Source organism: Halobacillus sp. ACCC02827 (assembly GCF_030291935.1).
Classification (GTDB): domain Bacteria; phylum Bacillota; class Bacilli; order Bacillales; family Halobacillaceae; genus Halobacillus.
The window spans coordinates 229,323-344,665 of sequence record NZ_CP128168.1 but is presented as its reverse complement, the minus strand read 5'-3'; the positions used below and the strand labels follow the sequence as shown (position 1 = coordinate 344,665).

The 115,343-nt window shown below is 46.9% G+C and carries 106 protein-coding genes, 3 rRNA genes, 1 pseudogene, 2 riboswitches and 1 other annotated feature (2 of these 113 cut by a window edge); of the genes and pseudogenes, 50 read left to right on the top strand and 60 right to left on the bottom strand.

Annotated features, from left to right (window positions below; all coding sequences use genetic code 11):
- Positions 1 to 252 carry the 5' portion of a YkvA family protein gene (locus QRD89_RS01850; protein ID WP_008633033.1) on the bottom strand. The gene continues 21 nt to the left of window position 1, outside the view, so only the first 252 of its 273 coding nucleotides appear in the window; it begins with the start codon at positions 250 to 252; its stop codon lies off the left edge, out of view.
- A gap of 245 nt (positions 253 to 497) precedes the next feature.
- On the opposite strand from QRD89_RS01850, the gene QRD89_RS01845 reads away from it, so the two are divergent.
- The gene (locus tag QRD89_RS01845; protein ID WP_026577000.1) at positions 498 to 1,049 is read left to right on the top strand and encodes an NADPH-dependent FMN reductase; all 552 of its coding nucleotides are present in this window, start codon (positions 498 to 500) and stop codon (positions 1,047 to 1,049) included.
- A 40-nt stretch (positions 1,050 to 1,089) separates the two neighbouring features.
- On the opposite strand, the gene QRD89_RS01840 is transcribed toward QRD89_RS01845, so the two are convergent.
- Entirely contained in the window at positions 1,090 to 1,743 is a 654-nt protein-coding gene (locus QRD89_RS01840) for a lytic transglycosylase domain-containing protein (protein WP_026577001.1), read from the bottom strand.
- Positions 1,744 to 2,299: 556 nt separating this feature from the next.
- Here QRD89_RS01840 and QRD89_RS01835 point away from each other — a divergent pair.
- A complete protein-coding gene (locus QRD89_RS01835) occupies positions 2,300 to 2,500 on the top strand; it encodes a hypothetical protein (RefSeq protein WP_008633040.1) in 201 nt (66 codons plus the stop codon).
- Between the two features lie 203 nt (positions 2,501 to 2,703).
- On the opposite strand, the gene QRD89_RS01830 is transcribed toward QRD89_RS01835, so the two are convergent.
- The 8 genes from QRD89_RS01830 to QRD89_RS01795 all read right to left on the bottom strand — a co-directional run bounded on the left by QRD89_RS01830 (position 2,704) and on the right by QRD89_RS01795 (position 9,937).
- Positions 2,704 to 3,357, bottom strand: a complete 654-nt coding sequence (locus QRD89_RS01830) for a peroxiredoxin-like family protein (RefSeq protein WP_286096184.1) — start codon at positions 3,355 to 3,357, stop codon at positions 2,704 to 2,706.
- A 248-nt stretch (positions 3,358 to 3,605) separates the two neighbouring features.
- Positions 3,606 to 4,052 (bottom strand): YueI family protein, encoded by a 447-nt coding sequence (locus tag QRD89_RS01825; RefSeq protein WP_008633043.1) that lies wholly within the window; start codon positions 4,050 to 4,052, stop codon positions 3,606 to 3,608.
- 45 nt (positions 4,053 to 4,097) lie between these two features.
- Positions 4,098 to 4,979 (bottom strand): diacylglycerol/lipid kinase family protein, encoded by an 882-nt coding sequence (locus QRD89_RS01820; protein WP_008633046.1) that lies wholly within the window; start codon positions 4,977 to 4,979, stop codon positions 4,098 to 4,100.
- 67 nt (positions 4,980 to 5,046) lie between these two features.
- A complete protein-coding gene (locus tag QRD89_RS01815) occupies positions 5,047 to 5,508 on the bottom strand; it encodes a GNAT family N-acetyltransferase (protein WP_286096183.1) in 462 nt (153 codons plus the stop codon).
- Positions 5,509 to 5,523: 15 nt separating this feature from the next.
- Entirely contained in the window at positions 5,524 to 5,799 is a 276-nt protein-coding gene (locus QRD89_RS01810; RefSeq protein ID WP_008633051.1) for a GNAT family N-acetyltransferase, read from the bottom strand.
- Between the two features lie 83 nt (positions 5,800 to 5,882).
- Positions 5,883 to 7,325, bottom strand: a complete 1,443-nt coding sequence (locus QRD89_RS01805; protein WP_008633053.1) for a carbon starvation CstA family protein — start codon at positions 7,323 to 7,325, stop codon at positions 5,883 to 5,885.
- 138 nt (positions 7,326 to 7,463) lie between these two features.
- On the bottom strand, positions 7,464 to 8,195 hold the full coding sequence (locus QRD89_RS01800) for a LytR/AlgR family response regulator transcription factor (RefSeq protein WP_286096182.1): 732 nt from the start codon (positions 8,193 to 8,195) through the stop codon (positions 7,464 to 7,466).
- Positions 8,192 to 9,937 carry a sensor histidine kinase gene (locus QRD89_RS01795; protein ID WP_286096181.1) on the bottom strand — a complete coding sequence of 582 codons (1,746 nt, stop codon included), beginning with the start codon at positions 9,935 to 9,937 and terminating at the stop codon, positions 8,192 to 8,194. The genes QRD89_RS01800 and QRD89_RS01795 overlap by 4 nt, the downstream gene beginning before the upstream one ends.
- 144 nt (positions 9,938 to 10,081) lie before the next feature.
- Between QRD89_RS01795 and QRD89_RS01790 the strand changes: the two genes are divergently transcribed.
- Positions 10,082 to 10,864, top strand: a complete 783-nt coding sequence (locus tag QRD89_RS01790; RefSeq protein ID WP_286096180.1) for a carbon-nitrogen family hydrolase — start codon at positions 10,082 to 10,084, stop codon at positions 10,862 to 10,864.
- An 18-nt stretch (positions 10,865 to 10,882) separates the two neighbouring features.
- Here QRD89_RS01790 and QRD89_RS01785 read toward each other — a convergent pair whose 3' ends face one another.
- Together QRD89_RS01785 and QRD89_RS01780 are read right to left on the bottom strand one after the other, a co-directional pair.
- Positions 10,883 to 11,977 (bottom strand): nitric oxide synthase oxygenase, encoded by a 1,095-nt coding sequence (locus tag QRD89_RS01785; protein WP_008633069.1) that lies wholly within the window; start codon positions 11,975 to 11,977, stop codon positions 10,883 to 10,885.
- Between the two features lie 73 nt (positions 11,978 to 12,050).
- The gene (locus QRD89_RS01780) at positions 12,051 to 13,382 is read right to left on the bottom strand and encodes an FAD-dependent oxidoreductase (RefSeq protein WP_026577007.1); all 1,332 of its coding nucleotides are present in this window, start codon (positions 13,380 to 13,382) and stop codon (positions 12,051 to 12,053) included.
- A gap of 131 nt (positions 13,383 to 13,513) precedes the next feature.
- Between QRD89_RS01780 and QRD89_RS01775 the strand changes: the two genes are divergently transcribed.
- Complete coding sequence (locus QRD89_RS01775) at positions 13,514 to 14,698, top strand: pyridoxal phosphate-dependent aminotransferase (RefSeq protein WP_286096179.1); 1,185 nt, start codon at positions 13,514 to 13,516, stop codon at positions 14,696 to 14,698.
- A gap of 35 nt (positions 14,699 to 14,733) precedes the next feature.
- Here the strand turns inward: QRD89_RS01775 and QRD89_RS01770 are convergent, their stop codons facing one another.
- The gene (locus QRD89_RS01770; protein ID WP_008636267.1) at positions 14,734 to 15,585 is read right to left on the bottom strand and encodes a dimethylarginine dimethylaminohydrolase family protein; all 852 of its coding nucleotides are present in this window, start codon (positions 15,583 to 15,585) and stop codon (positions 14,734 to 14,736) included.
- A gap of 179 nt (positions 15,586 to 15,764) precedes the next feature.
- Here QRD89_RS01770 and QRD89_RS01765 point away from each other — a divergent pair, with 179 nt between their 5' ends.
- The 4 genes from QRD89_RS01765 (at position 15,765) to QRD89_RS01750 (ending at position 21,432) form a co-directional block, all read left to right on the top strand.
- Positions 15,765 to 16,022, top strand: coding sequence for a heterocycloanthracin/sonorensin family bacteriocin (locus tag QRD89_RS01765; protein ID WP_081594805.1), 258 nt, complete (start codon positions 15,765 to 15,767; stop codon positions 16,020 to 16,022).
- A gap of 119 nt (positions 16,023 to 16,141) precedes the next feature.
- The gene (locus QRD89_RS01760) at positions 16,142 to 17,956 is read left to right on the top strand and encodes a hypothetical protein (RefSeq protein ID WP_286096178.1); all 1,815 of its coding nucleotides are present in this window, start codon (positions 16,142 to 16,144) and stop codon (positions 17,954 to 17,956) included.
- Positions 17,953 to 19,896, top strand: coding sequence for a TOMM precursor leader peptide-binding protein (locus tag QRD89_RS01755; RefSeq protein WP_286096177.1), 1,944 nt, complete (start codon positions 17,953 to 17,955; stop codon positions 19,894 to 19,896). The genes QRD89_RS01760 and QRD89_RS01755 overlap by 4 nt, the downstream gene beginning before the upstream one ends.
- Before the next feature lie 21 nt (positions 19,897 to 19,917).
- Positions 19,918 to 21,432 carry a SagB family peptide dehydrogenase gene (locus QRD89_RS01750; RefSeq protein WP_286096176.1) on the top strand — a complete coding sequence of 505 codons (1,515 nt, stop codon included), beginning with the start codon at positions 19,918 to 19,920 and terminating at the stop codon, positions 21,430 to 21,432.
- A gap of 38 nt (positions 21,433 to 21,470) precedes the next feature.
- Here the strand turns inward: QRD89_RS01750 and QRD89_RS01745 are convergent, their stop codons facing one another.
- Both QRD89_RS01745 and QRD89_RS01740 read right to left on the bottom strand, forming a co-directional pair.
- Positions 21,471 to 22,925 (bottom strand): aldehyde dehydrogenase family protein, encoded by a 1,455-nt coding sequence (locus tag QRD89_RS01745; RefSeq protein WP_286096175.1) that lies wholly within the window; start codon positions 22,923 to 22,925, stop codon positions 21,471 to 21,473.
- 78 nt (positions 22,926 to 23,003) lie between these two features.
- Positions 23,004 to 23,456 carry a GNAT family N-acetyltransferase gene (locus QRD89_RS01740; RefSeq protein ID WP_026577014.1) on the bottom strand — a complete coding sequence of 151 codons (453 nt, stop codon included), beginning with the start codon at positions 23,454 to 23,456 and terminating at the stop codon, positions 23,004 to 23,006.
- A gap of 145 nt (positions 23,457 to 23,601) precedes the next feature.
- Between QRD89_RS01740 and QRD89_RS01735 the strand changes: the two genes are divergently transcribed.
- Positions 23,602 to 24,984, top strand: coding sequence for a DUF2254 domain-containing protein (locus QRD89_RS01735; RefSeq protein ID WP_162129273.1), 1,383 nt, complete (start codon positions 23,602 to 23,604; stop codon positions 24,982 to 24,984).
- A 66-nt stretch (positions 24,985 to 25,050) separates the two neighbouring features.
- On the opposite strand, the gene QRD89_RS01730 is transcribed toward QRD89_RS01735, so the two are convergent.
- Positions 25,051 to 25,476 carry a pyridoxamine 5'-phosphate oxidase family protein gene (locus QRD89_RS01730; protein ID WP_008636282.1) on the bottom strand — a complete coding sequence of 142 codons (426 nt, stop codon included), beginning with the start codon at positions 25,474 to 25,476 and terminating at the stop codon, positions 25,051 to 25,053.
- 234 nt (positions 25,477 to 25,710) lie between these two features.
- Here QRD89_RS01730 and QRD89_RS01725 point away from each other — a divergent pair, with 234 nt between their 5' ends.
- Entirely contained in the window at positions 25,711 to 26,595 is an 885-nt protein-coding gene (locus QRD89_RS01725) for an alpha/beta fold hydrolase (protein WP_286096174.1), read from the top strand.
- A gap of 68 nt (positions 26,596 to 26,663) precedes the next feature.
- Here QRD89_RS01725 and QRD89_RS01720 read toward each other — a convergent pair whose 3' ends face one another.
- The gene (locus tag QRD89_RS01720) at positions 26,664 to 27,341 is read right to left on the bottom strand and encodes a class I SAM-dependent methyltransferase (protein ID WP_286096173.1); all 678 of its coding nucleotides are present in this window, start codon (positions 27,339 to 27,341) and stop codon (positions 26,664 to 26,666) included.
- Between the two features lie 192 nt (positions 27,342 to 27,533).
- Positions 27,534 to 27,710: riboswitch (cobalamin riboswitch) on the top strand.
- 142 nt (positions 27,711 to 27,852) lie between these two features.
- Between QRD89_RS01720 and QRD89_RS01715 the strand changes: the two genes are divergently transcribed.
- The 7 genes from QRD89_RS01715 (at position 27,853) to QRD89_RS01685 (ending at position 34,795) form a co-directional block, all read left to right on the top strand.
- The gene (locus QRD89_RS01715; protein ID WP_008636304.1) at positions 27,853 to 30,087 is read left to right on the top strand and encodes a ribonucleoside-diphosphate reductase subunit alpha; all 2,235 of its coding nucleotides are present in this window, start codon (positions 27,853 to 27,855) and stop codon (positions 30,085 to 30,087) included.
- An 18-nt stretch (positions 30,088 to 30,105) separates the two neighbouring features.
- Positions 30,106 to 31,143, top strand: a complete 1,038-nt coding sequence (locus QRD89_RS01710; RefSeq protein ID WP_026577018.1) for a ribonucleotide-diphosphate reductase subunit beta — start codon at positions 30,106 to 30,108, stop codon at positions 31,141 to 31,143.
- Between the two features lie 157 nt (positions 31,144 to 31,300).
- Complete coding sequence (locus QRD89_RS01705; protein ID WP_286096172.1) at positions 31,301 to 31,642, top strand: P-II family nitrogen regulator; 342 nt, start codon at positions 31,301 to 31,303, stop codon at positions 31,640 to 31,642.
- A gap of 25 nt (positions 31,643 to 31,667) precedes the next feature.
- Positions 31,668 to 33,062, top strand: a complete 1,395-nt coding sequence (locus QRD89_RS01700; protein WP_008636310.1) for an ammonium transporter — start codon at positions 31,668 to 31,670, stop codon at positions 33,060 to 33,062.
- A gap of 161 nt (positions 33,063 to 33,223) precedes the next feature.
- On the top strand, positions 33,224 to 33,316 hold the full coding sequence (locus QRD89_RS01695) for a putative holin-like toxin (RefSeq protein WP_008636312.1): 93 nt from the start codon (positions 33,224 to 33,226) through the stop codon (positions 33,314 to 33,316).
- 266 nt (positions 33,317 to 33,582) lie between these two features.
- Complete coding sequence (locus QRD89_RS01690; protein WP_051348838.1) at positions 33,583 to 34,152, top strand: sigma-70 family RNA polymerase sigma factor; 570 nt, start codon at positions 33,583 to 33,585, stop codon at positions 34,150 to 34,152.
- Positions 34,145 to 34,795, top strand: a complete 651-nt coding sequence (locus QRD89_RS01685) for a hypothetical protein (RefSeq protein WP_026577019.1) — start codon at positions 34,145 to 34,147, stop codon at positions 34,793 to 34,795. The genes QRD89_RS01690 and QRD89_RS01685 overlap by 8 nt, the downstream gene beginning before the upstream one ends.
- Here the strand turns inward: QRD89_RS01685 and QRD89_RS01680 are convergent.
- The 3 genes from QRD89_RS01680 to QRD89_RS01670 all read right to left on the bottom strand — a co-directional run bounded on the left by QRD89_RS01680 (position 34,792) and on the right by QRD89_RS01670 (position 37,674).
- On the bottom strand, positions 34,792 to 35,427 hold the full coding sequence (locus QRD89_RS01680; RefSeq protein ID WP_286096171.1) for a uracil-DNA glycosylase: 636 nt from the start codon (positions 35,425 to 35,427) through the stop codon (positions 34,792 to 34,794). The two genes, QRD89_RS01685 and QRD89_RS01680, sit on opposite strands and share 4 nt — an antisense overlap.
- An 82-nt stretch (positions 35,428 to 35,509) precedes the next feature.
- Positions 35,510 to 37,018 (bottom strand): phytoene desaturase family protein, encoded by a 1,509-nt coding sequence (locus QRD89_RS01675; RefSeq protein ID WP_008636325.1) that lies wholly within the window; start codon positions 37,016 to 37,018, stop codon positions 35,510 to 35,512.
- A 17-nt stretch (positions 37,019 to 37,035) separates the two neighbouring features.
- Positions 37,036 to 37,674: a methyltransferase family protein gene (locus QRD89_RS01670; RefSeq protein ID WP_008636327.1), complete on the bottom strand. Its 639-nt coding sequence runs from the start codon at positions 37,672 to 37,674 to the stop codon at positions 37,036 to 37,038.
- An 80-nt stretch (positions 37,675 to 37,754) separates the two neighbouring features.
- Between QRD89_RS01670 and QRD89_RS01665 the strand changes: the two genes are divergently transcribed.
- Positions 37,755 to 37,913, top strand: a complete 159-nt coding sequence (locus QRD89_RS01665; protein WP_161484935.1) for a hypothetical protein — start codon at positions 37,755 to 37,757, stop codon at positions 37,911 to 37,913.
- On the opposite strand, the gene QRD89_RS01660 is transcribed toward QRD89_RS01665, so the two are convergent.
- From QRD89_RS01660 to QRD89_RS01630, 7 genes are all read right to left on the bottom strand, one after another.
- Positions 37,914 to 38,135, bottom strand: coding sequence for a hypothetical protein (locus QRD89_RS01660; protein ID WP_008636328.1), 222 nt, complete (start codon positions 38,133 to 38,135; stop codon positions 37,914 to 37,916).
- A 139-nt stretch (positions 38,136 to 38,274) separates the two neighbouring features.
- Positions 38,275 to 39,066 (bottom strand): anti-sigma factor, encoded by a 792-nt coding sequence (locus tag QRD89_RS01655; protein WP_286096170.1) that lies wholly within the window; start codon positions 39,064 to 39,066, stop codon positions 38,275 to 38,277.
- Positions 39,059 to 39,622, bottom strand: coding sequence for an RNA polymerase sigma factor (locus QRD89_RS01650; RefSeq protein ID WP_008636332.1), 564 nt, complete (start codon positions 39,620 to 39,622; stop codon positions 39,059 to 39,061). Before QRD89_RS01650 ends, QRD89_RS01655 begins: the two co-directional genes overlap by 8 nt.
- Positions 39,623 to 39,841: 219 nt before the next feature.
- Complete coding sequence (locus QRD89_RS01645) at positions 39,842 to 41,083, bottom strand: dicarboxylate/amino acid:cation symporter (RefSeq protein WP_008636333.1); 1,242 nt, start codon at positions 41,081 to 41,083, stop codon at positions 39,842 to 39,844.
- Between the two features lie 446 nt (positions 41,084 to 41,529).
- A complete protein-coding gene (locus tag QRD89_RS01640) occupies positions 41,530 to 42,672 on the bottom strand; it encodes a trans-sulfuration enzyme family protein (protein WP_286096169.1) in 1,143 nt (380 codons plus the stop codon).
- 60 nt (positions 42,673 to 42,732) lie between these two features.
- Positions 42,733 to 43,329 (bottom strand): NUDIX hydrolase, encoded by a 597-nt coding sequence (locus QRD89_RS01635; protein WP_008636341.1) that lies wholly within the window; start codon positions 43,327 to 43,329, stop codon positions 42,733 to 42,735.
- Positions 43,330 to 43,413: 84 nt separating this feature from the next.
- Positions 43,414 to 45,528 carry a bifunctional diguanylate cyclase/phosphodiesterase gene (locus QRD89_RS01630; protein WP_286096168.1) on the bottom strand — a complete coding sequence of 705 codons (2,115 nt, stop codon included), beginning with the start codon at positions 45,526 to 45,528 and terminating at the stop codon, positions 43,414 to 43,416.
- A gap of 112 nt (positions 45,529 to 45,640) precedes the next feature.
- Between QRD89_RS01630 and QRD89_RS01625 the strand changes: the two genes are divergently transcribed.
- Positions 45,641 to 45,817, top strand: coding sequence for a hypothetical protein (locus tag QRD89_RS01625; protein ID WP_008636343.1), 177 nt, complete (start codon positions 45,641 to 45,643; stop codon positions 45,815 to 45,817).
- A gap of 225 nt (positions 45,818 to 46,042) precedes the next feature.
- Positions 46,043 to 47,458 (top strand): hypothetical protein, encoded by a 1,416-nt coding sequence (locus tag QRD89_RS01620; RefSeq protein ID WP_286096167.1) that lies wholly within the window; start codon positions 46,043 to 46,045, stop codon positions 47,456 to 47,458.
- Here the strand turns inward: QRD89_RS01620 and QRD89_RS01615 are convergent.
- On the bottom strand, positions 47,439 to 48,236 hold the full coding sequence (locus QRD89_RS01615; protein WP_008636345.1) for an alpha/beta fold hydrolase: 798 nt from the start codon (positions 48,234 to 48,236) through the stop codon (positions 47,439 to 47,441). The genes QRD89_RS01620 and QRD89_RS01615 overlap by 20 nt on opposite strands.
- A gap of 141 nt (positions 48,237 to 48,377) precedes the next feature.
- On the opposite strand from QRD89_RS01615, the gene QRD89_RS01610 reads away from it, so the two are divergent.
- Positions 48,378 to 48,959: an SCO family protein gene (locus QRD89_RS01610; protein WP_286096166.1), complete on the top strand. Its 582-nt coding sequence runs from the start codon at positions 48,378 to 48,380 to the stop codon at positions 48,957 to 48,959.
- 39 nt (positions 48,960 to 48,998) lie between these two features.
- Here QRD89_RS01610 and QRD89_RS01605 read toward each other — a convergent pair whose 3' ends face one another.
- The gene (locus QRD89_RS01605) at positions 48,999 to 49,898 is read right to left on the bottom strand and encodes a DUF1002 domain-containing protein (RefSeq protein WP_286096165.1); all 900 of its coding nucleotides are present in this window, start codon (positions 49,896 to 49,898) and stop codon (positions 48,999 to 49,001) included.
- A 167-nt stretch (positions 49,899 to 50,065) separates the two neighbouring features.
- Here QRD89_RS01605 and QRD89_RS01600 point away from each other — a divergent pair, with 167 nt between their 5' ends.
- Both QRD89_RS01600 and QRD89_RS01595 read left to right on the top strand, forming a co-directional pair.
- Positions 50,066 to 50,473, top strand: coding sequence for a DoxX family protein (locus QRD89_RS01600; protein WP_008636348.1), 408 nt, complete (start codon positions 50,066 to 50,068; stop codon positions 50,471 to 50,473).
- A 17-nt stretch (positions 50,474 to 50,490) separates the two neighbouring features.
- Positions 50,491 to 51,015 (top strand): type 1 glutamine amidotransferase domain-containing protein, encoded by a 525-nt coding sequence (locus QRD89_RS01595; RefSeq protein ID WP_008636349.1) that lies wholly within the window; start codon positions 50,491 to 50,493, stop codon positions 51,013 to 51,015.
- Between the two features lie 38 nt (positions 51,016 to 51,053).
- Here the strand turns inward: QRD89_RS01595 and QRD89_RS01590 are convergent, their stop codons facing one another.
- The 3 genes from QRD89_RS01590 to QRD89_RS01580 form a co-directional block, all read right to left on the bottom strand.
- Positions 51,054 to 52,223, bottom strand: a complete 1,170-nt coding sequence (locus tag QRD89_RS01590) for an acyl-CoA dehydrogenase family protein (RefSeq protein WP_286096164.1) — start codon at positions 52,221 to 52,223, stop codon at positions 51,054 to 51,056.
- 217 nt (positions 52,224 to 52,440) lie between these two features.
- A complete protein-coding gene (gene ytvA / locus QRD89_RS01585) occupies positions 52,441 to 53,247 on the bottom strand; it encodes a YtvA family blue-light photoreceptor (protein ID WP_008636934.1) in 807 nt (268 codons plus the stop codon).
- A 129-nt stretch (positions 53,248 to 53,376) separates the two neighbouring features.
- Positions 53,377 to 54,225: a LysR family transcriptional regulator gene (locus QRD89_RS01580; RefSeq protein ID WP_286096163.1), complete on the bottom strand. Its 849-nt coding sequence runs from the start codon at positions 54,223 to 54,225 to the stop codon at positions 53,377 to 53,379.
- A gap of 105 nt (positions 54,226 to 54,330) precedes the next feature.
- Between QRD89_RS01580 and QRD89_RS01575 the strand changes: the two genes are divergently transcribed.
- Entirely contained in the window at positions 54,331 to 55,542 is a 1,212-nt protein-coding gene (locus tag QRD89_RS01575) for an MFS transporter (protein WP_026577031.1), read from the top strand.
- 260 nt (positions 55,543 to 55,802) lie between these two features.
- On the opposite strand, the gene QRD89_RS01570 is transcribed toward QRD89_RS01575, so the two are convergent.
- On the bottom strand, positions 55,803 to 56,306 hold the full coding sequence (locus QRD89_RS01570; protein ID WP_051348842.1) for a GNAT family N-acetyltransferase: 504 nt from the start codon (positions 56,304 to 56,306) through the stop codon (positions 55,803 to 55,805).
- A gap of 47 nt (positions 56,307 to 56,353) precedes the next feature.
- A complete protein-coding gene (locus QRD89_RS01565; RefSeq protein WP_241210924.1) occupies positions 56,354 to 57,238 on the bottom strand; it encodes a LysR substrate-binding domain-containing protein in 885 nt (294 codons plus the stop codon).
- 123 nt (positions 57,239 to 57,361) lie between these two features.
- On the opposite strand from QRD89_RS01565, the gene QRD89_RS01560 reads away from it, so the two are divergent.
- From QRD89_RS01560 to QRD89_RS01550, 3 genes are all read left to right on the top strand, one after another.
- The gene (locus tag QRD89_RS01560; protein ID WP_062515755.1) at positions 57,362 to 58,357 is read left to right on the top strand and encodes a YeiH family protein; all 996 of its coding nucleotides are present in this window, start codon (positions 57,362 to 57,364) and stop codon (positions 58,355 to 58,357) included.
- 126 nt (positions 58,358 to 58,483) lie between these two features.
- Entirely contained in the window at positions 58,484 to 59,386 is a 903-nt protein-coding gene (locus QRD89_RS01555; protein ID WP_008636948.1) for a DMT family transporter, read from the top strand.
- Positions 59,373 to 59,963: a cysteine dioxygenase gene (locus QRD89_RS01550; protein ID WP_008636949.1), complete on the top strand. Its 591-nt coding sequence runs from the start codon at positions 59,373 to 59,375 to the stop codon at positions 59,961 to 59,963. The genes QRD89_RS01555 and QRD89_RS01550 overlap by 14 nt, the downstream gene beginning before the upstream one ends.
- Before the next feature lie 17 nt (positions 59,964 to 59,980).
- On the opposite strand, the gene QRD89_RS01545 is transcribed toward QRD89_RS01550, so the two are convergent.
- Positions 59,981 to 61,135 (bottom strand): AI-2E family transporter, encoded by a 1,155-nt coding sequence (locus QRD89_RS01545; RefSeq protein WP_152413379.1) that lies wholly within the window; start codon positions 61,133 to 61,135, stop codon positions 59,981 to 59,983.
- A gap of 408 nt (positions 61,136 to 61,543) precedes the next feature.
- Here QRD89_RS01545 and QRD89_RS01540 point away from each other — a divergent pair, with 408 nt between their 5' ends.
- Together QRD89_RS01540 and QRD89_RS01535 are read left to right on the top strand one after the other, a co-directional pair.
- Complete coding sequence (locus QRD89_RS01540) at positions 61,544 to 62,821, top strand: glycoside hydrolase family 68 protein (protein WP_026577035.1); 1,278 nt, start codon at positions 61,544 to 61,546, stop codon at positions 62,819 to 62,821.
- A 75-nt stretch (positions 62,822 to 62,896) separates the two neighbouring features.
- Complete coding sequence (locus QRD89_RS01535; RefSeq protein WP_062515756.1) at positions 62,897 to 64,228, top strand: glycoside hydrolase family 68 protein; 1,332 nt, start codon at positions 62,897 to 62,899, stop codon at positions 64,226 to 64,228.
- Between the two features lie 57 nt (positions 64,229 to 64,285).
- Here the strand turns inward: QRD89_RS01535 and QRD89_RS01530 are convergent, their stop codons facing one another.
- Positions 64,286 to 64,849 (bottom strand): lysozyme family protein, encoded by a 564-nt coding sequence (locus QRD89_RS01530; protein WP_236096530.1) that lies wholly within the window; start codon positions 64,847 to 64,849, stop codon positions 64,286 to 64,288.
- 345 nt (positions 64,850 to 65,194) lie between these two features.
- Here QRD89_RS01530 and QRD89_RS01525 point away from each other — a divergent pair.
- Positions 65,195 to 66,050: pseudogene (locus QRD89_RS01525) on the top strand (SAM hydrolase/SAM-dependent halogenase family protein).
- A 40-nt stretch (positions 66,051 to 66,090) separates the two neighbouring features.
- Here QRD89_RS01525 and rrf read toward each other — a convergent pair.
- From rrf to QRD89_RS01485, 9 genes are all read right to left on the bottom strand, one after another.
- A 5S ribosomal RNA gene (gene rrf, locus QRD89_RS01520) occupies positions 66,091 to 66,204 on the bottom strand.
- 87 nt (positions 66,205 to 66,291) lie between these two features.
- Positions 66,292 to 69,210, bottom strand: a 23S ribosomal RNA gene (locus QRD89_RS01515).
- A 182-nt stretch (positions 69,211 to 69,392) separates the two neighbouring features.
- Positions 69,393 to 70,956: ribosomal RNA gene (locus QRD89_RS01510) — 16S ribosomal RNA — on the bottom strand.
- The 16S, 23S and 5S rRNA genes sit together here, the layout of an rRNA operon.
- Before the next feature lie 359 nt (positions 70,957 to 71,315).
- Positions 71,316 to 71,411, bottom strand: a complete 96-nt coding sequence (gene yxzF / locus QRD89_RS19260; protein WP_502875646.1) for a small protein YxzF — start codon at positions 71,409 to 71,411, stop codon at positions 71,316 to 71,318.
- A 66-nt stretch (positions 71,412 to 71,477) separates the two neighbouring features.
- Positions 71,478 to 72,500, bottom strand: coding sequence for a ThiF family adenylyltransferase (locus QRD89_RS01505; protein ID WP_286096161.1), 1,023 nt, complete (start codon positions 72,498 to 72,500; stop codon positions 71,478 to 71,480).
- A 17-nt stretch (positions 72,501 to 72,517) separates the two neighbouring features.
- A complete protein-coding gene (locus tag QRD89_RS01500; RefSeq protein ID WP_286096160.1) occupies positions 72,518 to 73,318 on the bottom strand; it encodes an SDR family NAD(P)-dependent oxidoreductase in 801 nt (266 codons plus the stop codon).
- A 188-nt stretch (positions 73,319 to 73,506) separates the two neighbouring features.
- Entirely contained in the window at positions 73,507 to 73,659 is a 153-nt protein-coding gene (locus tag QRD89_RS01495) for a hypothetical protein (RefSeq protein WP_008636261.1), read from the bottom strand.
- A gap of 244 nt (positions 73,660 to 73,903) precedes the next feature.
- Positions 73,904 to 74,698, bottom strand: a complete 795-nt coding sequence (locus tag QRD89_RS01490) for a 3D domain-containing protein (protein WP_026578886.1) — start codon at positions 74,696 to 74,698, stop codon at positions 73,904 to 73,906.
- Between the two features lie 240 nt (positions 74,699 to 74,938).
- Positions 74,939 to 75,703 carry a MerR family transcriptional regulator gene (locus tag QRD89_RS01485; RefSeq protein WP_026578885.1) on the bottom strand — a complete coding sequence of 255 codons (765 nt, stop codon included), beginning with the start codon at positions 75,701 to 75,703 and terminating at the stop codon, positions 74,939 to 74,941.
- A 152-nt stretch (positions 75,704 to 75,855) separates the two neighbouring features.
- On the opposite strand from QRD89_RS01485, the gene QRD89_RS01480 reads away from it, so the two are divergent.
- Entirely contained in the window at positions 75,856 to 76,326 is a 471-nt protein-coding gene (locus QRD89_RS01480) for a DinB family protein (RefSeq protein ID WP_286096159.1), read from the top strand.
- A 99-nt stretch (positions 76,327 to 76,425) separates the two neighbouring features.
- On the opposite strand, the gene QRD89_RS01475 is transcribed toward QRD89_RS01480, so the two are convergent.
- On the bottom strand, positions 76,426 to 77,304 hold the full coding sequence (locus QRD89_RS01475; RefSeq protein WP_286096157.1) for a formate/nitrite transporter family protein: 879 nt from the start codon (positions 77,302 to 77,304) through the stop codon (positions 76,426 to 76,428).
- Positions 77,305 to 77,416: 112 nt separating this feature from the next.
- Here QRD89_RS01475 and QRD89_RS01470 point away from each other — a divergent pair, with 112 nt between their 5' ends.
- The gene (locus tag QRD89_RS01470; RefSeq protein WP_286096156.1) at positions 77,417 to 77,590 is read left to right on the top strand and encodes a hypothetical protein; all 174 of its coding nucleotides are present in this window, start codon (positions 77,417 to 77,419) and stop codon (positions 77,588 to 77,590) included.
- Positions 77,591 to 77,633: 43 nt separating this feature from the next.
- On the opposite strand, the gene QRD89_RS01465 is transcribed toward QRD89_RS01470, so the two are convergent.
- Genes QRD89_RS01465 through QRD89_RS01455 form a run of 3 tightly spaced genes read right to left on the bottom strand, consistent with a single transcriptional unit; the run spans position 77,634 to position 79,975 of the window.
- The gene (locus QRD89_RS01465) at positions 77,634 to 78,083 is read right to left on the bottom strand and encodes a DUF4064 domain-containing protein (RefSeq protein ID WP_286096155.1); all 450 of its coding nucleotides are present in this window, start codon (positions 78,081 to 78,083) and stop codon (positions 77,634 to 77,636) included.
- Positions 78,084 to 78,099: 16 nt separating this feature from the next.
- Entirely contained in the window at positions 78,100 to 79,062 is a 963-nt protein-coding gene (locus QRD89_RS01460) for an ABC transporter permease (RefSeq protein WP_008636240.1), read from the bottom strand.
- A complete protein-coding gene (locus tag QRD89_RS01455; protein ID WP_026578880.1) occupies positions 79,055 to 79,975 on the bottom strand; it encodes an ABC transporter ATP-binding protein in 921 nt (306 codons plus the stop codon). Before QRD89_RS01455 ends, QRD89_RS01460 begins: the two co-directional genes overlap by 8 nt.
- A 172-nt stretch (positions 79,976 to 80,147) precedes the next feature.
- Between QRD89_RS01455 and QRD89_RS01450 the strand changes: the two genes are divergently transcribed.
- A complete protein-coding gene (locus tag QRD89_RS01450) occupies positions 80,148 to 81,290 on the top strand; it encodes a conserved virulence factor C family protein (RefSeq protein WP_062515766.1) in 1,143 nt (380 codons plus the stop codon).
- Between the two features lie 12 nt (positions 81,291 to 81,302).
- Complete coding sequence (locus QRD89_RS01445) at positions 81,303 to 81,731, top strand: BrxA/BrxB family bacilliredoxin (RefSeq protein WP_026578878.1); 429 nt, start codon at positions 81,303 to 81,305, stop codon at positions 81,729 to 81,731.
- A gap of 49 nt (positions 81,732 to 81,780) precedes the next feature.
- Here the strand turns inward: QRD89_RS01445 and QRD89_RS01440 are convergent, their stop codons facing one another.
- From QRD89_RS01440 to QRD89_RS01430, 3 genes are all read right to left on the bottom strand, one after another.
- Complete coding sequence (locus tag QRD89_RS01440) at positions 81,781 to 83,007, bottom strand: MFS transporter (protein ID WP_286096153.1); 1,227 nt, start codon at positions 83,005 to 83,007, stop codon at positions 81,781 to 81,783.
- Between the two features lie 93 nt (positions 83,008 to 83,100).
- On the bottom strand, positions 83,101 to 83,583 hold the full coding sequence (mscL, locus tag QRD89_RS01435; protein WP_008636230.1) for a large conductance mechanosensitive channel protein MscL: 483 nt from the start codon (positions 83,581 to 83,583) through the stop codon (positions 83,101 to 83,103).
- A gap of 55 nt (positions 83,584 to 83,638) precedes the next feature.
- Entirely contained in the window at positions 83,639 to 84,457 is an 819-nt protein-coding gene (locus QRD89_RS01430; RefSeq protein WP_062515769.1) for an ABC transporter ATP-binding protein, read from the bottom strand.
- Positions 84,458 to 84,646: 189 nt separating this feature from the next.
- Between QRD89_RS01430 and QRD89_RS01425 the strand changes: the two genes are divergently transcribed.
- Positions 84,647 to 85,966, top strand: a complete 1,320-nt coding sequence (locus QRD89_RS01425; protein ID WP_286096152.1) for a TrkH family potassium uptake protein — start codon at positions 84,647 to 84,649, stop codon at positions 85,964 to 85,966.
- Between the two features lie 35 nt (positions 85,967 to 86,001).
- Here the strand turns inward: QRD89_RS01425 and QRD89_RS01420 are convergent, their stop codons facing one another.
- Complete coding sequence (locus QRD89_RS01420; protein WP_236096529.1) at positions 86,002 to 87,120, bottom strand: IscS subfamily cysteine desulfurase; 1,119 nt, start codon at positions 87,118 to 87,120, stop codon at positions 86,002 to 86,004.
- Between the two features lie 103 nt (positions 87,121 to 87,223).
- On the opposite strand from QRD89_RS01420, the gene nadB reads away from it, so the two are divergent.
- From nadB to QRD89_RS01400, 4 genes are all read left to right on the top strand, one after another.
- Positions 87,224 to 88,819 carry an L-aspartate oxidase gene (gene nadB, locus QRD89_RS01415; RefSeq protein ID WP_286096151.1) on the top strand — a complete coding sequence of 532 codons (1,596 nt, stop codon included), beginning with the start codon at positions 87,224 to 87,226 and terminating at the stop codon, positions 88,817 to 88,819.
- Entirely contained in the window at positions 88,758 to 89,606 is an 849-nt protein-coding gene (gene nadC / locus QRD89_RS01410) for a carboxylating nicotinate-nucleotide diphosphorylase (protein WP_286096150.1), read from the top strand. The genes nadB and nadC overlap by 62 nt, the downstream gene beginning before the upstream one ends.
- Positions 89,603 to 90,709: a quinolinate synthase NadA gene (gene nadA, locus QRD89_RS01405; protein WP_286096149.1), complete on the top strand. Its 1,107-nt coding sequence runs from the start codon at positions 89,603 to 89,605 to the stop codon at positions 90,707 to 90,709. Before nadC ends, nadA begins: the two co-directional genes overlap by 4 nt.
- Positions 90,710 to 90,847: 138 nt before the next feature.
- Entirely contained in the window at positions 90,848 to 91,237 is a 390-nt protein-coding gene (locus QRD89_RS01400; RefSeq protein ID WP_008637633.1) for an RDD family protein, read from the top strand.
- A 44-nt stretch (positions 91,238 to 91,281) separates the two neighbouring features.
- On the opposite strand, the gene QRD89_RS01395 is transcribed toward QRD89_RS01400, so the two are convergent.
- From QRD89_RS01395 to ileS, 4 genes are all read right to left on the bottom strand, one after another.
- A complete protein-coding gene (locus QRD89_RS01395) occupies positions 91,282 to 92,520 on the bottom strand; it encodes a multidrug effflux MFS transporter (RefSeq protein ID WP_286096148.1) in 1,239 nt (412 codons plus the stop codon).
- Positions 92,521 to 92,683: 163 nt separating this feature from the next.
- Positions 92,684 to 93,391, bottom strand: a complete 708-nt coding sequence (locus QRD89_RS01390) for a nitroreductase family protein (RefSeq protein WP_008637623.1) — start codon at positions 93,389 to 93,391, stop codon at positions 92,684 to 92,686.
- A gap of 123 nt (positions 93,392 to 93,514) precedes the next feature.
- The gene (locus tag QRD89_RS01385; RefSeq protein WP_008637621.1) at positions 93,515 to 93,928 is read right to left on the bottom strand and encodes an RrF2 family transcriptional regulator; all 414 of its coding nucleotides are present in this window, start codon (positions 93,926 to 93,928) and stop codon (positions 93,515 to 93,517) included.
- 107 nt (positions 93,929 to 94,035) lie between these two features.
- Positions 94,036 to 97,125, bottom strand: a complete 3,090-nt coding sequence (gene ileS / locus QRD89_RS01380) for an isoleucine--tRNA ligase (RefSeq protein WP_286096147.1) — start codon at positions 97,123 to 97,125, stop codon at positions 94,036 to 94,038.
- Between the two features lie 107 nt (positions 97,126 to 97,232).
- Positions 97,233 to 97,457 (bottom strand) — a binding site (T-box leader).
- A 201-nt stretch (positions 97,458 to 97,658) separates the two neighbouring features.
- Here ileS and QRD89_RS01375 point away from each other — a divergent pair.
- The 9 genes from QRD89_RS01375 (at position 97,659) to metH (ending at position 110,249) form a co-directional block, all read left to right on the top strand.
- Positions 97,659 to 98,432: a class I SAM-dependent methyltransferase gene (locus QRD89_RS01375; protein WP_062515775.1), complete on the top strand. Its 774-nt coding sequence runs from the start codon at positions 97,659 to 97,661 to the stop codon at positions 98,430 to 98,432.
- A gap of 68 nt (positions 98,433 to 98,500) precedes the next feature.
- Complete coding sequence (locus QRD89_RS01370) at positions 98,501 to 99,835, top strand: cytochrome ubiquinol oxidase subunit I (RefSeq protein ID WP_008634856.1); 1,335 nt, start codon at positions 98,501 to 98,503, stop codon at positions 99,833 to 99,835.
- 18 nt (positions 99,836 to 99,853) lie between these two features.
- Positions 99,854 to 100,879 (top strand): cytochrome d ubiquinol oxidase subunit II, encoded by a 1,026-nt coding sequence (locus QRD89_RS01365; RefSeq protein WP_286096146.1) that lies wholly within the window; start codon positions 99,854 to 99,856, stop codon positions 100,877 to 100,879.
- Positions 100,880 to 100,966: 87 nt separating this feature from the next.
- Positions 100,967 to 101,938 carry a glutaminase A gene (gene glsA / locus QRD89_RS01360; RefSeq protein WP_026578870.1) on the top strand — a complete coding sequence of 324 codons (972 nt, stop codon included), beginning with the start codon at positions 100,967 to 100,969 and terminating at the stop codon, positions 101,936 to 101,938.
- A complete protein-coding gene (locus QRD89_RS01355) occupies positions 101,928 to 102,374 on the top strand; it encodes a DUF4385 domain-containing protein (RefSeq protein ID WP_026578869.1) in 447 nt (148 codons plus the stop codon). The genes glsA and QRD89_RS01355 overlap by 11 nt, the downstream gene beginning before the upstream one ends.
- Positions 102,375 to 102,460: 86 nt before the next feature.
- A riboswitch (SAM riboswitch) is annotated at positions 102,461 to 102,571 on the top strand.
- An 84-nt stretch (positions 102,572 to 102,655) separates the two neighbouring features.
- Complete coding sequence (locus QRD89_RS01350) at positions 102,656 to 103,774, top strand: methionine biosynthesis PLP-dependent protein (protein ID WP_026578868.1); 1,119 nt, start codon at positions 102,656 to 102,658, stop codon at positions 103,772 to 103,774.
- Complete coding sequence (metC, locus tag QRD89_RS01345; protein ID WP_286096144.1) at positions 103,771 to 104,967, top strand: cystathionine beta-lyase; 1,197 nt, start codon at positions 103,771 to 103,773, stop codon at positions 104,965 to 104,967. Before QRD89_RS01350 ends, metC begins: the two co-directional genes overlap by 4 nt.
- Complete coding sequence (locus QRD89_RS01340) at positions 104,954 to 106,813, top strand: bifunctional homocysteine S-methyltransferase/methylenetetrahydrofolate reductase (protein ID WP_286096143.1); 1,860 nt, start codon at positions 104,954 to 104,956, stop codon at positions 106,811 to 106,813. The genes metC and QRD89_RS01340 overlap by 14 nt, the downstream gene beginning before the upstream one ends.
- On the top strand, positions 106,794 to 110,249 hold the full coding sequence (gene metH, locus QRD89_RS01335) for a methionine synthase (RefSeq protein ID WP_286096141.1): 3,456 nt from the start codon (positions 106,794 to 106,796) through the stop codon (positions 110,247 to 110,249). The genes QRD89_RS01340 and metH overlap by 20 nt, the downstream gene beginning before the upstream one ends.
- Before the next feature lie 40 nt (positions 110,250 to 110,289).
- On the opposite strand, the gene QRD89_RS01330 is transcribed toward metH, so the two are convergent.
- The 3 genes from QRD89_RS01330 to QRD89_RS01320 are packed head-to-tail and all read right to left on the bottom strand — an operon-like array spanning position 110,290 to position 113,334.
- Positions 110,290 to 111,270 (bottom strand): NAD(P)/FAD-dependent oxidoreductase, encoded by a 981-nt coding sequence (locus QRD89_RS01330; protein WP_008634878.1) that lies wholly within the window; start codon positions 111,268 to 111,270, stop codon positions 110,290 to 110,292.
- 19 nt (positions 111,271 to 111,289) lie between these two features.
- Positions 111,290 to 112,294, bottom strand: coding sequence for a FecCD family ABC transporter permease (locus QRD89_RS01325; protein ID WP_062515781.1), 1,005 nt, complete (start codon positions 112,292 to 112,294; stop codon positions 111,290 to 111,292).
- Positions 112,294 to 113,334: a FecCD family ABC transporter permease gene (locus tag QRD89_RS01320; protein WP_286096139.1), complete on the bottom strand. Its 1,041-nt coding sequence runs from the start codon at positions 113,332 to 113,334 to the stop codon at positions 112,294 to 112,296. The genes QRD89_RS01325 and QRD89_RS01320 overlap by 1 nt, the downstream gene beginning before the upstream one ends.
- A gap of 157 nt (positions 113,335 to 113,491) precedes the next feature.
- On the opposite strand from QRD89_RS01320, the gene QRD89_RS01315 reads away from it, so the two are divergent.
- Complete coding sequence (locus QRD89_RS01315) at positions 113,492 to 114,442, top strand: iron-hydroxamate ABC transporter substrate-binding protein (RefSeq protein ID WP_008634881.1); 951 nt, start codon at positions 113,492 to 113,494, stop codon at positions 114,440 to 114,442.
- 204 nt (positions 114,443 to 114,646) lie between these two features.
- On the top strand, positions 114,647 to 115,343 hold the beginning of the coding sequence (locus QRD89_RS01310) for a sensor domain-containing phosphodiesterase (RefSeq protein ID WP_286096138.1). Its footprint extends 2,123 nt past the window's final position; only the first 697 of its 2,820 coding nucleotides appear in the window; its start codon is at positions 114,647 to 114,649; its stop codon lies off the right edge, out of view.

The window sequence follows — 115,343 nt, the reverse complement described above, 5'->3', positions numbered from 1 at the left end:
CAGCGAATCCGGAGCCATCCTCACCATAAGCTGTAGAACGAACGTCAGGACAGCGAGATCATCGATAAAACCGATGACCAAAAGGAAATCAGGTATTAAATCCCACGGAAAAGCGACATAGCCGAGCAAAAACAGCAAAGAAAGCCATTTTTTCCAGGGGGTCACTTCTGCCGATCGAAAGAAACGGATGAGGAAAGGTATCGATTTTCTTATATGTAGAAGGAACTTGATCCGTCTGAGCATTTTGATCATGATCTTCACTCCTCTACCTCATTATAACGGCACCTAAGCCGCTGTACCAGCGTCCGCTTACGATTGCTTTAACTTACGTGATACTTTACCATGAAATGGACGGGACCGGCACTTCTCTTATTCGATATAGTCGGTCCATCGACCGTTTCTACACAGGCATACATATCAGCACTTGTTATAAAGCCCACTTCATTCATTTTTGCATACGCTATGTTAGGTTCTAGAAAATAAAGGAGAGAACGTTGATGAGGATCTTATTGTTGAATGGAACAATTGTCGGTAAGAAAACGAGAACATTGTTAAATGAAATAGAAGGATATATACAAAACCTTCCGGACACCCACGACACCCAGATCGTCGATTTGGAGAATTATGACCTGCAATTCGTCGATGGGAGGCCTGCGGACGAATATAATGAAGATATGCAGGCGCTTATTCAGGCCGTAGAAAGTGCAGATGCCTATGTAATCGCGACACCCATCTTCCAAGGATCCATTCCTGGAACGTTAAAGAATGTTTTCGATGCAGTATCCCCGCTGGCCATGCGTTATAAGCCCGTTTCGATCGTAGCAAACGGCGGTACACTGCAGCACCATCTGGTCATCGAGAATCAATTGAAACCGATCTTGAATTACTTCCGCTGTATGGTGACACCGAACTATGTCTACACCCACACGAACCACTTCTCCACCCAGGGAGAACTGATCGATGAGGATGTGCGCAACCGTTTAAAAGAAATGACCGTCGTATTTAATAAATACATGCAGATGAGCCGGCATTTAGAGCCGGATAAATAAAAAACCTGACCGTCCCACATAGGGATCCGGTCAGGTTTTTTCATGTTTTGGCAAGGACTTTGCCGACATAATTCTGTGTCTCCCGGAAAGGTGGAATACCGTTGTACTTGTCCACGTTTCCCGGTCCCGCATTGTAAGCGGCCAGCGCAAGCTTCTTATTTCCATCATAGCGGTCCAGCATCTGCTTTAAATATTTCGTTCCACCCATTAAATTATCCTCTGCGTCGAATGGATTCTTGACTCCCAGTGCTCTAGCTGTCGCAGGCATGAGCTGCATGAGTCCCTGCGCACCAGCGTGGCTTGTTGCATCTGCTTTAAAGTTCGACTCTGTATGGACCACCGCACGGACAAGGCGTTCATCTACACCAAATCGTTCGGCAGCTTTCGTAATCAACTGATCGATGGAACTCGGTGCCGTGCTTTCCTGCACTACCTCTTTCTCTACCGGTTCCGGCTGTGGAGAAGGAAGAGAAGAGAAGGACAGCGGGACAGTGTTGTACGTATTGGAACCAACGGATAACATCGGAGCCTCTCCGCCTTCATCATCCTGACTGCCGAACGGAGAAGACATAGCCGCTTGGAGCAGGCTTTGGAACGTCGGCCCCTGCATCAAGCCGGACGTTTGATTTATACCGCCGCTCATCATTGACATTGCCTGCAGCTGAATCAAGTACTGATAATTACGGATATCCACCTTTTCATTCCTCCAACCTTTTATTATCTATTATTTTACATCAATCCCAATGAGTCGACAATCTGCCATTTGATTGTAGTGAAAAAAGTCGAAAAAACACACACTTTTCCAGAACAAGTAAAAACTTGTGAAAATACTTCGACAAAAGCCCAAACCATTAGCACCTTCCATCTTTACTTTTCCCAAAGCGGATGACAGTCGGAAAATGTTACAATATAGTTAACAAAAGAGATCCTCGTTATTCACCGTGCCGGGCGTGTTCTGGTTGTCCACGTTCTGCACATTTGTCTGATGAAGGACCGAATCCTTCATCATCGGTATAGGTACTCTCTTTTGTCTCTTACGTCGAATCACCCTACTATTTTTCCCCGCCAGGAAAAATAGCCTGTAGATTTCATGGTCTGCTTCCCTCAATGAAAAGTACGTGCCATCCCCCTTTCCACTATGGAAAGGGGTTTTTCTTTATGCCGGTGGACAAGCTGTCGAATTTTATGGAGAAAAGATAAATAATGGTTCTCCCTCCTGCATATATTGGTGAGGAGAGGAGGTGAAAGACATGGTGGATTTGAAAGCTGATGGTCGTGTATTCCTTTATTTATCTGTACTGATCGCCGGGTATGCTTTGTTCAGCATCGGTGACACAGCCGGTAATTTCTTCGATCAATTCCTTTACTATGCCGGGTACATTGCAATGATTCTATTTTCTTTCGCACTTATTATCCTTGGCTTATCAAGACTGTTCCGACAGTTTAGGTAATTGACAGAAGAAGCATCCGTTCTCGTCCTCCTGTGAAGTCAATGTCCGCTTCCATTCAAAAAGACTGCCGAGCACTTCCTCGACAGTCTTTTTTTTAGTCTATGGTCTGAAATTAACCCTGTCCTTTTTATTCCGAAGGTAGATTTTTAAAGAAAGGTATAAAAAAATAAAAGACGTCCTCCACGTGGGGGACGTCTTTTTATTTACGCTTTTACCTTTTTCAGCTCCTGTAGAACTTCTGAAGGCTCTGCACGGTCCTTATAGTCAGATTTAGTATATTCATAAACGATCGAACCATCTGTATCAATGATGTAAGTCGCGGAAACTGGAAGCGTCCAGGAATCGTCTCCGTTATGTTTGTCCACGTCCAGTCCTTTGCCCTTATACACTTCAACAAGATAGTCCGGAAGCTTGTAAACGAGATTGAACTGCCTGGCTGCTTTGTTTCCAACATCACTCAACACATGGTACTGCAGGTCATTTTTCTCCTGGGTCGTCATGGACTGGTCCGGAGTCTGCGGGCTGATGGCAATTAGCTGAGCCCCTTCCTTATGGATCTCATCCAGGATTTCCTGATACGCACGCAACTCCATGTTGCAGTAAGGACACCACCCGCCACGATAGAAGGTCACGATGACAGGACCAAACTTAAGCTGTTCGGAAAGCTGAACCTGACCGCCTTTAGCATCTGGAAGGGTGAAGTCCGGTGCTTTTTCTCCTTTGGAAAGACCGTTGCCTTCTTCAGAGGCTTCCAATTCATCGATGGCGTTACTCATCTTGTCCTGAATTTCCTTAGAAGTATTTTGTTTAAAATTCTTGATATATTGCTCAAACTGGCTGCGCATATCAGTTGTCATTCGAAAAACTCCTTTTGGATCATTTTCGATTTTCATTTTACTTCGAATCTTTCTCAACATAAAATGATACGTCTTCATACAATCAGCAAAAAAGGCCATATCCTATCCACATCCATAGCAGCAGTCATCGATGTGCCTGGGATGGCTTCTCTCCTAACAAGAGGATGCGGGCAGGCTTCAACAAACCGAACGAGACGTATACGCACGGTCTCCCGAGCCTCCGCCCGGCAGTCGTTTTCTTCCTTACTTTATTCCTTCGGCTTAAAAAGGGAACGCATCCACCCTTTCCAACCTCGCTGGACACTTTTTTCTTCCACGCCAGTTACGGAAGGATTAACCGTTACATCCTCCAATTCCACAGGATAATCAACGGTCAGGACAAGTCCTGTATCCGTATCCGCTTCCTGGTTGGAAACCATGGTATGATGGATGCTCTCCTCTTCAGCAATATCCATGTATGGACTGAGAAAGCGATAACTCACTTCCCCGTTCAACAACAGAGTCGCATCCTTATATTGCTTCATCCGGGATGAAAGCTCCTTCTTTGCCGTTCCCTGCATAACCTGTCCTTTCGTAAGAACAAGAATCACTCGTTCACGGATGGTTCCTAAGTACTGCTTCCGTTCGGAAGGTTTGGTTTCCGGCGTCCCGTATATCCCTTCCTGCAAATAATCATCGACGTTACGTTTCTTCATACGTGCACCTCATTCTCCTGCTGTATCTGTCGCCGTCCTGTTCCATCAAGGAACAAGGACGTCAATGTGGGAAGGAAGAATCGCCAGTTCCACCGGCAGACCCGCCCCCTCTTCTCCGTCTACGTTTGTGACAAGCTCCGCCTCGGAAGTCAGCCTTACTTTTTCTGCTGTAAAGTAATGGACACCTTCCACACTCTTCAAGTTGCCCCTCATGATTGCCGTTAGTATCGAACCTAGACGAATCATGCTCACTTTCGGAACGACATAACAATGAATGACACCGTCATTCACTTCCGCCTCCGGTGCCATCTTCTCGAATCCGCCTGTCGAGTTGGTCAATGCAGCGAGAAAAAGAAGCGCCTCCCCTTCCCAGGCCTTATTGTCGTAATCGATCCTGAGCGGGTAGCTTGAGTTGGCGGTGAGGGTTTTCACACCCTCGACAATATAGGCGAAAGGACCGAATTTTGTCTTCAAATCAGGGGAGACGTCATAGACGGCCTCTGCAATGGCTCCCGCCGCGACAATGTTGACGAAATAGTCCTCATTGAACTTCCCGATATCGACCTGTTTGGTTCGATCCGAACGGAGCACTTCAATCGCTTCCTCGATATGAAGGGGTATATCAAGCGCTCTTGCGAAATCATTCACCGTCCCGAGTGGTATGATGCCAAGCAAGGGCCGATGATCTTGGTCAACCATTCCATTGATGGTTTCATGCAGGGTACCGTCTCCTCCCATCGAAACGACCAGACGGAATTCATCTTTACAAGCGTCCTGACAATACTTGGTGGCATCCAATTCTTTCTCTGTCTGCACAACCTTCGTTTGATATCCTTTCTCTTCCAAAATCTCCTCGATCCGTTTCACATGATCCAACGCTTCTTCTTTCCCAGATGAAGGGTTCACTATAATCATCGCTTTATCCATACCTGTATTCCTCCTCCGCTTGCCTCTGCTCTCTTCTTTCCTTTTCACAGAGGAGAAGAAACGCATTCTAACGTGAATTTTTCTGGAACGAATAAGTTGTCTGCACCGGGCAAAAACCGACGGCTCTTAGAAACCCGTCCAGGCTGCGTTGCAGATCGAATGGTGGCGACACCCGCACATCGCTGACATCTTGCTCGTCCATCCAAGCCAATACTGCCCGGCAGAGGTGGGAACCGATCCCTTCCCGCCGATAAAATTCGTCCACATATATTTCTTGAATTGTACCTTGATTATTGTCATCCATTCTTCCAAGGGCATACCCTGTCATCCGTCCCTGAACTTCAGCGACGTACAGTTTCTGTTTCGGATCTTCAGAGAGGAAAACGTCGGCAGCCCAGAATTTCCTTTCTCTAAGCTGCTCCGCTCTCGCTTCCTTGGTTATCTCCCTCTCTTTCATCACATGAAGAAAATCGATGCTGTATCTTGTAAAATGCATCAAGTCGCGCTCCAAAGGCTCACGGACTTCCATGTATTGCTTCCTCCTTCACTCTTTCCAAACTACATGATACTCTGGTGTACTTTTTATCACATCGTATGCAAACGAGCAAACAGGATCTACCTTCTTCTTCTCTTTTCTTGCATAGTTGACGACATGATCAACCAGATCTTTTCCGAGTCCCTGCTCTCGCTGGGCTGGTGTCACTTCTGTACTTGTGATGGTGATCACATTGTCATCCTCTTCAAAAAACAACTGGGCATCAGGGCTGTCCACACCACCGATATAAAATTCTCCTTTGGATTCATGTATTGTTCTGTCCATTGTTATCACTCCTTTTATAAGAGCATACCCATTTTCCACCTGCGAAAAAACACCTGCCGGAATGATCCAGCAGGTGTTTATCTTTATGCAGTCGGTTTCAGTTCTTCCTCCAGCGGAATATTACGATTCAATCCTTTCCTTGCGGCGATAAAGAATGCCGCTACAATCGCTACCGTAATGACGGCGGACAGGATATAGGAAATATTGATAGAAAGCCCGAAGCCGATCGGTGCATTAAGAATGTACGTAAAGGTAGCCATTGTCATAAATGTTGCCGGGATAGCTGCAATGAAATAGTTCTTCCTGGCAAGGAATAAATACATTGCTCCAACCCATAAGGCAATGACGGCCGTCGATTGGTTAGCCCAGGAGAAGTATCTCCAAAGCAGAGTGAAATCGACGCGGGTCAATACGAAGGAGATAACGAACAGCGGCAGGGCGATCCACAACCGGCTCATAATCTTCTTCTGGGAAATATTCAGGTAATCAGCAATGATCATTCGGGCACTTCGGAAAGCAGTATCTCCGGAAGTGATCGGGAGAATGATGACACCAAGGACGGCAAGCGTTCCGCCGACTGCTCCAAGCATAGCGATCGACACTTCGCTTACCACCGCAGCAGGTCCACCGGAAGCAAGCACTTCATTCAGACCGGCAGAGCCGTTGAACAAGCTCATGGCTGCAGCGGCCCAGATCATGGCGATAATTCCTTCTGCAATCATCATGCCATAGAAGATGCGGCGCCCTTGCTTCTCCTGCTGAGTCGTACGGGAAATGATCGGCGTCTGAGTAGCATGGAAGCCGGAAAGAGCTCCGCAGGAAATAGTAAGAAACAACAGCGGGAAGATCGGCGCATTATCCGGGTGCATATTCGTAAGGCTGAGCTCAGGAATTGGTGCTCCTGTCACAATCAACGAGATGCCGACACCAAGAGCACTGACAACTAGAAGGGCGCCGAAGATCGGATAGAACCGCCCGATGATTTTATCGATCGGAAGCATCGTCGCCAACAGATAGTAAACGAAAATAGCTGCTAGAATTACAGGTAGAGACAACCAGCTGCTCGTCATATTGTGCAGAAGATCTGCAGGGGCGGTGACGAAGACCGTTCCCACAAGGACCAGCAAAAGAATAGCAAAGGCATTCACCACATGCTTCATCACTTTACCAAGGAATTTACCGGCAAGCTCAGGAAGGTGCGCACCACGGTTACGGATCGAAATCATACCTGTCAAATAATCATGGACGGCACCGGCAAAGATACAGCCGAACACAATCCATAGAAACGCAACAGGACCGTATAAAGCACCAAGGATCGGACCGAAGATGGGACCGACACCGGCGATATTCAGTAATTGAATCAAGGAATTTCTCTTCTCTCCCATCGGCAGATAATCGACCCCGTCGCCGTGGGAATAAGCAGGCGTCTGACGTTTTTCATTGACACCGAAAACTTTCTCTACGTACTTACCATATGTGAAGTAACCGACAATTAAAATAGCAATACTGACCAGAAACGTAATCATGGATTTTCCTCCCCATCATTGTAATCGCTTACAAATAATGTACCAGGATAACGCTTTCATGAGTCGTTTCCAGCTTAAGATGTCGAATAGGCGGCCCAACACGTCAAATACCCGTACTGAAAAACAGCACGGGTACTCCTATAGCTCTAATTGTTTACGCAAGCCTTTCACATAGTTTCTGCTGACAGACAGACGCTCCTCTGTTCCTTTCAGTTCGAGCTGATACGCTCCGTTGAACCATGGAGTCAACCGATCGATATAGTCCAAGTTAACAAGATAGCTTTTGTGAATCCGATAAAAGGAATAAGACCGCAGCCGCTCTTCGATTTCCTTCAAAGGAGCCTTCGTCTCGTAGGTGCCGTTTCTTCCTGCAATCTTGGTCACCCGCCCATCGCGGTACACATACATGATATCTCCGGGGTCGATATAATCAATACGCTCCTCCCCCTCGACAGCAAGCCTTGACGGGCCGGTTTGAGACAAAGTTTCCATTTCCGGCTGCATCAGCCGGATCACCCGTTCCACCGTCTCGTTCAGGCGCTCTTCCTCAAACGGCTTCAATAGATAGTCCACCGCCTGGTGACGGAACGCTTCGACAGCAAAATCGGGATATGCCGTTGCAAACACAATAATGGGCTGTTTCTTTAATTCCTGAACAGCTTTCGCTACTTCCATGCCGTCCATCTTCGGCATCTCCACGTCCAGGAATAATACGTCCGGTTGAAGCTGGAGCGTCTTCATCACCGCTTCTTCTCCGGACCCTGCTTCTCCTACCACTTCGAGCTCTGGGTATTGATTCAGAAGAAAGTTCAATTCTTCTCTGCTGAAACGTTCATCATCAACGATCACTACACGTATTTTCTCCATCATCGTGTAATCTCCTGCCTTTCCACGGGCAATAAAAACGTAATTTCCGTACCCGCTCCATGCTCACTTTTAATCGAAAGTGTGGATCCTTTTCCATGCATGTGCTCCAACCGTCTGTTCACGTTATAAATACCAAAGCCGGTACCATTATGTGAATCGACGTAATCTGTTCCGAGCGTTTCCAAGCGTTCGGGATCGATCCCTGTGCCATTATCTTCTATGGAGACACGGACGCCGTCCTCCTCTGCTTTGACAGAAATTCGGATAACCGCTTCTCCATCCTGATCTTTAATTCCATGCTTCATACAGTTCTCCACTAAGGGTTGAAGCGTCAATGGGGCTATCCTTGCTGTCAAAGCAGCTTCATCTACGTCGTAATAGACGTGGAGACGATCCACAAATCGTGTCTCTTCGATCAACAGGTATGCCTTCACATGCTTCAATTCTTCTTCTAAGGTAATCCAGGTTTTCCGTGTCGCATTGAGGTTCTGGCGGAAGAACTTAGAGAGCGCTATTAACAAGGAGCGGGCACGATCCGGCTCTGTTCTCGTCAAGGATACGATTACGTTTAAGGAATTGAACAGAAAATGCGGATTCACCTGCGCCTGGAGAGCTTTCACTTCCGCTTCTCTAGCAAGTTCCTGCGCTCTTTCCGCATCGGCAAGTTCCAGTTGTTGGCTGAGGAGCGCACTCAACCCTTGAATCAACTCAATCAGTACATTGGATATATCCTTTTCTGAACGCACATAGAATTTCAACGTGCCCACTACTTCCTGCCGCTTCATCAGCGGAGCGATGACTGCCGCTCCTAATGGGCATCCTGCCGTTTGACAATGAATCTCTTCGTGACCTGCTATCGCCATCTTTCCGTCTCTGATGACCTGCTTCGTCGCATCTGTCTGAATCGGAACTCCGGACTTATGATGATCATCAGCAAGACCTACATGGGCAAGGATATCATTCTTATCCGTCATGGAAATTGCGCTGACATCCACTTCTTCATAAATGATACGGCAGGCCTGTCCTGCCGACTGGGCAGACAATCCTTTTCTTAAATGAGAAACGGTGGACTCCGCCAGCTTTAATGCTTTCTGAGCTTGAAGAGCTCCTACTTTCTCTTCTTCATGAAGCACATTCCGTATGATTAACAGGAACAATGCAGCCCCGACACCGTTCGCGGCAATCATGGGTAAGCCGATTTCCTGAACAAGCCCCCACGCTCTTGAAAAAGGGGACGCAGTAAGGAGAATGATGCCCATCTGCACCGTCTCCGCCAATGCACCGACGAGCAGGGCCGTTGTCAGCTTTAATGGTCTGTCTTTCTTATGGAACAAGCCGGCAAGGAGCCCGGCCACGACAGCAGAGATTCCGCAGGCAAGACCGGTGAAACCACCAAGAGAAAACCGGTGCAGCCCGGCGATTACGCCTGCTCCGATTCCAATCCGGTACCCTCCGAATAATCCGGCAGCCACAATTCCGATGACTCTGGAATTAGCAAGCGCTTCCGATTCTCCTAAATTAAAGGCCCACCTCCCGAAATCCAATGAATCCGTATTGTAGGTAATCCCTGTATAGGTGCCGATGATACCGAACACCCCGAAAAAGACGACAGCCATGAACTGCTGTCCGGAATCCAAGGTCTTTTTATCGATCAGTTCCCGAAAAAAACGGAACCTCGTTATGATGAAAGCGACGGTCACGATGATACCGAGTCGCTCCAACATGGGAAGGAACAGTTCAAACATCGCTCGCCTTCCTCTCTGTACTTTTTTCACTTATTGTACCATGTTTGAAAACGGTTCATGTAAAGGAGCAAAACGAGATATATTCAGAAAATACAGGCAATCCCCCGCTTTCTTTGGTACACTTTTGGAAATGAGGTGATCCTAATGATGAAGAAAATAGCTATTATTCAAATGAACATTGTACTTGGCGACCCGGAGGCAAACCGGAAAGCGGCAGCTGAAAAAATCAAAGAGGCAGCTGAAAACGGGAGCTCTGTAATTGTGTTACCTGAACTATGGACGACGGGTTACGATCTATCCCGTTTCGATGAACTTGCAGAAACGATGAGTGGACCAACACATCTGTTAATGAAAGAAATGGCATGTGATTATGAAGTGACCATTATGGGATCGGTTGCCGAACGGGAAGATGACGTCTTTTACAACACATTTGTCGCGTATGACCCCTCGGGTGAGCGGATCCTGTCCTATCGAAAAGCCCACCTGTTCCGACTGATGGACGAAGAAAAGTTCCTGGAATCAGGGAACGAGAAAGGCTTGTTCCATTTGGAGGGCGCTCCGCTGGCCGCCGTTATCTGTTACGATATCCGCTTTCCGGAATGGCTGCGTTCCCATATGATTCATGGAGCCAAAGCACTGTTCGTCACTGCCGAATGGCCGAAGCCGCGCGTGGATCATTGGCGAAATCTTCTGATCAGCAGAGCGATTGAAAACCAGTGCTTCGTGATGGCCTGCAACCGTGTCGGCTCTGATGAAGCCAACACATTCGGCGGCCATTCCGTCATCATCGACCCATGGGGGAAAGTACTTGCCGAAGCTGGGTCCGAAGAAGAAATCCTATACGCAGAAGTAAATTGGGAAGCTGTAGAGGATATCCGAAAACAAATTCCTATTTTCCAGGACCGACGCCCGGATTTATATGAATAAAAAAGAACCTTGCATCGATTACTCCGGTGCAAGGTTCTTCTTATAAGCAGGTTCCTGATAAAAATAGTTCGGTGTTTCGATCCGGTTCTCATAACTGGAATGAAAAATGTGCGTCGAAGCAGGAGAAACCGGCGGAATCAGCCAAGACCAATCGCCGGTGACTTCACGGCCGCATTGGTGCTCTTTGTTCTCAAAGAGCTGGAATTGTTGAGCTGCCGTATGGTGATCAACCACGCTTACCTTATCTTCTTTGTAAGAATGGAGGACTGCCTGATTAAGCTCAATCAAGGCCCGATCCTTCCATAGCGTTCTATTCCTTTTCGTATCGAGCCCCATCGCTTCTGCAACAACAGGAAGCAGATTATAGCGGAATTCGTCTGCCAAGTTTCTGGCACCAATTTCTGTTTCCATGTACCATCCGTTAAACGGCGCCGCTGTATAATGGATGCCGCCTATTTCCAAGCGCATATCGGAAATCACAGGCACAGCATGCCAACGAAGACCAAGGTCTTCGAACCACTCCAACTCCGGGTGACGAAGAGAAACTTCCAATATGCTTTCCTGTGGAATATCAAACATCTCAGGTTCCTGATCACCGATTTGAACGAGAAGAGGCAGGACATCGAACGCCCCCCCTGAACCGGACCAGCCCCGCGCCATACACTCTTTCGTTATATCGATGGAAGCAGGATCCCCGACAATACCGCTTTCCTCTTCATAACCGGCGTATCGGATCAGCTGGTGATTCCATATTCGTACGGCTCCCTCTTCTTGTTCCGGTCGAAATATAGTGATGGTGGAGCGGATTCTTCCGTTATTCGTAGCATAATCCAGATGATCAATAAGAGCATGGAAGATATCCTCTTCTGTATTCAGGTGACGACGGTCAAACACCTTCAAACTGTTCCAGAATAACCGGCCGATACACCGGTTGCTGTTTCTCCAAGCGGCTTTCGCACCGTACTCCAGCTCTTCAAAAGTGTGGGTATAGGTCCCTGTCAGGCTGATCTCCTGTTTTATCTGCTCAAGCCTCTCCTCCGAACCGGTCGCCCCTTGTTCATGGTAGTATTGGCGGATGAACGATTCCGCCTTTTCATATAGATCTATATTCACAGCTTGAATCCTCCTGTACGTTCCTTACTGCTTTTATCCTACCATAAATGGTGGAACCTCTAGTAAGAAACGCTTATTCAGCTCGACGGGAAGCCTGTTGTATCGGATCCCATACGCTGTTGAACGGAGGAGCATACGATAAATCCAGGTCCTGAAGATCATCCACTGTCATGTCATGATAGAGAGCGGTTGCAAGGACATCCACCCTTTTATCCACACCCCTTCCTCCGATGATCTGCCCGCCGAGCAGACGCCGGGAAGACTGGTGATAGACGAGCTTTACCGTCATCGGATCATCCTTGGAATAATAGCCGGCTGCATGGGTGGAATCGATGGTGACCGATAAATGAGGAATCTTCTCCCTCTCTGCTTCTTTAGCACTTAAACCTGTTCGTCCAAGGGACAAGTGGAAGAATTTCAGAATAGAGGTCCCGACAATTCCGTGAAACGACTTGTGCTGGTCAACCATATTCAACCCGGCAATCTGCCCCTGTTTGTTCGCATGCGTACCAAGCGGTATATAATCAAGCTTCTGTTTGACCCGATGGTACTGCATAGCGCAGTCACCAGCAGCATAGATGTCGAGAATACTTGTCTCCATAAAGGCATTGACCGAAACAGCATCCTTCAGACCCTTAAAGATGCCTGTCCCCTCAAGAAAAGAAGTATTAGGCGTCACACCGACTGCTACGATGACAAGGTCCGTGTCATACTCCCCTTGATCTGTACAAACGGTACGAACCCGCCCTTCCCCGCGGAAGGCTTCTACCGACTCATTAAGATGCAGATCCACTCCGTGCTTTTCCGCTTCCTCATGGATGGAGGAGGCCATTTCCTCATCAAACATTTCACCGAGCTGGGACCCCCGCTGAATTAGACGGACTTCCTTACCGATCGTTACGAAACTTTCCGCCAACTCAAGTCCGATATAACCGCCCCCAATGATTGTCACTCGTTTCGTATCGGGAGTCATGTCTTTCCTAATGGCCTCCACATCCGGGATCGTCTTCAAGGTGTAAATGCCGGGAAGATCCTTTCCCTCCCATGGCGGCAGAACAGGAGAAGCACCGGAAGCAATCAATAGCCTGTCGTACTTTTCTTCAAAGGCTTCCCCGGTTCTGTCGTCGGTTCCATGGACGACCTTTCGATCACAATCCACCTTCTCGACCAAGTGGTTCGTCCGCACGTCGATTCCGTATTTAGACCGAAACGTCTCCGGGTCACGTGCGATTAAGTCTTCCGCATCGTCCACGTCTCCACTCAGTACATAAGGCAGGCCGCACTGACCGTAGGACGTTATTTCTCCTCTCTCAAACACGATGATTTCATGACCTTCACTATTGCGTACTATCTGCATCGCTGCACTCATCCCCGCAGCATCTCCTCCGATGATCAGTAACTTCATCTGCTTTCACCTCATCCTTATCTGCTTTCCTATTCTTTGCACCTATTGTTCCCACACGCGTCATCATCATGTTACACTATCTTTAATGTTTTTTTGTTCGACTTTTCCAACAACTAACCGAGGTGATACCTATGAAACAATTCCCGCAATCCAAAGCATTAAAGCGTCTTCCTGACCAATTCTTCGCTACACTGATCGATAAACTGGCCGCATTTGAGAAAGAAGCGACCATGGAGGTCCTTAACTTGGGACAGGGAAACCCAGACCAGCCGACCCCGAATCATATCGTAGAATCGCTCCAGCAAGCTTCTGAAAATCCGGAATATCACAAATATCCACCCTTCCACGGTTTCGATTTCCTGAAAAACGCCGTCTCCGAGTACTATCAGCGGGAGTACGGGGTCGATATCGATCCAAAGACAGAGGTAGCCCTCCTCCCTGCCAGTAAAACCGGCCTGGTGGAATTATGCCAATGTTTACTTGATCCGGGTGATATCGCGCTGGTTCCAGATCCCGGGTACCCTGATTATTGGTCAGGAATTGAAATGGTCGGCGCGGAAATGAAGTCCATGCCCCTTCTGGAAGAGAACGATTTTCTGCCGGATTACGACCAGATCGATGAAGAGAGCTTCCAAAAAGCGAAAATGATGTTCCTCAATTACCCTAATAACCCGACCGGTGCGATTGCCGATCGTGAATTTTTCGAACGGACCATTGCGGAAGCTGAGAAAAACGATGTCTGTGTCATCCACGACTTCGCCTACGGGGCGATTGGATTCGACGGAAAGAAACCTCTCAGCTTCATGGAAGTCGATGGTGCCAAGAACGTCGGAGTCGAAGTATATACCATGTCCAAAACCTATAACATGGCCGGGTGGCGTGTCGGGTTCGCTGTAGGCAATCCAAGTGTCATCGAAGCGCTTGAGCTGATTCAGGATCACTACTTCTGCAGCTTATTCGGTGCCTTACAGGAAGCATCCGCCACCGCTCTACTCAGCTCCCAGGCGTGCGTCCATGAACTGAGAGATACGTATGAAGAGCGACGTGACCTGCTCGTTACCGGTTTAAAAGAAGCTGGATACAACGTCATGCCGTGCAAAGGGTCTTTCTTCGTATGGCTCAAAGTCCCGGCTGGATACGACTCCCAATCTTTTGCAGATGCCCTTTTACAAAAAGTCGGGTTGTTCGTAGCTCCCGGGGTCGGATTCGGTACTCACGGGGAAGGATACGTACGGATCGGACTCAACAATTCCGAAGAGAAGCTTCAGGAATCTGTCCGCCGATTCGAGGAATTTCTTTCCTCCACGGAAGCATAAAAAAAGACGAGCGCTTATATGGAGCGCTCGTCTTTTTATTGTCGCTGCAGCGGCATCGAGCAGCATCGGAAAGACCCGCCGGATTTAATGATCTCTGAAAAATCGACCGGGACGACTTCAAAGCCTTCCGACTGCAGGACCCCGTTCAACCGATCGTTTTGAGGAAGACTGATTACTCGTCCTTCTCCGATGGAAAGCACATTCGGTCCCATATAGAACTGCTCTTTCTTTGTAACAGGTATCAGTCGAAAGCGTGACTTGATCTTCTCCAGTCCTTCTTTCGTGAATGCGGGAGGATAAATGATCGCTGTCTCAGGGCTTATGATATTAAAAACACAGTCCAGATGAAGGATGTCTTCCTGCAGGCAGAGCGGCTCCATGCGATAATCCGGAAGGCGGGCGGCCAGTTCACTTGCCCCTTCTTCGCTCGTCCTCCCGCTTATCCCCACCCAGATCGTATCCTCGTCGATGATGACGTCTCCGCCTTCAATAGAGGACGACAACGGCCTTTCTGCAGGGATACCTTCTTGTGTCAGCCACTTCGATAACGCTTCGGTTTCGCCTCTTCTTACGGCCTGTTTCATGGAGGCGATGAAAAGCCTGTCGTGAATGGTAAAGGCAATATCTCTTGTAAACACCTGCTCATTCAGCCGGTGTTCTGCTGGCATTTCCAACACTTCTACACCGAAGTCCTGCAGAACACGGACAAACGCTTCATGCTGCTTTAAAGCAATGCTGGTATCGATACCAACGTCACCATAGTGCTTCTGCGTTTCGTTAATGACCTCTCCAATTTTCATATAAGCCGGTTTGCAAACAAGTACTTTCTTAAGTGTCGCATATTCCGTCCTGCAACCCACTTTTTCACTTTCCGTCACACCTTCCATCTTGCCCACCCTCCAATTTCTACTTATGCTCAACCATTCCCTTATCTTTCTTACGTTAACCAATTATTCGACAAAACATGTTTGAAATCCTTTGAGGAACGTTGCCCAACCCTTTTTCATAACTTGTGGAGGAAGCGATGATTCTTTCGCTGGAACAATCCTTGAAGGAGGGGACGGACATGAATCATTTCAAGAATGACCTGCAGAACTTGAACGTCGGGGAATACCGTGCTCAACCATTAACACCAAACGATCAGGCAAATGTGTACGGCAACGACGCCCGCTTGTGTGTATTCGGTTGTTTCGGATGCTTTAACTGCTTCCGATGTGCTGGTTGTGGTGGTTGTGGCGGATGCGGAGGTTGTGCCGGTTGTGCAAGATGCGGCGGGTGCGGTGGATGCGCCCGTTGTGGCGGATGCGCAAGATGCGGCCGTTAAGGAGATGAGATTGATCGACCCCTGCTGTGTTCGATGCAGGGGTTTTTTCTATTCATAAGAGACAAACAGCTCTACATAGAATCAAAATGGAGTATGGTTTACGGACGAGGAGGAGGAGAATGACTCAATTAGCACCGTCGATGCGGCCGAAACTGAAAAAAGGGACCTTTTATATGCCGGAATCCGAAGACATTATGTATTTCCGTAACAATAATGGATCATTTCGTATGGAAGGGGGAAGCATCACGACCTGGATCGATAAACTGGTTCCCATGTACACGGGGGAACACACCCTGAAGAGCCTGATGGAAGGCCTTCCTGAGGCGTATGCACAGCGAATCCACGACATCACCTCCACCCTTTTCCACAATGGGTTTCTACGGGACACGGCATCGGACAAATCTCACCATCTGCCTGTTCACGCAGCAAAAAAATTCGGCTCACAGCTGGAGTATTTGGAGACTCGTGCAGATTCCCCGGGATGGCACATGGAACAATGGCGAAGGAAGCGCGTACTTATCCTTGCAGAGGGGCGCAAAGCCACTACCCTTACTACCGCCCTGCTGCAATCCGGTTTGACGTCCATCCATGTCCATATGACCGAAAAGAATCAGAAGGAGTTCTCGAAAATGAATGAGCTCGAAACCAGGGAAGCAGCTAACGATCCGGACATAAACCTGCAGATTTCCTTCTCTCAAACGGGCAGCTGGAAAAAGTTCATCCATGACGTTGATGCCGTTTTGTTTGCCGGTGCTGCCCAAGAGCGCGAAAAATGCGAATCCATCTATAAGTTCTGTTGTGAACATGAAACTCCATTCTTTGCCTTGATTGATTTAGGAAGGAAAGCGATGGCCGGACCCGTCATCCACTCTGAAGACGGAGGATGGACATCGATTTGGAAACACCTCCCGGCGGATTGGGTCAGCGACAATGCCCCACCGTTCTCTGGTGTGACGGATGGACTCCTTGCCCATTCCCTGGTCTTTGAATGGTTCAAGCATGAAGCAGGCATTAACGAGCCTTATCATTCGAACTATTTCTATATCCTTGATAAAGAAACGCTGGAAGGTGACTGGCACTCCTGTAAGCCGCTCCCCCGTATGATGCACTCGAAAATCATGAGGAAAACGCCGACCACCAGGACAGAAACGAAAGATCTGCTTCTTTATTTCCAATCCTTAGCGGAATCCCCTCTTGGGATCTTTCATTATTGGGAGGAAGGGGACGCAGAGCAGCTTCCTTTATCGCGCTGTACCATTCAGGTGAAAAGTGCCGGCAGCGATTTCCCCGCCCTTCTTCCAGCGGTGAATGTCGCAGCCTTAACCCATGAAGAGGCAAGGTGTGAGGCGGGGCTTGCAGGAATTGAACGGTATCTCCACTCCATGCAGTCTCATGGAGAGCAGATGTCGATCGGAGCGGGCGGATCGATACACGAAGCATCCCTGCGCGCTGTGCATTACTGGCTTCAGAAGCAGACGTTCCGTAAACGAGGAGAATACTTGGTTTTCGACGATGTAAGCGATCCGGAATGTCGTTACTACTTGAGAGCTTTACAAATGGTCCGTCCGGAAATGGAATGGATATTGAGTGAAAGCGAAGCCGGTTTTCCTGTCATTTGGCAGAAATCCAAAGGAGGTGCCTGGCATGGTTGCAGCGGCGCAAATCTGACACTGGCCATACGGGAAGCGGGCAAACTCGCCTTGTGCGAAGACATACGTCCCCCTAAAGGTACTTACGAACAAATAACCGCTGCATCAACTATTTCCGTAAATATTCCGTCTATCCATGAAGAGAAAGTTTTATTTGATCAAGTAAACCAAAGGTTGGAGAAGAACGGAAAAAAACTGGAATTCGTAGAAGTCCATGCTTCTCCGTTTACCGAAGACGGAGTCGTAGCCGTCTGCGGCGTTGTAGAGAAGGAGGAGAAGACATGACTCCATCGGTTACCCTTATTGGAAATGGAAGGTTGGCGGCGTGTATTCAGGAAGAATGGAACCTTCCGAATGATCTTCTGTATATGTCTTCCTGGCAGGAGAATTGGACACAGGAAACAGACTTATTGATTCTTGCGGATGACCACTGGAATCCAAGACTGCATCTTCAGGCAGAAAAAGCCGCAAGAGAAAACCACATTCCATGGGTGCGTTCCTTTTTTTCCTTCGGAGAAGGTATAATCGGTCCATTCGTTCAGCCGGAGAGAAAAGGATGCTCCCAATGTGCCGATTACCGCCGGCGTATGGCTTCTAATCAACGAAGAGACCTCTCTTCTATACAGCATTTTCTTGTTGAAACGGGAAGAACTACCGAAGAATGCCCGGATCCGTTCCGTATCAGGAGCATGGCCATTATGCTGATAGAAGAGGTTAGAGCATGGGCGGAAGACAGACCGTTACGCACCACAGACCATATTGCCTTGTTTTCCACCCAAACAATGAAGCGTTCTTTGCATTATGTTCTTCCGGATTCGAATTGCTTCGTCTGCGGCACGGTTCCGGTTGACGACAGGGAGACTGCAAAAATCGATATACAATCAAACAGAAAAATATCGAGCACCACCTTTCGGACGAAGACGATGGAAGAACTCAGCCGATCCCTTTCAAATGATTACCTGGATACTCAGACCGGCTTACTTAACAGTAGAATGATAGAGCTTGACACACCGTTTTCCGATGTCATCGTCAACCTGCCTCTTCCACACGCAGATGAAGGGTCGGCAGGAAGAACCAATTCCTTTCAAATGAGTGAGAATACAGCGATTCTTGAGGGACTGGAACGATTCTGCGGAACAGATCCAAAAGGAAAAAGAACGACGGTTTACGATTGCTTTCAGAACCTTCCTTCCGCAGTCCATCCATTTTCATTAGGGGTGCACGCCGCAGAAGATTATGAAACAGAAAACCACCCGTTCACTCCTTTCGATCCTGAACGGAAAACGAACTGGGTATGGGGGTATTCCTTCCTTCGCAAGGAGCCCGTATTGGTTCCGGAAAGGCTCGCCTATTACAGCACCGGGTGCGGAGATGGATTTGTCTTTGAAACATCCAACGGCTGTGCGATAGGGGGAAGCAGAGAGGAAGCGATTTTTTACGGAATCATGGAAGTACTGGAGAGAGATTCTTTCCTCCTCTCCTGGTATGCCAGGCTTCCACTTAAGAGGATAGATCCCTCCACTATACCTGATCAGGAATTACAATGGATGCTGCTGCGATTAGAAGAGATTTCGGGTTATGATCTCCACCTCTATGACGCAACGATGGAGCATGGAATTCCGAGTGTATTTACAATCATTAAGAATCGAAATCAAAAGGAGGAGCGACTGAATCTCCTATGTGCCGGCGGTGCACACCTCGATCCGATCAAAGCCATTAAAGGGGCATTGTTTGAAAGTGCAGGAATGATCGAACCGTTGAACAAAATATTCCGCCGGAATAAAGCATCCTATATGCCGATGCTCCATGATGATGCATTGGTTAGAAGTATGGATGACCACGGCATGCTTTATGGGTTGAAAGAAGCAGAAAAACGGCTGGATTTTCTGCTTCAGCAAAAATTGCCAGGGCATACATTCAGTGAATGTTATTCCCCTCCGCCCCGCCGGGAGGACTTGAAAGAGGACCTGATGGATGTCCTGCAACGTCTGCACCTTAACGATTTAGATGTCATCGTTGTGGATCAAACAACGGAAGAAATACGAAAAAACGGGCTTCATTGTGTAAAAGTAATCATACCAGGGGCACTCCCAATGACATTCGGCCATCACCTCAGAAGAATCACTGGTTTGAAACGAGTATTAGAAGTACCGAAAGCCTTGGGATACAAAGAAAGAAAATTAAGATTGGAGGAACTGAATCCTCATCCACATCCATTTCCTTAGCAATCGACAGGAGGAGCTTCTATGCACCCCGAGTCCTTTCTGTACCGTCTCCATTTTCAAAGCCAGGCGGTCATCCCTTCCGACTGGGAGGTAGATTGGGAAGATGCCCCCCTTCCCTACAAACTGTATAAAGAACTGCCATCCTTCTTACTGGATCACCATATCCCTTTGAACCCAAGCCCTCTAGGCAGAAGGAAATTAGAAGGGGCGGAATGGATCGGTCATTTTCTTTGGTTCGCATATGGACTCACCCAGTTTGCCCACACGGCGACGCCGGCAGACTCGGAGGAGAAGACATCTACATCCTTCCCTTCGCTTCGCCGCTTCGCACCTTCAGGAGGAGGACTGTATCCGAGCGAGCTGTATCTTTATGTGAAAGAGACGCCTTTTGCACAAGGCGTCTACCATTATGATGCCGCCCATCATCGTCTCGTATTAATAAGAGAAGGAAACTTCGATGACTATATAACGAAAACCCTTGGACTTCGTCTGGATGTTTCTTCATGCAAAGCCGTATGTTTCATCACAACGATATATTGGAAGAATTTCTTTAAATACCATAACTTCTCATTCCGGCTGCAAGGCCTGGATGCGGGGGCAGTAATCAGCCAGACAGAGGAAACAGCACGTCAATTCGGCTTGCATTCACGTGTCCATCTTTCGTTCCTTCATAAGGCAGCTGATCACCTGCTCGGCCTCAATCGTCTGGAAGAAACGACGCTGGGCATCCTGGCGTTATCGGAACAAGAGATACCTGCTGCAACTGGGAAGGAAGAGATTACAGGGTCATCTCTAATCGAGGAAATCCCAGCGGTGCAGACGACCTGTTACCAACGGTCGAAACATATAAAACCACACCAGGATGTCCTCCAGCTCCATGAAGCAGCCATTCTATCTTCCTCTTCCCTCTTCCGTACCAATGCATCCGTACCGCAGCAAGAAAAATACGGTAAAGACATTTATCCACTCTCTGAGTCGCGCGCCACCACCTCTTCCTTCAGAGATGCATGTATGAACCGCTGCTCGCCCGAAGGGGATTTTATAGATAGATCTATGGATGCCGGGAAAATAGCGGCCCTTTTGAAACAGTCCACTCTTCCGGATGTATCATCCATTTCCATCTATTTATGTATAAATGGTACTGACAGAATAGATGCAGGAGCATACGAATACGACCCTGCCTCCCACTCTCTTCTAACCATAGAAAAAGGCGATTTCCGCCAGATGCTGCAGTCCGGGATGACCATGCATAACGTCCCGCTTCACCATACGCCTTTATGCATTCATGTGGCAGGAGCAAGGAATGTAGACGCAGGCGGTTATCGGATGCAGTTGATTCATGCCGGAAGGGTGATGCAGCGAATATTACTGGCAGCGAGCGCTTTAGGAATGAACGGACACCCCCTGCTTGGATTTCACGTTCCCATTCCCGACTCGATTTATCAATTAGACATCCGGAACCAGACGACACTCATCCAGATTCCGATCGGTTACCATACCCCGAAAAGCAGACTGTCCGGTGTTCTCCATGCCTAAAAAAACCCTGCGTCTTTGTCGGACGCAGGGTCTCCTTATTAAAATGGGTACTCACGGTATCCATTCATAACACCAATCCATTTGACAGTCGTAAATTTATCCAATGCCCACTCGCCATTAAAACGGCCGAGCCCGGATTCTTTTTCTCCGCCAAAGGCGACATGAGCTTCATCGTTCACTGATTGATCATTAATGTGAATCATACCGGTTTCAATTTGCTTGGCAACCTCCACTCCTCTGTGGATATCTGTCGTAAAGACGGAGCCGCTGAGACCATAGGGAGAACCGTTGGCTATTTCAATCGCTTCTTCTTCGGAAGACGCCTTAATTACTGCTCCCACTGCTCCAAACACCTCATTTTGAGCAATCGGCATATCATTGGTCACTCCAGTAAGGATAGTTGGGTGAAAAACATTCCCTTCCGCTTTTCCGCCTGTAAGGATTTCCGCTCCTTGCTCCACACTCGCGTTCATATCTTTCTGAATGCGTTCTACCGCATCTCTGTTAATTAAGGGACCGACCACTGTATCTTTTTCTCCCGGGTCGCCTACCTTCAGGCTTTCCACCTTTTGCTTAAACTTTTCAACGAATTCATCATGGACACGTTCATGAACAATGATCCGGTTTAACGACATACAGATCTGACCCTGATGCAGGAACTTCCCGAATGTCGCCGCCTGAACCGCACGATCGATATCCGCATCCTCTAATATGATCATTGCATTGTTACCACCGAGTTCCAACGCCGTATCTTTAATATGCTTTCCAGCCAATTCACCTATGTGGCTCCCTACCTCTGTCGAACCAGTAAAGGAAATTAATTTTGCATAAGGGTGTGTTACAAACGCATCCCCGATTTCCGATCCGCGCCCTACTACGACATTGATCACTCCTTCAGGGAATCCCGCTTCTTCAAAGAGGTCGGCAATCAAGAGCCCCGATGTCGCCGGCGCGTCAGAGGCCGGTTTAACGACGACTGTGTTTCCCGTAGCAAGTGCCGGCGCAATCGAACGAACAGCTAAATGAAGCGGGAAATTCCATGGACCAATGACACCGATCACACCTTTAGGCGAACGGTATATCCTATTCTCTTTCCCCGGAGTATTAGACGGAAGGATCTGTCCAGCCATACGGTTGGGGAACGTAGCCGATTCCCTGATAATTCCTACAGTCGCTTGAAATTCCACCTCGGCTTTAACCATCGTACTTCCCGATTCCTTGACGAGCCAGTCGACTATTTCACCTTTTCTATCTTGAACGACCTCCAGCAGGCGGTCGAAATACCCCCGCTTTTCCCTTGGGGTTGTGTTCATCCAGTACTTCTGAGCTTGATAGGCAGCTTCATATGCTTCGTTCAAGTCTTCCTCATTTGCTGAGGGGATAGAAGCGATCGACTGTTCTGTGTAAGGATTAATATTTTCGACAAATTTATCGCTGGACCCATTCTTCCAGCGTCCGTTTATAAACTGTTTCGTAAATGTTTTAGGGCTCATTCTATTCACACTCCATTTCAAGATTTCCACAGGAGTATGATACCCTCGCATCAGATTATCCAAACGGCAGCCAACGTCTCAGCCGCCTGCTGTCTGCTTTATCATATCGACATGCGGGATTCCATCCTCCAAATACACGTCGGATATTTCCTCAAAGCCGAAGGATCCATAGAAGTGGCGCAGATGTTCCTGACCATGAAGAAAGATCCTCCCAACTTTCCATTCTTCCTCCAACAGACGAACCGCTTCCGTCATCATCGCCCTCGCATAGCCTTTCCCCCGATGGTCCTCTGTCACCAGGACACGACCAATCGTGTAATGGCCATCCACATTTTCCGGAGAAATAATCCGGCAGTATGCCGCTATCTCCCCATCCACCTCCAGCCACAGATGCAGAGAATCTTGATCTCTGCCGTCGACTTCCGGATAAGGGCATTCCTGCTCCACGACAAATACAGCCACCCGTGTCATTAAGATCCGGTATAATTCCTCTTTGCTAAGCTCATCAAATGATTTCCTGACCCATCTCATCTTCATCCCATCCTCACCTTTTTTCCTTTACTATATCGAAGCGGACTTTCCGATACAAAGAATTTTTTACAATTTCTTTCCGAATCGTTTTATCTGAATAATTTCAGGGAACCCGGCAATGGAAAAGGAATTAGGAGGATTGGTTATGTTCAGCAACATGCTTCCCATATCATTGAAAAAATATCTTCAGATGCCAAAGAGGCAGAGGAAGCACGAGGTGCAGATGGCTATATGGTATATGCCGTTCATCTATATCATTATGTCCCTCGTGGTCGTCGGGATCACCCTGACGCTTGACCTCGTCGTAGAAGTCAATCAATATACTCAAAACATATTTCAGATCAACGCTGAAGTTACCCGCATGCTTGTCAGTACGCTGATCGGGGGCATGCTGACGTTAAGCGCATTCACATTGAACTCCCTGCTTGTCGTCCTCACGACATTCAGCGGCCAGTTTTCACCAAGGATGCTTCTAAACTTCGTTTCGGATAAACGGACACAACATGCTCTCGGGATCTTCAACGGCAACTTCGTCTATGTATTGATTACCTTCTTATTTATCGGAAATGCCCAACGTGAATTCTTCGTAGCCGTACCGATTATTACCGTCCTGCTCACCTTTATATCTGCCGTCACATTCGTGTATTTCATCAACCATGCCACGACATGGATGCAGGTCCACAACATTACAAGCACCATGAAAAAAACGTCAGAAACAATGATTAACCAAACGCTGCATAGAGACCTTGAACCATACCGTAAAAAGAACCCGGAAGACTTGTTGGAAGCATACCAGGATGATGCCCGTCAGATTAAATCACCCGTATCCGGCTACATACAGCTGGTGGATTATCGGGAAATGATTGAACAGGCGAGAAAAGACGACATTATCGTCCATCTTCACGCTCAAGTCGGCGACTATGTATTGAAAGGGAATACACTCTTCAGCTACTGGGGGCCCGGCGCAGCGGGCAACGATTATAAAGAATATTGTTCTATGGTACATATCGGTCATAAGGAGACGGAATTGCAGGACATTCAGATGGGGATGCATAAACTGGCGGAAGTAGCGATTAAAGCACTGGGAAATGACGATCCCAAAACAGCGACCAACACGATCCATCAAATGGCCGATCTCATGCTTACCGTGGAGGACTACATCACCTTCACCCCTTATTTAATGGACCAAGAGGAACAGACGAGAGTCGTGCTTCTGTCTGAGTCGTTCGAATCCTATATTTACAGGGGATTCGGATTTATACGACATTATGCGCGCAGCAACCACCTTATCATTACGGAGTTGATCAGAGGTCTTGGGATGGTGGCAGAATCCATCGACGAATCTAAGCACCAGATGCTGTGGAAGTTCGCCTGCGATACGCTTGACCATATCGAAGAAGAAGTCATTTATACGCTTGATAAGACTTTTCTGCTGCAGGCGATGAACCACTTAGCAGAACTTACAAATAATACATTGGACTATTTCGCTATCGAACGCCGCTTTTACGACGAACTTCCAACTTCTTAAATCCGGAAAAAATAAAAAAGGAAACCCCGGACTGTAACAAGTCGAGGTTTCCTTTTTTGTATCCTTTTACAAATCAAGCGTTGCAGGCGTATCTTCCCCTTCGTTCATTAGACGAATGCTTTCCGGCATAATTTCAAGGACAATATAGTTCGGATCATCCTTCCCATCAAACCAACGGTTCATGCGCTCCGACCACAACTCTTCTTTAATTTCCTGGTCTTCACGGATTTTCGCCTGTCCTTCCACTTCCAAGTACGTATCCCCGTATCCTTCGCCTTCATAGCCGATCAGAATATGGACATTCGGATTCGCTTCAATTTCATCCGCTTTATGTGTGTCGCTGTTCGTAGGAGTATAGAATGTGAATTGTTCATCATTCCAGAATGTCATGTAACGGGTATGAGGTTTGTCATTCTTTACGGTAGCCAACGTACCGATTTTATGTTGTTCCATAATCTGCTTAATCTGGCTCTTTAATTCATCTTGTGTCAATGCAAACAAGCTCCCTTCTCCATATATGCTGCTCTGTCTTTCATACATTTCCAGTTTTCCCCGATAAACGAGAGCTAAACACAAAAATATGCCGCCGGTCATGACACAGCTCTTTAAGGGCAAGCTAAGAAGACCCGTTTCTGCACATGGATGCGCAAATTTGCATAAAATCGTTTTATCCAAAGCCTTCCTTGTTTTACACTGAAGGAAAGACAGGATTCGGGAGGAACAACCATGACTTTACAAATGAAAAATTGGAAATGGCTTTATATTGCATTGGGTTCTATATTTGTAGGGCTGCTCATCCTGATGATCAATTCAAAATCGAGCAGCTCGGAACCGTACCCGCGCGAAGAAGTAACACCGACCTTATTCATTCACGGGTTCAAAGGGGGGCCGAGGAGCTTCCAGACCATGATGGACCGGATGCAGTCCATGAATTGGGGAAAAAAAAGGATGACGGTCTATGTAGCGAACGATGGTACCCTCTCCATCCAGGGAAGCTTCCCCCAGACAAAGAACCCGTTCGTGCAGATATTGTTCGAAGATAATCGCGCCAGTATTTCCAATCAAACAAAATGGGTCGAAAACGTGATGATCCAGCTTCACTCCCGCTACAATGTTCAACAAGTAAATATTATCGGACATTCCATGGGCGGGTTAGCGTCAATCAATTATTTACTGAACGAACCTGCGGACGGCGTACCTGCCGTTAAGAAAGTTGCTGCTATCGCCAGTCCATTTAAAGGCATTCGGAAAGATTCCTATTTTGAATCCAATTACGGGGCCGCAACCGTGGATTTGAGACCAGACTCTGATGCTCTCCAGGATATGGTTAAGAATAAGGATCATTTCTCAGATAATGTAGACGTCCTTGCGGTGGCCGGAATCATCAACAAGGAGGCCCCGGAGCAGGAGCACTGGGATGGTCTTGTCCACGCCTCAAGCGTCCACGGACTGGAAGACATCGTTCCATTCGGCCGTTACTACGAAGAAAGAATTTACCAGCCTCAGGCAACCCACTCCGGCCTCCATGAGCTTGCGGAAGTCGACACAATAGTGGCTGAATTCTTGTGGGAAACAGCACCAATGCGTTCGACAAGCGGTGAGCATCCTTAATCCAACAAAAAAAGTCCGGAGTTTGCTCCAATGCGCCTTGATGCATTGGGAAGCAACTCCGGATTGTTTTATTCTTTTTCGAAAATAAATACCCACATGAATGTAAGTGCCTGCTTTAATTCTTCTTCAAGCCCCGCCAAGAGACTGTCCTCGACACCACGCTTGTAAACCCCTTGTCCAGCTATTGATCTCCACCCTGTCTCTTCTGCCATCTTCTTCAATTCCCACGGCATCATCGTATTGCATATGACTTGTTCCCCGAACAAGCGGCGATAGCTGTTGGTCCTCGGCATTGCCGTCGGACCAAGCAGTGCGATACAAAGTCTTCCCCCAGGCTTCAGTATCCGCTTCATCTCATTAAGCCCCTGTGAAGGAATCTCCGTCCATTCCAATGAATTGACCGCCATGGCACTATCAAACGAATCATCTTCGAAAGGTAGAGCAGTTAGATCCCCCTGGACGAAGGTAAGCCCTTGTTCCCTGACTCTGTCATTCGCCTTATCAATCATATCTTTCGACAAATCAACCCCTGTGACCTCATATCCCTCCTGCCAAAGCCGGAAAGATCCATAGCCGTCTCCACAGCCGAGGTCGGCTACTTTTCCTTTCGGGATATGATTCTCAAGGAAGGGAAGGATCGTACTTCGACTTCCTTCGTCCCACATTTCCTTGCTTTTTGAACTCCACATCCCGGCACGGTCGTCCCACTGCCTTTCTGCTTCTTTATGCCAATCGAACTTGACCATTTCCTCACTCGCCTTTCCGCTTCTTATATATATTTCTTCTTATAAAATTATACCTTACACCAATGCGCTGTGTCTGGGTTTTGATGCTTGGAGGTATTTGTTGTAGAATGGAAAAGGCTTGAATGTTATTTCGTTGTCCGTTATGATAGAAACACAAGATAAGCTAATAAAATTAATCTGAACAACTACATATAGTATTTGCGAACAGAAGATGCCACAAGGCTTAATAGGGAATCCGGTAACCAATCCGGAGCTGCCCCCGCAACTGTACGCATCCGCGAAATGGAAGATTCCACTGTGCCGCGCACGGGAAGGACCAGAGTAAGATCGGATGCCAGCCAGGAGACCTATCTTCGTTCGGCAGAGTTTCAACTTCTTCGGGGATTGAGAAGATGAAGCGATGGAACGAGGACTTTTTTGTGTCTCGCATCGTTTCATGGTTTCATCCACTCCCTTTCCCGGAGTGGATTTTTTTATTTTATATGTAGATATCAGATCAAGGAGTGAAACCATGAGCGTATCAGCAATTAAAGACCAATGGAAAGAAAGATTAGAAGCTTGGAAAACCGAGTTCCCTATGCTTGATCTGGATCGCATCATCCATAAAATTCCTAACTTAGGTTTTGAACATATGACGGAACAGGACCAGCGCCACGCTCTTATTCTCGAGTGTCTGGCTGAGGTCGATGAAATGGAACCGGATTGGACATTTGCAGCCAGCAGAATGCTGCTTGAGCAGATGTATGAGGAAGCTTCCAGTAACCGCGGAACAAACAAGGAATATGAAGATTTTCATGGTCTAATCTGCACGTTGATTAAGAAAGGCATCTATTCCGAGAAGCTGCTTACATATTACTCAGAGGAAGATATATACCAATTAGAAGAAGCACTCGCCCCTGAACGTGACCATCAATTCACCTACATTGGTTTGAAGACATTGAGTGACAGATATATTGCAAGAAGTAAAGAGAAAGAAGTTTATGAACTTCCTCAAGAGCGCTTTATGATCATTGCAATGGTCTTAATGTCACAAGAAGAAGCACCAAAACGGTTGGCACTCGTAAAAGAAGCCTACTGGGCTTTGAGTCATTTATACATGACTGTAGCCACCCCGACTTTAGCAAATGCGGGGAAACGTTATGGTCAGCTGAGCTCCTGCTTCATCGATACGGTAGATGACAGCCTTCAGGGCATCTACGACAGCAACACAGACATCGCCAATCTCAGTAAGCACGGAGGAGGAATCGGAGTCTATCTCGGCAAAATCCGCAGCCGCGGCAGTGATATCCGTGGATTTAAAGGGGTTTCCTCCGGCGTCCTTCCTTGGATGAAGCAGTTAAACAATACAGCCGTGAGCGTCGATCAGCTCGGACAGCGTCAAGGTGCCGTCGCTGTATATCTTGACATATGGCATAAAGACATTTTCCCGTTTCTTGACAGCCGATTGAACAACGGAGATGAACGGCAGCGGACGCACGACCTGTTCACAGGCGTATCCATTCCGGACATCTTCATGGAAGCAGTGGAGAATCGGGAAGACTGGTACTTGTTTGACCCTCACGAAGTACGCAAAGTCATGGGATTTTCGCTGGAAGATTATTTCGATGAAAAACGCGGCGAAGGCTCTTTCAGAGATAAATACCAGGCATGTGTAGAGAACCCGGAGCTTTCCAAAGAAACTGTGCCCGCCATTGAAATTATGAAACGGATCATGGTTGGACAGTTGGAGACCGGAACACCATACATGTTCTATCGGGACGAAGTAAACCGGATGAATCCAAACAACCATGCCGGCATGATTTATTGCAGTAATCTGTGTACAGAAATAGCACAGAATCAAAGACCTACCACTCAATCCGAACAATACGTGGAAGACGGGAAGATCATTACCGTCCATAATCCTGGTGATTTCGTCGTGTGTAACCTTTCCAGCATCAATCTGGGCCGTGCGGTTCCAGCCGGTGTGCTTCCACGGTTGATTGCAATCCAAGTACGTATGCTCGACAACGTAATTGAACAAAACACGATTCCTGTACTACAGGCGCAATTGACCAATCATAAATATCGCGGCGTAGGTCTAGGAACCTTCGGCTGGGCCCACCTGCTTGCAAAGAAGAAGATTGCCTGGGAATCAGAAGAAGCACTCGCCTATACAGAGGAAGTGTACGAAGCGGTTGCTTATCACGCGATAGAAGCAAGCAGTGAGCTGGCTCAAGAAAAAGGAAGCTATCCTCTATTTGAAGGTTCTGACTGGCAGACCGGGGAATTTTTTGTTAAACGATCGTTTGACCAAGACCGCACATGGAACTGGAATGAGCTGAGAAATAAAGTAGCGGCACAAGGAATGCGGAACGGGTACCTGCTCGCTGTCGCTCCAAACTCCAGCACTTCCCTGATAGCAGGAAGCACAGCAAGCATCGATCCGATTTTCAAAAAGTTCTACTCAGAAGAGAAGAAAGACTACAAGATTCCAGTAACCGCACCAGAGCTCGATCACACGACTTACGGGTATTATAAATCCGCTTACGATATTGATCAGCATACTAGCATCAAGCAGAACAGTATCCGCCAGCGATTCATCGATCAGGCCATTTCCTTCAATATGTATGTAAGAAATACCATTCAGGCGAAAGAACTCCTCTCCCTGCATTTGGATGCATGGCGAAGCGGGATGAAGACGACATATTATACAAGATCAACTTCCAGTCAAGGCGAATACGACGACTGTGAATACTGTTCATCATAATAAGGAGGGACACCTATCATGCGCACAATAAACAAAAGAAAACTGGTGGATCATGAAGCTCCCAATGCTTCAACAGGTATTGTTAACGGCAGAAGCTCGAACGTATTGAACTGGGATGATACCCGTTACGCCTGGGCTTACCCTATGTATAAGAACATGCTTTCGAACTTCTGGATACCAAACGAAATCAATATGAGCAATGATCTAAAGCAGTGGCCCGAACTTACGGAACAAGAACAGGCTTCCTTCAAGAAAATTATCGGTCTCCTTGCTTTTCTTGATTCTATCCAAACCGATTACTCAGGTAAAATAGCCGACTACCTTACAGATTCCAGCCTGTCTGCACTCATGCAGGTCCTGGCCTTTCAGGAAGTCGTTCATAACCAATCTTATTCCTATGTCCTGTCCACTCTTGTCGATCAAAGGGAACAGGAAAATATATTCGAATACTGGAAACATGACGAAGTTCTCTTAGAGCGGAATCAGTTCATCACGGATGGATATCAAACTTTCGATGAGGACCCTTCTGTTGATACCTTCTTACGTTCCATCGTTTATGATGTCGTATTAGAAGGACTATTCTTCTATGCCGGTTTCGCGTTCTTCTACAACCTGGCACGAAATAATAAAATGGTTTCTACAAGTACGATGATCAATTATATCAACAGGGACGAACAGATCCACGTCAACCTGTTTGCAAGAATATTTAAGGAAACACTGAACGAGAATGAAGAACTGGATAAGGAAGAATACCACCGCTTCGTCACGGAAACCTTTAAAGAAGCTTCCGAGTTGGAAATCAAATGGGCCCATCATATCATCGGTGACAGGTTCCCCGGCATTCCGATCCATGATTTAGAGGATTATATCCGTTTCATGGCCAACAAACGGTGTCAACAGCTCGGAGCAGAGAAACCTTTCCCTTCCTATAAGAAAAACCCATTAAAATGGATTCGCGCTTATCAGGAAGTAGATGAAGGAAAATCAGATTTCTTTGAGCAGAAGTCCAGACAATACACGAAAGTTTCCGATACGAACGGATTCGATGACTTATAAAGCTGACCGGGCCTTGTGCCCGGTTTTTTTATGTTAACTTTTCTCACATAACACTAAAAACGCTCTTGATTTTTCAGAATATTTCATTTATAGTTATATTTATTCATTACCTTAAGTGTTAGGAAACCTAACATGATTCTAAAGGAGGACACTATTCATGAAGAAAGTAGAGGCGATTATTCGGCCGGAAGCGTTCCAGACACTACGCCGCAACCTCGACGAATTAGGGGTGAAAGGACTGACAGTCTCAGAGGTGGCAGGGTGCGGACAACAGAAAGGCCAGGAAGGAATTTTCCGCGGCAACCGCTTTGAAATCAAGCTCTACCCGAAAGTGAAAGTGGAAATGGTTGTGGAAAATCATGAATTAGGTGCCATCATAGACGCAATCATGGAGTGCTGCGCAACAAACGAAGTCGGCGATGGGAAAGTGTTCGTTTCTACCATCGATGAAGTATTTCGAATCCGGACAGGAGAAACCGGAAAAGAAGCACTGGTCTAAAACCATTTTAGAAAGGAAGAAGATTATGAAAAAAATTATTCCTATATTCTTTATCGCACTCCTGGGCTTCCCTGTCGTAGCAAGTGCAGAAACGGCAGTCACAGCTGACTCTGTCCTGCAGTCCCTCGACATGGCCTGGATTATGATCGCAGCATTTCTTGTATTCTTCATGCATGCAGGATTCGCCATGGTGGAGTCGGGGTTCACACGCTCTAAAAACGCACTGAATATCCTCATGAAGAACTTCATGACAATGTCCATCGCAGCCGTCCTCTACTTTATCGTCGGTTACGGAATCATGTTCGGAACTTCAGGTGGCGGCATCATAGGTACAGACGGATTTCTCCTCAGCGGACAAGAAGATCAAATCGGATTCTTCGTTTTCCAAGCTGTTTTCGCAGCCACGTGTGCCACCATTATTTCCGGCGCCGTTGCTGAACGCATGAAACTAGGCTCTTATCTTATACTTACCCTTTTCATGACAGGTTTGATTTACCCGGTTGTAGGACACTGGATTTGGGGCGGCGGATGGATTTCCGAGCTCGGTTTCGTAGACTTCGCCGGTTCTACAGTGGTACACATGACCGGCGCTGTAGGAGCACTTGTTACCGTCCTGTTCCTGGGGCCTCGACTCGGCAAATACAGTGGAAAGACAGTGAACGTCATCCCTGGTCATAACATTCCATTAGGAGCACTTGGTGTATTCATTCTTTGGTTCGGCTGGTTCGGATTTAACGGAGGGAGCACACTTGCTGCCGACCCTTCCCTCGTACCTTCCGTCATCGCAACCACCCTGCTGTCAGCTTCTGCAGGTATCATCGGATCGGCCTTCTATTCTTACGCGAAATTTAAGCGTATCGATGCATCCTTAACTCTGAACGGAGCACTGGCAGGTCTTGTAGGTATCACAGCAGGGGCAGCCAACGTTTCCTTAATCGGTTCTGTTATCATCGGTTTAATCGCAGGCGTCATCCTTGTTGAATCTGTTCAATTTCTTGACCGCGTCGTTCGTGTGGATGATCCTGTAGGAGCCATCGCCGTTCACGGTATCTGCGGGATTTGGGGAACACTCGCTGTAGGCTTCTTCTCTATTGAAGGGGGATTGTTCTACGGGGACGGCTTCCGTTTACTGGGCATCCAAGCCGTAGGAATCCTCGCGGTAATTGCATGGACAGTTGTCGCAACCGGCATCGTTGTTTTCCTTATCAAGAGCACAATCGGCATTCGCGTCTCCCGGCAAGAAGAGATTTCCGGGCTTGATTTTGCCGAACATGGGTCTTCCGCTTACGAATCCAGCAGAGGAATCTTTAACGAAAACCCTGTCCTTGATAACGATTTTGGAGTAGGGCTTCTTCATCGCCTCGATGGATTACAGAACGAACAAACAGCTCCTCCGAAAGAAGAAAGAACAGCTCAATAAACCCTTCCCGCCCTCTCATAAGGGGCGGGATTTTTTAGTTCCTATTATCTATTTTGCGAACGTATGTTCTTATTTTGATCATTTTGTGGTATCCTTGTACATAGATACCGTTTCCTTCCATTGGTAAGGACGACCGTAATAGAAAGGGAGTGAGGCCAGCGATGAGTATTTACGAAGCTTTGATGACCATGTTGGCGTTTGGAACCTTCATCATTACACTCCTTGCGCTTATCATCAAAATCAATAAAAAATAGACCTTCCCTCAGGAAAGGCCTGTGTCTATCAAATTTTAGAACGGTATCATCCGGCGACAGTAGCCGCTGTTGCCGGTTTCATTTTTATTATAGCACGCCCACAAAAGAACCACCCACCCCATTTTCGATCCCCGGAAACCTGATAAGACCCTCAACACCGTCGCCTCCCGGAGGATTTATTACTCCATTAGTCGAATGTATGTAAAAAGGTGTTTTTTAAAACCTGAGAACGATGTGTGTCGTCTATATGAAAGAGGTGGGACATTGTGATACGAAAACAGCACTCCAAGTCATCCGGCCAGGAAGCACCCGTTGTCGACCAAGCCCTTGTGGAACAATGGATTCAAGAATACGGCCACGATTTGAAATGGCTGGCTTTTTCGTACGTCAAGGACTACTCTACTGCCGAAGATATTGTTCAGGAAACGATGATCAAAGCTTACCAAAAGTATCCGACATTCAAACAAGAATCCACCACAAAAACATGGTTGTACAAAATAGCAATTAACCTGTGTAAAGACTATTTAAAGAGCTCTTACGTTAAAAGGGTCATCAAGCGGGGAACAGAAATGTTCCGTCACCTGCCGTCAGGAAGACACACCCCGGAAGAGACTCTATTACAACGCAGCGAGGAAGAAGCCTTGTTGGAAGAAGTGCTGAAACTCGACGACAAATACAGGGAAATGATCGTCCTTTATTACTTTGAAGAATTCGATGTCCACGAGGTGGCACAGGTGTTGAGAATAAGTCCAAATACGGTAAAAACCAGACTGAGGCGCGCGCGACAAATTCTTCAGGACCGTTTGACTGAGAAAGGAAGTCTCCGACATGAGTGATATAATGGATCGTAAATTAAAAAAGATCACACAAGAGCTCAAGTACGACCAAGTCCCTTTCGATGGACGCCACATGAAAAAAACTGTGCTGAAATCCTTACGTCAGGAAGAAAAGACTCCCTATAAGAGGAGAATGCTTTTCCCATTATTAGCTGTGTTCCCGACGGCTGCTCTCTTATCTCTATCCTACACAGAGAGCCAAACTCCAATGACAGCTTCCACGTTAGTCGGACAGACCATAAAAGGCGACTTCAAAACAGCTGGAAGCATCGAAGACGCTGAATTCGCAAACGCCGGAGCAGAACGCAGCACCGACATAAAAGTATCTAAAATGATCCGCGCCACCTACATCATTCACGAAGGAAAAGCCTACATCCAAACAAATAAACAAGTATCCCCGAAACAGCTCCACGAGGTCATTGGCACAATGGAACACCTACCCTCCGCCAAGGATAAATTAAAGTCTGTGCCGACGCAGACGACAAAAACTTCTATTTACAGCATTAAGGAGGAAGATCCAAAAGAAAAAATTGCGGTTCAAAGCTGGCGGGACGAAGGAACAGCTTCTACCGGTACCGGGAAACAGGGATACTACTTATTCCAAAACGCAGAGACCCATCCACTCCCTGACGTTTCCCCTTAATCTTCCTTATATAGATGTCGTTTCACATCGTCTAAAGATTGTTGTATAGTAGGCTTGATTTTCGGGTTATAGAATACAGCTGCGGGGTGATAAAGAGGAATGACACGATAGGCTTTCTCCGTTTCACACCACCTAGGTTCGCCTTCTTTTGGACGATACTTCAGCAATGGTGTTTCCATCAACTGTCCGACGAGAACACTAATTTTGCCTTCTTCACCTGTCAGCCTTCGCAAGGCAACACCACCCAACACGAGGATAATATCCGGATCCACCTGTTCCACCTGGTAGTCCAGCAATGGTGCATGGGCTTCTATTTCTTTTTTATTCGGCTTTCTATTTGCTTTTCGCTTCCCCTTTTTGTTGGAATCCACCCATTTGTACGGGCGACTCCTTACTACGCTTGTAAGGTACAGGTCATCACGTTCCAAACCAAGATACTCCAACTGCTTATCCAACTCTTTACCCGCCCGTCCAATGAATGGAACCCCTTCAACCGCCTCTTTCTCTCCAGGCGCTTCCCCTACCAACATAATTTCTGCGTTACGGTTTCCCTTACCAGGAACAAATCCTTCCACAAGACACCCTTCCATCCTTCGTTCTGCATCTTTTAACATCGATTTCGGCCACTCCATTTCCAGCATCCTCCTAACCTTTCCCGTTACATCTATGTTCATACAAAAACAAAAAGCGGCCGGCAATGCCGACCGCCCTCCACTATTTTTGATGAACTGCTTCTGTCTCATTTTCCTTAATTAGATCAGCAGTCAATTGACCAGACAGCGTGACCATCGGTACTCCACCTCCAGGGTGGGTGGACCCCCCTACAAAGTACAAACCCTCAAAAACCTGACTCTTCGAAGGGATCTTGAAACCGCCATTCGACTTACGATCAGCAGCAATACCATAGATAGATCCACCATTCGGTCCATATAAACGCTCTAAATCTTCCGGAGTAAAGCGATATTCGAATTCAATGGAATCTCTAACTCCTTCCATCCCCATCCGCTCCAGCTTATCCAGGACGGTCTCGCGATAAGCATCCCAGTCGACCGGCTTTCTTTTCTTATTTTCAAGTGGTGGAACGTGTGTCAGGACAAACAGGTTATCTTTACCTGCCGGAGCCTGCGATTCGTCTGAACGGGCGGAGATACCAATATAGATTGTCGGGTCATCCGCTGGTTTTCCCTGCTCATATATCTGCTTGAACTCCAGCTCTGGATCTTCTGAAAAGAAGAAGTTATGATGCTTAAGGTTGTTAAATTTACGATTTGTGCCAAGGAGGAGAACAAGACCTGAAACCGTGGGATCGAATTTCTTCTCCAGCGACTTTGTTTCTTTCTTCACTTTGGCCGTTTGCGGTGCAAGCTTGCGATAAGCAGGAATAGCCTCTAAATTGGATACCACAACATCCGCTTCATGCACCGTGCCATCTTCCGTCTCTACGCCGATTACGCGCTCATTTTCCACAACAAGCTGACGAACAGGAGAGTTAAATTGGACGTCCACACGCAGCTCCTCCATTAAACGTCCCATAGCCTCCGCAATATTATAGAGACCGCCTTTGACATAATAGATGCCAAGCCCCAGCTGTACATAGACAAGCTGATTAAGAATAGCCGGTGTTGCGTATGGGTTCGACCCCACATACATAACGAAGTAATTGAACAACTGCTCTAGATATTTGTTATCAAAGAACTTGCGGGTGGATTTAGCGACCGTGTTCATCGGATCCATTTGTAATAGTTCACTGAATTTGTGGTGACTCTTTAAATCTTTCAGATCTGAAATACTGTATTTATAGAAGCTCTTCATACAAAGCTCATACATATCTTGGCTGTAGGAGAGAAAATCCGTCAACTTCCTGTTCGGCCTGTCCGTTACTTTAGCCATTTCTTCCAGCATATTTGGAAGGTCACTCGTAACATCAATCGACGTCCCGTCTTCAAAGAAGGTTCTCCATTGAGGCTCCACCCGTTCCACTGTTATATAATCATCCAAACGTCGGTGGACGCTCTCAAACAGCTGTTCCAACACCCACGGCATAGTCAGGATCGATGGACCGGTATCAAAGGTGAATCCTTTTCCTTCTCTCTTATTCAACTTTCCGCCAAGGTTGCTGTTCTTTTCAATCACTTTCACATCATATCCGTCTGCAGTCAACCGAATCGCAGCAGACATCCCACCTAAACCAGCACCTACAACAACAGCTGTTTTCTTTTTCAAATGATCCACCTCCGAATTTAATAGACAAAAGGAATCAATCGGTATCGCCTGCGACACCAATCTTTGTACTTCTCTCCATGCTCCTCAACCAACATCGCTTCTTCCAGGCGGATTCTATGTAGTAATGCAGAAGCAACCAAAGCTCCGCAGACAAAGGCTGTGTATATGTTCCCTACACCTAAGCAAAAGCCGATGATGATGGAAAATAAACCTGTATAGAGGGGGTGCCTCAGCCAGCGGTAAGGTCCTGTGCTGACAAGCTTGTCTCCTTTTTTCACAGAGACATCCCTTGTAAACTGGTCCTTAAGGTGCATAATGCCCCAGTAACGAAGCCACACACCTGCCGCGTAAATAAGCAGACCCACCCACCATACCCAGCGGATAGACAGAATACCGAAGTTCCATTCACGCATGATCAACGTTGCGCAAACCGCCAGTAGAACGGTGATTAGAATGATCGGGAAGGAGCGACGTTCCGCTTCACCACCACCCTTTGTCGAATGATGGTTGCGGAACAAAGCAAACTCTCCAATCCAAAGAATTGTGACGAATAAAAACAGAAGCTCAAAGAGATTCATGCTTCCGGAAAGCCGTCCATTCTCACAGAAAGCCCCCTCCTTCCCATCCATTCTTCTTTCATAGCTGCTATCTATCATTATTCCCCCATTCCTCATTCCATAAACAGGAAAGTAGATACATACCGTGGTATGATAGGGCCGAGGGGGAAGGAAAACATATGGAACAATTTTACTGGTTTTTCATCATCAGCGTCATCCTGGCTACTTTTTTCATGATTTTCAGGAGATTGACCATCAAGACATACGTACTGATTACCATACTCGTAGTCTTGTATATCACGGTTTTGGTTTTAAGTTTTGCCGCCGACCTGCTATAGTTATAAACCTTTCCGCTGTTTATTAATCGCTTCCCTGATATGGTAGAGTTCCGCGTACATGGCGGTGGAGTAAACACTCATGATACTGAGGAACATCGATATTACAAATATGGAACCGTCTAAATCGAAGCCCAGCACGGCCGTAAAACCGACAATGGCACCGATGATTACTCCGATCCCTGTTAAAAGCAGGATTTTCTGCAACGTTACTGAATAAGACATTCCACTCACTCCTCCTAAGTTAACTATTTTCTACTATACCCATGAGTCTCCGCATCTACACGTCCATCCTCCTCGACAGCCTCGTCCAAAACTGGAGCTAACAAAAAAACAGGCAGCCACAGCTGCCTGTTTTTCATCATTATAATCCTGCACTCAAAATTACTTCCCCCTGTGGTGTTTCACTTGAAGCATCAGGCTCTTTGGAGACAGCGACCATATCCCACTCTGTATCTTCAGGCAGCTGTTCCATATTATACGTAACCGCTCCTTCTCCACTTTCATTAGCTTTAAAGGTACCGGCCCTGTACGGCGTCTCTCCATTGATCAGCCACACCTGATACACTTCCTCACCGTCCAGAGGCTCCAGTTGATCTGCCTGCAGACTGAGGACTTCCCCTTCTGACTGACGAACCATTGCTGCGGATGCGCTTGCTGTCGTCGTTTCCCCCTGAAGCGTAACTTTGCGAAGGACTTCGTCTGTACTGTCCGAAATTTCTTCAGGTTCCTGTTGCACGACCTGTTTTTCCTCATTCATTAAAGCCCATACGTTACCGGCAAGCGATACAATCAACGCCGCCACGAGCCCTCTGACAAACCACGAAGATTTCTTATTCCTCTTCACTTCTCCAAATGCGTGTTCTTTCTTCTTCGAGATCGGAAGGACATTTTCGGAATGTTCTTCTATAACAGAAGAATCTCCCCTTCCATCCTGCTCATGCTGGAAGACTTCTCCTAAAACACGTGCTTTCATGTCATCCGGAGGGGTGATAGGATCAGAAGCAAAAGGAAGCTCACCGGTTAACTCCTGCAATTCTTCCAGCTCTTCTCTACACTCGCTGCATGTATTCAAATGTTCTTCAAATTCCATCTTCTCCTGCTCACTAAGATGGCCATTGAAGTAATCCATTAATTCATCGCATAGTCTAGACATCACGAACCCCTCCTTCCTCTGATGATAACTGCCTCTTCAGGTGTTTCAACGCTAATCGCACCCGTCCTTTTACCGTTCCCAAGGGGAGACCGGTCTTTTCTGCAATCTCCCGCTGGGTCAGTCCTTTAAAATAGAATAATTGCACCATATCCCTTTGCTCTTCCGACAGAAGGCTGACGGCTGCCCTCACTCTGTCTCCACGTTCTTTCCATTCCACCAGATCTTCCGTCGTTTCCGTACCTCGCTCGGGTACATCTGTTTCTTCTTCCAAAGAAACGTGCTCTTTATTTGTCTTCCTTATCATATCAATCGCTGTATACCTTGTGATGGTGACAATCCAAGAGGAGAATTTCCCTTTCGATTCCTCATATCTTGCTTTCTTTGTCCATAACTTCAGAAATACTTCCTGCAACACTTCTTCGGCTAATGTTGGATCACCCGACAGCTTGATGACAAAGGAGTATAAAAGCTTTTCATATCGATCGTAAATGGCTTCCAGTGCTTCCTTATCCCCTTCAAGCATTTGATGATATAACAGAGAATCACGTTGGCTCATAGCACACTCCCTTTATGGTGGTTATCAACATCATAGCATAGGGAGCAGGTCAATATCCTATGATAGAGTGATGCTGTACAGCTATCGTATGAAATACACGGATGGATCACTTTTCTCCATAATTTACATAAAGAAATGGTTTATCTCCCTTCCATCAAGGGTACGCAGACATACTAACAAAAAAAAAGCAGCCTTAGGCTGCTCTTTTTTTCGTATCGATTATGCTTCTACAGCACGCACAGGTTCTTCTTCTATTCCGTGTTTCTTCTCTGACTCTGCTACAACGACCGCACACGCAGCATCACCAGTGATGTTAAGCGCTGTACGAGTCATATCAAGAAGACGGTCAATACCAATAATCAAGGCGATTCCTTCAACCGGTAAAGACACTTGATTCAATACCATAGCAAGCATGATAAGCCCCACACCCGGAACTCCGGCTGTACCGATACTAGCAAGCACGGCAACCAGGACGACCATAATCAACTGACCGAAGGACAAATCCGTCGCATACACCTGGGCGATGAAAATAGTTGCAACACCCTGCATAATAGCCGTACCATCCATGTTGATCGTCGCTCCAAGAGGCTGTACGAAGCTGCTGACCGGTTTTGGAACATTCAAATTCTCCTGAGCCGTCTTCATCGAAATCGGAAGCGTCGAGCTGCTGCTGGACGTACTGAATCCGACCGTCATGGCAGGGAAGAATCCTTTGAAGAACTTAATTGGACTCATCTTACCGAGAAACTTCACCGCTCCTCCATATGTCACAAGGCCATGGATGAATAGAGCAAGTATTACAACAAACATGTACATAGCCATCGCTTTCATTCCGTCAATTCCCATCGTTCCGATGGCAGATGCCAAAAGACCAAAGGCACCATATGGAGCAAAGCGCATGATCAAGTTAACAAGGTACATCATAATTTCGTTCCCCTGCTCGATCACTTTCAATACACCTTCCGTTTTCTTACCAAGCATTGCAAGGGCAAAACCAATAAAAATAGAGAAGGCAATGATTTGCAGCATGTTTCCTTCAACCATGGACTGAATCGGGTTGGTCGGAATAATACTTGTAAATGTTTCAACGACGCTAGGCGCTTCCTGCGACTCATATTCGGCGCCGGCCGTATTAATATCAATATTTCCTGGTTGGAACAAATAAGCAAGACCAATAGCAATCGCAATCGCAATGGTAGTCGTAATCAGGAAGAAACCAATGGTCTTCCCGCCGATTCTACCCAACTTCTTCGGATCTCCTAAAGAAGCTGTACCGAGTGTAATAGAGAAGAATACGATCGGTACGACAAGCATTTTAATCAGATTCAGGAACACAGTTCCCAAGGGGCTGAATACATACGTATCAAGCGTTCCGAATAAATCCGGTGCAGCTATGTGCAGTGCCAGACCTACGATGGCACCAAGAGCCAAACCTATGAATATTTTCGTTGTCAACTTCATGGCGTTACCTCCTAAACATTATGAAAACGCTTTCCTATTATTTTATTATAAATACAAGTCGTATAAAAATGATAGAAAGCTTAGTGCTGCAAGCACGATGTGAGATACATGATATAAAAGGGGTTTTTCGTGATTCGGGCCATGAAAGCCCGCAAAGAGATGGTTGCAACCAACGTGGGTAGAAACATGCTACTATGGATTATAGCATATAAATTGTAAATGGTGAATAGAATTTGCTGGTAGTTTGCTATACAACTAAATGAGCATGAATGATAATCTCCCTTCACCGGCCGGCGAAATGCTGTCATGACTAGTCCTAACCATATTATGAGAATTTTTTAAATTTATCACAAGTTTATGACATTCCATTGGAACATGCATATACTTCGATGCCGTTGCATAAAAAAACACCCCGGAAATCCATTACAGATATCCGGGGGGGGAGATTACAAGGCCTGTTCGACAGAATGGGTGAGCTGAGTAATGATATCCTCACTGTCTTCAATTCCAATGGACAGTCGGATTACATAGTCATTAACGCCGATCTTTAACCGCTCTGCATCGGAAAGTGCACGATGCGACGTTCGGATAGGATAGGACAAGGTTGTCTCCACCCCTGCGAGTGTCGGAGCGATTTTGATCCAACCGAGGGAACGGAAGAAGGCATGTACGTCTACGCTTTCATTCAGTTCAATTGTGACAATGGCCCCATTCCCTCGTTCGGATACATATTCGGGATAGAAGACTTTCGCAATACCTTTATGTTTCCGGAGCGCCTCCGCTACCTGCTTCGCATTCTCTGACTGTTTCTTCATTCGCAGACCGAGTGTCTTCGCCCCGCGTTGGGTGAGCCAAGCTTCAAACGGACTTAAGTTTGCTCCGAGTGTGACGACTTTTTTCGCAGCTGCTTGAATGAGGTCAGCATCGCCGACCAGGACGCCGCATGTAGCATCACTATGACCGCCTATATATTTCGTTCCGCTATGTACGATGAGGTCGATCCCCATAGAATATGGCTGCAGTAAGTAAGGGGTCGCAAACGTATTATCAACCATTGTCCTGATCCCATGAGATTGAGCCAGCTCTGCCAATCTTTCCATATTCTCCACCCTCAAAAATGGATTAGAGATGGATTCAGTATATAACAATTTGGTTTCCTCTCTAATGGCTGCTTTCACACCCTCCAAATCAGTGAAGTCAAGCATCGTCACTTCAATTCCGAAGGTTGCAAGCTCCTTCGTAATCAAAGAGTGCGTACCGCCGTAAAGATCTTCTGCTGCAATGATGTGATCACCGGGTTTAGCTGTGCCGAGAATACCTGCGAGAATAGCCGACATACCGGAAGATGTGGCAACCCCTGCCGGTGCACCTTCTAATTCTGCTACCGTACCGGCAAGTTCATCCGTGTTTGGATTCCTTTCTCTGGAGTAGAGATAGGGACTTGCTCCTTCATAATAACTTTCTAAATGGTCAAGATCTTTGAATGTGAAGGCAGAAGTCTGATAAATGGGGGTGCGCTTACTATTCTGCACCTCCGTCTGATCTTGTTTATAATGAACAACTTTTGTATCAAATGAAGTAGGTTTCATTCACGTTTCCTCCTCTTATACCGCTTAATCACAAATTATAGCGATTCAAAAAGATTATTGTCAAAGTTTTTCGACATATCGGTTTATAACAGACACTATAAATCGAAAGTAGCCCGGTTCATGAGGTACGAACGCTTCCTTTCCCGCATGACTAACGGTCCCGGATAAAAGAGAAACAACCTCTTTCTCCTCTTCCAAGCCCGCAGCCAATGATTTAAAGTCATGAAAAGAAAGCCTGACAACGTCCTGCACTTCCTCCCCAATCATCCAGGCAAGAGGCTCTTCTACTACATAAAGAAACACCCTGCATATTTCTCTGTCTATAACGGTCCCGTCTATAAGCACTTCTTTAAAGGAGCCAGTATTGATCAAATCATCCGGGGCTATGTCCAACCCAAGTTCTTCGTTAATTTCCCGGCAACCTGCCGATAACAGTCCTTCTCCCGCTTCTATATGCCCGGCCGCCGTTATGTCGTAGAGGCCTGGATAGTCCTTTTTATCATCAGAACGCCGTTGGAAATAGACCGATTTCTGCTTTGGATCATAAAACCAGCAATGGAACGTTTCGTGCCAATCCCCATCCATATGGACGAGAGCTCTTTCTTTTGTTCCTGCTGTATAACCATCTTCATTAAATATAGTAAGGTATTCTTTCACTGGACCTACCCCTCTTCTTTATGTCTATCCCTATTAATAGTAGCAGACGCCGGCTGTGTACTCTCCATAAAAAATGCGCAAGCCTCATAAGCTTACGCATTCCGCTGGGACTGGTTTACTGAAGAAGTACCCCTGATAGTCATAACAACCCTTTTCCTGCAGGTACACAATATGTTCTTTGCGCTCCACCCCTTCTGCTATCACATCAAGGCCGAGACTCTGAGCCATACTGATAATGGCATTGACGATCACGACCTCGTTCCTGTCGCTGTCTATCTGATTAATGAAAGATCGATCGATTTTGATCGCATCTACAGGAAGACGATGAAGGTAGCTGAGGGAGGAAAATCCGACACCGAAATCATCCAAATGAATGGAAATCCCGCTGTTTCTCAAGGTGTTCAGCGTCTCAATACTGCGGTCGAAGTCCTGGAGTACCATCGTTTCCGTAATTTCTATGATCAGGCTTTCCGGAGCCAGGCCGGAGGCAGTCAATGCCCCCATGATCTTATCGGTCAAAGCCACATCAGCAAACTGATAAGCGGACAAGTTGACGGCCACCTTCAAGTGGGGTTCTCCATATTCCTGCCATTGCTTCGCCTGTCTGCAAGCTTCCCGCAGCACCCATTCTCCAATATCCACAATCATGCCGGTCTCTTCAGCAAGACTAATGAAATGATGAGGAGATAGAAGGCCGTGCTCGGGATGATTCCAGCGAATCAAAGCTTCAAACCCTTTAACTTGAAGCGTTTCTCCGGAAATCTGGGGCTGATAATAAAGAAGGAATTCCCCCTCTTCAAGCGCCTGGTGAAGGGCCTGCTTCAGTTGAAGTTCCTCTCTCATCTGTTCTCCCATCCTGGAATCATAAATTTCATATCGGTTCTTGCCGTTCCGCTTCGCCTTGTGCATGGCTGCATCAGCACGTCTCAGCACTTCCTCTGCATCACCGGAATCGGGCGTGGAGGTTGCTATTCCTATGCTTACGGTCGTATAAAACTCTTTTCCTTCAATGATGAAAGGGCGACGCATGGAATGAATGATCTGTTCTCCAAGCAGGCAAACGTCTTCCAACGTAATCGATGACCGGATAAGGACAGCATATTCGTCACTGCTGATTCTGGACAAGACACATTCCTGTTTCGCAAATGTCTTCCTCAAATAGCTGGCGAACTGACGGAGCAGTTCATCTCCTTTCGCATGTCCCCAGGAATCATTGATCATTTTGAAATTATCAATATCAAACAACAGAAGGATCGCCGATTCTTCCAACGCGCCGGGCAATATATCAGAGAAATAGTTTCTAGTGAGCAGCCCGGTGAGAGAATCATACCGGGAGAGCACTTCCAGTTTTTCTTCTGTTTGAATCCTAGACATCTCGTTTGCAATACGATCTGCAAATATCTGAAGCAGAGGGCGGATCATTGGGTTGTTCGTCTGTTTCCGTTGATCCATAACAGCTAATACTCCGATGGGTTCTTGATCTGAACTCATCAAAGTTTTGCCCAGGAAGCTTTCTACTTCATAACGCTTCAAAATACTTGCGGAAGGAAAGTATTCCTGAGCCCTGCTCGGGTAAAAACAGTCGACGGAAGTAGCAAGCAGTTCCAACGGCGATTCCTCTACCTGGTATGTATCTCCATTAGACGTCTCCCCTTTATGAAAAATCGAACAAACGAACAATTCGTTTTTCTGCTGCCCCTTCCATTCCCCGATAAAGGCAGTATTAACCTGGAGAACGGCCGCTAAATATTTCACGAGGAAATCAAAGAACGCCTGCCCGTTATAGCGCAGGAACCCTTCCCCTATTTCGACGATAGCGTTTTTAATCCGGCCAAGATCCATTTGATAAATCCGGTCCGTCGCTCCTATACCTGAATAGCCGATCCTGTTTCCGACCTCATTATAAAAAGGATGAACGATATCCTTGAACCAATGGCTCTCTCCTCCGTTACTCCAACGGTAGTCGAATTCCAAAATTCGTTCCGATCTTTCCGAACGTGCCAGTCGCTCAAAGTATGACCAGTCCTCTTCATGAAGCTTCTCCTTCACCTGCTGTTTATCCATGACGGCCAATTCTATTCCAAGCATTTCCTGCAACGGTTCATTCAAATATATCTTCTCATCACTAAGCTGATAGAACCAGACAGGTATGGAAAGCTGTTTGAGCGTCTTCCACGGGTGTTCCGCAATCTGAGCCATTACCGTTCACCTACTCCGAAAGATATTTTCCTCACATTTTACTTATCGGAATTTCCAGATGGAAGTTTAATCACATCCGGTGAAGGAATACTATAAAAAAGGAGGATCACCCATGAATAACAAACCTAAGAAACAAAAGGAACAAGAAACGAGCAATGAGGCAGCAGAACTATTCAACAAGAAGCCCCGGCTGGACAAAGCATTTGCTCCTGATGAAGAAAAACAAGCGGAAGATCATTCCGAAAGCGACGCTCTCTTTCATCATTATTCCGATAAAGAATCGAAGTAAGCGGCTCTCATAGAGCCGTTTTTCTTCTGGCCGGCGTGAAACATAAGAGGTTATAAAAAGAATAATAAACCTCCTACATATATGGAAATGAATATATTTAATATATAGAAGAACAATTCTCCACAGCCCGACCTCCCCGATAAAACCACTTCTTGTTTTCTTCCCTCACACCTGCCGGTTTCTGATAAAATAAAGGTATAAAATGGCAGGAAGGAGACCTTGCGGATGAAGAGATTTCAGTGGATGCTTCTATTGGCAGCAGTGCTCGTAGTTGCTGCAGGAGCCTATTGGATGGAGGGAGGGACAATCAAAGTCTCTCACGAAGCAGATTCCAAACCAATGAGGAAAGCAAAAGATGTGAATTTGGATGAACTGCCGATCACTTTACCCGAAGTAGACAATGAAGATGCTGTCGATCATTTCTACGAGCGTCTAAATCCCAGCCTCAAGACGGCCAGACAGAACGGATTAACTGTAAAGGAAGCGCAATCGTCTCCTGTCCCCGGCAGAGATGGAAGAATGCAGATCAATGAGGTGTGGCATAACGGCCGTACCATTACAGTTATGTACAGTCTGGATTTGTCCGCACTAATCGATAAAGATTCAAAGAACCACAGCTATTCTCCAATGATCGAATCCGTTACGATTCAAGGGAATAAGGCTATAGATACCCAGACGCTTTCCGGTTTATCGGTTCCTATTGATTCCGAGAATGCAGTAATCTTCCAGAATCGCGTCTATGGGTCGTTACAATTACCAGCCATTTCGAAACAGGACTGGGGGTATGAGAACATCCCGGAAGAAGTACATGATTTCGATGAAACCCTGAAAACTTCTATCGGTATTCGGATAGGTGGAGAACGAATAGAAACCGAAGCGATGCCGATTCGTTATCTCCATGACAAAGACAGCCATTTGCTCGCCACTTATGAAACAACCGAGTCCTATACGGAACATGGTGTAACGTTCACTCCAATGGAACTAAAAGCCGGCGTCCTGTCCAACAGCATCCGTTTCCGCATGGAGGACCCGGGAGCAGCGTTCAATGAGTCCCTGGAGGGGATCATCCAAACAAATGCAGGGGAATCTTATACGATCGTCCCTTATATTCATCGTTTAAAAGAGGGTGTCTACGAGGGTTATTTTCCACCCTTCTCAGAAATTCCAGACGAAGTTACCTTCCAACTACAACAAGTACACTTTAAGGAAATCCATCCCTATTCGTTTGAAGTGGATATGAATAAGTTTAAAGGAACCTCGGATCATGAGACATGGACCGCCAACAAGAAGATAGCAGAGATTCATGATACAGACATCATTTTACGCCGAGTGGACAAGCACGGGAATGAGCATATGAACGCGGAACTGTTCTATGATCCCCATTCGAAGGATCAGCCGTCCAAAGTTATCGGAGCTATGTCTGAAAACACAGGTCCGGAAGCTGCCGAACAGCAGAAAGATGTTTTTATAAGCAGTGAAGATGGAAAATCCATCGACGGATTCCTGCATGGGTACCAGGATGAAGGAAATATAGATTTCGGCCTTCATGAATTCGATCAATCCGACCGTTTAAAAATCACCGTTGAAAAAGTAGTCTACACGCAGAAGCTGGACCATTCCTTCACTTTCCATCGGAAATGACGGATGATTGAGGTGTGCCAAGACCTTTCACAAAATGCCGAACCTCATCATTGAAGCGGTCATAGTGAGTGGCGGGAGTCTGGTGATAAGCATTTTCGATGACATACATTCTTGCGTTGGGACATGGATGATAGTACTTGGAATGTTCACTTATCCAAAATTCCTTACTACCGTACACAAGGAGCATCGGTTTATCGATCAGGCCGACACGGTGACTGCAGTCATAGTGAAGCGCACGATCGTAGAACGAGTGCCAGGCAGAGGGGTTGGACTTCGCCATGTGGTCATTCAGCTCCTGTTTAATGGTTTCATCACGGAAATGAGAGTGGCTGAGAAGTCGGGCAAGGGTTTCCGGGCTTTTCTCCACCCAGCTCATTCCCCCGTAGAATTCAAACTTCAGACCACCTGTGCTCACTTTTGGGAAACCTCCGGCAAGGATGAGGGCTGTCAACCGTTCCGGGTAAGTCAATGCGAACTCCTGCGCAACCATCCCTCCACAGGAATACCCTACAACCACAGCCTGCTGAATCCTCAAATGATCCAGAAGCTGCAGGATTTCTCCTGCATACCAGCTTATATCCGGTCGGTCTGTCGCCAGATCAGAATCTCCATTTCCGCTCAAATCAGGAAAAATCACTCGAAAGTCACAGGAAAGTTCCTTTTGGAATTTAAAGACTTTCCTCCCCATCCCGGGCGGATGGATGAAGACAAGCGCCTGCCCCTTCCCAACCTCTTCATAAAATAAACGAACTCCTTCTTCATTCGTATAATAAGGCATGGTTTCATCCCCTAATCATATAGTCATGGAGCCTTAGTCTTCCTTTATATTAGAGATTTTATGTTGCCCGCCGGAACAAAATTGACACCTGTTTTATGCTGTGCTTACATAAACGTATGACGTAACTGGAAGGGGAACATCATGAAACGGCGCCTGTTTATCTTCTTGTTGTTCGTAGCCGTACCAGCATGTATATTCGTTGCCTGCGGCTCCAAACAATTGGAGGATACATTAGATATAGAAGTACAATCATTTGAAGGAAAAACACAAGAAGGAAAGGCCTTTTCCACAGAAGAAATGAAAGGCAAGGTGTGGCTGGCCGATTTTGTCTTCACAAGCTGCGATACGGACTGCCCGCCGCTGACACGAAATATGTCAGAGGTACAACAGCAGTTGAAACAAAAAGGTATCGATGCAGAGATCGTTACATTCAGCGTCGATCCCACTGTCGACACACCGGATAAATTAAAAGAATTTGCATTAAAAAACGGTGCTTCCCTCGATAATTGGACATTTGTTACGGAGTACACCCAGGAGCAGATCGCAGATTTCGCTCAGGAAAGCTTTCAGACCCCTGCTGTTAAAACAGAAGGAAATGATCAAGTCACCCACAGCAATGCTTTTTACCTTGTTGGGAAAAACGGAAAAGTACTGAAAAAATATAAAGGAGACGTTGCTGTTCCCAAAGAACAAATCCTAAAAGATATAAAAGCCATTACCTAAAAAAGCCCCCCTTGCCGGGAGGCTTTTTAATTTAGATATTTAACTGAACAGATTACGGAAGAAATTGACGATCGCTTCCAGGAAGCTGAGAATAGCATTCTTCAAGCTGGCCCAGAACCCTTCATCCTGAACAAGGTCTTTAATATTTCCAGTAAGATCGTCCAGTTGGTTCTTCACTGCGTCAAAATTGATGTTCAAATCCCTCATTTTCTCAAACAAATCCGTGAGCCGCTGCCGATCTTCCGGACTGAGTTCGATGTTCAGGGAGTTAAGTTTCTCCTCTACGATTTGTTCCACTTCTTCTTTCGTTGCCGGGTCCTGCTCGGCAATCTCTTTCTTAATCTCTGTCAATAATTCACTGATTTTCGCTTCATCTACTCCGGATTCCTTGGCAATAGATGTAGCGACATCCAGTTCCTCACTCGCTACCTGCATTCTTTCCTTATCAAGCTTGACGCCTTTGGCATCATACGCCTTATAAATACCCGTAAGTGCGGAATGTCCAGATACTTTCACAGAGGATGCAACGAGCACATCTGCGTTCTCCACCCCTGCTGTCAGTAAAGCGTTTGTGTACATTTCTTTCGTTACTTGTGTTATGTTATCAGGTGTTACGATTTCCAAATGAAGGCCGGAATCTTCTTTGTGGATAATCTTCACGGACGAATACATATTCGCATTCGGATTTCCACCAATATATTCATTAAGATCCTGCCCATTGACCGTAAACTCGTCCACCTGATCATGCTGATCGACTTCAAGCAGTTCTTTTACTTCCGCTTTCTGCTCCGGGGACAGCGCCTCCCCGTAAACGACGATCGGCAGACCTAGTTTTTCGTTAATTCCCTGGTCGCCTGTCGACGCATAACTGGTCATAGGTAGTACTGCAAGCGTGAGCAACGTGACAATCGTGAACCATATACCTATACGTTTTATCATTTTTCAAGCTCCTCATTTCCGTTGGTTATCCCTCCATTGTATGTGGAGATCCCCAACGATTATACCCGCCCTCCATTCCAGCATAACACGGGCTGCCTAAGTAGACGTATGATACATAGAAAAAGTTTCACTACCTATATAATTATTCTGCAGAGGACGTGATACAAATGTTGAGAAAAATCGGTTTATACTTGTTCGCTGTCGCTTTTTTCTATGCGGGTGTCACGCACTTCATTTACGACCATGGATTCGCCCGCATGTTCCCTTCCTGGGTCCCCTTTAAGCTCGAGCTGGTATATATGTCCGGAATTACAGAGTGGCTTCTTGCACTGCTTCTTATTTTCCCACAGACGAGAAGGGCGGCAGGCTTCGCTACCGCCATCTTCTTAGTAGCTGTCCTTCCTGCCAACATCTATGCTGCAATTTATGATATCCCTGCTCCTTGGACAGACGAGACAACCTCTACCGCCCTGTGGATTCGTCCCTTTTTGCAGCCTCTTCTGATCTGGTGGGTGCTTGTCGTTTCCAAAGATTCGAACCAACAGAGAGCGTCTGGTAGAATGGATAGGGAGTAAACAAAGGAGGAAGACTGATGCGTTTATCGAACAAGAAGGTTATTGCTTTCGTAAGCCCGGACTTCGAAGACTTAGAGCTTTGGTACCCCCTTCTCCGGCTTCAGGAAGAAGGAGCCGTCGTCCATCTGGTGGGAGAAGAAGCGGGGGTGGAGTACCCGGGTAAATACGGCGTACCTGCCACTTCCGACTTATCCTTTAAGGATATCGATCCAGCAGATTACGATGGTGTGCTCGTCCCTGGTGGTTGGTCGCCTGACAAACTCCGCCGCTACGACAAAGTTCTGGAGATCGTCCGCCATATGGATGAACACAAAAAGCCGATCGGACAGATCTGCCATGCCGGTTGGGTTTTAATTTCTGCCGGTATTTTGAACGGAAGAAAAGTGACGAGTACTCCCGGTATAAAAGACGATATGACAAATGCAGGTGCCACGTGGTATGACGAACCTGTTGTTACCGACGGCCACCTGATCAGTGCAAGACGACCGCCTGATCTGCCACCCTATGCAAAAGCATTTGCAGATGAGCTGGCTGAAAATTAATAAACAAGCGCGAAGCCAGGAGGCTTCGCGCTTGTTTATTACTCAGAATTCAGATGGATTGCCTTACCAGCCAGCATGGATATAGTTGAATCATCCATCGGCGGGTTGTGCAATCCGGCTCGTACATCCCGGTAATATTTCTCAAAAGGATAATGTTTGGAAAGGCCACGCCCTCCTGCAATCCTCATTGCAAGATCAACCACTTCCGATGCCGCATTCGTTACGGCAAGTTTGACTGCCGACAGCTCCGGCTGCATGTGTTCCCGTTCTTCCGGCTCCTCATCCCATCTTCGCGCTGTGGCGTAAAGAAACGAATGCGCCTGGAGCAGCTTCCATTCCATTTCCCCGATCTTATCCTGAATATGGGATACCTCTGAAATGGGCGTGTCCAAACTGTTCGGTTGAAAATTGCGGGCGAACTCAATAGCATCATTCCTGGCAGCCACGGCAATTCCCAGATAGCACGCAGGAATGTGAAGGAGCCATCCCTTCGGTTTAGATTTCCCTTTGACAGCTGTCTCTACCAGATCTTCCACAGACAGTTCGACATCTGTCAGTACGAGATCATCGCTTCCTGTCCCTCTCATCCCAAGTGTGTCCCAAGTTTTCTCAACCGTTACACCCGGTTGATGACGATCGATTAAGAACCAGCCGACTTGATCCAAATCCTCCACGTAGGCTGATACAATGTAGTAGTCGAGAAGTTCTGCCAGGGAAGTGAAGGATTTTCTTCCATTCAGTATATAAGCATCCCCGTCTCTTACCGCGGTCGTCTCCGGTACTCCCCCGCGGGTCGGGCTGCCTGTGGCAGGTTCTGTCGCTGCTCTGTTAACGACTTTCTGGTCCTGGACTACCTCTTTAGCCAAACGATCAAACTGCTCCTTCTTCCATAGCTGTTCCTCTGAAAGCTCCATCATCACACCCATGTGCCAGCCGATGGACAATGCGACCGAACCATCCCCTTCAGCAATTTTTTCCTGCATCAGAATAAGTTCGTACAAGGATACCGCTTCGCCGCCGTACCCAGTAGGCAGGGCAAGTGCCGGATACTCTTCCCGCTTGATTGCAGCAAGCGTCTTCGGGGAAAACGAAGCCGTATGATCGGCATCCTTTTTATGCATTCGCGCTTCCTCTGCAATCGCTGCCGCTTTATCAAACAAGCGCTGCTGCCGCCCATTCTTGATCCATGGCTTCCATATATCTCCCATCACATTCCACTCCCTCTTCCATTGTTCTACTTTAAATCATACCCGACAACTCGGAATAACGCGAGCGCCTTGCTTCTCCTTTTAACGATACCCTCTAAGTGGAAAAAAATTCTTCGTGAATGTTCCATTCTTGACCTTCACTTCTCTTCCTTGCCCGATCATTTAAAAAGGAAGCCGCCAAAAAAAACAAGGCCTCTCTTTAGGAGAAGCCTTGCTTCTATTTTGTTTCCACATTCAAATGCTGCAACGCTTGTTTAACAGACGCATAGGTCTGTAAGGATAACTCACTAAAGTCCGCATAAGGTGCGCTTTGAATAGCGAAAGATGGTTTTATCCCTGTTATGACCAATTTAGTACCCATGAGATCGAGAAGCTGATTCATCTGGTAAATTCCCATATGTATCGCTTCGTTATACGAATAAACTGCCGACATATCCATAATCAGGTAGTCCTCTTTCGATTCTTTCACATGGTGACTGACTGTTTCAAGCATCTGCTGAAGCCGCTCATCATCCACTGTACCAATCAAAGGAAGGACAGAAATATTATTCTCAATCGGAACAATTGGTGTAGAAAGACGCTTGAGTTCAGATAAGTAATGTCCGATCAACTCTTCCTGCTCCCGACGTTTTGTCACATCCTTCTGAACACCGACAAAATATGTCTGGTCCATCTGTTCGATGTACACAGGGAATATTTGCAGCTCGTTCCAGAACAAGGATCCATCTTTCCGGTAGTTCCTCAGCTCCACCAAGACAGGCTCCCTGTTAGCCAATCCCTGTCTGATCAACTTTATTTTTTCCGGTTTTGTTTCTTCTCCCTGCAGGAAACGGCAGTTCTTCCCTAATATTTCTTCAGGCTGATAGCCGGTCAATTCCTGGAAACCCTTATTGCAATAAATCATCGGATTGTCTTCCTGTTCCGGATCCGTAATAACGACACCGGCCCCGACGCGGTCGATCGCCGCTTTGATGAATTCGTTCTGCTGTATTTCTTCCAGCTTAGCAAATGAGATTTCACTCACTATGAACAATCCCCTCTAGTATGGAATGAATACTATCATGATAAAATGAATCCCTATAGTTGTGCAAGCGACACCCTGCATGAATTTCCAACCAATTTCGACAAATAAATGGATTCTACCTGTTTTATCCTAAGAATCCTTGAAAAAAATGTGCAGGTGTTCGATGTAGGCCCGCACCTGCGGCAGTTCACTCATTTTTTCTTTCGTACATGCCCACGTTTCTCTTGCTGCGATTTCTCCTCCCACCATCAGTGGTTTATGATGATAATAATCTTTCTCATTTTTTATGATGCTTTCCGGCAGCACTGTAGCACCAATCCCGCGCTTCATCATCTGCTTCGCCGTTTCGAATTGATCCACTTTAAACGAACGTTTGATGCCAGGGTTTTCTGCCAACCACTTATCGAGGAGTATCTGAAATCCCTGGTCGCTCTTGAACTCGATAAACGGCCGCCCCTCCATTCTTTCAAAGGGCAGAGAATCAAACAAATACAAACGATCATGAAATAAATGATGTGTTTCGTAGCCGGGAATCGGATCTCCCCGGACAATACAGATATGAAAATCCTCTGCCGTCTGCCTAATTTCTTCACTTGTGCCGGTAACTAGGTCAATCGATACATCCGGATACTTATTCATGAATGATTGAAGCTGCCCCGCGAGGAAATACTGGCTGAACAAAGAGGAGGCACCAATGGATACTGTCCCGGCTATCTCTCCTCTGGCAGCAGCAAGTTTTTCATGAATCTTTTTTTCTGACTGGATCATAAAATCCGCGTGTTTCAGCACCAATTCTCCTGAGGGGGTGGGGATGAGCTTCTTCGGCGTCCTTAAAAAGAGCGCACTTCCAAAATACGCCTCTATGTATTTTAACCGCTGAGTAACTGCCGGCTGGGATATCAGTACTTTTTTTGCTGTCGCATGAATGGTTCCATACCGTTTCAAAGCCAGGAGTAGTTGGAAATCTTCCAGTTTCATCGCTATCCCTCCATAACTTTTACTTATCACTTTTCATTATAAACCAGTATTATTCAAATACCTATAAAAGCAGTACGATAAAGACAGTATTTAGGAGGTGCGGAAATGGATCGTTTTCTTACACAAAAGCTGATGAGCGCTTACTTTCTCTATGAGTGCGGCAGAGCTATGTACTTTGTCCTGATTACCTGGTTCCTCTATCAGTGGACAGACAATGCTTTATATACTGGTCTCCTCGTAAGCTTCGGGTTCGTACCAGGGTTATTTTCCAATCTTATTTTCGGAGTAATCATTGATCGCGGAAACCGGAAGCGTCTTGCCGGAATTGCAGGCTTGCTCAGCGCGTGTTGTTTGTTGGGGTTATGGAGTACGTTTTTCTTCGGATGGATGCACCTATGGATATTCATTAGTTCTCATATGATCATGCAGACACTCGGTTCGTTATTCAGACCTTCATTACAGGCACTTGTTGCAGAAGTCTATCCAAAGGAATCGCTGCCGCGGATATTCTCATGGTCCAATACAGCGACGATCACTGGAAGTTTGACCGGAGCTTCATCAGGAGGGCTTCTGGCCGGCCTGGTAACCATGAACGTATCCATAGCCATCGTACTCTTTCTTTATACAGCTGGATGGATCGCCGTCACCCGCCTTGCTTATCAGCCTTTGTACGAGCGAGGATTAAGACCTCCATCCTCCTTTTTGAATGAGTTGAAAGGCGGATTCATTTACGTCCACGCCAACAGAATGCTTTACGGCCTGTTTGTTATGACTATGATCGGCCAACTGACCTTTCATACGACACTCGGTTTTCTCAGTGTGTATACAAGTGAGCACCTGCAGCAGGATGCATTCGTTTATGGACTTCTGGACAGTGTATTCTCCATTGGAGGAATCACAGCAGGGGTTCTGGGCACGTGGTGGTGGTCTACTTTCAGGAACCGCCTGGGTATCATGTCTCTGCTGCTTATGGCGGCAGGGCTCCTCATCGTTGTCTGGACCCAGCAGGTCTGGGTATCTTTTATCGGATTCTTTCTAATCGGTCTCAGCACTTCCTTTGTCCGCGCCTTGCTGCAATCCATCCAGCAGATGGTGACCGATGCTGACTTTCATGGACGAATGTCGAGTTTACGCATGCTCTGCAACCAGACATCTGTCGTCGTGACAGGGCCGATATTCGGCCTTATTGCAGAAGGATACGGCGTCCGTTATGTTTTCCTCATGCTGGGTATTCCGGTTGTTCTCGGCATCGTCTGGTCTGTCATTCAATCGAAGCACCCGGCATTCCTTGAGATCACAGCTAAACAATCCGCTTGAACAAAGCAAAAAAGGTATGCCTCGGGATAACCCGAAGCATACCTGCTATTGGATGTCTTTATGTTTGTAAGATTATCTTATCTCGTCTCTTCCTTCGGTGTGCGATAAACCTTCTCTACCTCAACTCCCAGTGCCTTCAAATAGTCGACGATCTGGTCTAATCTTTTCATTTTTTCACCTCAGTATGAAATAAGATTTGGTCTACGTTCGTAAAGATTCATCTGTCTACCATTAAGTACGTGCGGGGACCGGGCGGCGTTTCAATTTTTTATACTCTTCTTTACCCTCGGATCATCTTCGTTATGCCATTCTTTGCACATTTGGACATTTTTTATCGAAATGCCTCGAACGACCTTTGTTTGTTCCGCTACTGCTGCAAATCCGTGACTCTCAAAGAAAGGAACAGCAGGGAAGCTTGCTTCGGTTGTTAACAAACACCTACGCTGTTGAACCGCTTCTTCCATCAGCTTATGAAGCAAAAGGGAAGCGACCCCTCTGCGCCGGCTGTACTTATGGACATAAAGAAGGTCCACGACGTCTTTGTACAGGCTTCCAAGGCCGATGACACGCCCGTTTTCCCTGACCACCCACGTACTGCTTTTCTTTAACCGTTCGCACAGCCCCTGTGTATCAAGGAACCCCGCAGCCCAAGCCTCCCGTTGTTTTTCCGAATAAGGAGAACAGTCATCGTCGCAAATGGTCTCTCTGATCATCTGGATAATTTCCTGTAAATCATCACCCTTATACCATTTCTCTACGTTCAACCAAATCCCTCTCTCTTTCATCTTATCAGAATAAGATGCCGGTAAATTTAATAATTCTTTGACAATTGGTGGAGCGCTCGCACTTCCTCCATGAACTTGTCCACAGAATCGCTGATTTCTTCTCTGTTCATCGGAGTGACGATAGAAAAATACCGCGTCGTTGTTTTTATATAGGGAAGCTGCATGATCAGGTGTTCGACACCTGTGTGACAGACAACTGTTTTAGATAAAAAGGACAAACCAAGACCCGCTTTCACCCCTTGGACAACTCCGTGATTACTTCCGATTGTAATCATCTTCTTCGGACGAATGTTGAAGCTCTCCAACATGGAATCCATCATCGCTCTTGTACCTGATCCTTCTTCCCGGGTGATCCACGTCTGATCCTGGAGATCAGCGAAAGTAATAGACGATTGTTTTCGAATCGGATGGGCCTCCGGCACGAGGACGACCATTTCATCTTCCATGAACGGCTCCGAGCTTAAACCATGCTGGGTAACCTTCCCCTCTATGAGTCCCACATCCAAGTCATGGTGCTGGACGGCCTCATTAATCCGCTTCGAGTTTTCAATTCTTACCTGTAAATCAACAGACGGGTAAGCCTGATCGAATGCTTTTAAAATAGGCGGAAGAATGTATTCCCCCACCGTATAACTCGCACCGATACGAATCAGTCCACCAAGCTCCCGCTGGTATTCTGATACTTCCTGAACGGCCTTATCAATCAAACCGATTGCCTGCCTTGAACGCTGATAGACAATCTCCCCTGTCTTTGTCAAATGAAAACGCTTCGGCGATCGATCAATCAACGTGGCATCAAAATAACGTTCTAAATTCTTTATGTGGGAACTTACTGTCGGTTGGGACAGATTTAAGCTGGCTGCTGCTCTTGTAAAGCTTTTTTGATCCACCACTGCCACAAAGGTTTTCATTGCTTCAAAATCCATAGTCTCACCCAATCATTATGTTTTTTAATTATAACTATTATAAAGTTTTATTTTACTAATAGATAGTCCGGGCGTATGATGGGGAATGGTCAGAAGGAGGATACACCTATGAATCAACAAATAAAAAATTTCCTTCCCGGAATTGTTTTTACCGCCATCCTTGCTGCTGCAGGATTCCTTGTGGCTGAGCTGCCGCTTGTTAACCAAGTGGGGCCGTTGGCAGCAGCAATTGTGCTTGCTGTCATTTACAGACACTTCTTCGGATATCCCGAGCGACTGCACACAGGAATCCGCTTTTCGACGAAGAAGCTGCTTCGTTTAGCTATCATATTATTCGGTTTAAAACTGAACATCGATGTCATTCTTCATGAAGGATTACCTTTACTATTCCGCGGTACACTCGTTATCCTGTTCGCTGTCGGCTTGATGATGCTGCTTGCGAAAATCTTCAAAGCAGACAAATCGCTTACTTTGCTGCTCGGTATCGGCACCGGCATATGTGGTGCTTCCGCAATTGCAGCGGTTTCTCCAATCTTGAAAGCGAAGGAAAAAGACACCGCTCTAAGCGCAGGTATCATATCGGTGATCGGTACCCTGTTCGCCATCGCATACACGATTATCCGCCCATTATTGCCGGCAGACGCAGAGACCTACGGAATGTGGGCGGGCTTGAGTCTTCACGAAATCGCACATGTCGCACTTGCAGGAGAGCCTGCAGGAGAAGACGGACTTGCCATGGCTCTCCTTGCCAAGCTCAGTCGTGTCTTCCTGCTCGTACCGGTCAGCCTGATTCTCGTATGGATCATGAACCGAAAAAAAAGGAATGAAGAAAGCGGCCGTGCTATCGCTTTCCCATGGTTCCTTCTGGGTTTTATTGCTTTGAGCTTGTTCGGCAGCTATATAGATGGAACGCTGTTTACAATACCCGCTACTGTTATGAACGGTATATCGACAGGAACGTCCTTTATTTTGACAATGGCGATGGTTGGTCTCGGCTTGAATGTGAGTCTCTCTGATGTGAAGAACAAAGCATGGAAACCGACGCTGTTGCTGCTTGTCACATCGGTCCTTCTTTCCTTATTCACCTATTGGATCGTTGCCTGAAAACAGGTATCTCCCAGCGAAAAAAGAACCCTCATGTGGGTTCTTTTTTTCTTCCTGCGATTCATGCTCGTCCACTATGTGCATATAGTATAGGGACACTTTTTTGAAGGAAGGAATATCATTCACATGGGAATGTCTCAAACAAGGGCCGGGGCCTCCTTTTACGCTTTCCTGTCTATTACATTCTGGGGGATCTCTTTTGTATCCACGAAGGCCGTCTTGGATAAGATGGATCCCTTATCGCTTCTCGTCGTACGGTTCGGAATCGGATCCCTTTTCTTATTTCTGCTTATTCTTCTTTTGAGAGAACCATGGAAGGTCCGCATCTCCAACCTTCCGCATTTAATCATCCTCGGGGTTCTGGGTGTATTTATTCATCAAGTTATCCAAGCATCCGCTTTATTAACTATCCAAGCATCCGATGCAGGCTGGCTCATCGCCTTTTCCCCAATATTCACTATTTTCCTCTCCTTTCTATTTCTTCAGGAGAGGATCACTATAGGGAAAGTTCTGGGAATCACTTTATCCGTCACTGGAGTTCTGATGATCACGACTTGGGGACGGGGAATGAGTCTGGAATTCTCTCTATCTATTGGATATATTCTAATGATCCTAAGCACACTTAATTGGGCGGTTTACACCATATTGCTTCGAGCACTTGCCGTCCCGCTGCCACCTCTCGTCCTCACCTTTTATATGAGTATGATCGGGTTTATTCTTACCCTTCCCTTCTTTGTCAGAAATAACGGTATCCAGCAGCTTTACGGTCTCACATCTGCTGATTGGAGCCACCTTCTTTTTCTGGGCATCTTCGTTTCCGCCGTCGCTTATTGGTACTGGGCGAAGGCTCTTGAAGTCATGAAGGCTTCTCAAGTCTCCGTATTTCTATACTTTGAACCACTGGCTACTCTTGGTGCAGCGGTTCTCATCTTAAATGAACGATTAGCTCCTGCTTCTATCGCAGGAGGCTGTCTTATTGTTTTCGGTGTCATGATTGTACAAGGAAGATTTATCAATGGGAAGAATTAAGGAGGAAGAACTAATGAACCTTTTGGAACGTATGAAGAGAGCGTTCTCCACCATGTCTTCATGGAAGCCGGAAGAGATCAAGCAAACACTGCTGAACCTGGATGTATCGTTAGAGGAAGTGACTGCTTTTCTCCGAGATCCGGCAGGGAAACCATACGCCCGGAAAGTCTTGTATCAGGACGATCATGTAGAAGTGATCGTCATGAATTGGAGTGCCCTAGCTTGTGCACCGCACGACCATGGCCAATCAGCCGGATGGATCCAAGTCCTAAGCGGCCGGACCAAACAGACCATTTACAGAGTGGAGAACGACAGTCTTCCTGAGCCGCTTTTTACAGAGACGCAAAATAAAGGGTCTTGTTTCTTCGCACCTGTGCGGGGTGTCCACCAAATGGCGCAAGAAGGGGGAGAGCCACTCATCACGCTTCACCTTTATTCCCCACCCATCCGCGGAATGAAGGTGTACGATCTGGAAGCATGTGCTGCCTGTATTGTATCCACTGACTGCGGCGCATGGTGGCCGGATGATCAGAAGCAGAAAGTAAAAGAAATCCAATTAAAAAAGAAGCGGACTTGAGGCCCGCTTCTTTTAATTTATTGATCCAGTTTATACTTATCTTCATCCTCCGCAAAGCGGTTGTACCGTGTCTGCAGCCAGTAAAAGATATGGGAAACGAACACTTTAAGAATGGCATATCCCGGTATGGCGAGGATGATTCCGACTACCCCGAACAAATGGCCTGCCGTAAGCAGGACAAAGATGATCGTAACCGGGTGGATATGCAGGCTTTTCCCCATAATCTGTGGAGAGATAAACTTCCCTTCAAGCAGTTGGACCACTGTCCACACAATGGCCAGCTTCAATACCATAAATGGTGATGTCACGATGGATATGATCAAGGCAGGCGTAATTGCAATTGCCGGTCCTAAATATGGTACGACACTTGTCACACTGGCGATTGCCGCAAGTAAAAGAGCATAATCCAAGCCGATAATCAGGAACCCGATGTACATCATCACTCCGATACAGAAACTGACGATGATCTGGCCTTGAATGTAAGCACTAAGCTGATGATCAATGCCCTGAAAGACACTCTTCACTCCGGGACGAGCTTTCGGAGGAAACATACGGAGAATTTTCTCCGGCAGATGATGCCCGTCTTTCAGAAGGTAGAAAAGGATGAATGGAAGCGTAACTAAAGCAACGACCACACTTGTCACCGTGGATATGATGTTCGTAATCCCTTCGACCGTCTGAGAAGCATAGGATGATATATAATCAGGTACCTGGTTCAACAACTCATCTACATCATTGAACATATTTGTGTAGTAGCTGGAGAAGATGGAATTCTTCAACCATTCATCTGCTGACTTGATCATATCGCCAAGGTACTTCGGTAAATCCTCCGCCAGACTGATCAGCTGTTTCTCCAGGAACGGAATGATCAGGACAATAAGCAGCGTGATCAGACCTACCAGCACAAGCAGCGTCATCAAAATGCCCCATATCCGTTTGATCCGCCAAGATTCCAGTAAATTAATGATCGGACGAAGCAGATAGTAAACAACTACAGAGAGAATTAACGGCAGTGCCACCGTTTTTACAAATATGAAGAAAGGCTCGAAAATAAAGCCGACACTTGAATAAATGAAAATGTTCAAACCGATTAACAGCAAGATCCCTAAAACATATAATAATTTCCTGCCGCCGAAAAATCGGATAAACGGTGTGGAATCCCAACGATTCATAATCATTACCCCTTCACGAATAAACAACTCTTCTTTATTTTTCCTCAGTTTATCATAATAGAAACCCCATAATGAACACTTTTGATTCACCGGTCGAGCGATTCTTCCTTTTACTCTACCATTGAACCAAAGACCTTATCCCTATATGGAATCGATTCCATATAATCTATTAATAACGAATAATTTACAAAATCATACAGAAGAGTCGATATTATTATCTCATTTTTTTCTTTAGTTGGAAACCTTTGCATAATTAAGATTAAGCTTAAGACCCTTGGTACATCCCCTCTTTCAATTTAATTCCACTAATGGCTGATACTTTTGGCCTGCATTGACCATATGGAATCCATTCCATAAAGTTAACCATGTGCTCCGGAGCATAATACTACTACATATTAGGAGGCAACAATGAAACGTACTTATTCTTCTTTATTATCTAAAATTGCGTTAACCGGTCTTGTTCTCGTTGGAACATTGGCACAAAGCCCTCTTCAAGCAAATGCACAAACAGACGAGGACACTCCAGTTTGGTCGAGAGAAGACGCACAAAACTTCCAATTGACGGAAGAGAATACAGCGCCTAATCTCGATTCTTTCACTGATGTGGCACCTGACTACTGGATATGGGATACCTGGCCTTTAAGAAACCGTGATGGTTCTATTGCGAAAATCAAAGGTTACTATGTTACCTTTGCCCTGACTGCAAGCAAGGATTATACGTGGGGCGGACGCCATGATCACGCCGTTATTCGTTACTTCTATTCCAAGAATGGAAAAGACTGGACGATGGGTGATGTTCCTTATGATCAGGAAAAAGCCTTTGGTTCCCGTCAATGGGCTGGATCTGCAATGCTGGATAAAGACGGAAAGGTCCACCTTTTCTACACAGCTACTGGACGTAAAGGGGAACCGACTTTCGAACAACGTTTAGCAAAGACAACGTTTGAAATGGATGCCAAAGGGAACTCCGGCGTCACTGTATCTAACCAGGGGGAACATCAAATCCTGGCAGAGGCAGATGGAAAATACTACGAAACACAAGAACAGAAAACCGGTGATATCATTTATTCCTTCCGTGACCCTTGGTTCTTCCAAGACCCTGAAACAGGGGAAGAGTACCTCATTTTTGAAGGAAACAGTGGTGGGTTTGATAAGACATTGAAGCAGAAGCACATCGGATCTACAGGTGAGGATGTTCCAGCCGGTGCAGAGAATTATAACGGGAACATCGGTATCGCTGAAGCGACAAACGATGACCTGACTGATTTTGAACTTCTTCCTCCACTGTTGGAGGCAAACGGGACAAACCAACAATTGGAGCGTCCGCATGTTGTGAAGAAAGGTAATGATTACTACCTGTTCACGATTACACACGAATTCACCTTCGCCCCAGGTCTAAAAGGGCCGGACGGGCTCTACGGATTCCATGGTGAATCTCTATTCGGAGATTATGAACCGATGAACGGAAATGGTCTTGTTGTGGCGAATCCGAAAGAAGATCCATTCCAAACCTACTCATGGGCTGTTTTACCACACGGACAAGTCATTAGTTTTGTGAATGAATTTTATGATGAGAATGGAAACTTCCAATTCGGCGGCTCTTTTGCCCCAACCCTTAAGATTAATCTCAAAGGTGATACATCCAAGATCACTAACGTTATGGGTGAAGGTGAAATCCACGGATAATGAAGAACCAATGGAAAGAAGCTAGGTTTTTAAGCAAAACCAGCTTCTTTTCTTTTAAATAAGGAGGTAAGACTAATGGTATTTAGAAGAAAAAGCTTGAAACATATCGTTATGGCGACTGTATTGAGTATGGGAGCGGCCGGCTTCGCGGGAAGCGTCTCTGCACAAGAAACACCAACATCCAACTGGACGATCGAGGATGCTTTGAAAATCGAGCGTACGGATGCAACCACAGCTCCTTATATCGAACCAGACTTTGAAAAGATGGCACCGGAACTCCACGTTTGGGATACTTGGCCATTACGGGAGAAGGACGGATCACTTGCTAAGGTAAACGGAAATTACGTTATCTTTTCCCTTACAGCACCGTCTGATCTGCTACCCGGAAAGCGTCATGATGTAGCAGCTATCCGCTATTTCTATTCTAAAAATGGTCAGGATTGGACGCTCGGCGGAGAAGCATTCCCTTCCGAAGATGCTTATGGTTCAAGGCAATGGGCTGGTTCCGCCATGATGGAAAACGGGAAACTCCATTTGTTTTATACGGCGACAGGCCGTAAAGGAGAAGAAACATTAACTTATGAACAACGCCTTGCACTGGCAACAGGCGATATAAAAGCAGATGGAAATGGCGTTTCCTTTACAAACTTCTCCCATGACATAATCCTGGAGCCGCATGGTAAGTATTATCAAACACAGGAACAGTCTCAACAAGGCGATATCGCTTATACCTTCCGCGATCCATGGTTCTACGAGGATCCGAAAAGCGGTAAAGATTACATCCTTTTCGAAGCGAACTCGCCCGGAGCTCCAGCAGAGAGAAGTTTAGATAAGGCATATATCGGCAGTGATGCATTCAGCAGCACCCATGAAGTATTTATGGAGGATTTCGCTAAACAATTCAATGGAAGTATCGGCATTGCGGAAGCTAAGAATGACGCCTATACAGAATTTGAAGCACTCCCTGCTCTTCTTGAAGCTAATTACGTAAATCAGGAGCTGGAACGCCCTCATATCGTGAATAAAGGGAATAAGTACTATTTATTCACAAGTACACATGAACATAAGTTCGGCCCAGGCGTGGACGGTCCTGACGGGCTTTATGGATTCACATCGAATTCCCTATTCGGAGGTTATGAACCTCTAAACGAAAGCGGCCTTGTTCTTGCTAATCCGGATGGCCATGACTACCAGTCGTACTCTTGGACCGTCATGCCCAATGGGAAAGTGATCAGCTTCTACAATTTCCATGACTTAGATGGGAAGAACATAGCAGATTTAGGAGGAACCACACCGGAATACCAAATGTCGCATTTCGGCGGTACGCTTGCACCTACAATCAAGCTCTCCATTCATAACGACACTACAAAAATAAATGGAGATTCAAAACCTGGAAAAATCAGATAATAAGTATATTCTTATCATAAAGAAGAAAGAGGCCCCGTATAGGGCCTCTTTCTTCTATCACATATTAGTGACTGCTTTATAATCCGACTCTTCCACATACCCAAGGACCGCATCTACATAGTATATATCTCCATAACACGCACCATACTGTTCTGCTTCTTCCCTGATACAGCTGTATATCCCGGTGTCTCTCAATTCGTCGTACTTTTGTGCGGAAAACTCGATGGCAAGTTCCTGCGTGTACTCGCCCCCTCGTTCCATAACAAATTCTATAAATCCAGGTCCGAAATTATAGGACTGCAAAGCCAGCTTCACATCGTAATCAGCACGTTCCAAAACATCACCAAAATAGCTTACCCCCTGTTCAATGGAGCGTTTTGGCTCTGTAATGCAGCCAACCTCTCCGCACAAGGATTCAGATGCCTGCATCGGATCGTTTCCCCGACCTCCTGATTCCTGCATCATCACAGCGAGAATAACTTCTGTATATGGTTCAATCCCCTCTTTAGCCGCATACGATCTAACCTCTTCCTCGTAATCAAGCACATTTGTAGACAGCTTCGGTTCCTTTTCCGTTCTCAAACTGCTTGCAATCTCTTGACCTATATCATAATTATTCATTACATAGAGAAAAATCCCAGCGAGAAGAAAGGGGAGAAAGAACATCAAGAAGCCGGCTTTTTTACTTTTGCTTTTGCTTTTGTTTCTGACAGACAATTTCTCCCTTCCTTCCATACGAAAATAACACTTTCATTCTATCATGTTAAAAGATCATCTTCCTGTATAATGAATCGGTAATACGCTGGATTAGTTTGATTATTCTGTCATTTACGGATTATAATTACCTAAAGGCAATAAACGACTGAATGATACGGATAATTATCTACTTAGAGACATAAGCTTCTTCGTATAACTTAGAGAATAGCTGGTTCTTTACAAACCAAACCTTAGAAAGAAGGGATCCCTATGAAGAAAAGCCTTGTTTTACAAACAGACTTCGGTTTAAGTGACGGTGCTGTCAGCGCCATGTACGGGGTATCTCTTTCCGTAGATCCTGATTTAAAGGTTTTTGACTTAACCCATGATATCCCTGCTTTTCATTTGGGAAGCATCCTACCGCTTGTATCAAACGATCAGCTACTGGCCCGAAGGTACCGTTTTTGTATCTGTCGTGGACCCTGGAGTAGGCTCGGGCAGAAAAAGCATTGTCGCTCAAACGATGGGAAACCACTATATTGTAACCCCTGACAATGGTACGTTGACTCATGTCAACAAGTATATAGGGATCAGAGAAGTTAGAGAAATCGATGAGAGAATTAACAGACTTCCTAACTCCGGGGAATCCTACACCTTCCACGGGCGGGATGTCTATGCCTATACTGGTGCCAGATTAGCTTCAGGAGCTATTTCCTTCTATGGCGTAGGCGCTTCCCATCCCCACGACCGTATCGTATCCCTTCCTCTTCAAACGGCACAGTTGGATAATGGTGTCATTCAAGGTTCCATTGATGTTCTCGATATACGATTCGGTAACTTATGGACAAATGTAAGCAGAGAACTTTTTTCACAGTTGGACGCGACGCATGGAGATGGCTTGGAGGTTACGATTGATAATGGAACGAGACAGACTTATAGGAACAGCATGATATTTGGTAAATCTTTTGCAGATCGTCATATAGGTGAGCCGATCCTTTATGTGAACTCGTTGGATAATCTGGGCATCGCTATCAATCAAGGCTCTTTCGCAGATGCCTATCATATACAGCCAGGCCCGAATTGGACAGTAACCGTCCGAAAAGCATCGCACAATAATTTTAATTAACAAAAAAACCTTCAGGATAAACCTGAAGGTTTTTGAATTGACGTGGCAGCGTCCTACTCTCACGGGGATCTACCCGACTACCATCGGCGCTGAAGAGCTTAACTGCTGTGTTCGGCATGGGAACAGGTGTGACCTCTTCGCCTTCACCACCACATCAATATTCTATTGAGGTAAACCCTCAAAACTGGATAAGGAAACATCTTTATCGAAAGAAACGTTTTTCACGCGATCATTTGATCAGATAGATAAGTCATCGATCCATTAGTATCCGTCAGCTCCACGTGTCACCACGCTTCCACCTCGGACCTATCAACCTCATCGTCTCTGAGGGATCTTATTTGCTCGAAGGCAAAGGGAAATCTCATCTCAAGGGGGGCTTCATGCTTAGATGCTTTCAGCACTTATCCCGACCACACGTAGCTACCCAGCTATGCTCCTGGCGGAACAACTGGTACACCAGCGGTGTGTCCATCCCGGTCCTCTCGTACTAAGGACAGCTCCTTTCAAATTTCCAACGCCCACGACGGATAGGGACCGAACTGTCTCACGACGTTCTGAACCCAGCTCGCGTACCGCTTTAATGGGCGAACAGCCCAACCCTTGGGACCGACTACAGCCCCAGGATGCGATGAGCCGACATCGAGGTGCCAAACCTCCCCGTCGATGTGGACTCTTGGGGGAGATAAGCCTGTTATCCCCGGGGTAGCTTTTATCCGTTGAGCGACGGCCCTTCCATGCGGTACCGCCGGATCACTAAGCCCGACTTTCGTCCCTGCTCGACTTGTAGGTCTCGCAGTCAAGCTCCCTTGTGCCTTTACACTCTGCGAATGATTTCCAACCATTCTGAGGGAACCTTTGGGCGCCTCCGTTACTCTTTGGGAGGCGACCGCCCCAGTCAAACTGCCCACCTGACACTGTCTCCGGACCGGATCACGGTCCTGGGTTAGAATGTCCGTACAGCCAGGGTAGTATCCCACCAGCGCCTCCACCGAAGCTAGCGCTCCGGCTTCCAAGGCTCCTACCTATCCTGTACAAGCTGTACCAACATTCAATATCAGGCTACAGTAAAGCTCCACGGGGTCTTTCCGTCCTGTCGCGGGTAATGTGCATCTTCACACATAGTATAATTTCACCGGGTCTCTCGTTGAGACAGTGCCCAAGTCGTTGCACCTTTCGTGCGGGTCGGAACTTACCCGACAAGGAATTTCGCTACCTTAGGACCGTTATAGTTACGGCCGCCGTTTACTGGGGCTTCGGTTCAACGCTTCGCTTACGCTAACGCATCCCCTTAACCTTCCAGCACCGGGCAGGTGTCAGCCCCTATACTTCGCCTTACGGCTTCGCAGAGACCTGTGTTTTTGGTAAACAGTCGCTTGGGCCTTTTCACTGCGGCTCCTCGGCAGAGGAGCACCCCTTCTCCCGAAGTTACGGGGTCATTTTGCCGAGTTCCTTAACGAGAGTTCTCCCGCTCACCTTAGGATCCTCTCCTCGCCTACCTGTGTCGGTTTGCGGTACGGGCACCTCTTTCCTCACTAGAGGATTTTCTTGGCAGTGTGAACTCAGGAGCTTCGGTACTATAGTTCCCTCCCCATCACAGCTTGACGTTATGCCGGACGGATTTGCCTATCCGACCGTCTCACTGCTTGGACGTGCACATCCAATGGCACGCTCTCCTTATCCTCCTGCGTCCCCCCGTCGTTCAAACGGAAAGGAGGTGGTACAGGAATATCAACCTGTTGTCCATCGCCTACGCCTTTCGGCCTCGGCTTAGGTCCCGACTAACCCTGAGAGGACGAGCCTTCCTCAGGAAACCTTAGGCATTCGGTGAAAGAGATTCTCACTCTTTTTTCGCTACTCATACCGGCATTCTCACTTCTAAGCGCTCCACCAGTCCTTACGGTCTGACTTCACGGCCCTTAGAACGCTCTCCTACCATTGATCCTACGATCAATCCGCAGCTTCGGTGGTGTGTTTAGCCCCGGTACATTTTCGGCGCAGAGTCACTCGACCAGTGAGCTATTACGCACTCTTTAAATGATGGCTGCTTCTAAGCCAACATCCTGGTTGTCTAAGCAACTCCACATCCTTTTCCACTTAACACACACTTTGGGACCTTAGCTGGCGGTCTGGGCTGTTTCCCTCTCGACTATGAACCTTATCACCCACAGTCTGACTCCCAGAACAAAGTCTATGGCATTCGGAGTTTGACTGAATTCGGTAACCCGATAGGGGCCCCTCGTCCAATCAGTGCTCTACCTCCATGACTTTCTATTCTGAGGCTAGCCCTAAAGCTATTTCGGAGAGAACCAGCTATCTCCGTGTTCGATTGGCATTTCACCCCTACCCACACCTCATCCCCGCAATTTTCAACTTGCGTGGGTTCGGGCCTCCAGTCAGTGTTACCTGACCTTCACCCTGGACATGGGTAGATCACACGGTTTCGGGTCTACGACCGCATACTCACTCGCCCTATTCAGACTCGCTTTCGCTGCGGCTCCGCTTCTGCTGCTTAACCTTGCATACGGTCGTAACTCGCCGGTTCATTCTACAAAAGGCACGCCATCACCCATTAACGGGCTCTGACTACTTGTAGGCACACGGTTTCAGGATCTCTTTCACTCCCCTTCCGGGGTGCTTTTCACCTTTCCCTCACGGTACTGGTTCACTATCGGTCACTAGGGAGTATTTAGCCTTGGGAGATGGTCCTCCCGGATTCCGACGGAATTTCACGTGTTCCGCCGTACTCAGGATACACTCCGGAGGGAGAAAGGTTTCGACTACAGGGCTGTTACCTGCTCTGGCTGATCGTTCCAGATCGATTCATCTACCTTCCTCCTTGGTAACTCCAAAGGAGTGTCCTACAACCCCAAGAGGCAAGCCTCTTGGTTTGGGCTGATTCCGTTTCGCTCGCCGCTACTTGGGAAATCGCATTTGCTTTCTCTTCCTCCGGGTACTTAGATGTTTCAGTTCCCCGGGTCTGCCTTCTTATACCTATGTATTCAGCATAAGATCCTGCTCCATTACGAACAGTGGGTTTCCCCATTCGGAAATCTCCGGGTCAAAGCCTACTTACGGCTCGCCGGAGCATATCGGTGTTAGTCCCGTCCTTCATCGGCTCCTAGTACCAAGGCATCCACCGTGCGCCCTTATTCACTTAACTATCGTCGTGAAAAGACGTTTGTTTAAAACTTTCGATGTTTGATGTCTTGTCATCAATCGTTTCATCGTTAGATGATACGATGATTCCTTATCCAGTTTTCAAGGTTCACGTAGTTCAGAGAAATCTTTCGATCTCTCAAAACTGAACAACCAACCAAGTACGCTTCCGTTCTAAATCCTTAGAAAGGAGGTGATCCAGCCGCACCTTCCGATACGGCTACCTTGTTACGACTTCACCCCAATCATTGGTCCCACCTTCGGCGGCTGGCTCCAAAAGGTTACCTCACCGACTTCGGGTGTTACCAACTCTCGTGGTGTGACGGGCGGTGTGTACAAGGCCCGGGAACGTATTCACCGCGGCATGCTGATCCGCGATTACTAGCGATTCCGGCTTCATGCAGGCGAGTTGCAGCCTGCAATCCGAACTGAGAATGGTTTTATGGGATTTGCTACACCTCGCGGCTTCGCTGCCCTTTGTACCATCCATTGTAGCACGTGTGTAGCCCAGGTCATAAGGGGCATGATGATTTGACGTCATCCCCGCCTTCCTCCGGTTTGTCACCGGCAGTCACCTTAGAGTGCCCAACTGAATGCTGGCAACTAAGATCAGGGGTTGCGCTCGTTGCGGGACTTAACCCAACATCTCACGACACGAGCTGACGACAACCATGCACCACCTGTCACTTGGTCCCCGAAGGGAAATCCCTATCTCTAGGGAGGTCCAAGGATGTCAAGACCTGGTAAGGTTCTTCGCGTTGCTTCGAATTAAACCACATGCTCCACCGCTTGTGCGGGCCCCCGTCAATTCCTTTGAGTTTCAGCCTTGCGGCCGTACTCCCCAGGCGGAGTGCTTAATGCGTTAACTTCAGCACTAAGGGGTGGAAGCCCCCTAACACCTAGCACTCATCGTTTACGGCGTGGACTACCAGGGTATCTAATCCTGTTTGCTACCCACGCTTTCGCACCTCAGCGTCAGAAACAGACCAGAGAGTCGCCTTCGCCACTGGTGTTCCTCCACATATCTACGCATTTCACCGCTACACGTGGAATTCCACTCTCCTCTTCTGTCCTCAAGTTCCCCAGTTTCCAATGACCCTCCACGGTTGAGCCGTGGGCTTTCACATCAGACTTAAGGAACCGCCTGCGCGCGCTTTACGCCCAATAATTCCGGACAACGCTTGCCCCCTACGTATTACCGCGGCTGCTGGCACGTAGTTAGCCGGGGCTTCCTCGTTAGGTACCGTCAAGGTACCGCTCTATTCGCACGGTACTTGTTCTTCCCTAACAACAGAACTTTACGATCCGAAGACCTTCATCGTTCACGCGGCGTTGCTCCGTCAGACTTTCGTCCATTGCGGAAGATTCCCTACTGCTGCCTCCCGTAGGAGTCTGGGCCGTGTCTCAGTCCCAGTGTGGCCGATCACCCTCTCAGGTCGGCTACGCATCGTCGCCTTGGTGAGCCGTTACCTCACCAACTAGCTAATGCGCCGCGGGCCCATCTGTAAGTGATAGCGAGAAGCCATCTTTCAACTTTCCTTCATGCGAAAGAAAGTATTACCCGGTATTAGCCCCGGTTTCCCGGAGTTATCCCGATCTTACAGGCAGGTTGCCCACGTGTTACTCACCCGTCCGCCGCTCGTTCCACGAGCGTCACCCCGAAGGGATCAGCTCGCTTCCCGCGCTCGACTTGCATGTATTAGGCACGCCGCCAGCGTTCGTCCTGAGCCAGGATCAAACTCTCCATAAAAGTGTTTGACTTGCTCATTTTGCACACCGAATGTGCTTGTTTGAATTCTCTCTATATAATAGAAAGAATGTTTGACGTACTGGTTGGTTCGTTCAGTTTTCAAAGATCAAAATGTTGTTTGCCGCTTAACAGCGACTTAACTAATATAACATGTTGTTTCGTTTCCGTCAACAACTTTTTTATATTTTGTTTCGTTAAGTTCTGTGCGGTGCGCCGCTCTCTTAACGCGACAAGTAATAATATATCATGGCTATAAATCTATTGCAATACCTTTTTCGATATTTTTTTCATAGTACGCTAGTTCAACAAAAAGCTTCTATATTATATAAACAAAAAAGCACACCATGATAAAGGTGTACTCAACGATACCTGCTTCTTCTTTTGCGCATAATTTTCCTTATGATCGGATAGATGATCGGTCCATATTTGAAGATGCGTCTTATTAATCGCTTCATATAGTTTCTCTCCTTGTAGACTGTCGTTACATTTATCTTTCCCCTGGAAAGATAAAAAGAAACCGATCAACCTCCAACTATTTCATAATAGAGCTTCTTAGCATCTATGACATCCTTCGTTCCATGGATGAGCACCCTTCCATCTCTAAAGAAAACCATACGATGATGCTTGCCATGGTCGTATGATAGTAAAAATGGATTCTCTTTCACTTTCTCTGAAGGTAATCGACGCTTCAACTCTGCAAAGTCACGCTTCATCGTTCCGGAAGGGCGTATCTGCACGGTATCCCGACCACATAGAACAGCAAATTTAGTAGCATTGACTTCTTCTAAATATGGATAGACGGGAGAATCACCACACGAGGGACAATCTTTCCTTCGGGCGTTCGAGACTTTAATGGAGGTCCTGTCATTATTCCATAAGTCGAAGGTCATCAAAGCTGGATTAACGCGGGCGAAGTCCCCGGTCAGTATCTTTAACGCTTCCGCTACTTGTAATGCTGTAACCATCTGCACGGCCGGACTGATCACACCGACAGTGTCACAAGTCGCTCCGCCCAGAGGTACACGTTCCAACAAACAACCTAAGCAAGGGGTTTTCTCTGGAAGAATGGAAAACACAAGACCGTTGCCTCCGACACACCCACCATATATATAGGGGATATTATACTTCTGGGCCACGTCATTCATCAGCATTCTTGTTTCAAAGTTATCGGTACCGTCCATCATTAAATCAACACCATCTGCCAAACGGAGCAATTCTTCCCGCTGAACATCGGCAATCACACCTTCTATAGAAACCGTTGAATTAATACTGGACAACCTCCGTTTAGCCGCTTCCGCTTTCGGAAGGTGTGCCGCAGCATCCGCTTCCGTATATAATTGCTGCCTTTGCAGATTACTTAGTTCTACATAATCCCTGTCGACAATCGTCAGCTTCCCCACTCCGGCCCGCACCAGCTGTTCCGAGCTGCTCGTACCCAGAGCACCCGCTCCAATAATGAGTACATGACTCCCCGCCAGCTTACTTTGTCCCTTTTGCCCAATCGGTCGAAACCGTTCCTGTCGTGAATATCTTCCATCACTCAAAAAAAAGCCCCCTCCATCTACCTCATTACACTTCCACCGGAAATCTTCATGGATTCTCCTACTATATTAAGCGAAGCATCTGTCAATAGATAAACAATAGACCGCGCCACTTCCTCTGCCGTACTCAACCTTCCAGAAGGAATCCCTTCCTCTGCAATACGGCGCTGCTCCTCGTAACTCTTCCCTTCCCTCTCACCTTTTGCACGTATGGATGCCTGTCCCATAGATGTATCCACATAGCCGGGGCAGACGGCGTTCACTCGAATTCCATGTTCAATCGCTTCATAAGCAAACGATTGGGTGAAGCCCGTGATTGCGAATTTTGATGCACTATATGCCGTATTACTGTGTGTGCCGCGTAAACCGGATAAGGAGGAAAGGTTAACGATCGATCCTTTTCCAGTTGTCTTCATTTCATTATAAACTAACTGAGTAAAGAGGACCGTCGCAAAGTAGTTGAGTTCCATTACTTTACGCAACTCATCTTCATTCACCTCTTCCAATGCTCCACCGCCGATAACACCAGCAGAATTGACAAGACCATTTATCGGCCCCATAGCGCTCGCTGCTTCTCGAACAATCTTCTTTCTGTCCTCTTCTTTATTCAAATCTGCCTGAACGACGTAGACTTCCGCATCTTCCCGTATGGAGGCAAGAGACTCTTTCCGTTCGTCCAGTTTCCCACCATTTCGTCCAGTAATCGTCACATGACCTCCAGCACGGACAATTTCTTTCGCCGCTTCGAAGCCGATTCCGCCTGTAGCACCTGTAACAATAGTATGTGTTCCTTCTAACGCCTGTTCAGAAAAAATGTTCATCCCTATCTCCTCCTTAGCGTCACGATATCCTCTGTACGACAGCACTAAACCTATGTAATAAAAAATCAGCGCTTAACGAACGGATTCCGTCGTTGAAGCGCTGATCCACGGGACAACTTTTTTAAGAAAGTCTGCCATGTTTATTCTTTTCTTGTTTCTTCTCATAGCTACCTACACCACTTCTAATGTTATTTCCGTTTGTTCTGCTTCCGGAAAGACAATAGAACCTTTCCACTACGTGTACGTTTCAGACCTTTTGACTTTTCCTGCGTTTGACCTTCCGGGCTGTTTTTGTAGTCCTGGTCGAAAAGCTCACGAGCTTTTGAATAGAGCAGAGTCATAGTGGTGTCCTCCTTTTCTTTATGGGATTATAATTCGATTCCCCCTGATAATATTAGTAAAACACCGTAAAAGCAAGAGATTTTTATTATTTTTATGTTTTTTTATAAATGACCCATCTATAAGCTCATTTTTCGACATATATCCCGGTCTTTTCGCGTATTTCACAAAATATTCCCGCCTGTATTTATGATCAAACATAAAAAAAGACGACACGTAAAACGTGTCGTCTCTGCATCTATATGATTAATTCAATACTTTAACTTCTACTGTTTTTCGTCCGAAATCAAGTGCATCTGATTGTTCAGGTACGAAGACATCAATACGGTTACCTTGAATTGCACCACCAGTATCGGCAGCGATTGCTTTACCATAACCTTCTACATAGACTTCAGAACCTAATGGGATGACATCAGGGTCGACGGCTACAACCTTCTGATCAGGATTAGCACGCAAGTCTACACCTGTAGCTGTTGTACCAGAGCAGCCTTCACAGAAAGCAGTGTACGCTGTAGCTTCCATCGTCAATGTTTTCGCTGCTTCTTCTTGAGCAGGCTCACTGGATGTTGGTTCTGCTTTCGCTTCCTGCTTCTCTGCTTCAGCAGGTTCAGGAGCCTGTTCCTGTTGTTCCTTCTCTACAGGTTGGGAAGCTTCAGGAGCTGCGTCAGCTTCGCCATTACTATGAAGCTTGAGTTCATCTCCAGGGAAAATCAATGCAGAATCCAAACCATTCCATGCTTTCAGATCACTCACACTTACATTATTAGCTTGTCCAATGCTGAAAAGCGTGTCTCCTGGTTTTACTGTGTGGACATCCGCAGATTTACTTTGTCCGTCGACAGAAAGGTTCTGATCGGGGAAGATCAAGTTAGAAGTTAGTCCGTTTGCTGCTTTTATATCTTCAACAGAGACTCCATTCGCTTGGGAAATGGACCAAAGCGTGTCTCCTTTATTTACTGTTACCTCTTCTGCACTTACTGAAGTTGCTGTTACTGCCGAAATCGAAGCGACCGCCGCCAAAGATACTACTGTTTTTTTCATAATTGTTATTTCCTCCTTGGGTAAACAGTCTTGCTAAACGATTTGTTTAGGCACTGTTTAAAATCACAAGTACTACTCTAACATGTGTATCGGAAAAGCCAATAACAGGACAGCAACAATATCATTGCAAACATTACAACGACTTTACTTCCTTGTCATATAGTATAAATCCTTACATTTCTGCATAAAAATAGACCTCTGCATCCGCAGAAGCCTATTTTTATGAACTTACCTCTTTCCTTAACCTCTTTGTACATTACAATAGTGCACGATAGCATCGTTTAGAAATGCGGGGTACCCCTCTCTCCATTTCTCAAGATTGGAGCGGAACCGCTCATCGTTTACATACATGTCGGCAAGACCGCGGAAGATCTCCAAGGTACATTCATAGAAATAGTCTGTGATATGCTGCCGCTTCTTACCGATCCACTTTTGAACCTCCGCATCTTCCGGTCCTTTATCCATGATAGAAACCAAGTGACGGTCGATGGCATCCATATCCTGTTTCATCCTTTTCCAGTCTTCTTCGGAATAAGATTTTGTCTTTCTTGCTGATTCCTTGTACGCAGCTGTGTTTCCCCAGCGATTGTTTACTTCCTGCTCATATTTCTTTTGATGCTCCTCAATTGAACGACTGTCAAAGGGCTCTAAACGATCTTTATTCTCCATAACCGTTCCTCCTTGAATTGAGGCAAGCGTGCGGTCGACAGATTCAATCATCCGATCCAAACGGTGTCGTTTCTCCACTAACATGTACCGGTGATGAGCAAGTGCCTTTCGCTCATCAAATTCGGGGTCGTCTAGTATCTGTTGAATCTTTACTAAAGAAAGATCCATTTCACGGAAGAAAAGAATTTGTTGAAGCCTCGCTATTTCACTCTCCCCATAAAGTCGATATCCATTAGAAGCGATGGTCCGTGGAGAAAGCAAGCCGATGTGATCGTAATGATGCAGCGTGCGCACACTGCATCCGGCCAGATCCGCTACCTCTTTTATTTTCATCATAGGTGATCACCTCTTCTTAAGCTTATGATATGACGTCACGTCAAGGTCAATAGCTTTTCTTGTCATTAATTGTAGTTTTCTGGTCCGTAGAGGGTTTTGAAGGGCAATTGAAGAATTATTAGCTATGACATTCTTTATAAGGTTGTGTTCCTATGAATATGTACTGCCAGAGTGCTTTCCACCAATTAGAGATCGTGATCGCTTCCATATCAGAAATGGTAGGCCAACTCTCGGAGGATGACCTCAAGCTTCGTCCGACGGAAGGGAAATATTCCATTGGAGAACTTCTTGAACATATCGCTGTCATTCCAGCAGCAGACGGAGCAATTATTGAAGAGCGGTCCAAAGATGAGATGGAACAGTTCTATGAGTCAATATCCCTTAAGAAAAAAGAGGACATTCTGGAAAAGCTGTTTGAACATTTTTCCCAATTGAAATTTCAATTTGAGCTTTATACGGAGGAGCATCTATACACGGAAACAACTTCATGGTGGGGAGTATCCCACACCCGTTTTGAATGGCTCCTGCAAATTATCGCTCATATGTACCATCACAGAGGGCAGCTTCATGCGATGCTCGTCCACACGTATAAGAAGGATCCGGAAATCATGTTATTCGAATAAGCAGACGGAAAGTGCGAATTAAAAGCGAAAGAAACCGACTTCTCCTTTCCTATGAAAGGTCTGAAGGCCGGTTTCTTTGCCGTGGTTTCGAACCACTTCTTATTTTCTGCCAAGATCCGTCTGAATGTCCTCTTTGTACGCATAAGAGAAAAGTAAAGAAACTAAAATGGCTCCTCCAATTAAATTACCGATACTCGCGGGTACCAAATTGAAGAAAATATATTCGTACCACGTGTATTTATCAGATACGAGGAAACCCATACTGAAATACCCCATATTCGCGGCGCTGTGCTGGAAGTTACCGGCTACGAACAAGACGACAGGGAGCATAGTTCCAAGAATCTTCCCTGTTATATCCCTTGCAGCAGTCGTAAGAAATGCGGCCATCCCGATCAGCCAGTTCGCCAGGATCCCGGAAATGAGAACCTGAAACCACCCCAGGACACCATGATCCATGAACTTCATTTTATTCTCCAGGTACATAGTCAATTCCGGATAGAAGGTAGAAGAAAAGGATCCGGACAACTCGATCAGCACGGCTACCAAAAAAGCCCCGATCAGGTTACCAATGTAGGTGGATGCCCAGAACTTATATATATTCCCTTTCATTAACCCTGACTTATTAAATAAATAAGACGGTAGAAGGACGTTGATTTCCGTAAACAAAACGGCTCCGGATATAAACACCATCGAATACCCGGCTGCAAACCCGAGACCAGCAAGCAGGTGGAACAGCCCTTTCGTTTCCACCCCTTCGGAAAGCAATATGGAAAAGACAGCCCCGAAGGTCATGAATGATCCTGCCGTCAATGCTAACAGGAATTGAGCCCGGAAAGGCTTACTTAGGTGATCCCTACCTTTTTCACCAAATCCGTCAACGATTTGCGAAGGGATATAGAACTGCCTGCTCGGCTCGTCCTTTTTCTTCTCTTCTATATCTTCCGATTGATTACGGTTTTTTTCGTCATTTTCTGCCATTTATCATCCCTCCAATGACATAACTATTCCCCATCTGACTTTTTCTGTAACCTTTCTGTATAACATTCCTGCTTTGAAACAGGTTAATAAGAAAAGGTAAAGGGGGAAGCTCATGGCAAGGGATCTACTTTGTCTCGCTTGTAACGGGGAAGGTCTGCTTATGGATGATGAAGAATGGCGGTACACGTGCAAGATTTGCGGGGGAAGCGGGATGCAGCCACAGAACAGCACCGTGTACGACAAACAAGCCGCCGATGTAGACGAAACAAACCGCATCTTGGACTAGTTCATAAAAAAACACCGCATGCTGTTGCATGCGGTGTTTCTATTCAGGTCACTGTACCATCCAAAGGCTTCCTCGACTTTCTGACAAGAGCTACGATTCCAGCTACCAGATAAGCAGCGCCTCCGAAAATTCCAAGGAACAACGTCGCTAATGTCAGAACGATTGCGGAAACGATCAGCATGATCCCTGCCGCTTTCGGCTTCTTGTTACCGATAAGGAAGATCAGAGCAAGGATTCCGACTGCCAGACCGACGATGGAAGCAATCAGGACAAATTGACCAAGTGACTCGAACATCGTCAACAGCTGCCCCGACGTAAAATCCTCGGCCCCAGGCTGTGCTTGGAATTCGGAGGAATTTATGAAATTCTCCACGCCTTCTCTTACTCCGGGATCATCTATTCCACCCATGACCACAGTACTGACAAACAGAGGGATTCCGAAAAGAACCATACCAATGACCGTCAATACGATTTCAACCGTTCGCTTCACCATTCATTCCTCCTGATCATCAGGCTCCAGCAACATCCCTCTTCGTAAAGAATGTCCAAGCGAGCACGATGAATATGATGTAATATACGGCCAGTACAGCAATGGAAAAGCCTGCTGTCAAACCTTCCAACATAGGTGTGCCCTCTAAATATACCGTCAAATCCGTGTTGGCAAACAGAATATACTTCGCCCAATCTTTGTCTGCAAGGAAAACAATGATCATATTTCCAGCCATCATCAAGAAGATTGCTACACCAATGGCCAGCGCACTGTTACGGAAGACAGCAGATATCATAAAGGCAAACGTTGCCATAATAAGCAGGTTAACAGAACTTAATAAGTACTGCTTAAGTGTATGGGAGAATATTTCCGCAGACTGCATTTCTCCACCTTGGCTGAAGACATACGCCTGTGAAGGATCTCCGAAGCCGAACAATACCGTCCCTAACAAGAAGGAAAGAACGTATAAAACTACGAGTGCAGTAAGAGCGAAAATCAATACCGATACATATTTAGACAACAGTATCTTTGCTCTGGAGATCGGACGGATCAACAGCAGCTTGATCGTTCCCCACCGGAATTCGTTGGCTGTGATTCCTGCCGCTACAATAATCGTCAATAAGCTTACTACAGAAACAAGACCGCGATTCTCCTGAACGAAGGACCAGACATTGTATTCCACCGGTTTAATATCATTATCAATGCGGTACTGGTTCTCTTCTACATCATAATAATTAGGATACTTGATTTCCGGAGCCTGGCCGCTCTCTGTCTCCCCTGTCAACTGCGCGTTCTGCTCCTGAAGTTCTTCTTTCCAGTTGTCTCCTGTCGGCGCATCTCCACCTGTGAATGACTCGTCCACTTTAAGCAGCGCGCCGAACGCTATGACAAGCACACCTAAAACGATAAGCATGATCCATGTCGCTTTCTGGGCATATAACTTCATTTGTTCATTTTTAACTAACTGTATAAAATTATTCAATCTTTCCCTCTCCAATCAAATCAAGGAATTTATCCTCAAGCGTCGAACGATTCACGTTCACACTGTAGATGTTGATATTCTTCGCTACAAGACCGGCAATAACGCGCGGGATGTCCTCTTTCTCAATCGTAAGGGTAAGCTGTTCTTTAGCGAGTACCGTCTTCGTATCGGTCAGTTCATCCAAAGCCGCCTTTGCTTCCTCCAACGGCTCCGCCTCGATCGATACTTCCTTCTTATCCGTCTGCTGCAAAGCTTCATTAACGGTCTGAATGGAAATGAGCTCTCCATTCTTTATGATGCCGATTCGATCACACATCATTTCCATTTCAGAAAGGATGTGACTCGATACGATTACCGCTACACCTTCCTCTTCGGCTAGACGACGGATATAAGCACGAATCTCCCGAATGCCCGAAGGGTCCAATCCATTCGTCGGTTCATCGAGGATCAGGACAGAAGGATTATGTAAGAGAGCTTGTGCAATTCCTAAGCGTTGTCGCATCCCTAGAGAATATTTCCCTACCTTATCCTTCATCCGACCTTCCAATCCGACGAGGCGGACCACTTCTTCGATCCGTTCCTTCGTAACACCCGGAATCATTCTTGAATAGTGAAGCAGGTTCTTCCAACCGCTCATAAACGGATACATTTCCGGATTCTCCACGATACCACCGACGTGACGGATCGCATCTTTGAAATCGTTACGGACGCTGTGCCCTTTAATGATGACGTCTCCTTCCGTCATCCCGATCAAACCGACCATCATTCGGATGGTGGTCGTTTTCCCTGCACCGTTAGGACCAAGGAAACCAAATACTTCCCCACCGTAAATATCAAAGTCCAGTCCTTTAATAATCGGCTTCTTCCCTATCGTTTTCTTCAAATTCTTTAACTGCATTACGGGTTCCGTCAAGAAAACCCCTCCTTTTTCTTCGACACACCTAATCTACGACATCAGACAACAAAAGTTTCACTATTTAAGAATTTTTTTACAAAAAACTCCTTCTCGGGAGCTCCTGCATAGAAGCTGTCGTCTATCTTTGTTAAACTAGATAAAGAAATGAGCGTTTAGGGGGAATGATAAAGTGAAAATCGTATCGATCGAACCGACGCCCAGTCCAAATTCAATGAAAATCAATGTAAATGAGAAACTGCCGGATGGTAAGGCTCACAACTATAAAAAGGGAGACGATTTAACAGATGCTCCCGATTTTATCCAGCATTTATTTGAGATTGAAGGAGTCAAAGGGATCTATCATGTGACCGATTTTCTTGCACTCGAACGAAACGGCCGTACAGCTTGGGAAGATATCCTCCCGAAAGTGAGGCACGTATTCGGTTCTGTCGTTCCGGAGCAGCCGGAAGAAACAAAAGGCGCCGGGAATGATGATCCGTTCGGGGAAGTCAGAGTTTACATTCAACAGTTCCGGGGCATTCCGATGCAGGTGAAACTGGAGGAAGGCGAAGAGGAAATCCGTGTCGGTCTGCCGGAACGTTTCATGAATGCAGCGATGAAAGCAGCACCAGCCTCTCCGAATATGATCATGGAGAGGAAATGGATCGAACAGAATCCGAGATACGGGAGTACAGAAGAAATCGGAGAGCAGGTAAAAGAAGAATTATCTGCAAGCTACGACGAGAAACGACTGGAAGACCTTGTTAAACAAGCGTTTGATCAAGAAACGAATCCCGTCGAAAAGCATCCTTCCGAGTCGAAAATCACACTCGAAACACTGGACGATGCCGATTGGAAGGTTCGCTATGCAGCCCTCGACCGTATGGAACCGACAGCAGACGATTATGAAGTTCTCGACAAAGCGCTGGATGACGATAAGGCATCCATCCGTCGTTTGGCGACCGCCTACTTAGGCATGATCGAAGAAGTGGAAACACTCCCCTACCTCTATAAGGCTCTGCAGGATACTTCCGTAACAGTCCGCCGTACTGCCGGCGACTGCCTGTCAGATCTTGGCTTCAAAGAAGCGATGCCTCCGATGATCGAATCTTTGTCCGATGCCAACCGCCTGGTCCGCTGGCGGGCAGCTATGTTCCTTTATGAGCTTGGAGATGAATCTGCCCTTCCGGCTTTGAAGCAAGCGGCTGATGACCCTGAGTTCGAAGTAAAAATGCAGATTAACATGGCCATCGAACGAATCGAAGGTGGAGAAGAAGCCAAAGGATCCGTCTGGCACCAAATGACACAGGCAACGAAACAAAAAGAACAATAGGAGGCAAAAGTGATGAACCCATATGAAGCCTATATGAAAGAAATTTCCCAACCGATGAGAGATGAATTAACTAATGCCGGCTTTCAGGAACTGACCACACCAGAAGAAGTGGATACTTTTATTAGTGAGACAAAAGGAACTACGCTTGTGGTCATCAATTCTGTCTGCGGATGTGCAGCAGGACTGGCCCGTCCTTCGGCTCGAGAATCACTCCATAACGAGAAGCGGCCTGAGAACCTTGTAACCGTCTTTGCCGGACAGGATAGGGAGGCGACCGCCCGAATGAGAGAATACTTGGAAGGATATGAACCTTCCTCCCCTTCCATGGCATTACTGAAAGATGGACAAGTCCTTCACTTTATCCCGCGGGAGGAAATTGAAGATTACGAAGTAGAAGAAATCACAGCCAACCTGACCGGGGCATATAACAAGTTTTGCTAAATACAAGAAAGAGCGGAAGCCTTTTGTGCTCCGCTCTTTTTTATATGCGCTAAGCAGGCTGCGACCCCTCTTCCTCGCTTTTTCCTTTCACCAGAAACAGGACCAGCAAAAGCAGAACCACGCCGATTGCTCCACTGACAATGTAACTGACATTCAAATAATTCTTCATTAATAAAGACATTAAAGGCGGGCCGGCAGCAACCCCGATAAAGCGGGAGGAACTATAGAAGGAGGTAATCGTGCCTCTTTCTTCTTTCTCGATTCCCTCCGTAATAAGCGCATCGAGCGTCGGCAGCATTGACCCGATTGCAATACCAAGCACACTGGTGACTACGAGCAGCAGAACCAACCTGTCACTGACAAAGCCTACAAAGCATACACTGGCTGCGATCATGCTTAAGGATATGGAGAGCACCCACTTCATCACTTTCGTGTCCCCTTTTATTTTCTTACCTGTTATGAAAGAAGCCACACATAAAGTGAATAGAGGGATGGCAAGGATGAACCCCTTCTTCACTCCTTTAATATCATGGACCTTCTCCAACATATCCGACATGAAGAAAAGTACCGCGAAAAGAACGAGCATAGCATAGGCTCCGAGCAGAAAGGTCGGATACAACCATTTCCCCTCTTTCCCGAAGATCTCCTTCGTCTTGTGAATGAATTGCTTTAACGGCTGTGGTTCCGCCTTCTCACCTTTCGGAACTTTAATGAAGAAGAACACAAGAATGATGGAAATCAAGCTGAAAAAAGAGATTGAAAAAAACGGTAAGAACCATAAGAATACTGCGAACAAGGATCCGAGAATCGGACTTAGTACTTTTCCGAACGTGTTGGATGTCTCAATGATTCCTAGACAGGCACTCGTCTTCGTGTCATCGTCTTTATACAAATCACCCACAAGCGGCAAAATAATCGGCGTTGCTCCTGCTGCTCCGATCCCCTGCAGGATGCGCCCGAGAATGATCCAAAAGAAAGGATCACTCCCTTTCCAAGAGGCGAATCCCGCAATGATTCCACCGACCAGCGCAAGAAACAGACTGGGAAGAATGATGATCTTCCTTCCAAATCGATCGGAAAGGTACCCGGCGACCGGTATCAGGAAAATAGCCGCTACGGAATAACTCGTAATGATGATACTGGACTGGAACGGGCTGATCCCCACCTTCTCCTCAAAGATGGGAAGAACGGGTATCAGCATGGAATTGCCAAGCGTCATCACCAAAGGGATGGACGCCATACTTATAAGACACCAACGACTCACTTTGTTTTCCATACCTACACCTCATTTACATTCTTATAATTATGGTGTCCAACCAAGCGAATATCTTGCTTGAAAAATAAAAAAAGACGCCCGGGGGGGCGTCTTTTACTTCATCCGCCATTTAGACGGCGGCTCTTTTGTATATTTAGACAGGGAAGAAGAACAGTTAGGGCAGATGACAGCCTGACTGGGAATAGACAAACAGCAGTACGGGCACTCCTTCTTAGTCATAGAGAGCATCGGGTCCTGATGCGGCTTCTTCCATCTGTTTAATTGCCGCACCACAAGAAAAACGGCAAAGAGAACGATCAGAAATCGCACAGAAGCCGTAAGGAAAAGGCCGTAATTTATCGTGGGCGCTCCGGCTGCTTCCGCTGCTGATCTGGAAGAATACGCTGTACCATTCAGACTTATGAACATATTCTCTATGTCCATCTTATGATACAGGAGACCGATGGGAGGCATGAGAAGGTCCTTGACGAAGGAATCAATAAAGCCACTGAATGCTGCTCCCAGCACCATCCCTACGCCTATATCCACCGCACTTCCACGCATTGCAAACTGTTTAAACTCCCTTAAGAGACCCATACACGCCCTCCTTCCTCACCAATGTATGTAAGGAGGAGACAAGCTATGAATCGATCTACAAAACAGCCTTTTGACAGACTTCCGGTACCGAACCAAGCAAGTCATAGGTCAAGCAGATGGGACGGTTCGTCCGGGGATCCTGGACTACTTCCGCGTCGATTTGGAATACTTCCTTCAGCACGTCTTTCCGAATCACGTCTTCAGGAGTGCCTTCTCGAATCACTTTCCCTCCGCGAAGGGCCACGATATAATCAGCAAACCGTGCCGCATGATTCAAATCGTGAATGACCATGACGATCGTGCGTCCTTCTTCTCGATTCAGCTGCTCCAAAAGCTTTAAAACTTCCAACTGGTGGGCAAGATCCAAGTACGTTGTCGGCTCATCAAGAATGAGCAGTTCTGTTTCCTGCGCCAGTGCCATCGCAATCCACACCCGTTGCCGCTGTCCGCCGGATAAGGCATCGATGGAACGGTTAGAGAATTCTTCTACTCCGGTGATTTCAAGCGCCCATTGGATCACTTCTCTATCGTGATCAGACAGCTTCCCAAACCCTTTTTGGTGTGGATACCGCCCATAAGAAACCAGCTCTGAAACAGTCAGACCGCTTGGAGCTTTCGGTGTTTGCGGAAGAACACCCATCTTCTTGGCTATTTCTTTCGTCGACTCTTTTTTTATGGCTTTCCCGTCCAGATAAATGCTTCCTTCCTGAACGGAGTGGATTCTTGCCAAAGCCTTCAGAATTGTAGACTTCCCGCATCCATTCGGTCCGATGATCGTCGTAATTTGATTTTCAGGTATATCCAAATCTAAATCCCGGACGACATGATGGTCTCCATAAGCGATACCTACCTGCTCTGTCATTAGCTTTGCCATGCTGGAATCCTCCCTAAGTGTGAACGTGAAACTATCTCCGACAATGAAAATCATTATCAATATTATATAATTCCTTCCTTTTTTTCGCAAGCAGCCCCTCTTTCAGGCATTTATAAAAAACATCTTTACGTTTCCACTTATTCGCTTATAATAAGAGCACTAACTTGAATGGAAGAAGGTGTACGGTAAATGGAGAAGAAGAGAACGGAATTGAATCCTCCTCAAATTCTAATCCTGGTCTTTTTATTCTTTATTACATTAGGAACATTTCTATTAATGCTTCCCTTCTCTACTACGGAGGGTATTACATTAGGGGATGCTTTGTTTACAGCAACCTCTGCTATGACAGTAACAGGTCTTGCCGTTGTCGATACCGGGACAGCATTCACATTAGTCGGTCAGTGGGTCATTCTTGCGCTTATTCAATTAGGTGGATTAGGAATCATGACCTTCGCTGTACTTATTTTCATGGCTCTCGGTAAGAAAATAGGCTTGAAAGAGCGAATGATTATTCAGCAGTCTCTAAACCAGACGGCAGTCGGTGGAATCATCCTCCTTGTTAAGAAGCTGTTGATTTTCTCCATCAGTATGGAACTGGTCGCCATCGTCCTGTTGTCCTTTCGATGGGTGCCTGAATTCGGGCTGTCCAGAGGAATTTATGTCAGCACGTTCCATGCAATTTCAGCCTTCAATAATGCTGGATTTTCCGTTTGGTCGGACAGCCTGTCCGGATATGTTACCGATCCAGTCGTCAATATAGTCATTTCCTTTTTATTCATTATCGGAGGGGTAGGTTTCACGGTCGTCTTTGACTTGTGGAAAACCAAAGATTTTCATCGACTTTCCCTCCATACGAAGACGATGCTTGTCGGAACGATTGCCATCAATGTCTTCAGCATTCTCATGATTTTCGTTTTGGAATTTAACAACCCGGAAACAATAGGAAATATGTCTACGCCAGGAAAGCTGATAGCCTCCTATTTTCAGGCGGTAACGCCGAGAACGGCCGGATTCAACACCATTGATATTGGAGCGATGGAAGACGATTCGCTTTTCTTCATGCTCATGCTGATGTTTATCGGTGGGGGGAGCGCCTCTACCGCCGGAGGTATTAAACTTACTACAGCTGTGATTATCATCGTTGCTACCCTTGCTTTCTTCCGCGACAAGGAAGATTTGACTCTCTTCCGCAGAAGTCTGCGCCCAAGACTTGTCATGCGGGCTCTTGCATTGACGGTAGGCAGTGTGTTTCTTGTCTTTACCAGTACCTTCTTTTTAAACATGACGGAGGACGCTTCCTTCCTTTCCATTTTGTTTGAAGCCATTTCAGCATTCGGCACAGTCGGTCTTTCCACTGGAATTACAGGAGACTTGACCATTGCCGGAAAAATGATCCTTGTGTCGTTGATGCTTTTTGGTAAGCTGGGGCCGCTTACCTTTGCATTTGCTTTTACAAAACCACGGCCGGATCCGATCAAGTACCCAAAAGAAGAAGTATTGACCGGTTAATCAATCAAACACCCTGCCAATGGCAGGGTGTTTTTTCACACAAGGTTGTGTGCATGTATGGTTTTCTTTAAAACTGTTGCAAGCCCCTCCACTTCCTGCCTTGTGTGGCTAGGATGGAAAGAGATTCGAATGAATGTCTTCGCTTCTTCTTTCGACATTCCCATAGCGGTTAGGGCATAAGGCGTCTTACCTGCTTGACAGGCGCTGCCGGTTGAAAAGGCGTAGCCGAGTCTATTCGCCTCCAGCATCGCCCACTGACCTTCCACTCCTTTCAAACAGATTCCCACCACGGCATTCCCATTGCCGACGACACGGAATGACTCCCGGCATTCCTGCATCCTCTCAAGGAACCAGCGCTTTCTCTCGCTGATCTTCCGTTGATTTTCAATAAGATTGTCTACACTTTTACCGGCTGCTTCTGTAAATGCTGCCACTCCTGGTAAAGGAACCGTCCCTGGTCTCATGCCGGATTCGTGTGCAGGAGAAGGTGTTTTAGGCGGGACGTTCAAGGAAGGCTTTATGTAGACAGCACCGATCCCTGTTGGACCACCTATCTTATGGGCAGATAAAGAAAGGCTGTCTACCACCTTTGATACAGCACGTAAATCTTTTTTCCCGAAGGATTGTACACAATCACAGTGCATAAGAGCACCATATGTATCACAAAGTTGGTTCACTTCTTCCACAGGCTGTGTCGTACCGATGTCTCCGTTTACGTGCTGCATGATAACAAGCCCTGTCTCGTCATTCATGGTTGCTTTCAAGACCGCCATATTCAATACACCGTCTTCTGTAAACGGGATTCTCGTAACCGAAACGCCTTCCTCCTCCCATTGATCTACGAGATACTGAATGGAAGCATGCTCGCCTCCCGCTATTATCACACTCCTGTTGGGGCGGAGTGCCTGCAGCGATCTCAACGCTATTTCATTGCTCTCTGTTCCCCCGCTCGTGAAGTAAATACCTGCTTTCTCTACACCCACCATGTGAGCGATCCGTTCACGGCAGTGTTCCAATAAGCGTTTCGCATCTGTTCCAATATCATGAAGACTTCCGGTATTTCCAAAAAAATTTTTAGAAGCATGGATATAAACACTCAATGCTTCCTCTTCAATTGGGCAAGCAGCCGCGTAATCAAAGTAGTGCACTCTCATTCCCCCTCATAAACGATAAATAAAATTTCACTTGTCTTTTTATACATCTTATGTAAATATTAATGTCAATACAAGTGTAAAGACAGTAGGTGTTGGAATGAGTATGGCAGACGTAATTATTATTGGCAGCGGCGCCTCCGCCCTCCAGCTTGCGAGACATCTTCACAGGGATAAACATGTGATAATTATCACAAAGTCCCATTTACAGCATGGAAACTCTCGTCTGGCTCAGGGAGGAATTGCTGCGGCGTTGGATAGCGAAGATCGTCCTTTCTATCATTTCGAGGATACGATGAAGGCCGGATGTTCCATCAGTGACGCCCAAGCGGTACACCATTTAACCCAACAGGCTCCCGGAGTAATGAAGGAACTATCAGCAGAGGGGTGCCCGTTCGATTTAAAAGAGGATGGGAACTTCTCCCTCGGCAGGGAAGGAGCTCATTCTTACAACAGAATTCTGCACAGCGGCGGAGATCAGACAGGAAGGTACTTGATGCAGTTCCTCGCCGAAACCCTCCCTCCCAACATTTCTGTTTATGAGCATCAGCATGTGTTCGAACTAATAAAAGATTCATACGGACGTTGCTGCGGGGTCCGAAGTAAAGATCAGAATAGAAATGTCCATACTTTCCTCGCTGCCCATATCGTAATGGCCACAGGTGGATGCGGCCAGGTTTATCCGAATACTTCGAATGCCTCTACCATTACAGGAGATGGATCAGCTCTCGCCTATCATGCTGGTGCACAACTGTCAGATATGGAGTTCGTTCAATTTCACCCGACCATGCTTTACATAAACGGAGAATCCAAAGGCTTGATATCGGAGGCAGTCCGAGGAGAAGGAGCCGTACTGGTTGACGAATTTGGAAATAACCTGATGGATGGTGTCCACCCATTATTGGAGCTCGCACCTCGTCATATTGTTGCACAGCGGATCCACGAGGTGCGAAACGCCGGCCGCAGCGCCTATTTAGATATTCGTGGTGTTTCCGATTTCCCTAATAAATTTCCAGCCATTACGAAACGATGCAGGGAGCATGGCCTGTCTATCAAAGAAGGGCTTCTTCCCGTAGCTCCAGGATGTCACTTCCAAATGGGGGGGATTCAGACAGATACGGTTGGAAGAACGTCTTTGGCCGGATTCTATGCTGTCGGTGAAGCTGCCAGTAACGGTCTGCACGGAGCAAACCGTCTAGCAAGCAATTCGTTATTAGAATGCCTGGTTTACGGAAAAAGACTGGCGGAGCACCTGAACAGTCTTCCCCACGTGTATCCCCGTCCCCCTGTTAAACGGAAAAAAAAGAAACAACCGATGAACATGCCGGAGCAGAGAACGATCCAAACGCACATGATGGCCAACGTCGGCATCATCCGCAGCAAAAAATCCCTGCAGAAACAGTTGGATTGGTTTTCATCCTACGAGGTGGAAGACCTTGCCTTCTGTGACCTTTCCACCCTGTCTGTCAGGCAGACCGAACTGTGCTTTCTCATGCAGACCGCATGGCTGATTACCAAATCTGCATGGGAAAGAGAAGAAAGCCGCGGCGCCCATATACGCACCGACTATCCGGAAACGAAGGACGCTTGGAGCTCGAAGCAAATTATTCAAGTATGGAAGAAGGAGTGGAAAATAGACGATGAACCGATTGAAACTGAAACACTGCCTGGAAACGTTCCTGCGGGAAGACGTCGGGGATAATGATTGGTGCGAATCTTTATTCGACCAAGAAACATACGGAAAAATGATTATACGAAGTAAGCAGACAGGCTGTTTTTGCGGAGGACCTGTCATCACCGAGGGATTTCGGGTACTCGATCCTTCTATTACTGTAGAGATATTGGCAGCTGAGGGAGAAGCACTTTATCCAGGCCTGGATATTGCCTCTATACAAGGCCCTCCGTCCGCTCTCCTTCAAGGAGAGCGCGTAATTTTAAACCTGATCCAAAGAATGAGCGGAATTGCTACAACGACACAGCAGGCCGTCCAGAAACTGAATAGTGACCACACGCGGATTTGTGATACCCGAAAAACAACACCGGGTCTTCGAATGTTTGAAAAATATGCCGTTCGGACAGGCGGTGGATACAACCATCGCTTTGGTTTATATGATGCCGTCATGCTTAAAGACAACCACATCGCCTGCTTCGGTTCCATCAAGACTGCCGTGAAGCAGTTGAAAGACCGAGTCGGACATATGGTGAAAATTGAAGTCGAGACGGAATCCGCCGAACAAGTACGGGAAGCGGTAGAAGCAGGAGTCGATTGTATTATGTTCGATAACCGCACACCGGAACAAGTGGCCGCGTTAGCCGGCTTGGTACCGCCGGACATCATCACAGAAGCATCCGGCGGTATTACAATGGATACTCTTCACACATACCGAAACACAGGCGTGGACTACCTGTCACTCGGCCTGCTCACCCACTCGTATCAGGCCGTCGATATCAGTGCAAATACCTGCACAGGAAAGGAAGTGAAACGATGAATTTATTCGATCAATTAGCTGTTGAGACACCTTCTATTCCATCCATGTATAAAGAAATGACAAGGAGAGAGCTGGAAGATCGGGCGATTGCGGTCAAACAGAAACTTGGGGCAAGAGTGTTCCTCCCCGGCCACCATTACCAAAAGGACGAAGTAATTCAATTCGCCGACACGAAGGGGGACTCACTCGTTCTGGCCCAACAGTCCGCATTGCAAAAAGAAGCAGAGTCGATCATTTTTTTAGGTGTTCACTTCATGGCAGAAACAGCAGACATTTTGACAGGGGAACATCAACGCGTCTATCTTCCAGATATGCGGGCTGGATGCTCAATGGCAGACATGGCGACAAAGGCGCAGACGGAGAAAGCATGGGAGAAACTGAACGATGTGTTCGGGGACTCGATTCTACCACTGACCTATGTGAATTCCACAGCAGCGATCAAAGCATTCGTCGGGCGGCATGGAGGAGCTACGGTAACTTCATCGAACGCGGCTGGAATGGTGAAATGGGCGTTTACACAAAAGCAGCGCATCCTGTTTCTACCCGACCAGCACCTTGGGCGAAATACTGCTTATGATTTAGGAGTACCTTTAGAGAACATGGCTGTTTGGGATCCAATGAAAGAAACACTGCTTTTTGACGGTGATTGGAGTAATATACAAGTAATCTTATGGCGGGGGCATTGTTCCGTCCACGAAAATTTCACCACCTCTAATATTGCACAAGTTCGAAAGGATCACCCGGAGATGCACATCATCGTTCATCCGGAGTGTACAAGGGAAGTCGTCGCCCGTTCGGATTCTTCCGGGTCCACGAACTTCATTATCCAAACGATTGAACAAGCCCCTCCCGGAAGCGCCTTTGCCATTGGTACCGAGATGAATCTCGTCAAGCGAATTATCAAGGACCATCCGGATAAACACATCATCTCTTTGAATCCGAATATGTGTCCCTGCCTTACCATGAACCGGATCGATCTCCCTCACCTCCTCTGGTCACTTGAGGCGCTTGATGCAGGACAGGAAATAAACAGGATTACCGTTGACAAGTATATCGCCAATGATGCGAAGAAGGCCCTCTCCAGAATGCTGGAGCGAGTATAAAAAAAGGATCGTTTGAATCGCTCTCCCATCTAACCATCGCTTCCTGTAGATACGAACGCCTCATATAATAGAGGCATTTCGTTCGACATTCGTTTATAATCGAACGTAGAACGAATAAATGGAAGAGGTGCCGCCCTGATGGAGACGTTAACAAAGAAAAGACTGCAGGCATTCCTCATTGATACTGCCATATCGACTGCTGCAGCACTCACTGCGGAATATTTCCTACGTAAAAAGGTAAAAAACGAAGCATTCCATACCATCGTCACTCCCACCCTCATGATGTGGGGGCTGGAGTACATCCAACTACGCCGCTCCGGCCAAACGATCGGCTACAAGAAGACAGGACTCAAACTCGAACATGCAGACGGGCTTCCACTAACATCGGCTGTAATTGCAAAAAGGATCGGCTATAGAGATACCATCAGCACCATAGATTATATTAAATCCAAAGAATCCTTTGAAGCGGATGGCGGCGCCATTTTCCCTCATGATCGTTATGCCGGCACTGTTGTACGCCGGAAATAAGCAAACAATCCCCTGAACAGTTGTTCAGGGGATTGTTGTTTTCTTTATTCGGATGTTCTCTCTTTACTACTCTCAGCCGGACGAACGAAAATCAGGAAAGCAGCAGCGGCAATCAGTTCACAAATGATGATTACCAGAGCCATGGGCATCCCTGATGTTCCGTCCCCAAGCCCAACAAGCGGGGAAACTACGGCTCCAATCAAGAAAGGCAGCAGCCCCAGCAGAGCGGATGCACTGCCAGCCTGCTCCCCCTGCGTTTCCATAGCAAGGGAAAAGACCGTCGTATTGATAATACCTACGCTTGAAACAGCCAGGAACAAAGCAACACACATAAAAATTACGGACAGGGACAGAAAGATTGCAAGGAACAATGCTAACCCACCGGCTACCGCCTGCACCAGACCATATCGCAGCAGACTGCTCTCCTTTATCTTACCGGCAAGTCGACCTGTGACTTGTGTGGCGATGATCAGACCAAATCCATTAATCGCAAATACCAGACTGAACATTTGCGGGGAGAGACCGTATATATCCTGAAGGACGAACGTGGATCCTGAAATATAAGCAAACATCGATCCCATTACGAACCCTTGCGTAAGCATATAGCCGGTAAATATACGATCTCTCAACAGGAGTCCGAATGTTGAGACCGCCTCTTTCCATCCACCTGATTTTTTATTGGTATCCGGCAGTGTTTCCTTAAGTCCAAAGAGAACCGCCAGAAACATGAGTGCACCGAGAACCGCCAGAACGCCAAAGACTCCTCGCCAGGACATGACTGTGAGTAACTGTCCCCCTGCAACAGGAGCCAGTATCGGCGCAAGACCGTTGACAAGCATTAGCAGGGAAAAGAACTTCGTCAATTCCGGACCGGAGAACAAATCACGCACGCTGGCGCGGGAAATAACCATACCTGCTGCACCGGAGAGACCTTGGACAAAACGCAGGGCGATAAACACCCAGACAGATCCAGCGAACATACACAGCAGCGATGAACTGGTATAGATCACCAGAGCCGAAACGAGAGGACCTTTCCGCCCCTTAGCATCAGAGAATGGTCCGACAAACAACTGACCGAGAGCAAGACCAATCAAACAGGCAGTCAGGCTCAGCTGAGCAATGGACGCGCTCGTGCCGAGATCATCAGCAAGTGTCGGCAGGGCCGGCAGGTACATATCGATCGTTAGTGGTCCGAATGCACTCAAAGAACCTAGAATAACAATATATACGTACAAATAAGACCGAGAGAAAATAGGATGGTCACGCACTTCTGCATGTGCCATGGTACAACACCTTCTTTCACATAATGTTTTCCATCATAATGTCTCCATCCACTGGAGAGTCAAGCATATCCTGCTTTCCCTCTCCTTATTTGCCGGCATATACAAAAAACCGGATGCCCCCCTATTCACATGAGGGCATCCGGTTTTCTTTTTTACTCAAGGATTAATAACGGTTCCATTCCATAATGTCTTCCATCGGCAGGCGTGTTTTCTCAAATCCTGCTTTTGTTCCTTTACCAAGAGAAATCAACATGATAGATTCAAAGTTTTCCGGCACATGGAAAGCTTCCATGAATTGATCTACATCGTATCCTCCCATCGGAACGGTATCATAACCTTTGGCTTTCGCAGCCAGCATAAGCTGGTTGGAAATAATTCCGCCATCGATATTGGCAATCTTCGTCAAGCGCTCCTGCGGAAAGTTTCCGTACGTGTCATAGATGCTGTTTACGTACATCTCTTTCACATCTTCCGGCATGTTTCCTTTTTCTGCAATTTGATTATAGATACGACCAGCATTCTCATAGGCGTTACGATCGCTCAACACAGCGATTACGACAGAAGCGTCTACAATTTGCTGCTGATTATTAGCGATAGGAAGCAGACGTTCCTTCTCCTTCTGGTCTTCAATAATCAGAAAGCGCCATGGCTGCAGGTTACTGGATGAAGGAGCAAGAGAAGCAGTCTCCAAAATTTCCTTGATTTCTTCACGGTCTATTTTGTAATCCGCATCATAGTGGCGGACGGAACGGCGCTCTTTTGCCACCGTCAGGAAGTCCGTATCCGGCAGTTCTTTCGGCGCTGCATTGGACGGACCCATATCCTTTGCTTTATTTAGGTAATCTTCTTTACTCATTGTTTTTTCAGACATTGTATATATCTCCTTCATTAACTGTATTTAATACAAGAACAGTATAATCTTTTAACTGTTCTTTTGTCAATTACAGTTGCTTGTTAAAGTATAAAAAAAACGAGGGCTTATCCGCCTCGTTTTTTACCGCTTTATATAGTCTGCCAGCGTTCGATCGCTCAAACCATTCAGAATCCAGTCTTCCATATCATCCCTTAGTTCAGATAATGTCAGCTGCGTTTCCGGAACGAAGCAATCTTTGCTGTCCGTTTCAAATAGATCTTTCGGAATCGTTTCCGCCTTCACCGCTTCATAGATTTCCGATAGTTTAATCTCTTCTGGACGCTTCACTAGGGAATAACCACCATCTCGTCCCTCTTTCGCCTGAATCAATTCGGCTTTTACTAAATGGGTCAATATTTTTCTAAGAAAAACGGATTTGGATTCCAGCTTCTCAGCAAGCTTACCGCTTGGGCACAACCCTTCGTTACTTGCAAGGACAATCAGTGCTTTCAAAGCCATCCCGAACCACTTAATACTTGATACTTTCTCCGCCATTGTCTCACCTCTTTACCTACCCCTTATTTTGAAACAGCTATGCACAAAAGTCAAAAAAACCGCCGGTATAATTGGAAAAAGCCCGGGGACGGCCCCGGGCTTTTTCTTTATTGCTGAATAGAGAGTTTAAGCTGGTTCTCTCCTACGGTGTACTCTTTCATACCTTCTTGTTCTTTCATGTTCAATTCATTGACAAGTACGTTCTCACGAATTAACGATTCGTTCTGTTTGATGGCTTGTTGAACATCCGCATCCCCGCTCAACGCGATATTGACACGAAGGTCAATCGGGAGGTCCTGCTTCTTCCGCTCATCCTGAATGGCACGGATGACTTCACGAGCAAGACCTTCCAAACGAAGTTCATCCGTGATCGTTGTATCAAGAACGACATGGAAGTCCTGGTTCGATCCCATAGACAGCCCTGCGTCTGCGACACGTTCTACGTTCAGTAAATCCATCGTCACTTCCACATCACCATCCGCCGTAGGAACGAGGACTTTCTCTTCCCGTACTACTTGAGCTGCTTCCTCCTCGGACATTTTCTCGAGGAAGCCTTTGACAAGACCGACATTCTTTCCAAGCACCGGACCGGCAGCACGGAAGTTCAGCTTCACGTCATAACGGACCAGATCTTCAGAAGATTGCTTCACTACCACATCCTTCACATTGATTTCATCACGGATGATGGAGCTGTATTCTTCCAAAGCTTTTCCTTTCTCTGGATTAACCGGAATGACCGCTAGCTCAGACAAAGGCTGCTTCGTCTTAATAGCTTCTGTGTTACGGACTCCACGTGCAAGCTCAACTACCTGCAATACAGCATCCATGTCCTCTTCCAGCTGTGTATTCATAACGGATTCATCCACTTTCGGGAAGAAAGCGAGGTGGACGCTTCCACCCGTCAAGTTATGATAAATATCATCAGCCAGGAATGGTGTATATGGTGCCATCAATTGGCTTAGCTGTACCAATACTTCGTGAAGCGTATGGTAAGCGGCCTTTTTGGACTCTGTCATTCCCTCTTCCCAGAAGCGATCACGGGAACGACGGATATACCAGTTACTGACCTCATCAATGTACTTCTCCAGCGCTTTCGCTGCTTTTGTAAAGTCATAAGCATCCAAAGCTTCATTGACGACAACCGTCACACTGTTCAGGCGGGAAAGCACCCAGCGGTCAAGAAGGGTTTTCTCTCCTGTTTCCTTTTCGTTATATTCGTAGCCGTCGATGTTCGCATACAACGTGTAGAATGCGTGTGTATTGACAAGTGTATCGATAACTTTCGATTTCGCCTCAATGACGACACGTTCCGAGAAGCGCTTGTTGTTCCAAGGTGCACTATCAGCAAGCAGCGCCCAACGGAAAGCATCCGCTCCGAACTTATTGACAATATCCATCGGGTGAAGGGCGTTCCCTTTACTTTTCGACATCTTACGGCCTTCCTCATCCAGGATGTGACCAGTGGAGAGGACGCGTTTGTACGGCGCTTTACCTGTGAACAGAGTGGATACAGCGAGCAGACTGTAGAACCAGCCGCGTGTCTGGTCAATTCCCTCACAGATGACATCAGCAGGGAACTGCTTCTCAAATTGATCTTTGTTCTCGAACGGATAGTGCTGTTGTGCAAACGGCATAGAGCCACTGTCAAACCAAACATCAATGACTTCCGGCACACGGTTCATCGTCCCGTTACACTTCTCACATGTCAATTGAACGCGGTCCACGTACGGTTTGTGAAGCTCTACATCCCCGATATCACCAATTGCTTTTTCTTGAAGATCTGCCTGGCTGTTCGGAGCATATTGGTGATCGCAGGAATTACAGATCCAGATTGGAAGCGGTGTTCCCCAGAAACGGTTACGGCCGATGTTCCAATCCACCATATTCTCAAGGAAGTTACCGAAACGACCATCCTTGATATGCTCTGGATGCCATTCGACCTGCTGGTTATTCTCCAGGAATTTATCCTTCATTTCTGTCGTTTTAATAAACCAGCTCTCGATTGCATAGTAAAGCAACGGAGAGTCGCAGCGCCAGCAGTGCGGATAGCTGTGCTCATATTTCTCTTTATGGAAAAGAAGACCTTCATTGGCCAGGTATTTGACGATATCAACATCGCAGTCTTTAACGAAACGACCTTCAAATGGAGGTACATCCTCCGTATAACGTCCTTGACCATCAACAACGTTGAAGAAGGACAAGTTGTGTTCTTTCACTAAGTTGTAGTCATCTTCTCCGTAGGCAGGAGCGATGTGAACGACACCCGTACCGCTTTCCGCGTTAACGAAGCCCGCTTCCACTACGAAGTGTCCTCGTTCCGGCTTCACAAACGGAAATGGTGCATGATATTCCGTCCCAGCGAATTCGCTTCCTTTATGTTTGGAAAGAACGTTATATTCTTCCCCAAGGTTTTTCTCAGCTAATGCTTCGGCAACGATATATACTTCCCCGTTTTGTTCCGCTTTGAGATAGTCCAAATCCGGATGGACGGCAAGCGTCACGTTGGCAGGAAGCGTCCATGGAGTCGTCGTCCAACCAAGGAAGAACTCATTCTCGGACCCTTTGACTTTGAATTTCGCCGTGGCCGAAAGGTCTTTGACGTCTTCATATCCTTGTGCTACTTCATGAGAGCTCAATGTCGTCTGGCAGCTAGGGCAGTAAGGCGTTACACGGTGACCCTTCGTCAAAAGGTCCCGTTTATGAAGATCACTCAGGATGTTCCATACGCTCTCGATATAACGGTTTTGCAAGGTAACATAAGGATCATCCATATCAAGCCAGTATCCAATTGATTCTGTGAATTCACGCCATTGCTTTTCATAGTTGAAGACGCTCTTCTTACACTCTTCAATGAATTTCTCTACCCCGTATTCTTCGATCTGCTGCTTTCCGGAAATACCCAGTTGTTTCTCGACTTCGAGTTCTACCGGGAGACCGTGGGTATCCCACCCGCCTTTACGAAGGACCTGATAGCCCTGCATCGTTTTATAACGGCCGATGAAGTCTTTGATGACACGGCCGAGGACGTGTCCGGCGTGCGGAAGACCATTCGCTGTCGGAGGTCCTTCATAAAAGACAAACGTCTCGTTTCCTTCCCGTTCACTCATAGAGCGACGGAAGACATCTTCCCTGTTCCAATAATCTTTGACGCGATTCTCACGGTCGAGAGCCGCTTCTTTCGTATTAACACTACGCATTCCTTCCACCTCTTACCCTTTTTTTATTTAACATGACAATCCCTAACCAGAAGCGTATGACCACTATAAGAAAGCATTAAAAAATCCGCCCCTGCTTCTACTAGAAAAACAGGGACGGATTGGAATCCGCGGTACCACCCATATTCCGCAAGTATTCTTGCGGCACTCGGTAATCACAACGGGTAACGGTCGTCTGCCGGTCCTGCTTACTCTGAACATTTCAGCAGTACTTCTCGGAGATGATCTTCAGCTGAACCTGCCATCGCTTCCCACCAGCCAGCGACTCTCTAAAGGCAGCATATCACGCCTACTCTTCTCGTCAACGAATTATACGTATCTTCTCCATATAGTACATGGGAATCTTTCGGATGTCAAAAGGTTGTTCCTCCCATCATCGCCCACTTTTCCCGATCCTATACCTGCTGCAGAATAAGCATTTCTTATTCCCCTCCATAATAAAACGGTATTACCAGCCTCTGTTTTATTCTTATACAATAAATGTAATCAAATGAATATAGAAAGAAGGAATGAAGATGACAGAGGACAGAAAAGACCGGGTAAAAAGAAACTTCACGCGTAGTAGAGAATCGTATGTACAAAGCAAGACGCATAATAATGCTGGTGACTTACAGGAGTTAATTCATCAACTCTCTCCCCTTCGTTCGTGGAAAGTGCTAGATATTGCAACCGGCGGCGGCCATGTAGCAAGGACCTTGTCTCCATACGTCCAGACCGTCTATGCCACCGACCTTACGAAGGCGATGCTCGAGAACACAGCTTCTCACTTGCAGCACCTGGAAAATATTGAGTATATCGTCGCAGATGCCGAACAGCTCCCTTTCCTCGATGAAAGCTTTGATGCCGTCACATGCAGGATTGCCGCCCACCACTTCCCTGAACCGCTGTCTTATATTAAAGAGTGTTATCGGGTATTGAAGCCGGGCGGTACGTTTCTGATGATCGATAACACGGCTCCGGATAAGGAAGAGCTTGACCGTTTCTATAATACGTTTGAACAATGGAGAGATGACAGCCACGTCCGGGCCTGGAAAATATCCGAGTGGAAGCAATGGCTCCTTCATGAGGGCTTCCTCATTAAGAAAGAAAGCCTTAAACAAAAAACCCTTCCTTTCCGTGACTGGGTGGAACGAACATGTTCGGATCGTTCCATTCAGAATCAGGTAGAAGCTTATATGATGACGGCCCCCGCCTCTACTAAGCAGTACTTCTCCATCCAAACATCGGAAGGTCATGTCGATTCTTTCTCCATTGACGAATGGATGGTTGTCGGAGCAAAAAGTTCCTGACAGTGTATAAACTTCCTCCTCCTAGGAAAAATAAGCGGAGTATTGATGACTAGTGAGGTGGGATTGGAATGGATGTCGTTGTAATGGCCAGAGCCTTGTTCGGAACGTCGCTTGGGTTTCACATCATCTATGCGACGATCGGGGTCGGGCTGCCAGTCATGATCATCATCGCAGAAGTGCTTTACTTTATAAAGAAAGATTCTGACTACGCATTGATGGCACGCAGGTGGACAAAAGGATTCGCGATTCTTCTCGCTGTTTCCATCGCCTCAGGGACAATTGTCGGTGTCATGATTTCTTTGCTGTTCCCTGATTTCATGGAGATTGTCGGGCAGGTAATTGCCTTGCCGTTCCAAATGGAAATCTTTGCGTTTCTTATTGAAGCAGTATTCATGTCGATCTATTTGTATGCAGCGGACAGACTCCCGCCTTCCTTAAGACTTACCAGTATTATATTCGTAGCTCTTGGAGCGACCGCTTCAGCGATTCTCATCACAGACGTGCATGCGTGGATGAACACTCCAGCCGGCTTCCGTATTACACCGGACGGCGAAGTGACGGATGTGGACACATGGGCGGCCTTCTTCAATCCGAGTTTCGGAGTGACCGCGATTCACACGACCCTATCCGCATATATGACCGTAGCTTTCTTAGTAGCTTCCATTGCCGCTTTGCGTCTCATGAGGAAAAACATTTCATTAAAAGAACGAAAATACCATAAGAAAGCGCTGATGATCGCCATCTACTTCGGTGCTCTTACTTCTCTCGCCACAGCGATTAACGGACACGAAACAGCCCAAGTATTATATGAAAATAATCCACGCAAGCTTGCAGCAGCAGAAGGTTTGTTTGAAACGACCCGCTACGCACCGCTTTCGATCGGTGGATATACATCGGCAGCTGAAGAGCGGGTCAAATATGCCATTGAAATACCCGGCGGTCTAAGTTTTCTTGCAGGAGACCGATTTGACACGGAAGTCATGGGATTGAACGAATGGCCGGAAGAATTGTGGCCCCCTTTATACGTCCACATCCTTTTTAATGTCATGGTGGGAATCGGCAGCGTCTTGATATTTGTAGCGATGATCGCCCTTTTCTGGAAGCATGTTCTCAAGCGGGAGTTCCCGAGCTGGCTTCTCGCTTTGTTCGTCGTAAGCGGTCCCCTTGCAATGATTGCAATTGAGAGCGGTTGGTGCTTCAGCTGTATAGGAAGACAACCTTGGACCATTACCGATGTACTCCGGACCGGGGATGCGGCGACAAAATCCAGCAGTGTCGGATTTCTGTTCTATTTATTCATTACGCTCTATATCACCCTGTTGTTCGTCACCGGCTTCGTCCTTCGTTATTATTTCAAGAAGCATCCAGTGACCAAAGATCTGGAACCTTCAGAAACCACTTAGAAAGGAGAGGGATGAGTAATGGAAGCATCTACATTGGCGGTTACTATCTTATGGAGTTTACTATTTGTCTACGCTATGCTGGGTTCCCTCGACTTCGGGGCCGGTTTCTGGGGAATGATTTACAGTAAGAGCAGGCAAACCGGCGCCTCTCAGATTGCCAACCGGTTCTTATCACCGACATGGGAAGTAACCAACGTTTTTCTCGTCATTTTCGTTGTCTCCGTTGTAACCTTCTTCCCATTTGCAACGACGCTCTTAGGAAGTATTCTGCTCGTCCCGGTCGCTCTGGGTATTTTGCTCTTGACCATCCGAACGACGTTCATGGTTTTTCAGCACCATACCGATCGATTTAAGAATACGCTTCGTATCACATCGGGATTCACAGGGTTGATCATTCCTGCGCTGCTCGTCAGTATCCTCCCTATCACATTAGGAGGATTCATCGACTTCGATAATGATTACCCCCGCCTCCATTATGGAGAGCTTCTGTCCCACCCTACTTTATATATGCATATCGCTTTCGGGTTGACGACCGAATTATTCATCTCGGCCGTCTTCTTGATGGATTATGCAAAAGAGGCAGACGATTGGAAGGCGTATCACACGTTCCGGAAGCATGCCATTTGGCTTGGACCGGTCAGTATTGCCGTGGCCATGTTGACCATCGGTACCTTCCCGGAAGAGGCGGCATGGATCGTTGACAATATCCAGGCGAACTGGTTTACGTTCGGATTATCTGTTCTTTTCTTCCTGATCGGCTATACATTTTTGTTCATCCGCCGGAAGAATGGACAGCGTGGACGATCACGACTTGCCGTCCTTGCGATCATCATTCAATACGGCATCGCTATCTATGCCTATGGCAATGCGCACCTCCCCTATCTGATTTATCCTGATTTGACTATAGAAGAAGGATTCACAAATCCGGACATCTTCTATCAGATGCTTGTCGTCTACGGTATTGGATTCGGAATTCTGATTCCTGCTTTCATCCTGTTCTGGCGCTTGTTCCTGAAAGACCGCCGTTACTTGAAACAGGAATAGAAGAGCGGCAGCTTAAGCTGCCGTTCTTTTTTATATCGTTATCCTTAGGACCGTACGGGGTACATAGAGACAAAGAGAGGTGAAACTATGAAGAAGTTGACCAATCAATACTTAGAGGAAGCAATCGAAGACAGCAAACCGTACGCTTCCCATGGAAATGTCAATATGACCATTCCTCATTTCGATGAAACAATCAAAGATCACTTAAGTGTTTCCATCCTCACAACACACGGGGAGTCCTATTCCGCCGGTGGAGACAATCAGCACATTCCTATGCAGAGCACTTCCAAAATCATCGGCCTCATGCTTGCCCTCCAGGATTTCGGGAAAGACCGCGTCTTCCAAACCGTAGGAATGGAACCGATGGGTGATTTCTTCAACTCGATCAGTCAACTGGAATCACATGTGACCCACAAACCGTTTAATCCTATGATCAACGCAGGAGCTATTGCTGTCGCCTCTCTCATTAAGGGGCAGAATACGGAAACCCGCTTCGACCGGTACCTTACTTTCCTTCGCCGCATCACAAGTAATGATCAGCTGGAGATGAGTGAAGAAGTCTACGAAGCAGAAATAGGCAACGGAGCAAGAAACCGATCTCTCGCATACTTTATGCAAAGCAACGGGACACTCGTGACAGATGTAGAAGAAGCACTCGACCTTTACTTCCGAATGAATGCAGTCATGATGTGCTGTACAGACTTCGCGAAGGTAGGACTCTTTCTGGCAAAAGGCGGCGAAGACCCCGCAAGCGGAGAGCGGCTGATCCCACCCCACCATCTTCGGACTGTGAAGGCGATCATGATGACTTCCGGCATGTACAATTCATCCGGCCACTATGCAGTAGAAGCAGGGTTCCCCTGCAAAAGCGGTGTATCCGGCAGCATCATCGGTTCCGTCCCCGGCCGGATGGGAATCGGTGTCGTCGGGCCTGCCATTGATAAGAAGGGGAACAGCACAGCCGGCGGAGCCTTAATCAAAAAATTGTCCAAAGATCTCGGCTTAAATATGTTCGGGGTGGAAAATACAGATGCAGAGGAGGAACATAATGGCGTTTGACTACGATCTTGATTTCGACCATATCAATTTCAAAGAAAACCCGGAAAAGTACCGGGTCGGTAAAGGAGAGCAGGGGGTCCTCCTTGTCGAGCCTTACAAGAGTGAGATCCTGCCGAATTGGCGATTCAAAACACCGGAAATTGCTAAAGAATCTTCCGAGAAGATATATGAGCAATTCCTTGAATATAAGAAAGCAGAAGATATTGTAGGTATGGATATGGCCCGTAAATTCCTCCAGATGGGATACACACGCTCCAGACGATACGCCAATTATAAAGGCGGAAAAAAGTACGGCGATGACGGTAAGGTGAACGAACGGCAGATCGATGAAGAAAAAGCGGAATCGGCACGCATCTTTGAAGAAAAATGGAAGCTGGTGCGTGAAGATGAAGAGTATCTGAAGCAAAAAAAGAGACACCAAGAAAAATACGGATAAAAGTAAAAAATTTCTACAAGGTATATTGTCAAAAGTTTCTGAGTAGTGTAAAGTAGTCAACAACATTTACATTTATACAATTGAATCTCTTATCAAGAGAGGCAGAGGGACTGGCCCTGTGAAGCCTCAGCAACCCCTGGTCTAACCAGAAAGGTGCTAACTCCAGCAAGTTGTCTATTCAACTTGGAAGATAAGAAGAAGAACGGAAACGTCAAAGTCTTCTTATCTAAGAAGGCTTTTTTTATTTATATACAAGATTACTAGAAATGAGGAATGTTCACATGTGTCCGCACACTGATACTAAATTCGTCCAAACTGGAAACCAGAAAGAAGAGCCCACAGGCGCGATAAATCCCCCTGTTTATTTCTCTACCGCATACCGTCATCCCGGCTTAGGGGAATCCACAGGCTTCGATTATACCCGGACAGGAAACCCGACCAGGCAGGCTCTGGAGAAGTCCATTGCTGATATCGAAGGCGGCGAAGCCGGGTTCGCCTTCAGTTCCGGAATGGCTGCCATCCAAACGGCCCTTTCTCTATTTAAGCAAGGGGACGAAATTATCGTTTCAGAAGATCTATACGGCGGGACATACCGACTCTTCGAGCATATGAAAGAACGCTACGGCCTGAATTTCCACTACTGTGACAGCAAAGAGCTGGATAATTTGACTGCTTACATCAACGATCAGACCAAAGCGATTTACATTGAAACACCGACAAATCCACTAATGCATACGACAGATATCCGAGAGGTATCTAAACTGGCAAAAGCACACGACCTGCTTTTGCTTGTCGATAACACGCTCTATACTCCCGTCCTGCAAAAACCGCTGGAAGAAGGGGCGGATGTCGTCATCCACAGCGCAACCAAATATCTAGCGGGTCACAACGACGTACTTGCAGGTATTCTTGTCAGTAAAGGAAAACAGGTCAATGAAACGCTGGAGTTCCATCAGAATACATCCGGCGCCGTCCTTTCCCCACTTGATTCGTGGCTGCTTATGCGCGGAATGAAGACCCTTCCGCTGCGAATGAGGCAGCATGAAACAAACGCGAAAGCTGTTGTGGATTATTTAAAAGAGCATCCGGCGGTAACAGACGTCTTCTATCCGGGGCGAGGCGGAATGATTTCTTTCCGTCTGCAGCATGAGCAGTGGATCGACCCGTTTCTGCGCAGCCTGAACTTGATATGTTTTGCAGAAAGTCTCGGGGGGGTTGAAAGCTTTATTACGTATCCGGCTACACAAACGCATGCGGATATACCGGAAGAAATCCGCACGGGATACGGAGTATGCAACCGTCTGCTTCGGTTCTCTGTAGGAATTGAGCACATCGATGATTTACTGGAAGATTTGGAACAGACCTTGAGCAGCTTACTGAAGGAGGAGATTGTACAATGACCGACCATTCCATTCAAACCCGTCTACTGCACAGCGATTATAAATTTGATCCGCAGACAGGTGCCGTCAGTGTTCCAATTAACCAAGCATCCACGTTCCACCAGCAGGATTTCGATCAACCGGGCGACTATGATTACAGTCGTTCCGGCAATCCGACACGAAAAGCCTTGGAAGACACGATCGCCGGGCTGGAGAGCGGCACCAACGGCTTCGCCTTCGCATCCGGCATGGCCGCTATTTCCACCTCTTTCATGCTTTTATCGCAAGGGGATCACATCGTCATTACAGAAGATGTGTACGGGGGTACGTTCCGCATGGTCACCAACGTGCTCGATCGATTTGGGATCGATCACACATTTGTCGATATGACAGACTTGGATGCAGTGGCACGAGCCATCCAACCGAACACGAAGGTTCTTTATATTGAGACACCATCCAATCCCACCTTAAAGATCACTGATATACAGGCGGTAACGAAGCTCGCAAAAGCCAATGAATGTTGGACGTTTGTAGACAACACCTTCATGACACCGGCCCTCCAGCGGCCGTTAGAATTAGGTGCCGATCTTGTCCTTCACAGCGCTACAAAATTTATTGCAGGCCACAGTGACGTCGTAGCTGGTCTCGCTGTTACCGGCTGCCCTGAAATTGCTGAACGTTTAGGATTTTTGCAGAATTCATTCGGATCGATCTTGGGCGCACACGATTGTTGGCTCGTGCTTCGCGGCCTTAAGACGCTGCACACACGACTCACCCAGTCTTCCCGCTCGGCGGAACTAATTGCAGAGCAGCTGCAGAAGCATCCGTTGATTGAAGAAGTGTACTATCCAGGGTTCTCCTGTCATCCGGGCAGTTCCACCCACTCCTACCAAGCGGATGGTGCGGGAGCGGTACTTTCTTTTCGATTAAGAGATGAAGATGCGGTCCGACAATTCACCAAAGCGGTACAAATCCCTGTCTTTGCGGTGAGCCTCGGAGCAGTAGAATCAATTCTCTCCTATCCTGCACGCATGTCTCATGCTGCCATGCCGAAAGCAGAACGGGAAAAGCGCGGCATCACCGATGGACTGCTCCGCCTATCCGTCGGATTGGAAAACCCGGAAGAGCTGCTGGCTGATTTCTATCAAGCACTCAAACAGATTCAACCATATGCATTTACTACGAATGGGAGGCCGAGCCATGAACTTACGTGAAGCATTACAGAACAAAACATTGATCGGTGATGGTGCTATGGGCACCCTCCTCTACTCCTATGGTATTGATCGCTGCTTCGAAGAACTGAACCTCTCTCATTCTGAAGAAGTTCTAAACGTTCACCGCGCCTATGTGAATGCCGGTGCAGATGTTATTCAGACAAATACCTATGGAGCAAACTATATTAAACTGACACGCTACGGGCTGCAGGAACAAGTAAAAGAGATTAACACTGCTGCCGTACGACTTGCAAAACAAGCGGCTCATGAAGGAACCTATGTGGTCGGAACGATCGGCGGCATACGTGGTGTCCAGAAGCAGAGCTTCAGCCTGGAAGAAATCAAACGCAGCTTCCGCGAACAGCTTTATTGTTTATTGTTTGAAGAAGTGGACGGCCTTCTCCTGGAGACGTATTACGACTTGGAAGAGTTGAAGGCAGTGCTGGAGATTGCACGAAAAGAAACCGATCTGCCTATTATTGCGCAGGTGTCCATGCATGAAGCCGGCGTTCTCCAAGAAGGCACCTCCTTATCCGACGCCCTTCAGCAATTAGAACAGCAGGGAGCTGACATTATCGGGGTGAACTGCCGCCTCGGTCCTTATCACATGATTCAATCTTTGGAAGACGTTCCCCTTCCCGATAAGGCCGTCCTGTCCGCCTACCCGAACGCTAGTCTCCCTGCTTTCCAGGATGGAAGATTGGTCTATGCGACCGATCCGAATTACTTTGAGAAAAGCGCAAAGTCCCTCTACCAACAAGGAGCCCGTTTGATCGGAGGGTGCTGCGGAACAACCCCTGAACATATCGAGGCGATTGCAGCTGCAGTAAAAGGGAAAGAGCCGATTCGAAAGAAGGAAGTTCCTGTTAAACAAGGGCACGGTGTATCCTTGTCCTCACCGGAAAAGAACTTGGAGCATTTACATGAACGCGCCAAAAGAGGAAGGTCCATCATTGTCGAGCTCGATCCTCCTAAGAAACTGAACACGGATAAGTTCCTTGAAGGAGCAAAAGCGCTTCAGGATGCGGGTGTTGACTCCATTACGCTTGCTGACAATTCCCTTGCATCACCGAGGATCAGCAATGACACGATGGCATCGATTATCAAAACCAAGTACGGCGTTGATCCGCTCGTCCATATCGCCTGCCGGGATCGGAACCTGATCGGCCTCCAGTCCCACTTAATGGGTCTGCATACGCTCGGCATTCAGCAGTTGCTTGCTGTGACAGGCGATCCTACGAAAATCGGCGATTTCCCTGGTGCAACATCGGTCTATGATTTATCGTCCTTCGACTTGATCCATTACATCAAGCAGCTCAACAAAGGGATCTCCTTTTCTGGTAAGTCTCTTGGAGAACGTACTTCCTTCTCTGTCGCTGCAGCCTTCAACCCGAACGTACGGAACTTGAACAGGGCAGTCGGAAGAATGGAAAAGAAAATGAAATACGGTGCAGACTACTTCATCAGCCAGCCTGTATTCAATCATAAGCAGATCGTAGAAGTTTATGAAGCAACGAAACATATTGAAGCTCCCATCTACATCGGTATCATGCCGTTAACAAGCGCCCGGAATGCCGAATTCCTTCATAATGAAGTGCCTGGAATTCAGCTTTCTCCTGAAATTCTTGCGAGAATGGAACAAGCAGGAACCGACAAAACACAAGCTCAGGCCGAAGGCATCAGCATTGCAAAATCATTAATAGACACCGCTATGGATTTGTTTAACGGCATTTATTTAATTACTCCATTTCTGCGCTACGAAATGACTGTAGAATTAACGAATTACATTAAAGAAAAGACCGCACAACGGGAAAGGAAGGTCACTGATGGCATCCACTTGGTTTGAACAACAGTTGGAGAAACGCATCCTGATTCTTGATGGAGCCATGGGCACAATGATTCAAGATGCTGATTTATCCGCAGAAGACTTTGGCGGAGAGGCCTACGAGGGCTGCAATGAATACTTGAATTTGACGTACCCTGATCTGTTGGAGAAGATTCACACCCAATACTTGGAGGCTGGTGCCGATATCATCGAGACGAACACTTTCGGAGCGACTGACCTCGTTCTTGATGAGTATGATCTGGGGCATCTGGCTGAAGAAATAAATATCGCCGCCGCAAAAATTGCGAGGAAAGCTGTCGACCGCTTCTCATCGGAAACCAGTCCCCGATTTGTTGCAGGCGCAATGGGACCCACGACGAAGACACTCTCCGTCACGGGAGGCACTACTTTCGATGCGCTTGCCAAAGGATATGAGGAGCAGGCGCGAGGACTTATCAAAGGCGGCGTCGACCTCCTGCTTTTAGAAACGTCTCAGGATATGCTCAACGTCAAAGCCGCATTCGTCGGCATAACGAAAGCAAGTGAAGCTACGAATACGAAACTTCCTCTTCTGATTTCCGGAACGATTGAACCGATGGGAACCACCCTTGCCGGGCAGAGCATCGAGGCATTTTATCTCTCCCTTGAGCATATGAACCCTGTCGTCGTCGGACTCAATTGTGCGACCGGTCCGGAATTCATGCGTGATCATCTGCGGTCTCTGTCTGATCTTGCTACTTCTGCGGTAAGCTGTTATCCGAATGCAGGGCTTCCCGATGAAGAAGGGAATTATCACGAAACGCCTGAATCACTCGCCCAAAAGGTCGCTGGTTTCGCCGAAAAAGGCTGGCTGAACCTTGTCGGTGGATGCTGCGGAACAACCCCGGACCATATCCGGGCCATTGCCGATGCCGTACGACCGTATCAACCGAGAGAACGAAAGGATTCCCATCCGCACGCCGTCTCTGGAATAGAGCCGATGATTTATGACGACCCTGCCGACCGTCCCATCTTGGTCGGAGAACGGACGAACGTTATCGGCTCCCGTAAGTTCAAACGTTTGATTGCAGAAGGAAAATTCGAAGAAGCGTCCGAGATCGCCCGTGCCCAGGTTAAGAAAGGTGCCCAGGTCATCGACATCTGTCTCGCAGATCCGGACCGCGATGAAGTGACAGATATGGAAGCCTTCATGAAGGAAGTCGTCAATAAAGTAAAGGTACCACTCGTCATCGACTCCACCGATGTTAAAGTTATTGAAAAAGCACTGAAATATTCCCAAGGGAAAGTCATCATCAATTCAATCAACCTGGAGGACGGAGAAGAACGCTTTAAAGAAGTACTCCCACTTGTCAAACAGTACGGTGCAGCTCTCGTAGTCGGAACGATCGATGAGGTCGGAATGGCTGTTACAGCGGAGAGAAAACTGGAAATCGCTAAGCGTTCGCACGACATCCTCGTAAAAGAGTATGCCATCGATCCGCGCGACATCATTTTCGACCCGCTCGTCTTCCCTGTCGGTACAGGAGATGAACAATACATCGGTTCTGCCGAGGCAACCATAGAAGGCATACGACTGATCAAAGAACAACTACCCCTTTGTCAGACCGTCCTTGGCGTAAGTAATGTCTCCTTCGGTCTGCCTCCTGTCGGAAGAGAAGTCCTAAACGCGGTTTATTTATACCACTGTACAAAAGCAGGACTGGATTACGCGATCGTGAATACCGAAAAGCTGGAAAGGTTCGCTTCCATCAATGAGGCGGAAATCAAACTTGCAGATGAGCTTCTCTATCAGACGAACGAGCAGACTCTCGCCGCATTCACAGCCTTCTACCGCGGGAAGAAAAAAGAAAATAAAGTACCGACATCGACGATGACATTAGCAGAACGACTCGCGCACTATGTCGTAGAAGGAACGAAAGAGGGATTAATTCCAGACCTGGAATTGGCACTCGCTGAATATCCAACGCCTCTGGATGTAATTAACGGGCCTTTGATGGAAGGAATGGCGGAAGTAGGCCGCCTCTTTAATGATAACCAACTGATCGTCGCGGAAGTGCTGCAGAGTGCAGAAGTCATGAAGGCATCTGTCGCTTTCCTCGAGCCTCATATGGAGAAGGGGGACTCCTCCAACAAGAAAGGAAAAGTGCTGCTCGCCACCGTAAAAGGAGACGTGCACGACATCGGCAAGAACTTGGTAGAGATCATATTGAGCAACAATGGGTTTGAAGTAGTCGACCTGGGTATTAAAGTCACTCCAGTCGAACTGATTGAGCAGATCAAGCGGGAACAGCCGACGATCATCGGTTTATCCGGATTGTTGGTCAAGTCGGCTCAGCAGATGGTGTTAACGGCTCAGGACTTGAAGCAGCAGAACATTTCTCTTCCTATACTTGTTGGCGGAGCTGCACTTTCACGGAAATTCACCCATACGAAGATATCACCGGAGTATGAAGGGCCCGTCTTGTATGCCAAAGACGCCATGGACGGACTATCCATTTCCAACCAGTTGAGTGATGAGAAAAAACGACTTCCGTTTCTTGATGATCATGCGCAGAAACAGGCCGCTGCCCTATCCAAAGCAGCCGAGGCACAGGCGCAGGGAAATACGGCAACAGCGGTAGCAACAAAACCTAAGTCGACGGTTTCCTCATCGGTTCCAATCTATCACCCGCATGATTTCAACAAGCACATCATAAGGAATCATCCAGTAGCACATATTGAGCCTTATATAAATATGCAGATGCTGATCGGCCACCACCTTGGATTAAAAGGAAGGTTCTCGAAACTAATCGAAGAGAAAAATGAGAAAGCCCTCCACTTAAAGAGCGTGGTCGACGGCCTGCTTTCAAAAGCGAAAGCGGAAGCCTGGGTCCAGCCCGCCGCCATGTATAAATTCTTCCCAGCGCAATCGGACGGGGACGATGTCCTGATTTACGACCCGGAGAATCCAGGACGTATCATCGAACGCTTCTCCTTCCCCCGCCAGGAGAAAGCACCATACCTGTGTCTGGCTGACTATTTAAGACCAGTATCGAGCGGGGAAATGGACTATGTCGGCTTTTTCGCTGTAACAGCAGGTAAAGGCATTCGTAAGCGGGCAGCCGCATTGAAAGATGAAGGGAAATACTTGGAGAGTCATGCCGTGCAGGCACTCGCCCTGGAAACGGCGGAAGGACTCGCCGAACAGGTGCACCAACTGATGCGTGATAAGTGGGGATTTCCCGATCCTACAGACTTCACCATGCAGGAACGCTTCTCGGCTAAATACCAAGGGCAGCGCTTCTCTTTCGGCTATCCTGCTTGTCCGGAACTGGAGGATCAGCGTAAATTATTCAAGCTGATTCAACCGGAGGAAATCGGAATCGAGTTGACCGAAGAATGCATGATGGAGCCGGAAGCTTCGGTTACGGCAATGGTTTTCGCCCATCCGGAAGCGCGTTATTTCAACGTCCATTAAAAATAATTAAATCCCGCAGCTTTCTTTGCTGCGGGATTTTTCATTGGGTATGTTTGTATATAACCGTACTGTAAACCTGTGATTTAGCCTTCGGATCCAAATACATGGCAGCACTGTTGACAGCAGCCATTGCTTCATTGAATCCCGATGCAATCAGCATTGTTTTGTTAGGATAAATAGCTGCATCACCGGCGACATATATTCCCTCCCTATTTGTACACATATCCGTTCCCACAGGAATCCTTCCTTTCTCGGTTGTGATCCCCCACTGTTCATATAAACTCTTGTCAATCTGCAACCCTTCATATACGAGTAGATGATCGACCTTGATCTTCTCCCCATCACGTAAAGTAATGTGAGAAAGCTTATCTTCTCCATGAAGACGTTCCAGTGACTGATGGTAGTGGACATGTATACTCGATGCCTCTAGTTTCTCAACATCCCCTTCGTAAACAGCTTTGAACTTATCACCGGCATTTATCAAATGTACCTCTTCTGCACAATTTTCCAGAGCAAGTGCCCAATCAACCCCCACTCGGTTTTCGGAAACGACCGCTACGCTCTTTCCGGCATATCGCTCTAAGTGTTGAATCGTGTAATGAATACAAGTATCCGCATATTTCTCTGCTCCAGGTACTTGAAGCGGCTGCATTTCAAATGTTCCCATTCCTGCAGCAATAAGAATGGTTCGGGAATAATGCTCCCCTCCCCCTTCTTCCTTCAAAACGTAAGTACCATCGGAGAGCGCATCGATACTCGTCACTTTTACTCCTGTCACTATTTTCGGTTTCACACTTTCTGCCTGTGCCTGAACGTTGGCTACGAGATTCTCCCCGGTCACTCCCGGAAAACCGCCGACATCATATATCTTTTTCTCTGGATAAAAGAAGGAAACCTTACCTCCAACATCCGGCTGGTATTCCATCACTTTTGTCTTTAAACCCCGCATCCCGCTGTAGAATGCAGCATACAAACCAGTCGTTCCTCCTCCTACGATCGTCACGTCAAACATTTCTGCCATGATGGTCACTCCTTCTCCGTTACTCTGTTTTCATAAGTAAATAAATGAAATAAGGGGTACTGACAATGGATACGACAATCCCGACAGGAATTTCTGCGGGTGCGATGATATTCTTTCCAATTGTATCGGCAAGCACCAGAAGCAAAGCACCGATCAGACCAGCAGCCGGCAGCATGTATTCATGCCTTGGACCGACGATCCTTCTTGCTATGTGCGGCGCTACGAGGCCAAGAAAAGCAATCCCTCCGCCCGCGGCTACGCTCAGACCAGCAAGCCCTACTGCAGCGAACAGCAATTTACGTCTCTCTCTTTCCACCATTGCACCAAGTCCGATCGACATTTGATCGCCGAGGCTCAGGACATTCAGCGTCGTAGACTTATAAACGGCGTATGCTGCAACCACGACAAGGACAGGAGCAACAGCGAGGACCATTTCCCAGTTCCCCATCCATATATCCCCTGCAAGCCAGACGAGGGCTTGATTGAAGTCCTGCGGGTTCATCTTCACCTGGAAAATGACAAGTGCTGCACTAAATCCCGCATTAACACCGATTCCGACAAGCAGCAAACGGACGGGGTTGACCCCTTTCTTCCAAGCAAGCATATAAACGAGTCCAGCAGCCACGAATGCTCCGAGCAGTGCGAACACCGGCAGGATATAGATTCCGAGTCCACCGACGGACGTCATTGATTTCTGGAAGAAATAAATGTAGAGAATGACAGCAAAACCCGCTCCGGTATTGATTCCCAACACGCCTGGATCAGCAAGATCATTCCTAGTGACCCCTTGCAGGACAGCACCGGAAATACCGAGACCTGCACCTATTACAAGTGCAAGCACCATTCCCGGCAGACGGAAGTCAAACAGAACCAGCTGCTGGCGATCGGTACCGTTGCCAAGCAGTGTCTCTAGTACATCAAGAGGAGCAATCGTCACTACACCTGTATTCAAACTGACGGCCATCGCGGCCAAAAGACCGATGACCAACACGGCCATGATGATTACATATCGCTTTTTTTTCATTACATTCCTCTCCCTTCACCGCGGGCAAGGTAGAGAAAGAAAGGAACTCCGATGCAGGCAGTAATGGCCCCGACCGGAGTCTCAAACGGAGCATTAACAAGCCTTGCCCCTATGTCTGACACCACGAGCAGCAGAGCTCCGAAGACAGCGGATACAGGGATGATCAGACGGTAGTCCGAACCGACAAAATATCGAGTGATATGAGGAATGATAAGACCTATAAAGCCGACCGTTCCAGCCACAGAGACGGCAGCTCCTGTGAGGACAAACACAACGATGACACCGAGCGTCTTAGCGACCCATACATTTTGGCCGAGACCTTTAGATACCTCTTCTCCAAGACTGAGAATTGTCACGGCGCGGGAGAGGAGAAGTGCCAGAATTAAGCCGAATGCCCCTGCGACTGCAAGAATTTGAACGGACGTCCAATTCGTTGCAGCCAAACCGCCTCCGTACCAGAAGCTCATATGTTTTGCCACTTGGAAATGCAGAGACAGCGCAGAGGATAACGAGCTGAGCATCCCACCGACGGCAACGCCGGCTAAGGCAAGTTTAACCGGTGTCAAACCTCCCTTGGACAGAGATCCTACAAGGAACACGAGAACAACACCTAAACCGGCACCGATAAAGGAAGCAGCGGTCAGTCCCAAATTAGTGATACCAGGGAAAAATACAAGAGCAAGAATAAGCGCAAACGCCGCTCCATGAGAAACCCCCATGATAGACGGGGATGCAAGCGGATTTCTCGTCAACCCCTGCATCACTGCCCCGGAAACGGCAAGAAATGCTCCGACTAAGGCTGCCGCTGTCGTTCTCGGCAGTCGCAGCTCTCTTATCACCTGATGGCTGGTAAGGGTAGGATCGAAGTCGGTGACCGCCGCCCATACCGTCTTCCATCCGATATCTGTCACACCTGAAATGACAGATGCGAAAGCCGAAAATACTAATAATAATAGTCCGACGGCGATACAGATCGCAGCGCTCCCATAATGAGTGCGCAACCCTTCTAATTCTTTTCTTTTTCGCCCCTTCTCCTCCACGGCATTCTACCTTCTCTCTATGTAAACTCTATTATTGAGAATCATTATCATCAAACCAAGTATATAGGCAAATAGTTGAGGATTCAAGCATCACCACATTGACACTTTATTTGAAAATGATTATCATTATCGCATGAATACTTTTTTAGGAGGACGAATGAACGTGAGACGAAATAAATGGCTTGTCATGATCAGTCTGTTATTTGTACTGATTATTGTAACCGCTTGTAATAGTGACACAGAGAATGCAGAGAAGGATTCGGAACAGGAAGCAAAAGAACGTACCATGACTCATGCGATGGGGGAAACGACGATTCCTGAAAACCCGGAACGTATCCTGGCACCATATTTGGAAGATTCCTTAGTAGCTCTTGGTGAACAGCCTGTGGCTCAATGGTCTATTGGAGATTCCGTACTCGACTACTTACAGCCTGAATTAAAAGACATACCTAAAATCGGTTGGGATCTTCCGATTGAACAGACTATTGAGCAGAATCCGGACCTCATCATCTTCAGTTCCCCATCCGCACTCCAGAACGGGAGCTATGACGACTACAACAATATTGCTCCTACCTATGTGATGGAGGAAGAAACGAATGCGGACTGGCGTGCCCAGTTAACAGCAATCGGAGAAATTCTTGATAAGAAAGAGGAAGCGGAGAAGGTACTTAATGACTTCGATCAAAAAGTAGAAGATGCCAAATCTTCACTTAAAAACAGCATCGGCGACGAATCCGTTGCTTTTGTTTGGACGACAGGTGAGCAATTCTATGTCTTCGATAATACCCGGTATGCGGCGGAAATTATGTACGAAGACATGGGTATCACTCAGCCTGAATTCATAAAGAATTTACCAGAAGGAGAAGAGCAATGGAATCCGATTTCCCTGGAGAAACTCGGACAAATGGACGCTGACCATGTTTTCTTGATCGGAGCAGAAGGAGAACCAGGGCTGGAAATCCTAGAGAACAGTTCCGTCTGGCAGAACACCCCTGCTGCAAAGAGCGACCAAGTTTACCTTATGAATGAACCAAGTCATTGGACGATTGACGGTGTTATCGCTCACGAAATGACTATTGATAAAGTAGTGAATACACTAAGTAAATAACCAGTAAAAGGTGGAGCTGTTAGAAGCTCCACCTTTTTTCTTTTTCATCCTGTAAGGTATATTCTTAACCCGGAAACATTAGGCACAATGAACCACCTTTTGTCTTTTCTGAGGTTATTTTGTAAAAGATTCTAATATTGTGCAGGAAGTTCTCTATTATAGTCGAACACTATCACATGATGAACACATGAAGGGGGTTACGAAATGGCTGAAGAACAAACTAGATATTCCCGCCTGGCACAAATTACGAAGTTGATCAACACGAAGCTGGATCTGCGCGAAGTATTAGAACATGTCGTCACAGCCATCTCAGAAGAAATCATGCGATGTGACTCCGTCGGCATTTATTTACCAAGAGAAGACGGTACGTATCAAGGGTATGTCGGAAAACCGGCGCTGATCAACGGTATGACTCTCGACATGCATATCGTCGATCCGGAGCAGGACAACCTTGCTAAAGAAGTTATTGAAACAGGAAGAGCGATCTATATACCTGATACATCTAAAGATGAACGTCCAGATCAACGTGCAGTGAAAGCTTTTAAGATCAACTCCCTCCTCGTAGCACCGATCTCCTACGCAGAAGAACTCTACGGTCTTGTCTTTCTTTTCGATTATGGGACACCAATGAATTTGACAGAATCGGAGATCGAAACGGTTCAAGCCTACATTAATATGGCTGCTGTAGCCATTCGTAATGCGAACAGCCTCTCCAGGAAGGAAAGGCTGATTGCTGATAAGCAAATGCTGTTGAACGTGACCAGAGAATTATCCCACTGCTCCTCACTTCAAGAAGCACTGGATAAGTGTTTCCATTACTTGGGGGGGATACTGAATAACCCGAATATCGGCGCCCACTTCATCGATCCGGCAGCGGAACACAACCTGCAGCCGGCAAGTC

Coding starts and splice junctions, on each gene's coding strand:
- ileS (WP_286096147.1), bottom strand. CDS start 97,125: ATGCGTAGTGTTAATACGAAAGAAGCGGCTCTCGACCGTGAGAATCGC.
- nadC (WP_286096150.1), top strand. CDS start 88,758: ATGAACCGATTGAAACTGAAACACTGCCTGGAAACGTTCCTGCGGGAA.
- QRD89_RS01710 (WP_026577018.1), top strand. CDS start 30,106: ATGCGCACAATAAACAAAAGAAAACTGGTGGATCATGAAGCTCCCAAT.
- QRD89_RS01485 (WP_026578885.1), bottom strand. CDS start 75,703: ATGATGAAAATAAAAGAGGTAGCGGATCTGGCCGGATGCAGTGTGCGC.
- QRD89_RS01545 (WP_152413379.1), bottom strand. CDS start 61,135: ATGAATCGTTGGGATTCCACACCGTTTATCCGATTTTTCGGCGGCAGG.
- QRD89_RS01600 (WP_008636348.1), top strand. CDS start 50,066: ATGTTGAGAAAAATCGGTTTATACTTGTTCGCTGTCGCTTTTTTCTAT.
- QRD89_RS01370 (WP_008634856.1), top strand. CDS start 98,501: ATGGATGTCGTTGTAATGGCCAGAGCCTTGTTCGGAACGTCGCTTGGG.
- QRD89_RS01565 (WP_241210924.1), bottom strand. CDS start 57,238: ATGAAAACCTTTGTGGCAGTGGTGGATCAAAAAAGCTTTACAAGAGCA.
- QRD89_RS01665 (WP_161484935.1), top strand. CDS start 37,755: ATGGAACAATTTTACTGGTTTTTCATCATCAGCGTCATCCTGGCTACT.
- QRD89_RS01750 (WP_286096176.1), top strand. CDS start 19,918: ATGCACCCCGAGTCCTTTCTGTACCGTCTCCATTTTCAAAGCCAGGCG.
- QRD89_RS01400 (WP_008637633.1), top strand. CDS start 90,848: ATGGAGACGTTAACAAAGAAAAGACTGCAGGCATTCCTCATTGATACT.
- glsA (WP_026578870.1), top strand. CDS start 100,967: ATGAAGAAGTTGACCAATCAATACTTAGAGGAAGCAATCGAAGACAGC.
- QRD89_RS01620 (WP_286096167.1), top strand. CDS start 46,043: ATGAAGAGATTTCAGTGGATGCTTCTATTGGCAGCAGTGCTCGTAGTT.
- QRD89_RS01820 (WP_008633046.1), bottom strand. CDS start 4,979: ATGGATAAAGCGATGATTATAGTGAACCCTTCATCTGGGAAAGAAGAA.
- QRD89_RS01670 (WP_008636327.1), bottom strand. CDS start 37,674: ATGATAGATAGCAGCTATGAAAGAAGAATGGATGGGAAGGAGGGGGCT.
- QRD89_RS01420 (WP_236096529.1), bottom strand. CDS start 87,120: ATGAGAGTGCACTACTTTGATTACGCGGCTGCTTGCCCAATTGAAGAG.
- QRD89_RS01685 (WP_026577019.1), top strand. CDS start 34,145: ATGAGTGATATAATGGATCGTAAATTAAAAAAGATCACACAAGAGCTC.
- QRD89_RS01660 (WP_008636328.1), bottom strand. CDS start 38,135: ATGTCTTATTCAGTAACGTTGCAGAAAATCCTGCTTTTAACAGGGATC.
- QRD89_RS01395 (WP_286096148.1), bottom strand. CDS start 92,520: ATGGCACATGCAGAAGTGCGTGACCATCCTATTTTCTCTCGGTCTTAT.
- QRD89_RS01790 (WP_286096180.1), top strand. CDS start 10,082: ATGATGAAGAAAATAGCTATTATTCAAATGAACATTGTACTTGGCGAC.
- QRD89_RS01375 (WP_062515775.1), top strand. CDS start 97,659: ATGACAGAGGACAGAAAAGACCGGGTAAAAAGAAACTTCACGCGTAGT.
- QRD89_RS01815 (WP_286096183.1), bottom strand. CDS start 5,508: ATGGAAGTCCGTGAGCCTTTGGAGCGCGACTTGATGCATTTTACAAGA.
- QRD89_RS01775 (WP_286096179.1), top strand. CDS start 13,514: ATGAAACAATTCCCGCAATCCAAAGCATTAAAGCGTCTTCCTGACCAA.
- QRD89_RS01445 (WP_026578878.1), top strand. CDS start 81,303: ATGAACCCATATGAAGCCTATATGAAAGAAATTTCCCAACCGATGAGA.
- QRD89_RS01440 (WP_286096153.1), bottom strand. CDS start 83,007: ATGGAAAACAAAGTGAGTCGTTGGTGTCTTATAAGTATGGCGTCCATC.
- QRD89_RS01500 (WP_286096160.1), bottom strand. CDS start 73,318: ATGAACATTTTTTCTGAACAGGCGTTAGAAGGAACACATACTATTGTT.
- QRD89_RS01765 (WP_081594805.1), top strand. CDS start 15,765: ATGAATCATTTCAAGAATGACCTGCAGAACTTGAACGTCGGGGAATAC.
- QRD89_RS01845 (WP_026577000.1), top strand. CDS start 498: ATGAGGATCTTATTGTTGAATGGAACAATTGTCGGTAAGAAAACGAGA.
- QRD89_RS01560 (WP_062515755.1), top strand. CDS start 57,362: ATGAATCAACAAATAAAAAATTTCCTTCCCGGAATTGTTTTTACCGCC.
- QRD89_RS01715 (WP_008636304.1), top strand. CDS start 27,853: ATGAGCGTATCAGCAATTAAAGACCAATGGAAAGAAAGATTAGAAGCT.
- QRD89_RS01805 (WP_008633053.1), bottom strand. CDS start 7,325: ATGATTACGTTTCTGGTCAGTATTGCTATTTTAATTGTCGGTTACTTC.
- QRD89_RS01540 (WP_026577035.1), top strand. CDS start 61,544: ATGAAACGTACTTATTCTTCTTTATTATCTAAAATTGCGTTAACCGGT.
- QRD89_RS01720 (WP_286096173.1), bottom strand. CDS start 27,341: ATGGTCAAGTTCGATTGGCATAAAGAAGCAGAAAGGCAGTGGGACGAC.
- yxzF (WP_502875646.1), bottom strand. CDS start 71,411: ATGAAGCGATTAATAAGACGCATCTTCAAATATGGACCGATCATCTAT.
- QRD89_RS01330 (WP_008634878.1), bottom strand. CDS start 111,270: ATGGCAGAAATGTTTGACGTGACGATCGTAGGAGGAGGAACGACTGGT.
- QRD89_RS01800 (WP_286096182.1), bottom strand. CDS start 8,195: ATGATGGAGAAAATACGTGTAGTGATCGTTGATGATGAACGTTTCAGC.
- QRD89_RS01475 (WP_286096157.1), bottom strand. CDS start 77,304: ATGGCAGAAAATGACGAAAAAAACCGTAATCAATCGGAAGATATAGAA.
- QRD89_RS01835 (WP_008633040.1), top strand. CDS start 2,300: ATGGTGGATTTGAAAGCTGATGGTCGTGTATTCCTTTATTTATCTGTA.
- QRD89_RS01590 (WP_286096164.1), bottom strand. CDS start 52,223: ATGGGAGATATATGGAAGCCATGGATCAAGAATGGGCGGCAGCAGCGC.
- QRD89_RS01575 (WP_026577031.1), top strand. CDS start 54,331: ATGGATCGTTTTCTTACACAAAAGCTGATGAGCGCTTACTTTCTCTAT.
- QRD89_RS01615 (WP_008636345.1), bottom strand. CDS start 48,236: ATGCCTTATTATACGAATGAAGAAGGAGTTCGTTTATTTTATGAAGAG.
- mscL (WP_008636230.1), bottom strand. CDS start 83,583: ATGGGTCTCTTAAGGGAGTTTAAACAGTTTGCAATGCGTGGAAGTGCG.
- nadB (WP_286096151.1), top strand. CDS start 87,224: ATGGCAGACGTAATTATTATTGGCAGCGGCGCCTCCGCCCTCCAGCTT.
- QRD89_RS01645 (WP_008636333.1), bottom strand. CDS start 41,083: ATGAAGTTGACAACGAAAATATTCATAGGTTTGGCTCTTGGTGCCATC.
- QRD89_RS01825 (WP_008633043.1), bottom strand. CDS start 4,052: ATGAAGAAACGTAACGTCGATGATTATTTGCAGGAAGGGATATACGGG.
- QRD89_RS01315 (WP_008634881.1), top strand. CDS start 113,492: ATGAACGTGAGACGAAATAAATGGCTTGTCATGATCAGTCTGTTATTT.
- QRD89_RS01555 (WP_008636948.1), top strand. CDS start 58,484: ATGGGAATGTCTCAAACAAGGGCCGGGGCCTCCTTTTACGCTTTCCTG.
- QRD89_RS01740 (WP_026577014.1), bottom strand. CDS start 23,456: ATGAGATGGGTCAGGAAATCATTTGATGAGCTTAGCAAAGAGGAATTA.
- QRD89_RS01325 (WP_062515781.1), bottom strand. CDS start 112,294: ATGAAAAAAAAGCGATATGTAATCATCATGGCCGTGTTGGTCATCGGT.
- QRD89_RS01795 (WP_286096181.1), bottom strand. CDS start 9,937: ATGTTTGAACTGTTCCTTCCCATGTTGGAGCGACTCGGTATCATCGTG.
- QRD89_RS01655 (WP_286096170.1), bottom strand. CDS start 39,066: ATGTCTAGACTATGCGATGAATTAATGGATTACTTCAATGGCCATCTT.
- QRD89_RS01780 (WP_026577007.1), bottom strand. CDS start 13,382: ATGAAGTTACTGATCATCGGAGGAGATGCTGCGGGGATGAGTGCAGCG.
- QRD89_RS01770 (WP_008636267.1), bottom strand. CDS start 15,585: ATGGAAGGTGTGACGGAAAGTGAAAAAGTGGGTTGCAGGACGGAATAT.
- QRD89_RS01760 (WP_286096178.1), top strand. CDS start 16,142: ATGACTCAATTAGCACCGTCGATGCGGCCGAAACTGAAAAAAGGGACC.
- QRD89_RS01465 (WP_286096155.1), bottom strand. CDS start 78,083: ATGGTGAAGCGAACGGTTGAAATCGTATTGACGGTCATTGGTATGGTT.
- QRD89_RS01480 (WP_286096159.1), top strand. CDS start 75,856: ATGAATATGTACTGCCAGAGTGCTTTCCACCAATTAGAGATCGTGATC.
- QRD89_RS01725 (WP_286096174.1), top strand. CDS start 25,711: ATGACTTTACAAATGAAAAATTGGAAATGGCTTTATATTGCATTGGGT.
- QRD89_RS01355 (WP_026578869.1), top strand. CDS start 101,928: ATGGCGTTTGACTACGATCTTGATTTCGACCATATCAATTTCAAAGAA.
- QRD89_RS01700 (WP_008636310.1), top strand. CDS start 31,668: ATGAAAAAAATTATTCCTATATTCTTTATCGCACTCCTGGGCTTCCCT.
- QRD89_RS01340 (WP_286096143.1), top strand. CDS start 104,954: ATGAACTTACGTGAAGCATTACAGAACAAAACATTGATCGGTGATGGT.
- QRD89_RS01810 (WP_008633051.1), bottom strand. CDS start 5,799: ATGGACAGAACAATACATGAATCCAAAGGAGAATTTTATATCGGTGGT.
- QRD89_RS01385 (WP_008637621.1), bottom strand. CDS start 93,928: ATGGCGGAGAAAGTATCAAGTATTAAGTGGTTCGGGATGGCTTTGAAA.
- QRD89_RS01605 (WP_286096165.1), bottom strand. CDS start 49,898: ATGATAAAACGTATAGGTATATGGTTCACGATTGTCACGTTGCTCACG.
- QRD89_RS01830 (WP_286096184.1), bottom strand. CDS start 3,357: ATGACAACTGATATGCGCAGCCAGTTTGAGCAATATATCAAGAATTTT.
- QRD89_RS01640 (WP_286096169.1), bottom strand. CDS start 42,672: ATGAAACCTACTTCATTTGATACAAAAGTTGTTCATTATAAACAAGAT.
- QRD89_RS01610 (WP_286096166.1), top strand. CDS start 48,378: ATGAAACGGCGCCTGTTTATCTTCTTGTTGTTCGTAGCCGTACCAGCA.
- QRD89_RS01745 (WP_286096175.1), bottom strand. CDS start 22,925: ATGAGCCCTAAAACATTTACGAAACAGTTTATAAACGGACGCTGGAAG.
- QRD89_RS01625 (WP_008636343.1), top strand. CDS start 45,641: ATGAATAACAAACCTAAGAAACAAAAGGAACAAGAAACGAGCAATGAG.
- QRD89_RS01365 (WP_286096146.1), top strand. CDS start 99,854: ATGGAAGCATCTACATTGGCGGTTACTATCTTATGGAGTTTACTATTT.
- QRD89_RS01705 (WP_286096172.1), top strand. CDS start 31,301: ATGAAGAAAGTAGAGGCGATTATTCGGCCGGAAGCGTTCCAGACACTA.
- QRD89_RS01530 (WP_236096530.1), bottom strand. CDS start 64,849: ATGAATAATTATGATATAGGTCAAGAGATTGCAAGCAGTTTGAGAACG.
- QRD89_RS01550 (WP_008636949.1), top strand. CDS start 59,373: ATGGGAAGAATTAAGGAGGAAGAACTAATGAACCTTTTGGAACGTATG.
- QRD89_RS01425 (WP_286096152.1), top strand. CDS start 84,647: ATGGAGAAGAAGAGAACGGAATTGAATCCTCCTCAAATTCTAATCCTG.
- QRD89_RS01695 (WP_008636312.1), top strand. CDS start 33,224: ATGAGTATTTACGAAGCTTTGATGACCATGTTGGCGTTTGGAACCTTC.
- QRD89_RS01650 (WP_008636332.1), bottom strand. CDS start 39,622: ATGAGCCAACGTGATTCTCTGTTATATCATCAAATGCTTGAAGGGGAT.
- QRD89_RS01430 (WP_062515769.1), bottom strand. CDS start 84,457: ATGGCAAAGCTAATGACAGAGCAGGTAGGTATCGCTTATGGAGACCAT.
- QRD89_RS01735 (WP_162129273.1), top strand. CDS start 23,602: ATGTTCAGCAACATGCTTCCCATATCATTGAAAAAATATCTTCAGATG.
- QRD89_RS01755 (WP_286096177.1), top strand. CDS start 17,953: ATGACTCCATCGGTTACCCTTATTGGAAATGGAAGGTTGGCGGCGTGT.
- metC (WP_286096144.1), top strand. CDS start 103,771: ATGACCGACCATTCCATTCAAACCCGTCTACTGCACAGCGATTATAAA.
- QRD89_RS01595 (WP_008636349.1), top strand. CDS start 50,491: ATGCGTTTATCGAACAAGAAGGTTATTGCTTTCGTAAGCCCGGACTTC.
- QRD89_RS01535 (WP_062515756.1), top strand. CDS start 62,897: ATGGTATTTAGAAGAAAAAGCTTGAAACATATCGTTATGGCGACTGTA.
- QRD89_RS01630 (WP_286096168.1), bottom strand. CDS start 45,528: ATGGCTCAGATTGCGGAACACCCGTGGAAGACGCTCAAACAGCTTTCC.
- metH (WP_286096141.1), top strand. CDS start 106,794: ATGGCATCCACTTGGTTTGAACAACAGTTGGAGAAACGCATCCTGATT.
- QRD89_RS01495 (WP_008636261.1), bottom strand. CDS start 73,659: ATGACTCTGCTCTATTCAAAAGCTCGTGAGCTTTTCGACCAGGACTAC.
- nadA (WP_286096149.1), top strand. CDS start 89,603: ATGAATTTATTCGATCAATTAGCTGTTGAGACACCTTCTATTCCATCC.
- QRD89_RS01350 (WP_026578868.1), top strand. CDS start 102,656: ATGTGTCCGCACACTGATACTAAATTCGTCCAAACTGGAAACCAGAAA.
- QRD89_RS01680 (WP_286096171.1), bottom strand. CDS start 35,427: ATGGAGTGGCCGAAATCGATGTTAAAAGATGCAGAACGAAGGATGGAA.
- QRD89_RS01390 (WP_008637623.1), bottom strand. CDS start 93,391: ATGTCTGAAAAAACAATGAGTAAAGAAGATTACCTAAATAAAGCAAAG.
- QRD89_RS01470 (WP_286096156.1), top strand. CDS start 77,417: ATGGCAAGGGATCTACTTTGTCTCGCTTGTAACGGGGAAGGTCTGCTT.
- QRD89_RS01490 (WP_026578886.1), bottom strand. CDS start 74,698: ATGAAAAAAACAGTAGTATCTTTGGCGGCGGTCGCTTCGATTTCGGCA.
- QRD89_RS01580 (WP_286096163.1), bottom strand. CDS start 54,225: ATGAAACTGGAAGATTTCCAACTACTCCTGGCTTTGAAACGGTATGGA.